Genomic DNA, 113921 nt, shown 5'->3' with positions numbered 1-113921 from the left:
CTGCCCGTTACCACCAATGGTAGCGCTGTTGGTGAAGTTAGTGGCGCTAGTCACGTTAGTACGCGTCACGCGCAGGTTGCCTTGCACGTAGCGGCCAGTAGCCTCACCACTTACACTGGCCTCGTTGGTTAGGCTGATGATGGCGTTGGCCGCGGTTCGTACCATGCCTGCAGTTAGCTTCAGCTGTTGAGTGATGCCCAAATCGGTGGGCACGCTCACGCCTTGGGCGCTGGTGTTGTTCACTTCCAGTTGGGCTACGCTAGCGCCGCCTGGCGTCAGCGTTTGGGCCGTGGTTCCGCTCAGCAGTACCAGCCCCGACGAAGCTACTGTGCCCGCGTTGGTGAGGTTACCCGCTACCCAAAGTGTGCCCGCATTGGTGAGTGTGCTACTCGCTTTGTTATCGAGCGCACCCGGAATATATAACGTTGCGCCCTGCTGCACTGTCAGGATGCCGCCGTTGTTGGTGAGCGTTTGGGCAGCCAACGGACCGGCCAGCAAGGCCAGTAGTAGCGTAGGATAGAGCTGTTTCATGGGATCCATGGAGAGTAGCAACATCCTGCGACTAGCGTCCGATTACAATCCAGTCCGTACCATCACTCTGAATCGAGATGCGGTTGCCCGCAGCTAGTGAAGAAAGGTTGGTGTTGGTTACGTCGTCGTAAATATTTCCGGAGGTACTCACATTGAGCGCAACGTTGGAAGCAGCATTACTGGCATTAATAATAGTATACAGGCGTCCGGGGCAGGTGCTGGCCTGAGGTACAGTGATGGTTGTGCAGGCCGCCAAGCGCCGCACCGTCTGATGCGTATTATCCAAGATTAAGCTGGTAGCAGTACCGGTAGTTACATACGGAATGGCTACAGCGCCGCCCACGCTCAGCGTGCTGGTAGGAGCGGTGGTACCATTTAGGCCAATTCCTACATTACCGCCGTTGGGGTTCAGCTTAAGAGCATAGTTGGTGCTCAGATCGGTAGGGTTGGTGCTCTGTAGCCAGTTGCCGTTGGTGCCGCTGCTACCCAAATCCAGGCTCACACTGCCATTATCGCGAAAACGGGCAATATGGCCGCCGCTCTGCGTAGTGCCGGTTGCATTGGGGTTTGCAGCTCCTGTTCCTACAATGCTAAGTCGAATGGCGGGGGCATCAGTTCCCAAACCCAAATTACCGGTCTGAGTTAGGGTCATCAGGTTTTTACTGATAGTGGAATTTGCTGACCACGTCACCCAGCTAAACGTTTTGCCTCCTTCATCCGGAATGCCCGAGGATAGCGAGCTAGCACGCATAAATATTCCCCAACGGCCTAAGCCAGCATAAGCGCCGCTTGTGAATTTGTCCCAACCACGGGTAATCAGGGGCGCATCACTGGCATTTAGGATCAGGCCGTAGGTAGAGCGGCTGTACAGGCTACCGTCGGTAGTGATGCGCAAGCGTTCAGTATTACCAGTTCGGAATACCAAATCTTTGTTATCAGTAGAACCTATGAAGTCGGTGCCGGGACTAGTATTTCCTTCCACTCCCGGGTTGGTACCCGGATCAGTACCCGTATTACCGCTGCGCTGCCAGGCTGAACTGGTAGCCTGGCCTGAAGGTAGTGCTACCCAAGCACCGCTAGAAAAATACCAGAAACCCGGTTGAGTACCATTGGTCTGATACACTAGCATTCCTTCCGAAGTGGTAGTGACAGCCGTACGCTGGGCCTGCGTCATGCGCGGGATTAATAGACCTTTGTTGCTATTAGCACCCGCAGAAATGTCCAGCGCCGCGTTAGCGTCGGGGGTAGTAGTGCCAACGCCTACCGCCTGAGCGTGAGCGTTAAAAGCAAACGCGCTGAGAGATAACCCCAGCCAAAAGCAGTAAGCGTGATTCATAAGATAAGGTAGAAGGAATTTATAAATTCCCCATTTGGGAGGTTTTATTTATTTCTGTACAAAAATAGGATAAAAGGATAATATTGACCAAAATAGAAGTGCTGTGAAAATAGGGTATTGTGCTATATAGTATACATCTAGCTGCTAACTGGATAAGTTAATGTTTCTTACTTAATATATTATAAATCAGTAATTTATATGTTTTATGATGTTGCTAATAATGTAATTATTTATATTTTATTTTAGATTTATATAAGTCATATTTTTTATGAAAAAATATAAATAAAATAGTTTAGCACGGTCGTGAAGCTAATGGTCTTTTGTATCAATATGGGAAAGACGGGTAATAGAAGCATATAAATATTCATATGGTGTGCGCAAACCATCATAAGCTGACTATAAACAACAATCCTGACTTGCAGCGAAGTAGGCTATAATCCTAATAGGCTACGCGGATAGGAACGGTGCCAAAAGGTGTCTGCTAAAAAGCCGTTTCTTGCCAAACTTTTTAGCGGCTCTTACCAGTTATAGTAGTTCACATTCAGTAGTCAATGGCCAAGATCAAAACCCTTTATTTCTGCCAGAACTGTGGGGCACAATCCGTGAAGTGGATCGGCCGCTGCCCCAGCTGCGGCGAGTGGAATACCTACGTGGAAGAAGTGGTACAGAAAGAAGACACCAAAGTGGCGGGCTCCTGGAAGCCGCCTACCGCGGCGCCTACCCTCAGCAAAGTGGCCAAGCCCCGGCCCGTAAGCGAGATTCACTACGAGGAAGAAGCCCGCATTGCCACCCAGGATGGCGAGCTGAACCGGGTGCTGGGCGGTGGCATTGTGCCCGGCTCGCTGGTGCTCATCGGCGGGGAGCCGGGCATCGGCAAAAGCACGCTGATGTTGCAGATTGCCATGTCGCTCAGGCGGTTGAAGGTGCTCTACGTGTCGGGCGAGGAAAGCGAGCAGCAGATCAAGATGCGCGCCGAACGGCTGGGCGACCAGCACCCCGGCTGCTACATCCTCACCGAAACCAACACCCAGAACATCTTCAAGCAGATTGACCAGCTTCAGCCCAACATCCTCATCATCGACTCCATCCAAACCCTGCACTCGGGGCTGGTAGAGTCGGGGGCGGGCTCGGTGAGCCAAGTGCGCGAATGCACCGCCGAGCTGCTGAAGTACGCAAAGGAAACCGGCGTGCCGGTGATGCTCATCGGCCACATCACCAAAGACGGCAGTATTGCCGGCCCCAAAATCCTGGAGCACATGGTGGATACTGTGTTGCAGTTTGAGGGCGACCGGCACCTGAGTTACCGCATCCTACGCACCACCAAAAACCGCTTTGGATCTACCTCTGAGTTAGGTATTTACGAGATGCAGGGCGCCGGGCTACGGCAAGTGAGCAACCCCTCGGAAATCCTGCTTTCCCAGCGCCACGGCGAGGAGCTAAGTGGCATGGCCATTGGGGCTACCCTAGAAGGCAACCGCCCGTTGCTGGTGGAGGTGCAGGCCCTCGTGACGCCTGCTACCTACGGCACGCCCCAGCGCTCGGCTACGGGCTTCGACAGCAAGCGGCTGCAAATGCTGCTGGCCGTGCTGGAAAAGCGCTCGGGCCTGCGACTGGGTCAGCACGACGTGTTTCTGAACATTGCCGGCGGCTTGCGTCTCGACGACCCCGCCCTGGACCTGGCCGTATGCGCCGCCGTGGTCAGTTCCCTCAACGATATCCCGATTCGCGGTGAGGTGTGCTTGGCGGCGGAAGTAGGACTAAGCGGCGAAATCCGGGCCGTAAGCAGGCTCGATCAACGCTTGGGTGAGGCCGAAAAGCTAGGGTTTGCTGAAATGTACATTTCTCAGTTCAACGCCCGCGGCCTAGATCTAGCCCGCTACGGTATTCGGGTGCAGCCCGCTGGCCGCCTCGATGAGGTGCTGAGTGGTCTGTTTGGTTAAATAAAATTGCGTGCTATCAATAAAGTAATGCCACGGCGTAGCAGCCGTGGCATTACTATTGTTGACAAGCAACAACTGCGGCGCTAGCGAAACGTATCGATGGTGCCGGGGTTACGAAAAAAGACTTCGTTCGGATTGAATATCCTATATAGAAGTCTAGTATCTTCGATTAAATAATTGTCTTTTACCGCGAATACCATTGCTTATATGGTCTATTTCATGATACGGTAGGACAAAATAATGATGTTGGTTTTTTAGTCTTCTGTCAGACTTCTCCGCCCGATGCTCTCCTTCCGCGCTTCTTCCTTTCTATCCCTATTTGTAGGGTGCTTGGCCTCCTTCGCCAGTCAGGCCCAGGGTACCGTTGTTATCACAGGCAAAATCAGTGGGCGCACGGCCGACTCGGTGGCCGTATCGCTACGCGAAAACCCGCTCGACCCTAAAGAGCAGATCACCTACGCGCCCGTTAGCGACAAAGGGGAGTTCCGGCTGGCGCTGAAAGTGAACGGCCCTACCCGCGCCGACCTGGTATATAACGATGACGTGACCGACCTCTTCTTGGAGCCCGGCTACGCGCTCGATGTGCGTTTCAAAGGCAACGATCTGGCCTCTTCCGTTAAGTACAAAGGCAAGGGCGCCGAGGCGAACAGCTACTTATCGGAAGTGGATGCATCGTTTGTGGAAAACGACGGTTTTCAGGTGCTGCCCGATAATATTATGCTTTACGAAGCGCCTTTCCTGTCATTTCTGGACTATCGCCGCAAGCAGGAAGAGAAGTTTATGGAGCGGGGCACCGAGGGGGTAGATATGTCGAAAGCCTTCCGCGACTACGCCAAGGCCACCATCACGTACAGCTACGCCAACGACCGGCTCACGTTCCCGGATTTGCGCGAGCAGGTAGTAAACACAGAGGGCCGCCTGAAAATGTCGCCCACGTACTATGATTTCCTGAATGATAAAGCGTTGATCGAAAACCCCTCGGCCACGCAAAACGAGCTATACCAGGAATTCCTGCTCAACTACGTGCACTATCTGGCTACCGCCGACAAGCACCAGCGCACTGACCCCGATTTCTACCTGGTATGCTACGACCTAGCCAAGCAGAAGCTGAGCGGCCCCGTAAAGCCCATTATCCTGGGGCGGGTGTTGCAGGAGTCGTTTCGGTTTGGGCACGTGAAGCAGTCGGCGGCCATGCTGGAAGACTTCCGGAAAATCGACAAGGATAATCAGTATTACCCCATTCTGGTACAGGATTTCAACCTGCACAAAACCTTCGCTATCGGCTCGCCGGCCCCCGAGTTTCACCTGCGCACTGCCCAAGGCGACTCCGTTTCGCTGCGGGATTTTGCAGGCAAGTTGGTATACGTCAACTTCTGGCGCACCACCAGCGGCCTCAGCCTGCGCGACCTACCCTACGCCGTGGAGCTAGCCAAAAAGTTTGAGGGCAAGGATATTGTGTTCCTGAATGTGGCGCTGGATGAAAACGAAGGCGCCTGGAAGCAACTGGTTATCAGCCGCAAGCTGCCGGGTGTGCACGTGCGCGCCAATGGCGGCATGAAGGCCGCTATAGCCCGCGCCTACGGCGTGCAGGACGTGCCCACGTACATTCTGCTGGCTGAGGATGGGACCTTCCTTAATACCAAGCCGAAGCGCCTGAGCAGCCGCGCCGCCGTCGATGAGATTAAGGAGTCGTTTGGGAAGGCTGGTACGTATTCCGGTATTATGCCGGCAAGTTCGGCAGGTAAGTAGCCCTTTGAAACCGGGCTGCCTTACGCAGTTTGCGCAGCGTTATTAAAACTAACAGTGCCTTCTCGGGTTGAGAAGGCACTGTTCATTTCTGCCCCTACCCACTGGTGATAGGGCAGGCTGCTTTCAGTTGCTTTCCCGACTTTTGCTTTCCTCTATGACTTCACTGGTGCGCGACGCGCTTACGCTGCTTTCCAAAACCACGCCCCGCCGTGTGCTAAACACCGGGCAAGTGGTAGGGGGCTATGTGCTCAGCAAGCTCACCGGCAAAGCCCGGCACTGGGGCCTACCTATGGCCCTATCATTCGAGCCGACCACCAGCTGCAACCTGCGCTGCCCCGAGTGCCCCAGCGGCCTGCGCTCCTTCACGCGGCCTACCGGCATGCTGCCGGCGGATCTGTTTCGGCGCACCATTGATGAGGTGGCCTCGCGGCTGTGGTACCTGATCTTCTACTTTCAGGGGGAGCCCTACCTGCACCCCGAGTTTCTGGACTTAGTGCAGTACGCCGCGGCCAAAGGTATTTACACAGCTACCAGCACCAACGCCCACTACCTCAACGACAAAAACGCCCGCCGCACCGTAGAGTCGGGCCTCGACCGCCTTATCATCTCCCTCGACGGCACCACCCAGGAGGTGTATCAGCAGTACCGGGTAGGCGGCAAGCTCGACAAGGTATTGGAAGGCACCCGCAACGTGGTACGGTGGCGTAAGGAGCTGAAATCGAGCACGCCGCGCATCGTGTTTCAGTTTTTGGTGGTGCGCCCCAACGAGCACCAGATTGAGGATGCCCGGCGCATGGCCCACGAGATGGGCGTGGATGACGTGTGGTTTAAAACCGCCCAGATCTATGACTACCACAACGGCTCGCCCCTTATCCCTACCATCGATTACTACTCGCGCTACCAGAATAACGGCAACGGCACTTTCAGCCTGAAAAACCGCCTGCTGAATCACTGCTGGAAAATGTGGCACTCCTGTGTGATTACCTGGGACGGCCTGGTAGTACCCTGCTGCTTCGACAAGGATGCCGAATACCGCCTCGGCGACCTGAAAACGCAGACCTTTCGCCAGCTCTGGCAGGGCGAGAAGTACCGCCGGTTCCGTGCGGCCCTACTCAAAGGCCGCGACCAGATTGAGATGTGCCGCAACTGCACCGAGGGCACCAAGGTGTGGGGGTAGGGTAGGGGCTTACTTGGTGAAATCTAGATCGTAGGCCAGCACCGTGCGGATGCCGTGGTTGTACTCAAACACGGGCGTGTTAGTGCCGGGGGCGTCTTCCTCGTGCTGCGTGATTTGATAGAGGTACTGCACATCCAGCCGGAAATGGTCGCTGAAACGGTAGCCTACCCCGCCCGCTAGGCGGTTTTGGTTGAACACGTTGTTCTGCACGTTGCGCCCGAAGCTGATAAAGATTTCGTCGAAGGCCGTGAGGTAGGGCTCGTGGTTGTCGAGGGTAGGGCCGATGAGGGGAAGCTGCAAGCTGAGTTGGTAGCGAATTCGGTTTTGAAACCACCAGCTTTCTATCGATTTCTCCACAAATTGAGCCTGCCAGCGCTGCTCCAGCCGCAGGCGGTGCGTGAGCTCTAACCGCCCTAACGCATCCTTCAGCGACACGTCTTCATATAGCCGGTGCTCCGGCTCGCTCAGGCCGCTGGCGGCGGTGGGGTAGTCGCCATAGGGGTAGGTGATGAGCAGCGTGTAGCCACCCGACACCTTCACCCGATCGGAAAGCTGGTAGATGCTACCCAAGCGGGCCAGCAGCTGCTGCGGGTCCGCACCGAGGTGCACGCGCCGTAGCTGCAACTCGCTGTGCAGCTGCCATTTCTTGCTGATCTGGTTGTCGCCGTTATACACCAGCCAGCCAAGGGTGTTATGGTCTGCAATACGGTTTCGCTGGGTTTGAGCCCGGCTGTGAGTAGCAATAAAACACAGCAGAAGCAGGAGCAGACAGGAAGGAGGGCGCACAGAGGAAAAAGCGAAAAAACGAAAAAAGGAAATCAACCAAACGACTCATCAGGATCAGCTCCGACAGGGTTTACAGCCCTGCCGGGGTAGGGTGGCTATCAGTAATGTTCTGCATGCTAGTGCTGCCAAGTACCAAAGCGCCCGGCGCGGTAATCCTGGTAGGCCTGCTGAATTTCCTGCTCCGTGTTCATCACAAACGGCCCATAGGCCACAATGGGCTCCTCGAAGGGTAGGGCGTGGCCCAGCAGCAGCACGGCATCGGTCAGCGCCTCGATGTGCAGGTCGTCTCCATCGTGGTGGAACTCGGTAAGGGTGCGGGCCTCTGTTTCCTGCTCGTTCACGCGCAGCTTGCCGCGAATGGTGTAGAAAAAGATGCTGCGGGCAGCCGGAATGGTGAAGTCCAGCATGGCACCGGCTTCTAAGTCAATAGTAGCCAGTTGAATATCGGCCAGCGGCTGCACCGCCCCTGTCTGCCCGGCCCAGGTGCCCGATACGGCATGCAGGCGGGCCCGACCGTCGGCCAGCGTCACTTCCGGAATGTCGGCTTTCTGCAAGCCCTGGTAGTGTGGCGGCACCATTTTGTGCCGGGCCGGCAAGTTCACCCAGAGCTGTAATATTTCCAGGTCGCCACCCGTTTGTTTGAAGTGGTCCGAAGATATTTCACTATGAATCAAACCGCTGCCGGCCGTCATCCACTGCACGCCCCCGGCCTCAATCACGCTTTGGTGGCCGCTGCTGTCTTGGTGCATGATGTCGCCGGCCAGGATAAAGGTTACCGTTTCGAAGCCCCGGTGCGGATGCGGCCCGAAAGGCAGGCCCCGGTTGCCGGGTCGGTACACCTGCGGACCGTGGTGATTCAGAAACAAAAAAGGGTCGATGTGCTCCACGGCCGGCGTGGGCAGCGCTCTGTAGGTAGTAAGATCGGCAATGGGGGCGCTAACGGCGCGGTGCTGGGCTTTAATCGTGCGCATACGGAAGTATTTGCTGTACTACCCATAGCCGTGGCAATATGTTTGTGAAGGGGCCTCGGTCGTGCATAGCGCATCAGCCTCAATTTCAAGGGCAAATCTTGTCTGAAAAGAGTAAGGACTTCCTTTTTTCCTTGCTTATATTGTACCCGTTTTGTTTATAACATCCCATCCATGCCTGCTTCCCTCGACACAGTCAAACAATTCTTACAGCTAGCAGAGTCCTGCGTAATCGACCATGCTGCCTACACGCCGGTATTGCATCCAGAAGTAGAAGAGATTGAGTTTCCGAATCTGCATAACAAGCAGGGCCTGCGCCGCGACTTTGAAGGCATTATAGACGGTATCCGCCACGGTCGGGAGCTACTGTCCCGGCAGGAGCTGGCCGGTTGGAACTTCGTGACTAGCAACGACAACACGGTGGTAGCGGAGATTCGCTGGCGCGGTGAGATGAGCATCCGCAACCAGCGTGTGGTGCCTGGGCAAATCCTGACCGGTTACTTTTGCCGGGTGTTTGAATTGAAAGACGGCTTGATCTTCCGTCTCCGCGACTACTATTGCTACGAGATGTTCTAAACTTTTACTTCGTCACCATTGCAGTCAGGTAGGGCAAGCGTGGGCTGATTGCCGATTTTCGAGATGTAGCGCAGCCTGCGCCGCTCAAAAGAGTCATTGGAACAGTTTCGTATCTTGTTCTGATGATGAATAAACCTTTACTGTCTTACCTGACAGCGGCGGCCGTGCTGGCAGGCTGCGCTGGTAGCTACCGCACGGCAACCAACGCTACCGCTACCACCGCCGCGGCCAAAGCCGCAGGCCCCATACTTCCTGGCGTAGGCCTCGATGTGGCCGATCTGGACACCACCGTATCGCCCTGCGACGATTTCTTTCACTACTCCGGTGGCAATTGGTTACGCAACAACCCCATTCCGGCCTATGCCTCTAGCTGGGGGCCGCGCAACCTGCTCGGCGACCGGACGCAGGCGCTGCTGAAGCAGATTCTGGAAGATGCCGCCAACACTCGCGCTTCTAAGGGCTCCAACCTGCAAAAGGTAGGCGACTACTACGCCTCTGGTATGGATTCAGTGGGGCTGGACCGCGCCGGGTTAAAGTACTTGCAACCCGAGCTGCGCCGCATCGACGCCATCATCAGCCGCGACGCATTGCGCCGGGAGCTGGCCCACCAGCAAACACTGGGCACGGGCGCCTACTTCCGTGCCGGTGTCAGTCCCGACCGCAAAAACAGCTCGGTCTATGCCGTGAACCTGAACCAGGGCGGCTTGAGCATGCCCGACCGCGACTACTACCTCAAAGACGACGTCCGCTCTACCACCGTGCGCAACGCCTACGTAGAGTATATGACGACGGTGTTTGAACTGCTGGGCAATGCACCCGCTACGGCCCGGCAGAGAGCGGCCAACGTGCTGGCCCTGGAAACGCGCCTGGCCCGCGCCAGCAAAAGCCGCGTGGAGCTGCGCGACCCCTACGCCAACTACAATAAGATGCCGCTGGCGGAGTTTGACCGCGCCTACCCTGCTGTGGGCCTCGGCGACATGCTGAAACAAAACGGCCTGGGCGCCGTGCAAGAGGTGATTGTGGGGCAGCCGGCCTTCTTTCAGGAGCTGAACACGGTGCTGCAAAGCACGCCGCTGCTAGAGCAGAAAACCTACCTCACGTGGCAGCTGGTATCATCTGTTACGTCGGCGCTGCCCCAAGCCTACTCCGATGCCGCGTTCCGGTTTCAGCAGGTGCAGAGTGGCACCAAGCAGCAGCCTACTCGCTGGAAACGCATGCTAGCCGCCACCGATGGCACTTTAGGCGAAGCTTTCGGGCAGCTATATGTGGATAAAGCCTTTTCGCCGGAGGCCAAACAGAAGGCCTTGGATATGCTAGCCAACATCAAGGCGTCGATGGCCGAGCACATTCAGTCCAACACCTGGATGAGCAGCGCCACCAAAACCGAGGCCCTGAAAAAGCTGAACGCCCTGCGCGTGAAAATCGGCTACCCCGATAAGTGGAAGGATTACTCCGCGCTGAATATCTCGCGTGAGTCCTACCTGCAAAACGTGCTGGCTGCCCGGCAGTGGAACTACGCCCGCAACGTGGAAAAGTACGGCCGGCCCATCGACCGCACCGAGTGGGGCATGACGCCGCCGACCATCAACGCCTACTATAGCCCAGCCATGAACGAAATCGTGTTCCCGGCCGGCTACCTCCAACCGCCATTCTTTGACCCCAAGGCCGACGATGCGGTGAACTACGGCGCCATTGGCGGCGTGATGGGCCACGAAATGACCCACGCCTTCGACGACCAGGGCCGGCAGTACGACTCGGAGGGCAACCTGCGCGACTGGTGGACCAAAGCCGACGGCGAGGAGTTCACCCGGCGCGCCGCTGTGGTAGGCACGCAATATTCGGCCTTCTCGCCCCTCGATTCGGTGTACGTGAACGGCAAGCTGACCATGGGCGAGAACCTGGCCGATTTCTCCGGCCTTACCATCGTCTACGATGCCCTGCAAAAGCAGCTCCAGCAGAAATACGGTAACCAGCCCCGCCCGCGCTACGACGGCTTCACGCCCGAGCAGCGCTTTTTCCTGAGTTGGGCGCAATTGCGGCGCACCAATATTCGGCCCGAAGCCCTGCGCCAGCAAATCCTCACCGACCCCCACTCCCCCGGCCAGTACCGCACCATCGGGCCACTCATGAACATGCCACAGTTTTACGACGCCTTTGGTTGCCAGCCCGGCCAGAAGATGGTGCGCAACGCCGAGGACCGGGCGAAGATTTGGTAAGAACGGCGGCAAAAGCCAGTGCTGTGTGCAAGCCCCTTGTGGAGGCAGAAAGTACCCTGTGTACCTACTGCCTCCGCAAGGGGCTTTTGTATAAAGTGCAAAGACCGAAATGGTACTCTTTTACTTTTAGGTAGAAAGGATTTGATAAGAGGCAGTCGACAATGGAGAAGCTAATGGTTTCTTAACAAGCGAGTGAATCAACGGGCTAGGTAATTGCGGCCTCATTTGTGATACCCCAACCCACGATGAGTTCAGCCTACTCTTTGGAGGGTAGGATAGAAGCTAACCAAGAATCGATACGACGATGACTCGCGGCGTAACGAGCTGTTCATAGAATACTTCCATTCTGCTTTTTCGCCTTCCAACATTCTTTCCTGCTATGAAAAAAGACTACCTATTTTTTTTGCTGACTGCGGCTGGTCTGGGCACAGCACCTGCTGCTCAGGCGCAGTCCTTCACCAAAGCCAATCAGTACCTTTCGGTTGGAGCTAGCCTGAGCGCCTTCAACTACTTTGGCGACCTGACGCCCCGCGTTAGCTTTGCCAGCGTACGTATGGCAGCCGTGAGACCAGGGTTTGGCTTCCACGTTACGCAACGCCTAACGCCTTACGTATCGGTGCGTGGCGCTTTGTCGTTTGGGCGCATCACCGGCTCCGATCAACAGGCTGCTGGCAAGGAAGCTGCGTACCGCTACTACCGCAACCTAAACTTCACAAGTAATATACAGGAGCTATCGGTAGTAGGTATCTTCGATCTGGTGCCTAATCACAGCCAGGCGGTGAACCGTATGCCCATCGTGCCCTACGTGTTTGGGGGCATAGCCGGCTTTCATTTCAATCCGAAAGGTACCGTGGATGGTGGTACCGTACCGGCTGGCCTCAAACCGGACGCCCAAGTGGAGTTGCAGCCGCTACGCACAGAGGGCCGTTACTACCACCGCGCGCAGTTAGCCATTCCTTTCGGCGCTGGTGTGCGCCTAAAAGTGGCCAAGAACATGGATGTAGGCGTGGAACTGGGTTGGCGCAAAACCTTCACCGACTATCTGGATGATGTGAGCACTACTTACGTGAGCGTAGCTAGGCTGTCGACGCCAGCGGCTCGCTATTTCGGGAATGGCATTACGCGAACTGATCAAAATACACCCGAACAAATGGATGTGCCGGGGGCACTACGCGGCAATAGCGGGGGCAAGGACTGGTATATCACCACAGGTATTTCCGTGAACTATATTCTAAATAAAAATATAAAGACTAATAAGTCTAGATAGTTATATTATTGATATGTAGTTATTTGTAGGTATTATTAGGCTAATTGTTTGAAACAAGGCCGCTATCCTGTAAAGGGTAGTGGCCTCGTTTTTTTGATTAAGTATATCTTTATTTACGAAATAATCGTAGTATTACGAAAGAATCGTATTAACTGATATGGAACGACTTACCCAACCCGAAGAAGAAGCCATGCAGGTGCTGTGGCAGCTGGATGGTGGCTTTGTGAAAGAGGTGCTGGAGCGTTTACCCAAACCTGCGCCGCCCTACACCACGCTGGCCTCTACCATCCGCAACCTGGAGCGCAAGGGCTACGTGCGCGCCGAGAAGCTGGGCAACTCTTACCGCTACGCCCCGCTGGTGCGCAACGAGGAGTACCGCCGCCGCTTCATGAGCAATTTCGTGAGCGACTATTTCCGCAACTCTTATAAAGAGGTAGTATCGTTTTTTGCGAAAGAGCAGAAAATCAGCGCCGACGAGTTGCAGGAGATTATCCGTATGATTGAGGACAGTAAACGCGACTAGCCATGCCCGCGCTACTCCTCTATCTGCTGCAAGTGAATGGGGCATTGCTGCTGTTCTACGCCGGTTATTGGCTGGTGCTGCGCCGCCTCACGTTCTACACGCTCAACCGCTGGTATCTACTGTTCTCGGTAGGCTTTTCGGCTGCTTACCCGGTAGTAGATGTCAGCGCGTGGCTGGCCCGGCCGGTGGCTGCCACTACGCAGGTGCTGGGCGAAACCTGGACCTACCTGCCCACTGCCGCCGCGCCTGCTTTCACGTATTGGACCAGCCTCGAATGGGCGTATTGGGTGGGGGTAGGCGTTTTATTGTTGCGCTTGCTTGCGCAACTAACGGGCTTGTACCGCATCCGGCGAGCCTCACGGCCGGCGCAGTGGCACGGGCAGCAGTACCGGAGGGTAGGGGCCGCCATGAATCCGTTTTCGTTTGGGCGCACCGTCTATCTCAACCCCGATCAGCATGCCCCCTCCGAGCTGCCGGCCATTCTGCGCCATGAGCAGGTGCACGTGCAACAGTGGCACACCCTAGATGTATTGGTGGCTCAACTTACGCAGGTCTTTTGCTGGTTCAATCCGGGGGTGTGGCTACTGCGCCAGGCGGTGCAGGAAAACCTAGAGTTCATTACCGACCGCGCCGTGCTGCGCGCCGGCCTGCTCGATGCCAAAGCCTACCAGTATAGCTTGCTGAAGCTCAGTACGCTGGCGCCCAGTGCGGCCCTAGCGAATCATTTCACCTTTCTCACTCTTAAAAACCGCATTGCCATGATGAACAAGAAGCGTTCCGCTACTGCCTATCTGGGGTTGTATGCGCTGCTGATACCAGGATTAGCATTGCTGGCATTCGCCTGTGCCCCGCAAGGTGAGCCTGCGGGTGATGAGATGGAAGTACGAAAAACTTCATCAGCAAGGTTTGACGCCATGAGCGACAGTACGCTGTTCTTTTTAGATGGTAAACCGAGTAGTAAAGCTGCTGTTGAAGCTATTCCTGAAATAGGCATAGTGCAAATACATGGAGCAGGGGGGCGCTTTAGAGGAGAATTTGGACCAGGTGTTAAGCGCATTTTTTTAGTGATTACAAAAACAGGTGAAAACTCGCCGGCAACGAAAGCATTTCGGCAGAAATATGGTTTTCAAACGCGTGCTGAGTTTGAAAAAGAAGAAGCAGAGAGACCTGCCAAAGAGGCCCGCGAAAGAGAAGAAATACGTCAGCGGGATGAAAGATTTAAGCAATTGCCCGACGCGCTGTATATCCTGAACGGCGAACCGGTAGATAAAGAAGAAATCAGCGAGATAAATGCTGAAGCCATTGAAAGCGTAAACGTGCTAAAAGGCAAGCAAGCAATTGAACAGTACGGCGAAAAAGGGCGTAACGACGTAGTCATAGTCATTACCAAAAACCATTCACAATCAACTAACTAGCTGCACAGGCAGTCCATTATCATGAAAACTACCAAAACCATTACCGCAGGAATTGTAACGCTGTTGTTAGCCGCTGGCGGCCTAGGCAGCCAATCCGCGCAAGCGCAGGCTCCCAAACTAAGCGCGGCGAAACAAGGTCCGCTCGCCTACTATGTAGATGGCGTGCTGACTTCGAACGAAGCACTGAACGATACCAAGCCAGAGGAAATTGAGGTTATGAACGTCGTGAAAGACAAAGCCGTGTTGGCTACGCTCGATCCTGTAGCAGCCAATGGTGCTATTATCGTCACCACCAAGAAGAATAAAGACTCGGAGGCGGTGAAGGCGTTCAACAAAAAGCACAATATCACCTACACGCCTCCTAGCCCAGAGGTGAAGAAAATAAACGATGCGGTAATGAGCGGCACCGGCCTGTCGGCCGGCGAACTGGGCGGCCGGCTGCTACTGGTGAACGACAAAGAAGCCACGCTGGAGCAATCGAAAATAGCGCACGGCCAACTATCGTCGATCTACGTGCTAGACGCGGCAAAAGCCACTAAGCGCTATGGTGAAAAAGGCAAAAACGGCGCGGTGGTTATCACTACGAAGTAGATATCTTATACCAGTAGAAAACAAAAAAGCGCGGGGCAATTGCCCCGCGCTTTTTTGTTGGTAGGCGAAATAGTACGCGCTACTTCACTTTCAATTCGCCGTCGTCGGCGTCTTTCTTTACTTTATTGCCTTCAGCGTCTTTGATCTTGATGTCGCCGTCGTCCTGCTTCTTGATCTTGCTGCCGTCTGCACCCTTAATAGTCGTGCCGGCGGGCATGTCCTCGGCGCGCTCCATGGCTGTTTGGTCCTGTGAGCAGGAAGCCAGCGAGAGGGTAGCGCCAGCCAGAAGTAGGAAAAGCATTTTCATACAGAAGAGAGAAAAGGGTGGGTATAAGGTAGGTATGCTAGGCTAACGGCCTTCCCTGGCTGTACGCTGCTGCGTGCGGAGAGTTATAGGCTCGGCAGGAGCCAGCGGCAACTACTGCCTATTTGGTAATTCCGCGTCGGTGTCAGACCTTCGCCGTTGATGCGTATGGCTGCCTCTTCTACTGTGTACTTCGAGAATGCTGCTGGTCGTTTACTGACCGATTCGGCAGGTTTTCTGCGGGTGGTATGGAGCAATCAGCCGCGTGGCCCCAAGGATGTGGAAGCACTTTTTACGCACATGACGCGTGCCTTGCAGCAGTATGGTTGGGGTCGGATTCTGATTAACCAAGTAAACATGCGCCGTTTCACGCCTCAGGAGCAAGAGTGGGTAGCCAACGAATGGCTGCCGCACGCTGTGCGGGAAGGAGGCTACCGCTTTGGGGCTGTACTGGTGTCGCCGGATGTGATGACGCGCCTCGCCACGGCCTACATTACCACCAAAATACAGGGCCTACCCTTGGTATATCACTCCTTTGATGAGGAGGCCACAGCCGTGAGCTGGCTGCTGCGGCAGGTAGGGTGGTAGTGCTAGGGTAGGGGCGGCAGCCGGGCTTGCAACTCCGCTACGGTGTAGTGCTCCAGCGCTAGGAGGGCGTCGTAGGGGTTGCCTGGCAGTTGGAGTAGCGTAGCAAAGGCCGGCTCAGTTTTGATGCCTTGTTGCTTGAGTTGTTGCACGGCAGCCCGCCACGGTTCGCCCCCGGCTTCTAGTACCCGTTGTTCTACCAGCATGTGCCGCACGGCGTACTGTTGCCGGGAGGGGCACGCTTGCCCAAACACTTCCACGGCAAACGCCTGATACTGAAAGTTACAGACGATGGCTGGCTGGCCCTGGCCCACGGTTTCGCGTAGTACAAAGCCGGGTAAATCTGCGTAGTGCGTGTGCAGCAGCGCCCGAAATGCTTGCTCTTGCTTCGGGAATACTGCGCAAATCACATCCAGGTCGCTGGCTGGCGTGGCAATGCTCAGCGGAATGGTGCCAGCCAGCACCGGGTCGAAAGCCTGCAACGTGGCCATAATGCCCAGCGCTTGCAGCGTATGATAGGCTTGTTGCTGGCGCGCGTCGCCGGTTAGCAGTGTGGCAAAGTCGGTGCAGTCGCGCATGTGGTATCGTTGGGCGGCTTCGGCTATCTTGCGCACTGTTTCATCACCTCCTCACTAGCGCTATGCCCACCGAGCCACTTGCCGTTCTCCAAGCGTATTTCGATTTAGTACAGGCATTCAGTGTGGATACTGCTGCCTACGCGGCGGTACTGCACCCCGAAGTAGAACAGCTGGAATACGCCAATGACCTCAACAAGCAGCCCGTGAGCCGCTCGTTCGACGAGATTCTGACCAACCTGCGGGCGGGACGGGAACTACTCCTCGACCCCAGCTTTATTGTACATCACACCCACGTGGGCTCTACGGGCACAGTGGTGGTTGAAGGCCGATGGGAGGCCACCGTCCTCCACGACGCAGGGCCCGCAGTGCGCGGGCAACGCGTCGCGTCGGAGTTGTGCTTGGTGTTTGAATTTAAAGACGGCAAGATATACCGGCAGCGGCGCTACCCCTGCTACGAGCCGCTGTAGCGGCTTACTTGCCTAGCTCACGTATCCAGATGTTGCGGAAGCTCAGCGGCTCGCTCTTGTCGCCGTGCGATTGGAGCTTGATGGGCGATGCGCCGTGCGCCTTGCCCTCGTAGCTGGCCTTGCCAATATACTGGGTAGGGCCATCCAACTCCACATTGTCCTGCACTACCACACCGTTGAACAGCACCGTTACGCGGGCAGGCGTTTGCAGCGTGCCGTCCGATTTGAAGGTAGGGGCAGTCCAGGCTACGTCGTAGGTTTGCCACTCGCCGGCCTTGCGGGCGGGGTTAGCCAGCGGAATCTTTTGCTTATAAATGCTGCCCGCCATACCGTTCACGTAGGTTTTGTTGTCGTACGAGTCCAGGATTTGCAGCTCGTAGCCCGCATCACCCTTGCCGATAGAGGCCAGAAACAAACCGCTGTTGCCGCGCGCCTGCCCGGTGCCGCTGATGTTGGCCGGCACACGCCACTCCAGGTGCAGCTGGTAGTTGGTGAAGGTGCGCTTGGTTTCGATGTTGCCTTTGGTCTTGTCAACGGTCATGATACCATTGGCTACCTTCCAGTCGGCTGGTTTGGAGCGGTCGTCTACCTTCACCCACTCTTGCAGGTTCTTACCATCAAACAGCACAATGGCGTCCGAAGGGGGCGCTACCATGGTAGTAGCGGCGCCGGGCGTTACCTTTTTAGGCACCGGCTCATACACTTCCGTGTCTTCGGGCTTGGCGTTTTGCTGGGCATACGCTGACATAGAAAGACCAAGAAGGGCCGTGGCAAGCAAAGGAAATTTCATGGGAAGAGGAATAGAAAGTAAGAGTGAAAAGGTGCAGTACAGGCTGTTCTGTTGAGCGCAACCGAACTATTGCTGACGCTCTGTTGCCAGGTAGTGCAAGTACAGAATGTACAGTGAAGATGCTTTGACAAGAGCAGCCGCAAAACGTTTAATGCGCACGCACGAATTGTTTAACTACCCAGAAGGCGCTTTACAAATTACACGTCGCAAAGCTGCACCGCTTGGCGCAACGAGGCCAACTTATCCGCCTTTTGCGGCATAAACTCTTGCGCCACGTACCCCTTGAAACCAGTCTTGAGGATGGCGCGCATGATGGCCGGGTAGTACAGCTCTTGCTGCTCGTCCAGTTCGTGGCGGCCGGGCACGCCGGCCGTGTGGTAGTGGGCAATGTAGGGGTGGAACTCGTTGATGGTCCGAATCACGTCGCCCTCATTGATTTGCATATGGTAGATATCGTAGAGCAGCTTGAAGTGCTCGGAGCCCAGCCGTTTGGCAAGGGCCGCGCCCCAGGCAGTATGGTCGCACTGGTAGTCTTTGTGGTCAATTTTGCTGTTGAGCAGCTCCATCACCAGCACTACTTTGTGCTTCTCGGCCAGGGCCACCAGCGGCTGCAAGCCCTTCACGCAGTTGACCAGCCCCGCCTCGTCTGACTGCCCCCGACGGCTCCCGCTAAAGCAGATCAGATTGGTGTAGCCAGCGGCGGCTACTTTAGGTATCATCTCGCCATACTGTTTTTGCAGGCGCGCATGGTATTGTGGGTCGTTGAATCCTTCTGTCAAGCTGATTTCGGCGCCGTTGCACATGGGCGAGTCCAGGCCGTACTTTTTCAGGGTAGGCCAGTCGGCAGGCCCTACCAGGTCGATGCCCTGGATACCCATCGCCTTGGCCTCTTTGCAAAGCTGCTCCACCGATAAGTCGTTGAAGCACCAGCGGCACACCGATTGGCGAATGTTGTTTTTGAGCGGCATGGTAGCAGAAGTGTTTTTTTCGTCCGAAGCACACGCGCTGGCTACTCCGGCGGTACTCATGGCGGCAGTACTGGCTAACAGGCCCTTCAACGCAGCGCGACGATTCCAGAGGGTAGGCATGGGAGACGTAGAATAATTTGCTAGAAGTTGGTAAAATCAGTTGGTGCCCTTCGCTCCTGTCATCCTGAGCGGAGCGTTAGAGATGACAGAAGCAAAAGATGACGGATGAAGCAGATTACTTCGCCTGCGCCATCGACGGTGCGGAACCCAACGCCACATCAGGCTCGGAGGTAGCGGCCTGGCGCCGCTCACGGAACATAAGCAGGAATAGCAGCAGCACTACACCCGCAATACCGGCCGGAATCAGCCAGATCATGCGCCAGTTATGCGCCTCGGGGGAGAGTTGGTAGGCGTCGAAAATGCGGCCCGAAAGCAGGGTGCCAATCAGCATCCCTACCCCGTAGGTAGCCAGGGTAATAAAGCCCTGGGCCGAGCTTTTGAACTGCTCGCCCGCCAGGTTGTCGGTGTAGATTTGACCCGTTACGAAGAAGAAGTCGTAGCACACGCCGTGCAGCACAATGCCGGCAATCAGCATCCAGTAGTTAGCGTCGGCATTGCCGTAAGCGAAAAATACGTAGCGTAACACCCACGCACCCATGCCAATGGCCAGCATTTTCTTCACGCCCAGCTTGCTGAAAAACAGCGGAATAGCCAACATAAACAGCAGCTCCGATACCTGCCCCAGGCTCTGCACACCGGCCGCCGATTTCATCCCTACCTCGTTCAAAAACGGATTGGTGAAGCCATAATAGAAGGACAGCGGAATGCAGATGGCAATGGAAGCCAGAAAGAAAATCAGGTAAGAACGATTTTTCAGCATGCCAATGGCATCCAGGCCCAGCAGGTCGCCCAGAGAGCTACTCTGGCCTTTCTTCACGGGAGGGGTAGCGGGCAGCGTAAAGCTGAACACGCCCAGGATGGCCGAAGCCACAGCGGCCATCGTGAAGGTGGCTTGCAGGCTGCCGTTCTGCTCCCAGTTTAGCCAGCCAATGGTAAGGCCCGCCACAATCCAACCCAGCGTACCCAGTACCCGGATAGGCGCAAACTCCTTCTGCGGGTCCTGCATCTGCCGGAAGCTGATGGAGTTTACCAACGCCAGGGTAGGCATGTACAGAATCATGTAGGTGAGGATGCTGGGGTAGAAGCTACCAAAATCGGGCGCCAGCGAGGCCCGCCATAGCAGCACCGCACCCGCTAGGTGCAGCACGCCCAGAATTTTCTGCGCCGAGAAAAACCGGTCGGCAATCAACCCAATAATAAACGGCGCCACAATAGCCCCTACGGACTGCGTCAGAAAAGCTGTACCCACCTGCAAACCCGTGGCGTTTAGGTTTTTAAGTAGGTAGGTGCCCAGCGTCACAAACCACGCGCCCCAGATGAAAAACTCCAGGAACATCATGATGGACAGCTTCACTCGGATGGTAGCAGTCATAGGGGGTAGGCGGTTTAGGTAGGGAAGTGGTGAGATAGAACAGGATGCTAAAACGTCATTTCGACCTCTCTGCTTGATGCGCAGAATGGTCGAAATGACGTTTAGGACTTTCGTCTTATTTCAGGGTCAGGATGTAGCGCACCATAGCTTCGGAGTCTTTCTCCGACAGGTTGGGGTGAGGGGTCATCGGGATATCGCCCCAGTTGCCTTTGCCACCGCTGATAACCTTCTTGGCCAGCATGCTCACATTGGCGTCGGTGGCCTCGTATTTCTGGGCTACGGCTGCATAGGCCGGGCCTACGAGCTTCACGTCCTGGCGGTGGCAGCTGGTGCAGTCAGAACCCTCAATGAGCTTGGCACCGGCCGCTACGGCGCCACCTGTGGGCGTGGTGCCAATCTTGTTGACATCGGTATCCACCTGGGGCTGACGGGCCTGGGCACTTACGTCGGCACCTTCTGTGCTATCAGTATCAAGAGCAGGCGTGTCGTCGGCCAGTGTGTACTCGGGTTTGTCTTTCGCGGTATCGGAGCCGGAGTTGCAGGCCAGCAGCGTCGAGCCGCAGAGCAGCAGCAAAAAAACGTTTTTCATCAGGTGAGGAGGTAGAGGAAGTAGGAAGTTGTGTGGTTTTATAATCCTAGTATTTCTTTGTTGAGGCTCTGGTCGATGCCAGAAGCTGCAAAATCATCGAAGGCCTTGTCTGTTACCCGGATGATGTGGTCTTGGATGAACGGGGCCCCTTCGCGGGCACCGTCTTCGGGGTGTTTCAGGGCGCATTCCCACTCCAGCACGGCCCAGCCGGGGAAGTTATACTGCGCCAATTTGCTGAAAATTGATGTGAAATCCACCTGGCCGTCGCCCAGCGAACGGAAACGTCCGGCCCGGTCTACCCAGCCCTGGTAGCCCCCATACACGCCCTGACGGCCGGTAGGGTTAAATTCGGCATCCTTCACGTGGAACATCTTGATGCGCTCGTGGTAGATGTCGATGAACTCCAGGTAGTCCAAGCATTGCAGAATAAAGTGCGAGGGGTCGTAGAGGAGGCAGGCGCGCGGGTGGTTGTCTACCTGTTCCAGGAACCGCTCGAAGCTGATGCCATCGTGGATGTCTTCGCCCGCGTGGGTTTCGTAGCACAAGTCTACCCCCTGCTCATCGAATACATCCAGAATAGGACGCCAACGACGGCCCAACTCCTCAAACCCCGTCTCTACCAGCCCGGCCGGCCGCTGGGGCCACGGGTACACGTAGGGCCACAGCAAGGCCCCGCTAAAAGTAGCATGAGCCGTGAGGCCTAAGTTGCGTGAAGCCTGCGCAGCATATTTCAGCTGCTGCACGGCCCATTGCTGACGGGCAGCGGGGTTGCCACGCACTTCGGCCGGCGCAAAGCCGTCGAATAGCTGGTCGTATGCCGGATGTACTGCTACCAGCTGGCCCTGCAAGTGCGTGGATAGCTCCGTGATTTCTAGGCCGGCATCGGCTACCTTGCCCTTCAGCTCATCGGCGTAAGTCTGGCTTTCGGCCGCCAGCTTCAGGTCGATGAAACGTGAATCGAGGGTAGGCATCTGAATGCCCTTATAGCCTAGGTCGCTGGCCCAATTGCAGATGCTTTCCAGGCTATTGAACGGCGCCTGTTCGCTGATGAATTGGGCCAGGAAGATGGCGGGTCCTTTGATGGTTTTCATAATGCTTAGCTGATTGCTAATAGGTTTTAGCTGTTAGCTATTGGCTTTTATGGATGGAACAAGCTGCGTTCTTCAACGCGAAAGTTACTAGCGAAAAGCTATCGGCTAACAGCTGAGAGGCGTCCATTTTTGTTCCGACTTACCGGAGGCAATAACCGATTCGATGAAGCCCATGCCCCGCACGCCGTCTTCCACGCCGGGATAGTCGGCGGCTTCGGCTGGGGCAGCGGGGCCACCCAGGTCGGCTATGAGGGTAAGGGCGAAGTTGCGGTAGAGGTTGGCAAAGGCTTCGAGGTAGCCTTCGGGGTGGCCCGCCGGAATACGGCTGTTGTGCAAGGCCAAGGGGCTGAGGTAGGAGGCACCCGTCTGGCGAATTTCGGTGGGCTTGTCCAGCCACTTCACTAGCAGCGTGTTGTTGTCGGCTTGCTGCCAATCGAGGCCGCCTTTTTCGCCGTAGAGGCGTACGCGCAGGTTGTTTTCTTCGCCGGCTGCTACCTGGGTAGCCACTAGCACGCCGCTAGCACCGTTGGCCAGTTTCAGCAGCACGGCTCCATCATCGTCGAGCTGCCGGCCGGGTACTACCACGTTGATATCGGCGCACAATTGCGTGACTTCCAAGCCGCTCACATATTCTAGCAGGTTGAAAGCGTGGGTGCCAATGTCGCCCATGGCGCCGGCTGCGCCGCTGCGGGCGGGGTCGGTGCGCCAGGCGGCTTGCTTGTTGGCGCCGCCTTCTTCGTAGGTGCTCAGCCAGCCCTGCGGATATTCTATGTATACTTTGCGAATAGTGCCCAGCACGCCGTCGGCAACCAACTGCTTGGCTTCCTTTAACATAGGGTAGCCGGTGTAGGTGTGCGTAAGGCACAGGCGCCGACCCGTGGTTTCTACCACTGTGCGCAACTCCTTGGCTTCGGCCAGGGAAAACGTCATGGGCTTGTCCAGCACCACATCAAAGCCGTGCTCCAAGGCCATTTTGGCGGGCGCAAAGTGCAAGTGGTTGGGCGTCACGATGCTGATAACTTGTACCCGCTCGGCTTCGGGCCGTTGGGCTTCCTGCTCCAATAGCTCCTGGTAGGAGCCATACACGCGGTCAGGGGCGAGGCCCAGCTCCTGGCCAGTGGCACGGGAGGTATCGGGGTTGCTGCTGAAGGCGCCGGCCACCAGCTCATAGAGTCCATCGAGGGAAGCGGCCATGCGGTGCACGCCCCCAATAAAGGAGCCTTGCCCGCCGCCAATCATGCCCAGTCGTAATTTCATGCGGTGTGGTGAAGTGGTGAGGTTGTGAAATTTGAGTGGTAAGTAAAAAATACGGCTGTCATCCTGATCTTGCAAAGGATCTTATCACGGTAGAACGACAAGTGTAACAACGACTCGTTCAACTGGCATAAGGTCCTTCGCAAGCTCAGGATGACAGACGCCTTTTCGCTCGCAAGTAACAACTCAAATTTAGGTAGCCCAGGCCCGGTCGCCTTTTTTGTAGGGCACGTTGCCGTCGTATTTGCCGGGCACGGGTAGGTAGCGGAGGGCTTGGGTAGCGCCTGGCTCAGAGGTGAAGAAGCCCAACAAGGTCAGCTCCTTCATCATGCGGAAGTAGTGGTTGGGCTGCTCTTTGGTCTTGGTTTGGGCGTACTGCTTCTGCTCAGCGTCAAGGGCGGTTAGAAACTCCTTGCGCTGACCGGCATCCAGACCCATGAAGTCCTTCTGGTACTTCTGCTTACTGGCATCGTTGAGCTTGGTAATGCCCTCCGAGAAGATCTTTTGGTCTTCGGGCTTGTAGCAGTCGCGCACCATCACGGCCATAAAACCGCCCACGTTGGCAGCTTTGGCGCCGGGCGTTTTGGTGGCAGGTAGGATGGTTTCGCCTACCTCGTTCAGCAGCGTTACTTGGTTGGCATCCAGAACTTCTTCTGGTTTTTGGTCGCCTTTCGGCCCAGCCTTGGCGGTTGTTTTGGAGTTGTCGGTAGAGCAACCAGTTAGAAACAGGTCGCCGCCAATTACGGCGCCACCCATCAGGAGGGCCACCCGGCCCAGTGCATCTCTTCTGTTCATTGCCGGTAGGAATTAGATGTTCTGCTTTTTCAGTTCGCTTACGGCGTGGTCTACGGCGCGGGCCGTGAGGGCCAGGTAGGTGAGCGAGGGGTTCACGCAAGAGGCCGAGGTCATGGCGGCACCGTCGGTCACGTACACGTTGGGGGCGTCCCATACCTGGTTGTGCGCGTTGAGCACCGAGGTTTTGGGGTCGCGACCCATGCGGGCCGTTCCCATCTCGTGAATGCCGCCGCCCAGGTTGTAGCCGTTGTTGTAGGTGTTCACGTTTTTGAGGCCGGCTTTTTCCAGCATCTCCTTGGCGTCCTCCATCATGTCCACGCGCATTTTCTGCTCGTTGTCTTTGATGGTGGCATCCATCACCAGCACGGGTAGGCCCCAGGCATCCTTCTCGGTTTTGGAGAGGTATGTGCGGTTTTCGTGGTAGGGTAGGGTTTCGCCGAAGCCCGTGATGCCCATAGTCCACTTGCCGGGCTCCGTCAGAGCATCTTTGTAGTCGCCACCAATGCTCATTTCTGCGATGTCGCGGCTCCAGCCTTCGCGGCTGGCGCTGCCCTGGTAGCCGAACCCGCGCAGGTAGTCGCGCTTGTCGCCGAACAGGTTGCGGTAGCGCGGCACGTAGATACCGTTGGCGCGGCGGCCGAATACGTATTTGTCCTCGTAGCCTTCCATTTCGCCGTGGGCACCAGCCCGGAAATGGTGGTCCATCAGGTTGTGGCCCAACTCACCGCTGCTGCTACCTAGGCCATCGGGCCACACATCAGTAGCAGAGTTCATCAACACCCAGGCCGAGTTCAGGGCCGAGGCATTCACGAAGATAACCTTGGCGAAATACTCATAGGTTTTGTTGGTTTCGGCATCCAGCACCTCTACGCCCTTGGCCCGCTTGGTATCCTTGTCGTACAGGATTTTGGTAACGATGGAAAACGGCCGCAAGGTGAGGTTGCCGGTAGCCATAGCCGCCGGTAGCGTGGCCGACTGCGTGCTGAAATACGCCCCAAACGGGCAGCCCAGCCAGCACTTGTTGCGGTACTGGCAGTTCACGCGGTTGTTATGGGGCTTGGTGATGTTGGCCGTGCGGCCAATAATCATGTCGCGGTCCTTGAAGTGCTTCTTGATGCGGGCCGCTACGTCCTTCTCCACAATGTTCATGTCCATGGGCGGCATAAAGTCGCCGTCGGGTAGCTGGGGCAAGCCGTCGCGGTTGCCGCTGATGCCGGCAAACTTCTCGGCGTGGCTGTACCAGGGTGCCAGGTCTTTGTAGCGAATGGGCCAGTCCACGGCAATGCCTTCCTTGGCGTTGGCCTCAAAGTCGAAGTCGCTGTGTCGGTAGCTCTGGCGCCCCCACATCAACGAGCGGCCCCCTACCTGGTAGCCCCGGAACCAGTCGAACGGCTTGGCCTCCACGTAGGGGCTTTTCTGCTCGTTGGTCCAGAACTCAAGGTTGGTCTCGTTCAGTGTATAATCGCGGCTGAGTACGGGGTAATCCTTAATCATTTGCTGGGTTTTGCCGCCGCGGTGCGGAAATTCCCAGGGCGCTTTGTTGGCATTCACGTAGTCTTTGATGTGCTCTACGTTGCGGCCGCGCTCCAGCATAATCGTTTTTAATCCTTTCTCCGTCAGTTCCTTGGCAGCCATGCCGCCCGATATGCCGGAGCCGATTACAATTGCGTCATATGTATTCTGTGCCATACAGGAGGGGTGGGTATTTTTAGTTATTCGTTTTCAACTTTTGGTAGTCTATAGCAGCGGTTTATGTTTAGCTTTAGTGGCCGCCCAGCACCCCATAGGGGGCGCAGCACAAGGGCAAACAACCAAAAACAAACAACCAAAAACCAACCCTATACCAGTGTGCGCTTGATGTAGGAAACGCTTTGCTTGATGCTGTCGAAGGGCGAGCCAGGCGTTTGGTCTTGCTCCACAAAGAAATACTGCATACCCGCTAGCTTCTTCTGCGCGAAAATGCGCTTGAAGTCGATGCTGCCATTACCTACCTCCGTGAAGTTGCGCTGGGGCGTTTTGTCCATGTCCTTCACATGCCACAGCGGGAAACGGCCGGGATGTTCCTTGAACATTGCCACGGGGTCTTTGCCCGCTTTGGTGGCCCAGTACAGGTCCAGCTCCATCTTCACCAAGTCTTTATCGGTGGCTAGCAGCAAATCGTAGGGCATCTGCCCATTCTGGGGCTGAAACTCGAAATCGTGGTTGTGGTAGCAGAGCTGAATGCCGGCTTTCTTGCACTGCTCGCCGGCTTTATTCAGGTAGTCAGCTACCTTCTGGTAATGGTCTCGCTCGCTGTCCATAAGGTAGGCGCACACCATGTACTTCACCCCTACCTGTGCGGCGTCGTCTATGGCTTTGTCCCAGCCGTGCAGCAGGGTGCCTTGAGTGGGCTGACCGTTGTTCATGGCCTCGCCCAGAACGTAGTGGCTGCTAGGCATAATCAGCCCGTTCTGCTTCAGCACTTTGGCAAACTCTGCGGGCTCCATGCCGTAGAACTTCTGACTGCCAGTGTAGGTAGCGCCTTCCACCGAGTTGTAGCCCATGGCGGCTATCTTGGCCAGTGTGCCGGTAGGGTCCTGCTGCATGGGCTCGCGCACGGTATAGAGCTGCAGACCGATGTAGGACTTGTCGGCCGCTAGTACAGAAGGGGAGGCGCAAGCCGCTGCCGATAATAGCACGGCAGATTTCAGAAACGTTCGTCTGGTGGTCATGAAGCAAGAGGGGTAGGGTAAAAAATCAGCGCTGGTACGCTGTGGTAGAATAGAGCGGAAAGCAGCTTTTTCGTGCGAAATAGCTGCCAAGGGGCACCACAGCAAGCAATGTTGACCCAAGGTATTCTTCTTTTTGGCAGGAACCCAAGCCTTTTGCCAGGCTATTTTGCTTGTTAGAAGAACAAATTGTGTAACGGTAGACACCTACCACACACGTTAAACGGGGAGTAAGATAAGCTTTTCAAACTCCTACCGCAAACGATTTCTCTCATAGGACACACGCAAAAAAATAAGGCTGCATGTGGTCTTTCGTTGTGGCTGTAATCTATTGCGGCCCTGGCGTAGGGGCCAGGGCCGCAATAAAGCAAGCCGTTATGGTGCCATAGCCGGCAGTTAGTAGTTCAATCCTTTCAGGTAGGCAATGTTGCGCTGCATGCTGGCAAGGGGTGCGCCTTCATACTCTTCCTGCTCCACAAAGAAATATTTCATGCCCGACTTCTTGGCGCTGCGCAGCAGCTTGGCTACGTCCAAGCGGCCGGTGCCCAGCACGGTGCTGTGGGCTTCCCCTTTTTTCATGTCCTTGAGGTGCCACAGCGGGAAACGGTTGGGGTAGCGCTCAAAATACTGGAAGGGGTCGTAGCCGGCAACTACCACCCAGCCCAGGTCCATTTCCATGGATACCAGGCGCGGGTCGGTTTTTTCCAGCAGCACATCGTACAGCACTTTCCCGTTATCCTTTTCAAACTCGGAGTTGTGGTTGTGGTAGGCAAACTGCACACCCGCTTTCCGGCAGGCTTCGGCCGCTTTATTGAAGGTGTCGGCGCAACGCTCGTAGTTGCTCACGGTCTGGCCCTGGGTGGGTAGGGAAGGGCACACCAGGTATTGCTGGCCGGCTTCGGCGGCGGCGTCCACGGCTTTCTGCCAATTGTTGTCGATGCCCACGTGGCCGCTGCGCAGTGTCATGCCCAGGCTGCCCATCAGCTGCTTCATTTCCTTGGGCGACAGGCCGTAGTAGTAGCCCTTGGCGCTGTTGGCCGATTCAATTTCTTTGTAGCCCATCTTGGCCAGGCTGCTGAGCGTGCCCTTCGCGTCGCGCATCATATCGTCGCGCACGCTATATAATTGAAGGCCAATATCTTGCACACGGGCGGCGTGGGCTAGGGTAGGCAGGGCCAACATGCCGGTGGCAAGGGCGCTTACGGAGGTCAGAAAATCTCTTCTAGTAGTCATAAAGGGGGCTGCGATGGAAAGATGCGGAACAACTAACGCTCACCAAGATAGAAATTTGCCCACCAGAAATCGGGAAAAGCTGATTTAGGTACATGAATTGTTAAAAAAGTATCGGCACGCAGTCTGGGTTATGGTAAATAGCAAGTGCAGCAAGGAAAAGACACAGTATCGTCTTGTTCTTGCTTTTTTTGTCTTCTTAAGTATTTGACTATGTTTTCTCCTTCTAATCGGCTGTATTTTGAAAATGCAGCGGGCCGTGTTGAAGAAGACCGGGCTGGTTTTGTGCGGCTGACCTATACGCTGGGTCGCCGGGAGGCAAGCATATGGCACGGACTGTTACAGCACACCAAGCACCTGCTCGCAAGGCAGGGGCAAGGCCTGCTACTAGTAGACCAACGGGCTATGCAAGCGTATTCGTTGGAAGAACAGCGTTGGCTGGTAGAGGAGTGGTTGCCTCAGGCTATTGTAGAAGGTGGCTACCGCTATGGAGCTATTGTGCAGGCACGCGATGCCTTTGCTCGCTTAGCCATGGACACGGTACGCCTACAAGCGCAGAACCTGCAACTCACGTATCGTTATTTTACGAATGAAGAGGAAGCGGTTGCATGGCTGCGGGCGCAGATAAAGGAATTCTCGTTGCGCTACAATTCTTAAAACAGAGCTGAAACTACAGCCGTTAGTTTCACGGAATACGCATCTTGAGTTCCAGGCAGCTGCATAGCGGTTTCAGTTTTGTAGGTTTCTGGATTGACACAACAGCGCCGCGAGCGGGGCAAGAAACGTTTCTTGCCCCGCTCGCGGCGCTGCCTTTTATACTCTTTAACTATTAGAAGCCTGAAGATGCCTGGCGGCTACGCTACCATTTGGAAGCTGCCTGGCGCAACGTCTGTTACGGGTTGCTACCACGAGCCGCTGTTGTCGCTGCTGTCATCGAAGCCACCGCCACCCGTGTCATCCGACGACGAATCATCGTAGGAGTTATCAGACGAGAAGTAGTCGGGGCCGGAGGAAACGTCGTCGGAGAAGTAGTCTGGGCCGGGGTCGTTGGCGGCGCTGGCACCACCAAAAAAGTCATTCACATCGGCATCCGAAGCGGGTGGGGTAGCGCCTAAACCGGCTGCACCCATGCCAGCAGCCGCCGTGTTGTCGTTGCCTAATTGTAGGTCGTTGCCGGTGTGGCTCTGGCCCGAGGCCATGCGGTTGCCGAGGTAGGCGCCGGCTGCGGCCGCGGCACCCGTGGCCAACATGCCACCAATACCACTGCCACCACCGCCATTGTTGGTATTGCCAGCGTTGCCGCCCCGGTTAAAGAAATCCGGTGTTGGCCGTTGCCCGCCCTGATTGTAGCCCTGGGTAGGCTGATTGTTACGGTTCGGTAAGAAATCGGGGGCGTTGCCGGTAGTGCTTTGCGCGGCACTTTTGCGGCGAAATAACTTCACCAGCAGCCAGATTACGCCACCTACCACTAAAGCACCCAGCAGCAAAGTGCCCATGCCCGGCCCCGATGGCTCAGGGGTAGGGGTAGGGGTAGGGCTGGACAGCCCCGGCGAGAAAGGCGCACTAGATGGCTGCTCCAACGGCTCATCAAGTGGCGCCGAAGCAACGGGAGCCTCAGTAGTTGTGGCGGGCGACGTAGCTGCCGGCGCCTGCGTAGGTGCCGAACCTGGGTTGGCTGCTTGCAGCAAGGTGTTCAGCCCGGCCCGCAAGCCAGCAAAGTAGCGTCCTTGTTTGAACTGCGGCCCCATCTGCTGGCTGATAATGCGGTCGGTAAGCGCCGGCGTAACCTGGCTACGCAAGCCTGAGCCCGCCTGAATGCTGACCTGGCGTTCTTGCACCGAAATCAGTACCACTACGCCGTTGTTTTGGTTACGCTGGCCCACGCCCCAGGCGGTGCCCAGCGCACGGGCATAGTCGGCCACGGTGCGACCGTCCAGGGTAGGCACAGTTACCACAACCACCTGCGTGCCGTTGTTATCGGCGTAGCTGCGCAGGCCGCTTTCCAGCTTCTTCGCGTCCGTTTCGCTGAGGAGCTGAGCTTTGTCCGTCACGAAAGTGAACGGGTTGGGACGAGCCGGCAACTCGCCGGCAGCGGTGGCGGTGTGGCTCAAGCCGAGGGCAAGAGCGAACACGAAAACAAGAAAGCGAAACATAGCAAATGGATAGGAGTGAGGGAAGCGCATCAATTTCAGAGCTTTCTACGCACACAGGCGCTAATAGGTGCCTACCCCAATCTGCGGAGGGGGCAAGCACCTGGCTACCGCATACCCTGCTGGTGCTAATTCTTGTTGGCGGCCGAGTAGCGCAGCCACAGGATGCCTTCGGGCCGTTGCTCCACGTGTTGCAACGCGAACTGGCGTGGTGGTCCCGGCTGGTCGCCCTGCTCGAAGAGGGTAGGCGACGAAGCCGCGCCGTCTACCACCGGGTAGTGCAGTATGCTCAACTCGTCTATCAGCCCGGCCTTCAGCAACGAGCCGTTGATGTGCCCGCCACCTTCCAGCAGAATGGTTTGGATAGGAAACAGCTCCGCCAGCTTGGTCAGTACGTTGTGGAAGTCCAGCTCCTCGGCTCCGCCAAACACGTAGGACACGCCCACGCGGCGCAGGTAAGCCAGGTACTCGTCGCTCACCTGCTCCGACAGCACACTGATGATATGCTCTCCATCAATGTCGGCCGACTCCCAGCCCAGCTTACCGTGCGCATCTACGGCCACCACAAAGGAATCGGCGGAGTGCTCGGCTACGAAATCCGTGCGGTCAAGGGGTTCCGTTACGGGTTGCAGGTCGGGTTCCAGGCCTTCAGTGAAGTCCTTTTCCATGGTCATGCGGCCACACAGCCAAGCATCAGCTTCGAAGGTAGCGGCGGTGGTTTCGTACTCCTGGGTATTGGGAGCATTGCCCCAGCGGCTCAGAATAATGCGGCCGTCCAGGGAAGTCATCATGTGGCAAATTACGCGGGGTGTCATAGGGGGTAGGGGTAGGAAAAATGTAGGAAGGGTAGTGAAAGGACCAAAGGCCGATGCTCAGTACTGGTGTTAGCCCACCAGTGGTGGGCCCTAATAGGGTAGTCGGATAGACGCCCCCGTGGTCAGGAAAAAGGACGGCGCGGCACGGCTGATACCAACGCCGCCGGCCACGTCCAGCTGTAGGTTGGGCCGCACGAGCCACAACAGTCCCGCATCCACTTCGTTATCGGGCCTGCTGCGGGCTTCGGTGGTGCCAAAGGCTTCGCCGTAAATTGAGAACTGCTTGCTCAGCCGGGCCGCGAGCTTCACGGCGTACTTCTGCTCGGTATCGTTCTGCACCCATCCGTAGCCATAAGTGTAGGTGAGGCTAAGCGCATCGGTGAGGGAGTTGGAGAAGCCGAGGCGCAAGCGGGCCTCGGGGTTGGTAGGACGCAGCTCCTTTTTGCCAACGGGTAGGGTAGCCGTAGCCGTGAAGGCAGCCTGTGGCAATATGCCTTTCTCGTCCCACAGCTGAACGCGGGTGCCTACCTCCGGCGCCCCAAGGCCTCGTTGTCCTTGCCGGCTACTGCTCGGGATAGATGCCTCAAACCCAGTGCCCAGCCGCAGTTCTACCCTATCTAGCAGGCCGTAGCGCACCGTGAGGGTAGGGTAGTTGTAGGTGCGCGACGACCTGCCGTCCTGGTAGCGCAAGCCGCCTTCCAGCTGTACAAAGTGCTTTTGCACAACCGATGTGCCGTTGGTCTGATCGGGCCGGCCAGGGTCGATGGGGTCGATATCCTCACGCTGTTGGGCATAGCTTGCGCGCGCCAGCAGCAGAAAGAATATCACGCCTAGCAAACGAAAGCCTCTACCACCCAACGCGTCCAATTTTCTCATATATAATAGCCCGCCAAGCAGAAAGCATGATTGCTTAGCTGCGCGTTAGCCAGCCCGGCAGCAGGTACACCCGCCTACGCCAATACCTGGCGCTTGGTTGGAGGCAGCTGCAGTGTGACATAAAACGATGGGGCACAGCCCTGCGCCAGTGGGACTACCTATGCGCGCCACCCAGCCGCACCCGAATATACTGTTGCAGCCACATGGGGTACACATTGTACAACATATTCAACACGCTCAGCGCTAGCCCCCAGCCTACCCTACCCAACGCGGCCGCGTAGCCGGCCGCGAACAGAAAGAACAGGAATCCCACCAGATGAAACCGCTCCAGGTGGTAGGTGTGCTGCCGGAGTGCCGCTACTGCCGCCCGACTCTGCACGTGCCGGTAGTGCGGGTAGCGCCGCCGCAGCAATCCATTGATGAAGCTGCCGTGCTGGGTAAACTGATTGGCTACGTGCACCCCCAGCCGACGATAAGCCGCCGCGGAGCCGCTCAGCTGCCACCACCGAAACCACGCCCTGGGCACCGCATACCCTAGCAAGCTCACCGCCAATGCTCCGTACAGCCACGGCCGCGCCATGTGCTGGTAGCAAAAGACACTCAGCGGCCCCAGACTCAGCACCGACCACACCACGTTCGGAATAGCGTTGTAGAACGTCAACAGCGCCGGAGAGGGCGTAAGGTGTTTGTCTTCCATCGGCGGCAACTGAAGTGCTAAGCAAGTCTCTGGCTTACTGTCTTCTGCACTGCTTGATTGTCTGCGCAAAGCACAGGCGCTACTATAGCAATTCGGTTAGCGTTATCCCACAATCAGGGAAGGCGCTGCTGAAAAGGCAGTGGTGGCCTTCATCCACCAGCCACACCACCACAGGGTTCTGGTAAATGTAGTCGCGCTTTTGCTAAGTCCACTCAGCTGAGGGTAGGGCAGTGGGGTGGTTGCCCTCCTGCCATAGCTTGAAAACCTGGCCTTGCGGACGACCATAATAATGTTAGTACTTTCGCAGTAATGACACTCGATGACTTACAAGCACAGCGTGAAAGCGCAGATTTTGAGGCTAAAGCGGCTCAAGGACAAGATGGTCGAGGTGCTTTACCACACGATATTTGGCCTACTTATAGTGCATTTGCAAATACGAATGGTGGAGTTATAGTTCTAGGTGTAAAGGAGCGAAAAGACCATTCTTTACAAGTAATTGGTTTGCAAGATGCTGAAAAGCTAAGACGAGAAGTGTGGAGTAATGTCCACAACCGAAAGACGATAAGCCATAGCCTTCTTGGAAACGATGATGTTCGTATTGAGACAATTGATGGACTTGACGTACTATTTATTCGTGTTCCTAAAGCTCATAGGCATCAGCGACCCATATATGTAGGCGAAAACCCACTCACTGGCACTTATCAGCGCCGGCATGAGGGAGATTATTCTTGCCCTGCTCCTAGGGTACGTCAACTTATAGCGGAAGCAGAAAATGATACACGCGATGCACGCCCCTTGCCTCATCATGGTATTTCTGACCTTGATTCAGATAGTCTAGCAGCTTTTCGTAATCAGTTCAGGTCTACTAAGCCAGGGCATGCATGGTTAGTATTAAGTGATCAGGATCTTCTCCAACGTTTAGGCGGCTGGTTCAATAATCGGGAAACAGGTGAACAAGGTCTTACTCTAGCTGGCCTGCTAATGTTTGGACAGCAACATATCATCGAAAGCATTCTACCAGACTACGTTGTAGACTATCAAGAGAAGAGTCCAAGCCATCAGCGTTGGGTTGATCGTCTTGTAACTGATGGTACGTGGTCAGGCAATCTGTATGATTTTTATCGTAAAGCCTATTCTCGTCTTATTAGTGACCTAAAAGTTCCTTTCCAACTACGTGACCAGCATCAGCGAGTTGATGAAACACCTGTTCACGTAGCTCTGCGAGAAGCTCTTGTCAATTCATTGATACACGCTGATTATAATGGTAGCAGCCCTATTCTCATAGTAAAAGAGCCTGACCAGTTTACTTTTCGTAACCCAGGAACTCTCCGTATTCCACGGGAAGAAGTATTTCAAGGCGGGAATAGCGATTGCAGAAATCGGAATTTGCAGAAGATGTTTCAGATGATTGGTGAGGGAGAAAAAGCAGGGTCAGGCTTCCCGGCTATTCTTAGAGCATGGGAGAGCCAATCTTGGTCGGATCCTTATTTAACTGAGTCCCCGACTTCAGATTATGTTTCATTACAACTGAAGATGACCAGCTTTTTGCCTCAAGATGTGCTTAACAAGCTTGCCAAGCACTTTGGAGCACCCTTTACAGAACTTGATGAAAATGCTCGTTTAGCACTTGTGTTAGCAGAGCAGGAAGGTTATGTGACAAATGAGAGATTTCGCTCATTCACATACCATCATCCAGCAGATATTACCAAGCAACTTGCATTGCTAGTACGAAATAAGTTTCTAACTCAAGAAAGAGGGGGCCGTTGGACAAAATATCATTTAGTGTCTAGCAACCAAATAGATACATTGGAAACCTCTATTGAAAATAAGAACGCTCTACATGATGAAGTCAATGGGCAATTAGTTTTAATCTATGATAATAATAAGTCCATAAAGTCGGTTGACAACTCCATAAACTCTTCTGCAGACTCCATAAAGTCGGTTGACAACTCCATAAACTCTTCTGCAGACTCCATAAACTCAGTTTCTGAAAGTACAGAAACCACTGAGTACAGTTCGGTCAGTGATTTAGTCAGGGCTAATATCCCAGAAGTTATCTGGCAGAAGTTGATGCAACTAGGTGAACCGGCAAGATTAGGGAGGATTTCTTCATCTTACCTAGCACAATTGATATTTATTCTATGCTCTGAAACTGAACTAAATACTCAGCAACTAGCAATGATTTTAAAACGGAATGCTGTGGGAATACGCAGTAATTATATAGCTCAAATGGTGGAACAAGGAGTCTTGATACCAACCTTCCCTGATAAGCTTAACCATCCTCGTCAAGCTTATAGGGCAGCTTAGAAGAGCATAAAATAAAAAGGCCACTCAGCATGAGTGGCCTTTTTAATTAACTCTACGACCCGCAAGCCTCGCAGGCGTCCGGATTATCCAGCGAGCAGCTCATGTCGCTTTGGTTCTGGGCGACGTTGGCGTAGACCGGCTCCAGGGTTTCGGCGGCTTGTTTCTCCACCGTGAACTTGATGGCGTCGGCGGCGGCTTTGGTGCGCAGGTAGTACATGCCGGTTTTCAGACCGCGCTTCCAGCTGTGGAAGTGCATGCTGGTGAGCTTGCCGAAGTTCACGTTTTGCACGTGCAGGTTCAGGCTCTGGCTCTGGCAGATGTACGCGCCCCGGTCGGCCGACATATCAATGATGCGGCGCTGCGAGATTTCCCACACCGTCTTATACAGGTCCTTGATGTGCTGCGGAATCCGGTCGATGTTCTGCACCGAGCCGTTGGCGGCAATAATTTCCTGCTTCATCTGGTCGCTCCACAGGTTCAGGGCCACCAGGTCTTTCAGCAGGTGCTTGTTCACTACCATGAACTCGCCCGAGAGCACGCGCCGCACGTAAATGTTGCTCGTGTAAGGCTCAAACGATTCGTTGTTGCCCAGGATTTGCGCCGTGCTGGCGGTAGGCATAGGCGCTACCAGCAGCGAGTTGCGCACGCCGTGCTCCACTACCTCGGCGCGCAGCGTTTCCCAGTCCCACCGGCCCGAGTCGGGCGTTACGTTCCACAGATCGAACTGGAACTTGCCCTGGCTCAGCGGCGAACCGGGGAAAGTCTCGTAGTGCCCATCCTTCATGGCCAGGTCCTTGGAGGCCGTCATGGCCGCGAAGTAGATGGTCTCGAAGATGTCCTTGTTTAGGCCCATCGCTTCGTCGCTCTCAAACGGCATCCGCAGCGCAATAAACGTGTCGGCCAGGCCCTGCACGCCCAGCCCGATGGGGCGGTGGCGGAAGTTGCTGCGCTGCGTCTCGGGCACGGGGTAGTAGTTCACGTCAATCACCTTGTTCAGGTTCAGCGTGGTCTGGTACGTTACCTCGTACAGCTTGTCGTGGTCGAAGGTGGTGTTGCCCTGCGCATCCGTCACGAGGTAGCGGGGTAGGGCCAGCGAGGCCAGGTTGCACACCGCAATTTCGTCCTTGTCGGTGTACTCCATAATCTCGGTGCACAGGTTCGACGACTTAATCACGCCCAGGTTCTGCTGGTTGCTCTTGCCATTGGCGGCGTCCTTAAACAGCATGTAGGGCGTGCCGGTCTCGGTCTGGCTTTCCAGGATGGCAAACCACAGCTCCTGTGCCTTGATGGTCTTGCGGCCGCGGCCTTCCTTCTCGTAGTGCGTGTATAGGCGCTCAAACTCGGGGCCCCAGGTGGTATCCAGGCCGGGGCACTCGTGGGGGCACATCAGCGTCCAAGTGCCGTTTTCCTCCACGCGCTTCATAAACAGGTCAGGCGTCCAGAGGGCATAGAACAGGTCGCGGGCGCGGTTTTCCTCCTTGCCGTGGTTTTTCTTCAGGTCCAGGAAGTCGAAAATATCGGCGTGCCAGGGCTCCAAGTAGATAGCGAAAGCGCCCTTGCGCTTGCCGCCGCCCTGGTCCACGTAGCGGGCCGTGTCGTTGAACACCTTCAGCATGGGCACCAGGCCATTGGAGTTGCCGTTGGTGCCTTTGATGTAAGAACCCGTAGCGCGCACGTTGTGCACAGCCAGGCCAATACCACCCGCCGACTGCGAAATCAGCGCGCAGTTCTTCAGCGTGTCGTAGATGCCCTCAATGGAGTCGTCCTTCATCGTGAGCAGGAAGCACGACGACATCTGCGGCTTGGGCGTGCCGGCGTTGAACAGGGTAGGCGTAGCGTGCGTCATCCACCGCTCCGACATCATGTTGTAGGTCTTGATAACCGAGTCGATGTCGTTCTTGTGAATACCTACCGATACGCGCATCAGCATATGCTGGGGACGCTCCACAATCTTGCCATCGAGGCGCAGCAGGTAGGAACGCTCCAGCGTCTTAAAGCCGAAGAAGTCGTAGTTATAGTCGCGGTCGTAGATGATGGCCGAGTCCAGCGTATGGGCGTGGTTGTGAATCACTTCCCACACGTCCTTGGCCAGCAGCGAAGCGTTTTCGCCATTCTTGGGGTCCTCGTAGGTGTAGAGGCGCTTCATGGTGCTCGAAAACGACTTCGAGGTCACCTTATGCAGGTTGCTCACCGCAATGCGGGCGGCCAGAATGGCGTAGTCGGGGTGCTTGGTGGTGAGCGAGGCGGCGGTTTCAGCGGCCAGGTTGTCCAGCTCCACGGTGGTCACGCCGTCGTAAATGCCGTCAATCACCTTCTTGGCCACCTCAATCGGCGACACAAAATCCATATTCAGCCCGTAGCAGAGCTTTTCAATGCGGGCCGTTACTTTATCGAATTTCACGGATTCGCGGCGACCGTCGCGTTTGATTACCAACATAGGCGTAGCGGTTTGATGGGTTAGGATAAGCGAAGCCCTACCCTGGAGGGGCGCAGGCACTGATTCGAGAAAAGGTGAGCCGAAGGAACTTTTCGACTATTGATAGTCGGAAGATATTCGTCTCGAAGGTGTAGGACAAACCTTTCCTTTAGAAGTTTTCCACATAATCGCAAAGCGGTAGTGCTCAGCCGCTTTTTGCATAGAAACTAAAGAATATAGCAATGAAATATTGCTAGTAAAATAGGGTTGCGAGTTTGCCGGAGGAATGGTATTGTAGGAGGTAGGCGTAGCGTGGAGGAACAGCCGAAAATCGTCTGTCATCCTGAGCTTGCGAAGGACCTTATGCCCGCAGAACGAGTCGTTGGTACATTACCTTTCAAAACTACCTGTCATCCTGAGCGGAGCGAAGGACCTTATCACGCTAGAACGACCATCGTAACAACGACTCGTCCTGCGGGCATAAGGTCCTTCGCTCCGCTCAGGATGACAGACGATAACACTGTAAAAGAAATATGCCCTACTATGTCATATCACCACCAACCCCGCCCGCAACGTCCTCTATATCGGCATCACCAACGACCTCCGCAACCGCATCGCGCAGCACTACGAGAACCGCGGCACCACCCAAACCTTCGCCGGGCACTACTTCTGCTATAACCTGCTCTACTTCGAAGAATACACCGACAGCAAAGCGGCTATCAGCCGCGAGAAAGAGCTAAAAGGCTGGACGCGGGCAAAGAAAGACGCGCTGATTGCGACGCAAAATCCACAGTGGGAGTTTTTGGAGGTAGGGTAGGGTAGGGTAGGGTAGGGTAGGGTAGGCACAAAAAAACTACCTGTCATCCTGAGCGGAGCGAAGGACCTTCTCACGGCAGAACAAAAATCGCAACAACGACTCGTGCCCACGTGAGAAGGTCCTTCGCTCCGCTCAGGATGACAGGCGGTTTCAGAAGGCTTCTAGAAAATAAAATGCCTTAAAAATCCTCGTCCAGCGAGAAAACGTTGTCGTTTCGCTCGCTCATCACGCCGGCTTTCTGGTATTCAGCCACGCGCTTCTCGAAGAAGTTGGTTTTGCCCTGCAACGAAATCATCTCCATGAAGTCGAAAGGGTTGGTAGCGTTGTAGATCTTGCCACAGCCCAGGGCCACCAGCAGGCGGTCGGCCACAAACTCGATGTACTGCGACATGGTAGTGGAGTTCATACCAATCAGGTTGACGGGTAGGGCGTCGGTCACGAACTCCTGCTCAATGCTCACCGCGTCGCGGATGATTTCCTGCACGCGGGCCTCGGGCAGCTTGTTGTTGAGGTGGTCACGGTAGAGCAGGCAGGCGAAGTCGCAGTGCAGGCCTTCGTCGCGCGAAATCAGCTCGTTGCTGAAGGTCAGGCCGGGCATCAAACCACGCTTTTTCAACCAGAAAATAGAGCAGAACGAGCCCGAGAAGAAGATGCCTTCCACGGCCGCAAAGGCAATCAGGCGCTCGGTGAAATTCTCGGAGTTGATCCATTTGATGGCCCAGTCACCCTTCTTCTTCACGCACGGCACGGTTTCTAGGGCGTTGAACAGGCGGTCTTTTTCCTGCGGATTTTTCACATAGGTGTCAATCAGCAGCGAGTAGGTTTCAGAGTGGATATTTTCCATCATCACCTGGAAGCCATAGAAGCAGCGCGCTTCTGCCGACTGCACTTCCTGCATGAAGTTGACGGCCAGGTTTTCGTTTACGATGCCGTCGGAAGCGGCGAAGAAGGCCAGCACGTGGGAGATGAAGTGCCGCTCGCCATCATTCAAATTATCCCAGTCCTTTTGGTCTTGACCCAGGTCAATTTCCTCGGCAGTCCAGAACGAGGCTTCTGCCTGCTTGTACATCTGCCACATATCGTTGTGCTGAATGGGAAACAGCACGAAACGGTTGGGATTTTCGGTCAGTAAGGGTTCCATAAGCTGAAGTAAGTAGTAGCAGAGTAAGGATACAATACCAGCCAAGCTGGTCGGTAATGCAACACGCCAAAAAGCACAAGGTTGTTGCAAAAATGGTGAGTGGGGCACTTACCATTTCTTCAAAGATAGGCGACCTGCTTCCGAACTGGGCCGTGGAACGTTATTTTTTGTATGTTAATTTTTTAGTATGGTCTATTTCAACAGATGAGCGTTTTTCTCAAAATGGGATGATGAAAAAAGCCAATCTTATCAAATAGAGAATAGTTATCCACATTTTGAGTGTGGACAATGTAGTTTATCCACAAAATTCGTATTCGCGTGTTCCTTAATAGAAGGTTTACACATAAAGGCCAGGTAAAAATCAGCGTTGGCAAAAGGCGAGTAAATGAAGATTAGCGAGTTAGGCTTGCAATTCTGAATTTAACGGCGTACTTTTGCCTTCCATTTTTCAGAAACCGCGAAGACACTGATGTACGCAATCGTCGATATAGCTGGCAAGCAGACCAAGGTCGAAGCCGACAAGTTCGTTTACACCCACAAGCTGGCTGGCAACGTCGGCGACTCGGTAGAGCTGGGCAATGCCCTGCTGACCGATGATAACGGCACCATCTCCATTGGTGCTCCCACCCTGGACGTGAAAGTAACGGGTACCATCCTAGCGCACGTAAAGAGCGACAAAGTATTGGTATTCAAGAAGAAGCGTCGTAAAGGTCACCGTAAGTTAAACGGTCACCGTCAGGACTACACCAAAGTACAAATCAACAGCATCGGCTAGTTTTTCAATAGCTATTAGCTGATGGCCTTTAGCCATTAGCTGGCAATTTGACTAGCTTGCGCTTTACACAGAAAGCTAACGGCCTACAGCCACTAGCTAAAAGCTTAAAAAAACATGGCACACAAGAAAGGTGTCGGCTCGTCTAACAACGGCCGCGAATCGCATAGCAAGCGCCTTGGCGTGAAAATCTACGGTGGTCAGAGCATCATCTCCGGCAACATCATCGTGCGTCAACGTGGTACCAAGCACCACCCCGGCCAGAACGTGGGTATCGGCAAGGACCACACCCTGTTCGCTATGATCGACGGCACGGTACAGTTCCGCAAGGGCCGTGGCGACCGTTCGTTCGTATCGGTTGTTCCTGGTGAGGTAGTTGCTTCGGAAGTAACCACTTCGGCCAACGCCGCTGCTGCCGAGTAGATAGTAACAGTTGATTATACCCAAAGGGGCCATCCACATGGATGGCCCCTTTGCGCATCGTGGGCTTACCAAGTGCTATTTCAAAAGCGCGTAGAGGATGGGTTTGCTGGGACTGGCGTCCAACACTAGACTTGTAATTTGCAGATTGAGTAGGTAGAGGCCATCCTCCACCGCATCAGGCACAAAGATCAGTTCCGTGATGGTGGCTGTATGCCGCGTAGCGTGAGGATACTGCCAAAAGGCATGGTGGGCCATTAACTGGCCGCCATCCTCCTCGCGGTCTACGCTGGGCAGGTCTACTAATAGATGCTCTATGTGGCGCTTGGCGAGGTAGTGTGCTAAGGCAGGCTCCAGATAGGTAGGGTTGGTGCCAGAGTAATGACGAGTACGCTTTGCCCGATGGTTGGGCAAGGTGCGCAATACAAGCGCCTCGGGCATGATGGCTGCGTCGGGGCCTTTCTCCAACTCGCGCTGCACGTCGGCCAGCAGCACTACCTGGTCGCCGTTGGGTAGAGGGCGCGGCTGCACCGATACCAGCCGGGCCACAAACAGAAAGCGGCGTAAGCAATTGCTGAGTAATGCATCCGGCTCGGCCGAGATATGGCCGTAACACTCCGTATGCGTGCCGTTGCCGTGGGGCGTGAGGTGTACGCGCTTGTAGTTGGTGCTACCCCCTTCGGCTACGCTGCCTACAAAATCGCCTACTCGGATGGTTTCTACCTCCACCGGCTCGGCCCAGAAACAGTTCACCTGCTCTAGGCCAGGCGCCAAGGGTAGGGAAATATCCAACGGCGCGCTAGGGTCGAAAGAGTATGTGCGGCCGTGGTAGGGGTAGGTAGCGAGCATGTAGAGGAGTAAAATCTTGACTTGTCTGTCATCTTTCGCTCTGCTCAGGATGACAGGCGCCTTTTATAACAAGTGACTTGCTGACTTCAGCATCCCATTCAAAATAACGCTGATTTCCTCAGCGTGCGTAAGCACCATGAAGTGGCCGCCGCCGGGAATGAGGTAGTCGACGGAGGAGGGGCCGGGCGGGAACACCCGGTCGCGGGTGCCCAGTATCTGCACGCCCTGACCAATATCAGTGCTGTCCCAGTGCAGCAGCCGATGGATGGCCCAACGAGTATACACAGGTTCCATATCGCGCAGAATCTCGCGGAACAGTTGGTAAGCTTCGCCGTTGCTGATATCGAAATACCACTGCCCCACGCGGGGTAGCAGCTTCAACAATTGCGGCGGCACCAACTTATACACGCCCGTATTACGGATAATGCGCAGGAGCGGCGGCAGGCAATCGGCATCTGGAATGCTGCTGATGAGTACGGGACGGGCCAGGGGCCGCAGTCGGCACATTTCCAGGGCCACCACCCCGCCAAACGATACGCCCACCAGCAGGCAATGCTCGTCTGTCGCCACCCGCTCGGCCATGCGAGCTACGTAGTGGGGTAGGGTTTCGCGGGGCTCAGGCGTGAGCCACGGCAGCACCTGGGTTTCGGCGTGCAAGCGCGGCTGCAAGTAGCGGAAAATGCGCTCATCGGCGCCCAGCCCCGGTAGCAGATATACCTTCATCGTGGATGTTGTCTGAACCACAGATTCGCTCGAATTCATCGGATTACACGAATTTTGTGGGAGAATCAGGTAGTGGTTGTTTAGCGAAATCGGCCACAAAATCCATGAAATTCGTTTAAATCCGTCCTAATCCGTGATTAGGGCTCCAGGCGCAGGAAGATGCCTTCGAGGTAGAAGATGTTGTGGGGGCGCTCATCGTCGAAATCTTCTTCTTCCTCAAACTCTTCCGACTCATCAACATCCGAGGGTAGCTGCACGAATGAAATTTCTTCTTCCTCGTCGTCCGGACCATCGGCGGGGTAGGTGCAGGCCAGTTTGAGCGCTACGCCGGGTAGGGGCACGGGGGGCGCTTCGGGGGTATTGTATTCGAGCAGGCAGGGCCACTCCGTTACGGTGGCCAGGGCTTCGGCTACCTGTTCCTGTAGGGCCTCGGTCCGGTCGCCGGCCAAGCGCAGCAGCAGATCCAGCGACTGAAACTGCAAGCCCAAATGAAAGAAATACAGAGTGTTGTCGAAAAACGTGGTAGCCCATACCGTTACGTCATTCGTGTTGTCGAACACGATGGCCGTAATCTGTACCTGCTCCACAAAGAAATCGGCGTTGTCCGCCAAAGCATCTATCAAGCGTTCCATTACTACAGATTTACGCCGAATTTCTCGAATTCACCGAAAATAGATGAGCGCCGCAACGCTACTGAAACAGCGCCAGCGTGATATGATCGGCTAGCAGCTTGCCTTGGTCAGTAAGGACCAGCACATCGTGGTGCAGCGTGGCCCAACCGTCGGCTTGCAACTGCCGGAGGTAGGCGCCTTGCTGCGCCGGCAGATCTAGGCCGAGCGCGTCGCGCAGGTGCGCCAGGTCGCAGCCGCGGGCGGTGCGCAGGCTAGTCATCAGGTACTCGTTGGCGCGGTCCTGGGCGGAGAGGTTTTCCACGGTGGCCGGTACCTCGTCGTGCTCCAGCACTGCCGTTACGTAGCGGGCGTTGTTGGCCACGGTGTACTGCCGGGTGTGACCGTCGAAGGAGTGCGCGCTGGGTCCTAGCCCCAGGTAGGGCACGCCGCGCCAGTAGGCCGAGTTGTGGCGCGACTCGCGGCCGGGCTGGCAGAAATTGCTGATTTCGTACTGCTGATAGCCGTGCCGGGCCATTTCGGTGAGGAGCAGTTCAAATTGCTGCGCCACAAACTCATCGGGCGGGGCCTGCATGGTGCCTTTTTTCAGGCGATGCCCAAACACGGTACCCGGCTCGATGGTAAGGGCGTAGCACGACAGGTGCGGCACTCCCAGCGCAAAGGCCGCGGCCATGTCCTGCTCCCACAAGGCGTGGGTAGGGGCAGGCACTCCGTAAATCAGATCCACCGAAATATTCTCGAAACCCGCGTCCTGTGCCGCCCGCACCGCTTGGCCAGACTCCTGTGCCGAATGCGCACGGTTCATTAGGCGCAGGTGCGGCTCGTGGAAGCTCTGCAACCCAATGCTCAGGCGGTTGACGGGTGAGGCTGCCAACTCTCGCAGTTTGGTAGGCGTGAGGTCGTCGGGGTTGGCTTCCAGCGTGATTTCGGCGTCGGGCGCTACCGCAAACTGCTGGTAAATGGCCGCGAAAATCGTGTCCAACTCAGTGGCCGTCAGCAACGAGGGCGTGCCCCCGCCCAGGTAGATGGTCTGGAGGGTAGGGGTGGGGCCAAGGTAAGCGGCGCGCAACTGGATTTCCCGCGTCAAGGCCTCCACAAACCGACTTTTCAGCGCCATAGAGGTGCTGAAATGGAAGTCGCAATAGTGGCAGGCCTGTTTGCAGAAAGGAATATGAAGGTAAAGGCCGGACATGTGTTAGTAATTGGAGCAGAAGAACGTCATTTCGACCATTCTGCGCATCAAGCAGAGAAGAGAAACCTCGCGTGCTTCCAGTAATTTCCTAATGGTTGAGTTAGCGTGGCAGGCGAGATTTCTCCCGCTGTCCGAAATGACGTTGTTCACCTACAACACAACCAACAATGGAAAGGTAACTTTAGGCTGACTTTTTGAAAGGAAGCGCGTTGCGCCGACGTTATCAGCCTACAAATGTACGTTCGTGTCCTTGTGTTCTGCCTAGTGGGCTGGCTGCTGAGCAGCCAGGCAACCTCGGTATGGGCGCAGGTGACCCCTACCCTACCCAACCAGCCAAGCCTACAAACGCCCCCGCTGCCGCCCAAGGCAACTGCGCCCGACTCCACCGCCAAGCGCCGCATGCCGCGCAAAATTCCTCGGTTTGTGCGCCTGCGCACGGCCGATGCCGCCGACCAGGCCGTGTTGCGCCGCTACCGCTACCGCCCCACGGCGCCCGATTCGCTCACGGCCCTGCGCACCGTGCGCGAGGTGGTACTGGCCCTGCAAGCCAATGCCTACCTCACTGCCTCCGCCGACCAGCTGCACTGGTCGCGCGACACGCTGGTGGCCGATTTATACGTAGGCGAACAGTTTCGGTGGGCACGCCTGCGCAACGGCAACCTCGGCGACGCCCTGCTGACGCGCGCTGGCTACCGGGAGCGGTTTTTCACGGGCCGCCCCTTCGTGCCCGGGGAGTGGACCCGCTTGCAGGAGCGTATTCTGGCCGAGGCCGAAAACCAGGGCTACCCCTTCGCCACCGTGCGCCTCGATTCGGTGGAGCTGCGGGGCAACGAAGTGGACGGCCGGGTGGTGCTGGACCGTGGCCCAGTTATCGTCTTTGATTCGCTGGAAGTGATTGGCGCGACCAAAACGCGGCGCAACTTCCTAATTAAGTACCTGCAAATCTTTCCCAATCAGCCTTTCAGTCAGCAACGGGTAGAGGCAGCCGCCCAGCTGTTGCGCCAGCTGCCCTACCTGCAAGTGAAGGCCGAGCCCGAGGTGCGCTTTGCCAGGGGTAGGGCGCGGGTGTACCTGCTGCTGGCCGACCGCTCGGCTAACCAGTTCGATGCCATTGTGGGCGTGCTGCCCAATCCCAACCCCACGGCCACCCAAAACCGCGTGCAGCTCACCGGCGACGTCACCATTAACCTGCGCAACATCAAAGGCGGCGGTAAGCAACTGGGGTTGCAGTGGCGGAAGGTAGACGCGGCTTCTCAGCAGCTGGATGCGCAGTACGTGCACCCCAATTTCTTCGGTACGCCGCTGGAAGTGGCCGGCACGTTCAACCTATACCGGCAAAACGACGCCTTCCTGACCATCCGGCCGCGCCTCCAGGTTACCTACCCCACGCCGCGGGCCGGGCGCCTCACCGTTTTTACGGAGCTGCGCAGCTCCCGCCTGCTCGATACGCTGCTGGACAAGCGCACTGCCCTCCCCGACAACATCGACTCCGAATACACCAATTACGGCCTCAGCTACACCTGGAATTCGCTTGATGATCTGCTGTTTCCGCGCCGGGGCGTGCTGGTGGCCGTGCAAGGCAACGTGGGCAACAAGCGCATCAGCCGCAACCCCGAGCTGAACGAGGAGCTGTACGCGGGGCTGGCTCTGCGCTCCACGCAGGTAGGGATGAGCGGCCGCGCCGAGCGCTACTACCGCGTGGGCCAGCAAGGCGTGCTGCTCACACGGGTGCACGGCGAGGCACTGTTCAACCAACGCCTGTTCCTAAACGACCTATACCGGGTAGGCGGTTTGGCTACCCTGCGGGGCTTCAACGAGTTCAACTTCTACGCTAGTCAATATGCCGTGGGCACCGCCGAATTCCGGCAATTTACAGGCAACGAGGCCTACGTATTCCTGTTCGTGGACCAAGCCTACATCCGCCGCGACCTCACCAACGATTTCCGACAAGATGCCCCCACAGGGCTGGGTGCCGGCCTGAGCTTCCGCACCGGCGCCGGCCTGTTTCAGTTCGTGTATTCCGTGGGGCGCACCCGCGACCAATCCTTCTCCTTAAATGCTTCCAAAATTCACTTTGGCATCACAAGCCGATTTTGATGGTAGGTTAGTTAAAAAATAACGATTTGATAATCAGGCATTCAGTAATTAATTACAGGTTTTTGTAACTGTAAAGTGTGCTTTATCGATAAAATTCCTACATTTGCATCACCAAACAGTGCGGGGTGGAGCAGTTGGTAGCTCGTTGGGCTCATAACCCAAAGGTCACTGGTTCGAGTCCAGTCCCCGCTACCTCGAGAAAAGGCCAAACGATTCACAAGAATCGTTTGGCCTTTTTCTTTATTTCCGTTACTTGCCCGCAGGCCTGCCTAACACGGCAGGAAACTATTCGGAAGGAATAGGGTTTTTACAGGCATCTTATCCCCATGCTTATGTCACACGAAGTAGCTAACCTGGATATGGCCGCGGCCACCCGGCACCTGCCGGTCGTGCACTATGCGTATTGCACCGATGCCTCCGACCGTCCCCTCAACCACCGCGGCGACTGGCCCGAGGAGGGCACGCTGTACCCTATCCGCGTGGTGCCCAGCCGTCTGGAAGGCATGGAGCTGGTGCACGTGCTGAATTTCGAAGGCGAAGCGCCCTACTATAATGCCTTCGGGCCGCAGCGTTTTGCTGTGGTAGCAGAGGTGTGGCTGAACTAAAGACGGCCTACTCTATCACCAAATCATATTTGCCAACCAGACCTACAAGTCCGGCTACTGTGAAACGGGCACTGCGCAACGGATTATTCTCCGGGTCGATGGTGAAATCGGTGGCAGTGGTGAAATCGGCGCCGCTGAGCTGCGTGTGGTGAAAAATTGCTCGGCCGAGGGTAGCGTGCGCAAATGAAGCGTTGCTGAGGTCAGCCTGGGTGAAGTCGGCTTCGGTGCAGGAGCAATGCCGGAAGGAGGTGCCCCGCAGCTTCTTGCCCGCGAAGCTGGCGTAGTGCAGCTGGCATTTGTCAAAATCGACGCTAAACAGCATATCCTGGCAGGCTGCGAATTGTACGCCCGTGAGCTTGCACTCCATAAACTGCACGCCCTGTAGGCCCGCACCGGTGAGGGTAGCCAGCGAAAGGTTGCACCGCTCGAAGCGGCAGTCGATGAAGCGCTTATGCCGCAAATCTGCTTCCGTGAAGTTGCAATCAACAAATAAGCACTGCTCCCATTCGGTCTCTACCTTGAGCTGATCGGCTGTCCAGCGTTCAAAAGTGTTTTCGGGTAGGTAGATGGTAGGGCGCTTTGGAGGCGAGGGCTTCTTCATACCTGCGAAGAAACAAAATTAGCAGAGCATGGGCTACAGCATCCGTTTGCCGCTATATTTCGTTTGTGTTAAAGAACCACGGTTCAACTCCTTCCCCTCTTCTCTCCCGCCCATGACCTATTCCCCTCTGCTTACGTTGGCGCTGCTGGTAGCCGTGCCCGAAGCCCCAACAACAGCCGGACTTACTGCCGTTGAGCATTATCAGCAAAACCCAGCCGAAACGAAATTCAATCGACTGGGAGCTGATATGATGGCCGTAGTCCAACGGGCTTTATCGGCGACCAACGATGCCGAGGCCATTGCCATTTTGCAGAAGGAAGGCGCTCCATTGCGTCAGCAGGCGCAGCAGTTGCGCCCTACCTATGCGCAGTGGATGGCTGGGCTTAGCTCGCGCGAAAAGGCTGGCGTGCGGGCACGGCTGCAAAACTCCAGCTTTGCCACCTACTTCGGTACCCTCGAAACGGATCCTCAGCTAAACAACCGCCTACGCAGCAACCCAAAGTTGAACCAAGCAGTGAAAGACCTGCTCAGCACGCTAGATATGCGCGCGAAGTAGAGGTTGTTTTTTTCGTTTGTCATCCTGAGAGGAGCGAAGGACCTTCTCACGCATGAACAAGTCGTTGTTACGAGTATCTTTCATGCGTGAGAAGGTCCTTCGCTCCTCTCAGGATGACAGCGCGTGTAGCACAGAATCACAGCTTGAACTGAAAGCTGACTTTAGCGCCGAAATTCCGGGCGCCGGGGGAGTCGCGGTAGGTGAGGCGGTGAATGAAATCGACACGCACTACCCTAAAGATATTCTCAACGCCATAGCCTAGCTCGGCATAGGGTGCCCGGCCTAGCGCCTGGAAGGTAGGGAGCGGCTCACCAAACTGGTTTTCGGTGGGGTTAATGGCGCGGTTAGCCCTGCTAATTCCCCCATACAGCACGTTGCCAGTTACCAGTAGGCGCCAGTTCAGCTTGCGCAGCAGCGGCACGCTGTTGATAAGAAAGCCATCCAAGTGGTTTTCGAGCTTGAGCGCCACGTATTTGTCGCTCACAAACTCAAAGTACCGCATCAGATTATAGGCGCCGGCATTGTAAAAGGGCGTTTGGTTACCGAGGTGGTTTTTGAGCAGGGGGTAGGGCACCGTGCTCGGAATGTAGCCCGCGTCCAGAATGTAATCGGTGCGGCCGAGTTGGCCTAATTTCACACTTTGCGTTACCAGAAAATTCAGCTTTTGGTATTTGAAATCGCTACCCAGCACGTTGTTGAGGCCCACCGTGTAGCGGAGCGTAAACACCGGCCAACGCATCAGCCCAATAGAGTAGCGGCGGTTTTGCGTCTGACTCTGCACCAGCACCTGGTCGCGGGCATAGCGCGACTCCACCACAACTTCCGACAAAGTAAAATTGTCTTCGGTGGGGGCACCGGGCACGGGTACGTCGGTATAGTAAGCAAAGGGGTAGAGCGGACGGAACTGCTGGTGGCGAAGAATCACCTTCTGCGTGAATCCCCGGAACAGGTCGCTTTGCAGGGATACGCTGCTCAGCTCGCGCAGTAGTGGCCGGCTGCTACGAATGTTGCCCAAGCGCGCCGAGGCCTCAAACAATGGGTTTTCCAGCGCGTAAGCATTGTCCAGGAGGGCAATCTGCTCGATATCGTGCCGACGCTCTACGGTGGCTACCGTCCAGGTGCGGCGGTCCAGAATGCGACTGACCTGCGCGCCATACTTGAAGAGGCCGTCGCGGGTGCCGTAGGCCAGATAGGTGCGCAGCAGCCAGTTGCGGCTAATGGCGGGCGTGGTCCGAAAGCCGAGCTGAAAGCGGTGGCCTTCGATGCTGTTGAAGGCGTAGGTGCTCAGCACCGGTCCCAGGTCCAGCTTGCCCGCACGGTAGTAGCCATTCACGGCAATGTCCATGATATCGAGCACCGTGCGCACCTCGGGTAGGCGCTGCACCGAGTCGAGGGTAGCGAAGGTGCCTTGCTCGCGGGTCGTGAGCGTATCGGGGCGGTTAGCCTCCCAGAAACCGGGCGGCGTTTCGTAGGCGCTGGCCAGAGTTTCAATGGGCAGGTTGTAGAACTCGGCCGGACGGTCCTGGTTCACCACAAAATCGGAGTTGATGGTGGTGAACTCGGCCCGGAAAGCCGGACTTTTCTTGAGGGGCTTCACGCCCAGTTCCACGTGCGTGCGGCGCGGCAGGCCCGGCCCGGCCGAGGAGGCCACCATGTCCTGCTGCACCACAATGTTGTCGGCGAAATTGAGATTCACGGAGGGACTCACCTTCAAATCCACGCGGCGCAGGGCGTAGGTTTCGGCGTTGATCCAAATTAAGCCCGTAAAGGCCAGGTCGGCCGGCCGGCGCGGCTCCACGGCAATGCGGTAGCAATACTCAGAACCCAGGAACACCGAGTCCTGCAGCTCGTATTCGTAGGTGAATTTCCAGCCGTCGGCAATGGGCGAGATGAAATCCTTACCCAACAACTGCTGCCAGTTGCGGTAAAAATCCCAGTCCTGAAACGAGGTGCCCATAATCTGCGACAGCACCGAGCCCTCGCGTGGGGCCAGGCCGTGCATCTGCGTATGCTGGATTTCCTCACGCGTTAGGCGCGGCTGCGACTGCACGTAGAAGCGCGAAATGGCTTCGGAAGCGAAAATAGGTAGGGCCACCCGCCCGCTGGTGCTATCGCCCAGCGCGCCCAGGCTATCGGCTACATCCTGGATTTTTTGAAATAGGCTACCTTCCTCCGGGTCGCGGGGCATGTTGGCCAGAAACACCTGGAGGCGGTTGTAGCTGTCGAAATCGTAGGTGTTGAGACTGCGCTTGTTGTTCTCGTTTTTATGCACCTGCACTAGCCGCAGGATGCGGTAAGCCGGGTTTTCGACCTCGCCGGGCGGGCGTATTGTTACTTCTCCTAAGGTGAAGCCGCCCCCGCCGGCCAGGGCAAAATTGACGGTCTGCGTGGGTTGCATCCCCACGGCTTTCTTCAATGGTGTAAGCCCCAGCGCCGAAGCCCCCAGCGAATCGACGGGCTGTGCCACGGTGAGGGTGAAGCGGCCGTTTTCGTCGGCTGTGGTGCCTTGGCTGGAGCCCGGCACAAACACCGAGGCAAACGGCACGGCCTTGCCAGACTTGGCTTCCGTCACGCGCCCAGCAAAGCGCACCTGCTGCGCCACCGCCGACAGCGTACTCAACATCAGCAGCAGCCCTACCAGAAAATACACACGCGGCCGCAGCAAAAACATAGAAGAATATAACGAAAGGATGCCCGCCTCCCTTTACTGACAGACGGAGTTAAAGTTACGGTATGTCCGGCAGGCAGATGCCAACGCTCTCGGGAAAGTACTTGGTTCCGAACCACTTTCCTACGAGCGAAGCCATTTGCTCGTATCTTTGCAAGGAATGGCCCTTGGCCTTGTTTATACTATTTAAGAAGCAATACGTGAAAATTCGAGAACGGGGATCGCGCCGGCCGGCGCGGGTGGCTACCCTGGTAGCTGCTCTAGGGCTTATCAGCCAATCTATGGTGTTTGCGCAGTCGTCGTCAACGGCGCCTCGCACCCGCACGGTAGCCGTGGAATACACCGCCACGCTCCACGACCTACCCGCTACCACGCACTACCTGGACCTGTGGCTCCCCGTGCCGCACGACGATAAGTCGCAGGAAATTACCGGGGTAAGCATCACCTCGCCGTATCGCTACGAAATAGCGACTGGCCCCTACAATAACCAGATGGTGCACCTGCGCGTGGCGCAGCCCCCAGCCGATGGTTTCACGGTGAAGCTACAGTTTCAGGCCGTGCGTCGCGAGCACCTGAATCCGTTTTTGAGCGCGGGTCGCAAGCCTACCAAGGCCGAAGCAAATGACCCCAATATGGCTCGGTGGCTCCAACCCGACCGCCTAGTGCCCATTGATGCCCAGATCAAGACTTGGGCCACGGAGGTAGTGACCAAGGCCAACGCCAAAACCGACCTCGAAAAAGCCCGCGCCATCTACAACCACGTAGTCAGCACCGTGCAGTACGACAAAACCGGCCAGGGCTGGGGCCGCGGCGACATCTACTACGCCTGCGACGCCCGCCGCGGCAACTGCACCGACTTCCACGCTATTTTTATCGGCTATTGCCGGGCGCTGGGTATCCCGGCGCGTTTCAGCATTGGCTTCCCCCTACCCTCCGAGCGGGGGAGCGGCCAGGTGCAGGGCTACCACTGCTGGGCCGAGTTCTACACCAAGCAAACTGGCTGGGTGCCCGTCGATGCTTCCGAGGCAGCCAAGAACCCGGACCGCCGCCAGTACTTTTTCGGCGCGCACGATGAAAACCGCGTGGAATTCACCCGCGGCCGCGACCTGACCCTGACGCCCCCGCAACAGGGCGACCCGCTGAACTACTTTATCTACCCCTACGCCGAAGTAGATGGTAAGCCGTTCGATAAAATCGACCGCAAGTTCACGTATCAGGACAAGGTACAGGTGCCGTAGCCGGTCCACCGCAATAAAGGCAAAGGCCGTGTTTCTGTACAGAAACACGGCCTTTGCCTTTATTGCGGTGTGCTGTTCTACTTCATCGAAGTTAAATTCTGCGTAAGCAACGCGGAGCCGTTCTGAAAGCTGCGCATGGCTTGGAGCAACTCAGCGTCTTGCTGCTGTGCTACTTGATAAAAGGCCGTGTTGCCATAGGCATGACGGGCTATAAGTGCTTTCAACTGTGTGCGCAGCAATAAAGCAGAACGGTTTTGCTCAGCGATGGAAGCACGCGTACCAGCTTTAGCTGCCAGAGCAGCCAGCATTTTTAACTGCTGGTCCGTAATCTGAAATTGCTGGTTGAACTGCTCGAAGCGCAGGCCAGCCAACTCTGCTTGGTGGTCCTGGTAGAAGTTGAGAGCAAACTCCCGGATCAGGTTCAGCTTTTGCAACTTAGTGTAATAAGCCGATTGCAGCAGCGTATCGCAGGGCACGAAGAGGTCGGGCATGATGCCGCCGCCACCGTACACGGTACGGCCGTGGGCTGTGCGGTAGCGCAGGGAGTCAGCGAAGTGGATGCTGTCGGCGTGCAGGTACTCACCGTGGCGCTGGCGGTTGGCTAGCTCCTGCTCGTACGCCGTTGCTCCACCCTGGTACGACTTCTGAATGCAGCGCCCTGAAGGCGTGAAGTAGCGCGCAATAGTCAGGCGTAACTCCGAGCCGTCGTTGAGGGTGATGGGCTGCTGCACCAGGCCTTTGCCGAAGGTACGCCGTCCTACCAGCAGGGCGCGGTCGTGGTCTTGCAGGGCGCCGGCTACCACCTCGGCGGCCGAGGCGCTGTTTTCGTCTACCAGTACCACGAGCGGACCTTCCTCAAACTCGCCGGTTACGCGGGCGAAGGTTTGGGTGTCAAACTGGTCGCCCTTGCCATCGGTGTACACCAGCTTGCGGGTACCGCCGATAAACTCATCGGCAATCTTGGTGGCGCGGTCGAGGTAGCCGCCGGGGTTGCCGCGCAGGTCCAGCACGAGGCGGGTCATGCCCTGGCGGCGCAGGTCGCCCAGCGCCTGCTTAAACTCATCAAACGTACCACTGGCAAAGCGGCTGATTTTGATAAAGCCCGTCTGGTTGTCTAGCATATAGCTCACATCCAGCGAGTTGTTGGCAATGCGGTTGCGCGTTACCAGCATCGTGAAGGGCGTGCGCTGATGACGGCGCATCACCAGCAGCGGCACGCGGCTGCCGCGGGGGCCACGCAGCAGGCCCAGTACCGACTCAAGCGACGTGTGCTTGCCCGAAACCGTGGTTTCGCCGATGCGCAGGAGCCGGTCGCCGGGTAGGAGGCCGGCCATTTCGGCGGGGCCGCCGCTGAGCGGGGCTACCACCGTTACGGTGTCATGAAAGATGTTGACTTCGGCGCCTACTCCATCAAAATCGCTCTGCAACAGCACCGAAGCCTGCTGCTGCTCGCGGGCCGGGATGAATACTGTATGCGGGTCCAACTGCTCCAGCATGCGGCTGATGGCGTAATCCGATAGCGCTTCGGCATCCACAGAGTCTACATAGTCGCGGTCCACATAGCTCAGGATTTCCTTGAATTTGAGGTAGCCGCGGGAGGTACCGTCGGGATTCTGGCTGGATGGCCGGAACGGGTTGGCGCCCACCAAAATGCCGCATACCAGCACAATAGCCAGTAGCAACGGTTGCCGTACCTGCCATTGCCGGTTGTTGGGCGCCTGCTCGGGTGCTACAGCTGGGCGAGGGGTAGGGGCAATGGTCGGCTCAACAGGCATAAGCAAAGGCGGCGTAACGGTTCTGACGATAATGCAATCCTGAAGCGGCTAAACTACTCAAGTGTAGTAAAACTTTTTCAAGAATAACGCCATAGTGTAATAAAGACAGCTATTTCAGATAACAATACAATTTGATCTTGTTAAATACCTATTCATGCTGTTTTGTTCTTTGATTTACGTAAAAATCCTAGTATCGGGTTGTATTATATAGGTTAAGTAAAATTATAATTTTAATAATTTACCCATAGATAGTTTGATCGAAAATCTAATCAAAGCAGGCTGACAATAGCAATATTCTGGCAGTTCCGCTTGGCCATCGTATCTTTGTGCTACCCATGCCAAGAGGAACTATATGGCGCAGGTGGGTGGTTTTTTACAGGTACTGATGGGTCGGATTCTTGCTATTGACTACGGTCACAAACGTGTGGGCCTGGCGGTAACGGACCCCTCGCAGCTCATTGCGTCGCCGTTGGATACGGTACACAGCAAAGACCTGCTGGCCTACCTGAAAGCCTACCACCAGCGCGACCCACTGGCGGCCTTGGTGGTAGGGATGCCGCGCACCCTGCTCAACGAGGCTACCGACGCCACCAGCGCCGTAGTAGGACTGGTGCGGCAGTTGCGGCGCGAGTTTCCGGCGGTGCCGGTGCACGAGGTCGACGAGCGGTTTACCTCACGCATGGCGCACGCTACCATGTTGGCCGGCGGACTAGGCAAGAAAGCCCGCCGCGATAAAGCCACGGTGGACCGCATCAGCGCGGCCATCATTTTGCAATCTTTCCTTGAATCCCGATGATTTACCCTGTTGTTGCTTTCGGCGACCCTGTTTTAAAAGCTCGCGCCCGCGACCTGCCCGCCGATTTTTCGGCTGATGAGCTAAAGCAGCTCGTGGCCGATATGTACGATACCATGTACTACGCCCACGGGGTAGGCCTAGCCGCGCCCCAGATTGGCAAAAGCGTGCGCTTGTTCGTGATTGACTCGGCGCCGATGGTAGACGAGGAGGACGAAAACGGCGAACCAGTACAAGTGGAAGCTACCGCTCAACCCGTGAAACGCGCTTTCATCAACCCGCAGATCATTCACGAAGAAGGCGAGGAGTGGGGCTTTGAAGAAGGCTGCTTGAGCATTCCGGGCGTGCGCGAAATGGTATACCGTCAGCCCGTGGTAACACTGCGCTACGAGGACGAAAACCGGCAGTCGCACGAAGAAACTTTCTCCGGCATGACCGCCCGCGTGATTCAACACGAGTACGACCACCTGGAAGGTGTGCTGTTCACGGATAAGATTTCGTCCTTCAAAAAGCAGTTCATCAAAGGCAAGCTCGCCCGCATCAGCAAAGGCGACGTGAAAGCCGACTACCGGATGCGTTTTCCGCTGGTAAAGCAGCGGTAGAGAAACAGACTAATATATACATGAACAGTCAATAGTCACGGCCCACTCGAAGTATTTCGGGTGGGCCGTGACGGTTTGTGTGTGCCCTACTTGCTGGTGAGTAGGGGCAGTACGTCTTGCACTTCAAACAAAGAATTGTATTGCAAAATCGACTTCAAGAAAGCCACGTGACCTTGGCCGATCAGTAGCACAATGGCTTTGTCGTGCTGCACATCCACGGCGCGGAGTAAGTTGTTGTAGATGCGCACGTTGCGCTTGAAGAACTCGCCGGCCAAATCGGCGCCGGCATAATTGGGGCCGCCACCTACGCGGGCTAGTTCGAGCAGATAAGTATCCATATTGCCCTGATCGGCTGCTATGGTGTTCATGCGGGCAAACTGAGTCAGGAGCGTATTGCTGGAGGAAGCATAGGTAGAAGGCTTTGGGGCAGTGCGTACACGGGCCTTAATCAAGCGGCCAACGCTATCTTGTGGTGCTTCCAAAAAGGTGTCTTTCAAGATTTGCTCCTGTCCGTGCTGTTTAGCATAGGCCTTGGTAGCATCGTAGTCGAATACGCCGTCGGCATCGGCGCAGTACACGCGGGGGCGGTTCAGCTTCTTGGCTAAGCGGTAGCCTACCTGGTACACCTCGTTGTTGCCGAGTGTGAACTGGTTTTGGCGGTAGAGCGCGTAGGTGCTGTCCACGAAGCGTTGCCGTGTGGGCTCCCATTCGATAAACACTTTATCAGCCTGCGTTTTTTGGAGCTTGTTTATCAGTTTCTCCAGTTCCCGTTGTTTCTCGGGGGTGCTCATATCGGTTTTGCTGCCTTTCACCACGTCGCTGGTAGATCCGCTGAAGTGAAAAGTGCCCACGATGTACACTTTGATTTTGCCAGTAGCCGGTGGGGCAGTTTGTGCAGTGGCAGCGAAGGTGGTGCCGAATAGCGAGAGGGCCAGAAGAGCGCGGCGGAAGTAGCGGAGAGTAGTCATCGGTGATAGTGGTGAAGTGATGACACAAAGGTGCCGGCCGCCTAGCGGGGTAGGAAGTTTATTATCCCAACCACCTGAAAATCGAGCTAAAGCCGGAAAACGCAGAGCAAGCCCATTCGTCCGCTGTTGGGCGGGGTTGGTAGCCATAGGGTAGGGGTAGGGATAATATTCTGGCGCCGACGCAACGGCTTCCGCTATTTTTAACGGATGAACCGCAAACGACTATTTCTGTACCAGGCAGTAGGATGGACGCTGCTCATCGGCTACGACCTGCTCAGCATCTGGCTGACGGGCAAACCGAAGCTCGAATTGGGTAAGTCGTTGCTGTTGCAACTCACCTTCTGGCTCAGCTTTATGAGTTTGTTCTATTACTGCTACCTGTTCGTATTTCCGCAGGGTGTACAGCGGGGGCGCTGGCTGGTGGTAGTGCTGGGCGTGTTGGGTACACCGGTGGTATTTGCGGGCACCCGCTACCTGCTCGAAGAGCTGCTGCTGCCGCTGCTATTCGGTTTCCGCAACTATACGCCCGGCACTTCGCTGCTGTACTACCTCAAGGACAACCTCTATTTCCTGGCGCCGACGGTCGTGCTGGCCGGAGCGGCCGTAGGCGTGCGCGACACGCTGCTGCGTGAAAAGGAGCGCGAAAACCGAGTGGCTTTGCAGGCCTTGCAACAAGAAAAAACGCAGGCCGAACTGGCCTTCCTGAAAACCCAGATCAACCCTCACTTTCTCTACAACACGTTGAATTACCTCTACGCCGAGGCTTACCTCGTATCGGAGCCGTTGGCCGAGGCGGTGCTGCGCCTCTCCGATCTGATGCGTTACATGCTGCACGAAAGCCCCGATGGGCGGGTAGACCTCGAAAAGGAGGTAGGCTACGTACATAACTTCTTAACTATTCATCAATTGCGATTCGAGGACAAGTTCTTCGTGCAATTCCGGCAAACGGGCTCCGCCGTGGCGGGGCAGCGGGTAGCCTCGCTGCTGCTGATTCCCTTCGTAGAAAATGCTCTGAAACACGGGGTAGTAAACAGAGCCGATCAGCCGGTGGAAATTAGCCTGCACCTACCTGCGCCCGACCAACTACTATTTGAAGTGCATAACTTCATTAACCAACACCAAAAAGACGCCACCACGGGCATTGGGCTGGCCAACATCCGACGGCGCCTGGAACTGCTCTACCCTAACCGGCACGACTTGCAGATTGAGGACGATGGTAGGCAGCACAGCATTCGGTTAACGGTGGCGTTGTGAATAAGAGGCTGTTTGAGTTAACTATGAATGTGTAGAGACGCATACTTGCGTCTCGTCGTCGAACGATTTCGCCCGCATGGCGCAGATGACAAGACGCAAGTATGCGTCTCTACACCGTTCTAACAACCTTTTCAGCTAACTCAAACAGTTTCTCAGAGCTTTCATCGTTGTATCAGCACATCATTTCGACCAACGGGAGAAATAACGTTCTTGCCTACCTATTTACTACCCCGTTCTTATGCTCCGCTGTATTGCCGTTGATGATGAAGCTTACGCTACTCGGTTGCTAGCCAGCTACATTCAGAAAATTCCGACGCTTACGCTGGTAGGCACTACTACCAATCCTATTGAGGCGCTGCACTGGGTGCAAGAGGGGCGCGTTGATCTGGTATTTCTGGATATTCAGATGCCGGAGTTGACGGGCCTGCAGTTCCTAAAGATTTGCGGCCACCGGTGCAAAGTGGTGCTTACCACTGCTTACCCAGAGTATGCCCTAGAAGGCTACGAGCACGATGTGGTAGACTACCTGCTCAAGCCTATTGCCTTCGACCGGTTCCTGCGGGCCGTGCAAAAGGCGCAGGCGCTACTGCCCGCACCGGCCGCTGTGGTTCCGCCGTCCGCGCCTACGCCAGCGGCGCCGTCTATAGGCAGTTCCCTGTTTGTGAAAGGCGAAAGCAAGAACAAGTTTCTGCGCCTCGACTACGCCGACATTCTCTACGTAGAGGCCCTGAAAAACTACGTGTCCATCGTGACGCCGGGGCAGCGCGTGGTCACCTACCAAACCCTGAAAGACCTGAGCGAGCAGCTACCGCAGCCGCCGTTTCTGCGGGTGCACAAGTCCTACCTGGTGTCGCTAGACAAAATTCGGATGGTAGATGGCAACACCATTTACATTGCAGACCACACCATTCCGGTAGGCGAAACCTACCGCGACACGCTGTTTCGGCTGGTACGGGATAAGGGAGATTAGGGCTACTTCTCTGGTTGTTCGAATTCCTTGGTCAGCAGCTTGCCATAATAGCTTTGCTTCAGCGAGTCGGGTAGGGCACGATAGTAGGGCCGGATTGCTTTGCGGGATTGGGTATGATTGCTGTTCTGTAACAGCACATACGCCGTGAGGTTGGAATGGGGATACTGCTGCGCAAATAGCACAGACGACTGGGCCATGTAATTCGGAAAACGTTCTTTGAAGAGTCGTGCTGAGTCGGACCACTGCTCTACCAACGCCCGGTTGCCAGAATCGTAGGTTTGGAGCAGCTTTGCAGTGAGCAGGTCTTTATCTACAAAAAATTTGTTCCAGAGGCTATCGTTCAGGTAGTAGTAGCGATTTAGCTCTGTTTGTTTGGGTGAAGTAGAAAAGACTGTCGCATAAGCCAGGTAAGAGCCTATATTATGCTGCTGGTACAGTTGATAAAACGTGCGTTTTCGATCAGTCGTGGGTGCTATAGTTACTTGCACCGAGTCAGTGGGTAGGGATAACGCAACGTGCAGAATGCTGTTCACCGCCTTATCGAGATAATCAATTTCGTAAACGCCAGGTTGCGTAATGGTTCCTCTCAATACTAATTGGTGATCTTTAATATACCCACTGTCTATCTGCTGAAAAGAAGGCCGGAACTTCAATTTTACTAACTGTCGATTCGGTAGTTCGGAGCCCGCAATTTTTATCAGATAAGGATACTGCGGCTTCTGCTGGCAACCTACTAACAGTGTCAGCAAGGGTACCAACAAACGAACGGGAGCAGGGATATACATACTAGGTAGGGTTCAGTGAAATAATAGCGTAAAATGGTGGGAGAATATAAGCGCTAAACTGCACAGCATCAGCGCCGACAAAGAACTTGGTACAATATTATCCCTGGTGCTATTGTCAAGTTTATGTCTCTTGAAAATGAGAATTGCCACTATTCTACTTGCACTATCTTTAGTATTCCTACCCACCGCACCTACCCACGCCTGGGGCTTCTTCAGCCACCGACTGATTAACCGGCTGGCGGTGCTTACCCTACCCCGCGAAATGATTGGTTTCTACAAAGCCAACATCGACTACCTCACCGAAAACGCCACCCGGCCCGACTCGCGCCGCACAGTGGTGCCCGGCGAGGCCGCCCGCCACTTCCTGGATGTGGACGTGTACGGCGATTCGGCCCTCACCAAAAACGGCCTACCCCGCAATTTTGCCGATGCTGTGGCCCGCTACGGCGAAGATTCCTTGATGCGACACGGCATTGTGCCCTGGCAGGTAGCCCAGATGAAAGGCCAACTCACGGCCGCCTTCCGGGAGCACAACACCGACCGCATCCTGCACCTCTCCGCCGACCTGGGCCACTACGTAGCCGATGCCTGCGTGCCGCTGCATACCACTCGCAACTACAATGGCCAGTTCACGGGTCAGCGCGGCATTCATGGGTTGTGGGAAAGCCGCTTGCCGGAGCTGCTGAGCACCGACTTCGACCTGATGGTAGGCCAGGCTGCCTACCTCGACCGACCTACGGAGGCCATCTGGCAGGCCGTGGCCGCTTCGCACGCCGCCGTCGATTCAGTCCTGCGCTTCGAGCAGGAACAGACGCTGCTGTTTGCCGCCGACCGCAAGTATGGCTACGAGGAGCGGGGCGGCCAGACCATCCGGACCTACTCCCGCGATTTTGCGCGCGCCTACCACCGCCAGCTCAATGGGCAAGTAGAGCGCCGCATGCGCCAGGCTGTGCGTCTGGTAGCGGCTTTTTGGTACACATGCTGGGTGGATGCCGGTCAGCCCGATCTGGACAAGCTGCCCCGCACACCCTCAGCCAAGGAGCAGGAGCGCTTAGCCCAGGAAGCAGCTCGTCAGCAGGCACCAACCCTATACGTACCCGGCCATGAGGACTAACCAGTAGCGCCACAAATTGGTGGTTTGCCCTGGATTCTCTACCTTATTTCGCACTTATACTCCATTTATCCCTTTTTCACTTCTATGGAAAATACCTACACTTCGCCTACCGGATTTACCCCGAGCGGCCCACCTCCCAAAAACTGGCTGGTTGAGTCTATTCTGGTTACGATTTTTTGTTGCCTACCCTTTGGTATTGCAGGCATCGTGAATGCGGCCAACGTTAATTCCCGCTGGGCTGCTGGCGACCGTGACGGCGCCTTACACGCTTCGCAGCAAGCTGGTAAATGGACGAAGATTGGCTTCTTTGTGAGCATTGCGGGCACCGTTGCCTACCTGGCGTTCGTTTTCCTGTTCGGTGGTTTAGCAATGCTAAACGGATTGGGGTCTGGTAACTAAGTAGTTGTGAACGAGTCTGCTGAGCCGCGATGGGGTAAGCTGGCCAGCCTACTGGTGTTGGGTGGGGTAGGGCTTCTACTCCTATACTTTCGCCTCGATCCGGCGCACTACCCTTTCCCACGCTGCCCGGTGCACTGGCTAACGGGGCTGCACTGCCCTGGCTGTGGCACCCAACGCGCCTTGCACGCGCTACTGCACGGTAGGGTAGGGCAGGCGGTCCACTACAATTTGCTGGCCGTAGGCTATGCGCCGGTGGTGGTGGTAGGCGCCTTCGAAGAAGCTTGGCTGCGCGGCGGAGCATCGGCCCGCAGAACCTCCTTTCTGTATAGCGTCTGGTTTGGTTGGTTGACGGTAGGTGGGGTCGTGTTGTTTACGATTCTGCGCAATCTGCCAACCTCTGTTGGCTATTGGCTGGCTCCATAACACGCTGTGGTATACAACTTGCGAAGCCCGACGTAAGCTCGTCGGGCTTTCGTATAACAGTCGAGTAGCAAACCGTTTGGTGGTGTAGCGAAAGCCGGGCACAACCCGGTTCCGTCGGCTGCGTACGAAACCCACTGCCGATGTTGCAGCCTTTCCATATAACTATATGAAGAAACAGTTCTGTTTACTTGTTGCCCTGCTGCTGAGCCTGCTAAACTCAGTATACGCCCAAAAGGTAGGTCTTGTACTTAGTGGCGGCGGCGCCAAAGGCCTGGCACACGTGGGCGTGTTGCGCGTGCTGGAGCAAAACCGTATCCCCATCGACTACATTGTGGGCACTAGCATGGGCGCCATTGTAGGCGGCATGTACGCGGCCGGCTATTCGCCCGACGAGATTGAAGAAATTGTACTGAAGCCAGAGTTCCAGAACTGGGTGAATGGCTCGCCGGTGGAGGGCAAAGTCTACAATTATTACGACATCGACCCCACGCCCGCTGCCCTGCACCTGCGCCTGGCCATCGACTCGACGCTGAAAACCCGCGTGACGCCTAAGCTCGTCAACGACGTGACCCTCAACTATGTGCTGGCTACCATGCTGGCACCCGCTGGCGCCATTGCCAACTACAACTTCGATAACCTGCTGGTGCCCTACCGTAGCGTGGCCTCGGAGGTGTTCACCCGCGAGAAAGTGGTGCAGAAGAGTGGTTCTCTCTCCGATGCTGTGCGCAATTCGATGGCGTTTCCGCTGGCGTTCCGGCCTATCCGGCAGGAAGATGGGCGCTACCTGTTTGATGGAGCCGTGGTGGATAACTTCCCGACGGATGTGATGCGGAACGAGTTCAAGCCCGACATCATGATTGGGGTGAACGTAGGTGATGTCGCCTTCAATAAATATCCTAAGGGGAAAGACGATAAATTACTGGCCAGCACGCTGATATTCCTGGGTTCCAACGTAGCCGATACCACATCGGTAGGCCCAAATGGCATCTATATTCAGCCCAATCTGAACGATATCACGGCGGCTGACTTCAACAGGGTAAAGCAATTGATTCAGTACGGCACGCAGGCCGCCGAGCGCAAGCTTCCGCTGCTTCTGGAACGCATTCAGCGGCGCGAGGATACTGTGGCGCTACAGGCGCGGCGCCGGGCTTTTCAGGAACAAGCTCCTCGCCCGGTATTCAAACGTATCGACGTGCAAGGCCTACCTCAACGCCAGCAAGGTTTTGTGCGCCGTTTCTTCCAAAAAACGGGGTCCAGCTACTCCCCTAGCGATATTGAGGAGGGGTACTACCGCTTGGTTAACAACGATTTCTTCAACAACGTGTACCCCCGTATCAACTACAACAACCAGCTGAAAGGCTACGTGTTGAACGTGGACGCGCGCCAAAATTCCAATCTGACCACTGACCTGGGCGTGCTGCTCTCTACGCGCTCCATGAGCAATATCTATCTGGGCCTGGGCTACCGCTACCTCAATAAGTACCTATACTCGGTGCGGGCCGATGCTACCATTGGCCGTTTCTACAACGGGGCGCGGGGCTCGTTCCGCATCAGTATTCCCGGCAATACGCCCATTTACTTCGAGCCAACGATTACGTTCAACAATTTCAACTACCAGGATACGGGTGGTTTGTTGGGTGCCTCGGCCCAAAACACCCAGCTCCAGCAACGCGACCTCAAAACCTACCTGCAGGTAGGCATCAGTCCCAACTACCGTAGCCGCTACGTGCTGAGCGTAGGCGCCTTCACCAACCGCGACCGATTTGCCAACACCAGCGACATCAACACCAGCGCCACCCTGGACCAAGACCGCCTACAGGGTGCTACCGGCGCTATCCGCTTCGAGCGCAACTCCCTGAACCGCCGTCAATATGCCGTAAGTGGCCGGCGCGTAGAGTTTGGTTTCCGGGGTGTGGCGGCGCGGGAAAAATACGCGCCCGGCAGCACCGCCGACAGTTTGCAGGGCCTTAGCCGCAACCATCAATGGGTGAAGCTGGGTATCTACAACGAGCAGTATTTCACGTTCAATAAAACCGATTCGGTAGGCAGTAGGGTGCACGCCTGGGGCTACCTGGTAGAGTCGCAGATCAGTACGCAAGGGCGCTTTGCCAACTACCGCGCCTCCCTGACGATGGCCCCCGCCTTCCTGCCCCTGCCTGATTCGCGTACCATCTTCCTGGACCGCTACCGGGGCACGGCCTACGCCGCGGCGGGCCTGCGCTACATCAAGGCTATTGTAGGTTCGCTGGAGTGGCGCACCGAAGGCTACGTGCACGTGCTGGTGCGCCCCTGGGAACGGCAGGAGGTCAACCCACTGCTGGCGCAACGTGGTCCGGCCATCAGCCGTCCCTACTTCACGGCCATGACGGGCTTCGTGTACCAAACACCCGTTGGCCCGGCCTCGCTGCAATTCATTCATTACGACGCGCCTACCCGGCAGTTTAGCGTGTTTGCGCACATCGGCTTCGTGCTGTTCCGCGAACGGTCGTTGGATTAAGGTGTCATAGTATACACAAAGCCCTGCTATCATCAGATAGCAGGGCTTTTATTAAATCAGTAAACTAAGTAGGGCGACTGTTACTGCGCCTTATATTCGTTCCAGCTCTTGATCTTCAAATCCGACATTTCCAGCTTGCAGAACGCTTTGATAAACGCCTTCGCCAGGCGTGCGTTCGTAATCAGCGGCGTGTTGAAATCGACGGCGGTACGGCGAATTTTGTAGTCGTTGTCCAGCTCGCCCTTGGTCAGGTTCTTGGGAATGTTGATGACTAGGTCGATTTTCTTCTCGCGCAGGTAGCTGATGACGTTCGGTTCCTGATAGTCATCGGGCCAGAAGAGAAGCTGGGAAGGCACGCTATTTTCGGCGAAGAAGCGGTGCGTGCCCTGGGTGGCGTAGAGCGTGTAGCCCTTTTGCACCAGCAACTTCGCGGCGGATAGAAGTGCCACTTTGGAGGCAATTGGCCCGCCGGAAATCAGCACCGACTGCTTCGGAATACGGTAGCCCACCGACAGCAGCGACTTCAGTAGCGCCTCCTCCGGCGAGTCGCCCAGGCAGCCTACCTCGCCGGTTGAGGTCATGTCCACGCGCATCACCGGGTCGGCGCCTTGCAGGCGCGTGAAGGAGAACTGTGAGGCCTTCACGCCCACGAAGGTAGAGTCGTACACTAGCTCGCTGGCGTCGCGCTCCACAGGTAGGCCCAGCAGCACTTTGGTGGCCTTCTTGATAAAGTTGTGGCCCGAAATCTTTGACACGAAGGGGAAGCTGCGCGAGGCGCGCAGGTTGCACTCAATTACGCGGATTTCGCCGTTTTTCTCCAAGAATTGGATATTGAAAGGCCCGCTAATTTCGAAGCGCTTGGCAATTTGCTCGGCAATGGTTTTCAGCTTGCGCACCGTGCCTACGTACACCCGCTGGGGTGGGTAGTACATGGTGGCGTCGCCGGAATGCACGCCAGCAAACTCCACGTGCTCGGAAATGGCGTAGCTCACAATGTCGCCGTGGTCGGCCACCGCATCCAGCTCAATTTCCTTGGCATCCTGAATAAACTCCGACACCACCACCGGATACTCGGCGCTAACCGCCGAGGCGAGGTCCAGGTAGGCTTCCATCTCGTCGCGGTTAGACACCACGTTCATAGCCGCACCCGACAGCACGTAGCTCGGTCGGATCAGCACCGGAAACCCTACCTCCTGCACAAACTCATACACGGCATCCAGGGTCGTCAGCTCGCGCCAGCGCGGTTGGGCAATGCCCAGCTCGTCGAGAATGGAGGAGAACTTGTGACGGTTTTCGGCTTCGTCGATGCGGGCGGGGGCAGTGCCCAGCACCGGTACCTCGGCGTCGGCCAGGCGGGTAGCGAGGTTGTTGGGAATCTGACCGCCAGTGGATAGAATGACGCCAGTAGGCTGCTCAAAATCCAGAATGTCCATCACCCGCTCGTAGCTCAACTCCTCGAAGTAGAGCCGGTCGCTGACGTCGTAGTCAGTCGAAACGGTTTCGGGGTTGTAGTTGATAATGATGGACTTGTAGCCTTCTTCGGTTGCCGTTTGGGCGGCATTCACGCCGCACCAGTCAAACTCCACCGACGAGCCAATGCGGTACACGCCCGAGCCCAACACCACCACCGACTTATCGGTTTCGGGTTCCAGGTCGTTTTCGGTGCCGTGGTAGGTGGTGTAGAGGTAGTTGGTTTGAGCCGGGAATTCGGCGGCCAGCGTGTCAATCTGCTTCACTACGGGCAACACGCCCAAGGCCTTGCGCTGCTCGCGTACGATTAGCTCGTTGGCTTTTACATCTTGGTTGCCGTAGAGCTTCACGGCCAGCTGCTGGTCCGAGAAGCCGGCTTTCTTGGTTTCGCGCAGCAGCTCGGCGGGTAAGGCATCGGCCGAATCCAGTTCACCTACCTGGTTTCCCAGCTCAAAGATGGTGTAGAGGCGCTGCAAGAACCACAGGTCAATCTTGGTCAGATCGTGCACCTGCTGGATGGTATACCCCGCCTCGAAGGCCAGATTAATAGCGAAAATGCGCTCCTCGTTCGGCTCGCTCAGTAGCTTGTCGAGGGTAGCGTTGTCCACGGTTTCAGCGGCATTGCCCACGAAGCCGCGCTTGCCGGTATCCAGCATCCGCAGGCCCTTCTGAATGGCTTCTTCAAATGATTTGCCGATGCTCATCACCTCGCCCACGCTCTTCATACTGCTGCCAATCTGGCGCGCCACGCCCGAGAATTTGCCTAAGTCCCAGCGCGGCAGCTTGCATACCACGTAGTCCAAAGCCGGCTCGAAGAAGGCCGAAGTGGTCTGCGTCACGCTGTTTTTTAGCTCCGACAGTGCGTAGCCCAAGCTCAGCTTAGCAGCTACAAACGCCAGCGGATAGCCCGTGGCCTTGGAAGCCAGCGCCGAGGAGCGCGACAGGCGCGCATTCACCTCAATCACGCGGTATTCCTCGGAAAATGGGTCGAGGGCGTACTGAATGTTGCACTCGCCCACAATGCCCAGGTGGCGAATGGTCTTGATGCCGATGCTGCGCAGCTTGTGGTACTCGCGGTTGCTCAACGTCTGCGACGGGGCCACCACGATGCTTTCCCCGGTGTGAATACCGATGGGGTCGAAGTTTTCCATGTTGCAGACCGTGATGCAGTTGTCATATTGGTCGCGCACTACTTCGTACTCCACTTCCTTCCAGCCTTTCAGCGACTCTTCCACTAGAATCTGGTCGGAAGTCGTGAAGGCTTTTTCAGCCAGCGCCCGCAGCTCGTCGTCGTTATTGGCGAAGCCACTTCCCAAACCACCCAGTGCAAACGCCGCACGCACGATGATGGGGTATCCGATTTCTTCGGCGGCTTTCAACGCATCGTCTAGGGTCGTCACGGCCCGGCTGCGGGCAATGAGCACGCCGATCTGGTCGAGCTTATCCTTGAAAATGTCGCGGTCCTCGGTGTCAATGATGCTCTGCACCGGCGTACCCAGCACCTTCACGTTGTACTTCTCGAAGATTCCCCCTTGGTACAAGGCCACGGCGCAGTTCAGAGCCGTTTGGCCGCCAAAGGCTACTAGAATGCCATCGGGCTGCTCCTTTTTGATGACCTCCTCCACGAAGTAAGGCGTCACGGGCAGGAAGTACACGTCGTCGGCAATGTTATCCGACGTCTGCACGGTGGCGATGTTGGGGTTGATGAGGATGGTGCGGATGCCTTCCTCTTTCAGGGCCTTCAGGGCCTGCGAGCCGGAGTAGTCAAATTCGCCGGCCTCGCCGATTTTCAGCGCGCCCGAGCCAAGGACCAGGACTTTTTGTGGTTTGTTCATTCTGGGGATTGTATTCGAAAAGAACGTAGGCGAAGGAGTTATCAGAACGTCATGCTGAGCTTGTCGAAGCATCTCTACCGCTTCGTTGGGGGCAGCCTGCCCACGTTTCTAAATCAATGGGTTGCCAGGTAGGGTTGAATGCATGAATCAGTGCATCTTTCTTCGCGCGTGTCCAGCCTTTCAACTGCTTTTCTCGCGCAATGGCTTGGGTAGCATCCGGACACAATTCGAAGTATACCAACAAATCTGCTTGATACCGTCCGGTGAATTTTCCAGCTTCACCCCGGCCGTTGCTGTGCTCGTAAAGTCGTCGCGTGAGGTCGTTGGTGACGCCGATATAGAGGACAGTTTGGGTAGGATTGGTCAGGATGTAGACGTACATACCATATGTTTCAGAACGTCATGCTGAGCTTGTCGAAGCATCTCTACCGCTTCGCCAGATACTATTCAACGAAGCGGTAGAGATGCTTCGACAAGCTCAGCATGACGTTCTAATTTGTCGCTACAGTAGCCTTATATTCCTCTACCGCCTTCAAAAAATCATCAAACATAAACTCCGTGTCCTGGGGCCCACCGGCGGCTTCAGGGTGAAACTGAGTGGAGAAGAACGGCTTGGTTTTGTGCTTGATGCCTTCGCAAGTGCCGTCGTTGAGGTTTTCGAACAGCATCTCCCACTCGGCAGGTAGGGTGTCGGTGTCTACCGCGAAGCCGTGGTTTTGGCTGGTGATGTAGCTGCGCTTGGTGCCCGTGAGTAGGACAGGCTGGTTGTGGCTGCGATGGCCGTATTTCAGCTTGAAGGTGTCGCCGCCCGCGGCTAGGCCCATAAGCTGGGAGCCCAGGCAGATGCCGAAGATGGGCTTGTCTTGCTGCAAGGCGGTTTGGAGGTGGCCGATGGTCGCCTCACACATCTTCGGGTCGCCGGGGCCGTTGCTGAGGAACAGGCCGTCGTAGTCGAGCTGGGTGAAGTCGTAGTCCCATGGTACGCGAATCAGCTCCACATCGCGCTCCAGGAAGCAGCGGATGATGTTGGTCTTGGTGCCGCAGTCGACCAGCACAATTTTGTTTTTGCCGCTGCCGTAGTGCTTCACCTCAGAGGGGCTCACCTGGGCTACCAGGTTGTCCTGGTTGGGGTCGTGCAATTCCACATCTTCCGCGGCCACGATTTTGCCCAGCATGGCGCCTTTCTCGCGCAGCTTCTTGGTGAGCAGGCGCGTATCCACGTCGAAAATGCCGGGGATGTTGTATTCCGACAGCCAGTCGCCCAGGCTCTTGGCGGCGTGCCAGTGGCTGTGCTCCTCGGAGTAGTAGTTCACTACCAACCCGGCAATGTGAATCTTATCCGACTCGAAAATCTTGGAAATAGACTCATATAGGTCCTCGCCGGGTACGCCGTAGTTGCCTACCATCGGGTAGGTGAGCACCAGAATCTGCCCGGCAAACGACGGATCCGTGAGGTTTTCGGGGTAGCCAGTCATGGCTGTGCTGAATACGACTTCGCCCGCGGCCGATGTGAAGGCGCCGAAGGATTTGCCCTGAATTTCGGTGCCGTCTTCCAGCACCAGCTTCACCGATTTAGCGTTTTCCACTCTGTTTTGCGTAAAAGGGTTTACTCTGTTATTTAATTTCTGCGGTAGTCAGGCAGGCCGCTTTCTTCTATGTTGCAGTAGGCTGAAGTGGCAGGTGCGCCATCGTCTCACTCAATACTGATCGGAACCTTACCATCGGAGCAAAATGCGTCAATTTATCTCCCGTGCCGAGCATCTGGCGGGGGCGCCGCTTGTCCTCAGCCAGCCTTTGGAAACGCCCCGATATTTTTTCGGCTGGAACAGGACCGAAAATCAGGGGTCTGTTCCAGCCGAAGCAGGATGAAAGCCAAACGGGAGCAAAGGAATGCGTTTCACGAGGCCCCGCGCACTGCCGCTTCCGGATGTCAGGCATCGGGAAGTCGGGCGGGCACGACTGCGGGAAGGAAAAAGGAATGGCCGTTCTTTCAAGGAAAGAACCAGCCGGCTGCTGCGTACTGGTGGCCAATGGCAGCGTGCAGCTAATCAGAAGGGGAGCGTGGCTCGTGAGCTTCGTCGTGCTACTCATTGGGGCTGCAAGTTAGGCCACAAGTCGCTTACTTCCTCGCCTCCGCCGGAATAAGTGTATACAGCGCTTCCAAAAACCGGTCTACTTCCTCCTTTGTGATATTCAGCGGCGGCAGTAGGCGCAGCACGCCGGGGTCGGAGGCATTGCCTACAAAGATGTGGTGCTCCGTGAGCAGCTTGTCGCGCACCTCTTTCACGGGGAAGTTGTACTTGATGCCTAGCATCAAACCCCGACCGCGGATTTCCTCAGCGCCGGCGTTGGCTTCTAGCTCCTGACGCAAGTAGTCGCCCATCTCATGCGCGTGCTCCACCAGGTTTTCCTGCTCAATGACTTCCAGCACGGCCAGTGCGGCAGCGCAAGCCAGGTGGTTGCCGCCAAAGGTAGTGCCCAGCAGCCCATACGAAGCTTTCAGGGTAGGGGCAATCAGAATGCCGCCGATAGGAAAACCGTTGCCCATGCCCTTCGCTACCGAAATAACGTCGGGCTGAATGCCTGCCCACTGATGCGCGAAGAACTTGCCACTGCGGCCGTAGCCGCACTGCACTTCATCAGCAATCAGCAGGGCGCCATATTGCTTGCACAGCTCGGCTAGTCCGCGTAAGAAGTCGTCTGAAGGCATGATGATGCCGCCTACCCCTTGAATAGGTTCGATGATAGCGGCGCATACATCGCCCGCTTGCAGGGCTTGCTCCACCTCGGCCAAGTCGTAGGGTAGGAAGCTCACGGCGTGGTTAGCGTTGAAAGGCGCCACAATCTTCGGGTTATCCGTAGCCGCCACCGCGCCCGACGTACGGCCGTGGAATGCACCTTTAAAGGCAACAACTCGGCTCTTGCCCGTGTGGAACGATGCCAGTTTCAGCGCATTCTCGTTGGCCTCGGCGCCCGAGTTGCACAAAAACAGCCCATACTCCGGGTAGCCCGACACCTCGCCCAACTTCTGCGCCAGCTCCCGCTGAATCGGAATCTGCACCGAGTTGGAGTAGAAGCCTAGGTTCTGAAGCTGCTCGGTGAGGCGCAGCACGTAGTGCGGGTGGCTGTGGCCGATGGAAATCACGGCGTGGCCGCCGTAGAAGTCGAGGTATTCCTGCCCGTTGTCGGCCCACAGCTTCGCCCCAAACGCCCGTACGGGCGTGATGTTGACGAGCGGATAAACGTTGAAGAGGTCCATGATGATAAGCAGTTAGCGCCGTTCTGGTACCCAGGGTAGAAGCCCTGGGCTAATCAGCATTTCGGCAAATTTCGTTACGTAGCCCAGGGTTTTAACCCTAGGGTATCCGAGCTGTTAAAACAACGCCGCCTTCAATCCTAGCCCCGTCGTTTCTGGTAGCCCAAAAAGCAAATTCATATTCTGCACCGCCTGCCCCGAAGCGCCTTTAATCAGATTATCTATAGCCGAGGTGATGAGCAATTGCTTGCTAAATTTCTGCACGTGCAACAGGCATTTGTTGGTGTTCACTACCTGTTTCAGGTGGATTTCCTTATCCGAAACCGTAGTAAATACCGCATCAGCATAGAAATTCCGATATAGCTCCCGCGCCTCGTCCTGGCTCAGCTCCGACGGCGTGTAGACGCTGGCGAAGATGCCCCGCGTGAAGTTGCCGCGGTAGGGAATGAAGTTGATGTCGACCTCGACCTCGGCCTGGGGCTGGAGGTACCGCAGACTCTCCCCAATCTCGCCCAGGTGTTGGTGCTTGAAAGGCTTGTAAATGGAGATGTTGCCCGTGCGCCAAGTGAAACCCGTGGTTTCGGTCAGCTCGCGGCCCGCGCCGGTGCTACCGGTAATGGCCGAGACGTGCACCGCATCCGTGAGCTTACCTGCCGCCGCCAGGGGTAGAAGCGCCAGCTGAATAGCCGTGGCAAAGCACCCCGGATTGGCAATGCTCTGCGCCTGTTGAATGCGGCTGCGGTTCATCTCGGGCAAACCGTACACAAACTCCCTACCTTCAAACTCGGCGTCGGCTTCCAGGCGGAAGTCGTTGCTGAGGTCGATGATGTGGGTAGTTTCGGGCAAGTTGCTTTTTTCCAGCCACGCCTTAGAGTTGCCGTGGCCTAGGCACAGGAACACCACGTCCTCATCGCCAGCCAGCTCCGAGGCAAACCGCAGATCGGTGTCGCCTACCAGGTCGTCGTGGACTTGGTAGACGGGATTGCCAGCGTTGGACGAGCTGACGATGGCGCTCAACTCCGCGTATTCGTGGTGCAGCAGAATGCGAATCAGCTCCCCGGCCGTGTAGCCAGCGCCGCCCACAATGCCGACTTTGATGTTGTGATTTTGCATGGTCTAGTCGCCCTCCTAGGTGGACCCCACCCCCCGGCCCCACTCTCCTTGATGCGGAGAATCCTCCGGGAGAGGGGGAGGCACGGCGGCGTGAACAACAGTTAGGACTAAAAACTAAAAGGTAGAAACTAGTCCCCCTCTCCCGAAGGATTCTCCGCATCAAGGGGAGTGGGGCTAGGGGGTGGGGTTACTCGTTGAACGAGCTGTGAATCCGCAGTTGGTTGCTGAAAATCTTGATGAAGCCCCGCGCGTCGCGCGAATCCCAAGCGTTGTTTTCCTCGCCGTAGGTCGCCACTTTGGACTGCATCATGTCGTATTTCGACTCGATGCCTTGCAGTTCGAACTGGTAGGGCTTCAGCGTCACGAACACCTTGCCCGACACCCGCTCCTGCGACGATTCCAGCAATGCCTCAAAGTCGCGCATCACCGGGTCGAGGTATTGAGCCTCGTGGAGTAGGGTGCCGTACCAGTTGGCCACGTATTCCTTATGAATCTGCTGCCAGCGCGAGCTGGTATGCTTTTCCAATAAGTGGTGTCCTTTCAGCAAGATCAGCGGAGCGGGTGCCTCGAAGCCCACACGGCCTTTGATGCCCAGAATGGTGTCGCCCACGTGCGTGTCGCGGCCAATGGCATATTGACCAGCCAACTCGTTGAGCTTTTGGATGAGTGCCACAGGTGCCATCTGCTCGCCGTTCAGCGCTACGGGTTCGCCCTTCTCGAAGGTGATTTCCACGTTCGTCGGCTCGGTCTGCGTGAGTTGGGTAGGGTAGGCCGATTCGGGTAGCGCCTGGCGCGAAGTCAGCGTTTCAACGCCGCCTACGCTGGTGCCCCAAATACCCACGTTGATAGAATACTTCGCCTTCTCCCAGCTCATCTCGAAGCCCTGCTGTTGCAGGTACTCAATTTCCTGCTGGCGCGAAAGTTTCAGGTCACGAATGGGCGTGATGATTTCCGTATTGGGCGCGATGACCGCAAATGCCACGTCGAAGCGCACTTGGTCGTTGCCGGCGCCGGTGCTGCCGTGGGCAATGTACTCGGCCCCGGTGCTGCGGGCGTACTCGGCAATAGCCAGCGATTGGAACATGCGCTCGGCACTCACGCTCAGCGGGTACGTGTCGTTCTTTAGAATATTCCCGAAAATCAGGTAGCGCACACACTCGTGGTAGAATCGCTCCGTCACGTCGATAACTTCGTGCGTGGTGGAACCCAATTCGTAGGCACGCTTTTCAATAGCGGCCAATTCCTCGGGCGAGAAACCGCCCGAATTCACAATTACCGTGTGGACTTCCAGCCCAAGTTCGCGCGACAAATACACGGCGCAGTAGGACGTGTCGAGGCCGCCGCTATAGGCGAGGACTACCTTTTTCTTCATTTCAGAGAGTTAGAGGATGTATGCGAAAGTAGGAAGAACGTTCTTTTAATTGACCCCACCCCCACCCCCAGCCCCTCCCCTCTAGGAGAGGGGTGCCAGACGAAAGTGAACTTGTGAAGTTGTGAGCAGTGAATAATTTACCTTTTGCTCTTCACAGCTTCACCCCTAGAACGCACCCCTCTCCCGGAGGGGAGGGGCCGGGGGTGGGGTCACGCTACCGCAGAATCTCGATAGATTCCTGCGCAATCTTGCCGTACTGGTCTTTCAGGTTGTCGTAGACCATGCCTGTGCACAAGCACATTTTGCGCTCGTTTTCCTGCAAGATGGGGTAGTTCTTGCAACTCATGCAGCCTTTCCAGAAGTCGTCGCTTTGCGTAAGCTCAGGGAAGGTGGTAGGGCGGTAGCCCAGCTCGCTGTTGATTTTCATCACAGCAGCGCTGGTGGTAATACCGAAAATCTTGGCTGCCGGGTACTTCGTGCGCGAGAGTTTGAACACCTCGTGCTTGATGGCACGGCCCAGGCCTTCCTTACGCAGCTCGGTGTTCACGATCAGGCCCGAGTTCACCACAAACTTGGCGTCGTCGAACGTCTCAATGTAGCAGAAGCCGGCCAACTCACCTTCTACGAAGGCGATGATGGCGTCACCGTTCTGGATTTTCTTGATTAAGTAATTCGGCTCGCGCTTGGCGATGCCAGTGCCCCGCGTCTTGGCCGACTCAACGTACCATTGGCAAAGGGTGTCAACATATTGAATGTCGGCGAAAGTAGCGACGCGTAAGTTCATGGAGATACGGCGATGCTTGCCTACGCAGGGGTAGGCAAAATGTCTCGAAAAGCAGGATTGCGAAAAGAGAGCCGTTGCTGCCGAGAAAGGCAGTTTTAGGCAACCGGGGCCGGCGGGACGGGTACTCGGGTAGGACTTCCATAGCCGGCTAGCACATGCTGGTAGCCGGGCTGACTGGGTCGCCAGAAGACCCATAATCAGCGCATGAATAACTGTCCTACACCCGTCGTCGCATCATTTCGGTTGAGTTTGTTTCCGGCCGGCTACCGAGCAGGTTAGGTGCACAGCGGAAAATTTTTGCAAACATAAACCCCGTAAAGGATATTGCAAGCTTTTACTGAAATTTACCCTCGTTGGTTGTGGAATTAACCAATTCTTAATCAAGGGGTTGTCAGTGTTGCAAAAATCACATTGGGATAATAAAGTTTGAGCAAGTAACGCGCCAAAGCGCTTTTGAGTACTGGCAAGTGCACGTAACCAATATGTTACGTATGTGCTCCGAATAGGACTATTCGGTTGCAGCTATATAACACACGCTAGCTGTAGCAGTTCATTTTAAAGACAAAATTTTACCTGGCCGATACTGTTGCTTGCACCGCGCAGCTCATAAATATAAAGCTACTCAAGAGCGTCATGTTGAGCTTGTCGAGACATCTTGCGCGCTGATATCAGATAGTAAATGCCTTGCTAAAGGATAAAACTGCTTGCGGACGTTAGCACGTAAGATGTCTCGACAAGCTCGACACGACGCTTTACTTACTCTCTCTACCCGGTTTCTAATGACAGCCGTCAGTACGAAGCTCGTTCAGCAGAATCCCGTCAGGCGACTACCGGCGTCGGACCGGTAACGTAAGCATCTCTTCCATGAAAGAACAACTGAAAATAGTAAAGATAGGCGGCGGCATTCTGGACGATCCAGAGAAGCTGTACCAGTTCGTAGCCGAGTTTCACCGCCTACCCGGCCTGAAGGTGCTGGTGCATGGTGGTGGTAAGGGCGCTAGTACCTTGCTGCAAAGCCTCGGCATTGAGCCCCAGATGGTAAACGGTCGCCGCATTACCGACGCCGCCACGCTGGATGTGGTGACGATGTTCTATGCTGGCAAAACCAACAAGCTGCTGGTGGCCCTACTTCAGGAGCATGGCACCAATGCCCTAGGCCTTTCCGGTGCCGATGGCAACGTGCTGCGCGCCACCCGCCGACCGATAGGCGCGGTCGATTACGGCTACGTTGGCGACCTGACCGATCAGAGCGTGAACACGCCACTACTGCAAACCCTACTTGGTGCGGGCCTCACGCCCGTGTTCTGCGCCATCACCCACGACGGCCAAGGACAACTGCTCAATACCAACGCCGATACCATTGCCAGCGTGTTGGCTCGTGCACTAGCACCATTCTATGAGGTAGCCCTGCATTTTTGCTTCGAGAAAGACGGCGTATTGGCTGACGTGCACGACGACAGCTCGGTGATTCCGCAAATCACGCCCGCGCTGTTTCAGGAGCTGAAAGCCAGCGGCGCTATTGCGGCCGGTATGTTGCCGAAGTTGGAAAATGCCTTTGCCGCCTTAGATGCAGGGGTAGAAAAGGTCATCATCGAAAACGCGTTGAAAATCAACGAACCCGTGAAAACTGTGCTATGCCAAAGCTAGTAGACCAGTTGACCGAGGAAGCCATTCAACTGCTGATGGCGTTGATTCGCACACCATCTTACTCGCGGGAGGAGGCGGATACGGCCACGCTGCTAAAGCAGTTTCTGCAAGCACACGGTACCGAAGTGCACCGCGACGCCAATAACGTGTGGGCCATGTCACGCCACTGGCAGGAGGGCCGCCCAACGGTCCTACTCAACTCCCACCACGACACCGTGAAGCCCGGCGCCTCCTGGACCGCCGACCCATTCGGGGCCGCAGTAGTAGGCGACAAGCTCACCGGCTTGGGCAGTAACGACGCGGGCGCTTCCGCCGTGAGCTTGCTGGCGACGTTTCTCTACTTTGAGGAAAACCCGTTGCCCTTCAACTTGCTCTGCGCCATCACGGCGGAGGAGGAAGTATCGGGCGCTAACGGTATCCGTCGCCTGCTGCCCCTACTCCCCACCATCGACTTGGGCATTGTAGGAGAGCCGACGCAGATGGACCTGGCCATTGCCGAAAAGGGCCTCGTGGTGCTGGACTGCGTAGCGCACGGTCGCACTGGCCACGCCGCCCGCGAGGAAGGCGACAATGCCCTCTACAAAGCATTGGATGACATTCAGCTACTTCGCAACTACCAGTTTTCCCGCGTGTCGGAGCTGCTGGGGCCAGTGAAGCTCTCCGTCACGCAAATTCAGGCCGGCACCCAGCATAATGTAGTACCCGACCGTTGCACGTTCGTGGTCGATGTGCGGACGAATGAGCTGTATTCCAATCAGGAAGTAGTCGATATTATTCGTGCTATGGTAGGTGCCGAGGTGACGCCGCGCTCTACCCACCTCAACTCCTCACGCATTGCCCTGGAGCACCCGTTGGTGCAGCGTGGGTTGGCGCTGGGTAGGAAAGCATTCGGCTCCGTCACGCTCTCCGACCAAAGCATGATGCCCTTTACGACGGTGAAAGTAGGCCCCGGCGACTCGGCCCGTTCCCATACCCCCGACGAGTTTATTTATTTAAGCGAGATTCGCGGCGGGGTGCGTGGCTACGTAGAGCTGTTGCAGGGACTAGAATTAGAGACTAAAAACTAGAAGCTAGTTTTACCTTTTAGGAATATGAAAATCTGGGAAAAAGGCATTCCTGTAGATGCCAAAATCGAGCAGTTTACCATTGGTCAAGACCGGGAACTGGACCTGTATCTGGCCAAGTTTGATGTGCTGGCTTCCAAGGCGCAGGCCAATATGCTGGCGCAGGTAGGCCTGCTCACGTCGGAGGAAAACCAGCAGCTGCAACAGGGCCTCACGGAACTGGCCGATCAGGTGGAAGCCGGCACCTTCACCATTGAGGACGAATTTGAGGACGTGCACTCCAAAATCGAGTCCTACCTCACGGAGAAGTTCGGCGACGCGGGCAAGAAGATTCACACCGCCCGCTCCCGCAACGACCAGGTGCTAACGGCTATTCAGTTGTTTTTGAAGGACTACACCGAGCGCGCCGCGGCTAAAATCGTGCAGCTGGCGGAGGTGATGCTGCAAAAAGCAGAAGTGCACAAAGCCGATTTACTACCTGGCTACACGCACTTTCAGGCCGCTATGCCCAGCAGCTTCGGGCTGTGGTTTTCGGCGTATGCTGAGCACTTGCTGCTGGATTTGGCGTTATTCGAAGCCGCCTACACCGTAGCCGACCAAAACCCGCTGGGCTCCGGCGCTGGCTTCGGCAGCAGCTTCCCCATCAACCGCCAGCAGACTACGCAGGAACTCGGCTTCGGCAACATGGCCGTGAGCAGCGTGGGCGCCCAAATGCTGCGCGGCAAGACGGAAAAAACGCTGGCCTTCGCGCTGGCCGGGTGCGCCGCTACCCTCGCTAAGATGAGCTACGATCTGGTGCTCTACAACTCGCAGGATCTGGCTTTTGTGGAGTTGCCGGCCGCCTTCACCACGGGCTCCAGCATTATGCCGCACAAGAAAAACCCCGATGTATTCGAGCTAATTCGGGCGCGGTGCAACGCTTTGCAGGCCCTACCCAATACCATCACGCTCACCATCAGCAACCTGCCCAGCGGCTACCACCGCGACTTCCAGATTCTAAAGGAGCTGCTCTTCGAGCCCATGACGCAGTTCCTGGATATTCTGGACATCGTGTTGTTTGCCCTACCCCAGCTGCGCATCAAGCCCAACCTGCTGACCCAAGACAAGTATGACGGCGTGTTTTCAGTAGAGAATATCAACCAGCTTATCCAAACCGGTACGCCCTTCCGCGAAGCCTACCAGCAGGTAGGCCGCGCCGTGAACGAGGGTAGCTACGTGCCACACAAGGAGTTTCAAACCAGTCACTTGGGCAGCGTGCACAACCTGGGCTTGGAAGAAATCGAAGCCAAGCTGGCGCGGGTGCGGCAAGGAAGTAGGGTGCTGGGCGGAGAGCAGTAATCAGCTGTCATCCTGAGCGGCGCGAAGGACCTTATTACGTTGGCACGAGTCGTTCGCACGATATTGTTCAGCGTGATAAGGTCCTTCGCGCTGCTCAGGATGACGACAGGTAGGTCATTACTTACTAACCTTCACGCGCTTCACAAGCGGCACCGTGAACTGAACATTTGCAGGCTTACCGTTCTGCCTACCCGGCCGAAATTGCCCAATGGTGCGGAAAGTCTCGGCTAAGGCGGGCGTCACGGCTTCTTCCGATTCGGCAGCGGTAGGCCCTAGTGCTGGTCGGCGCACGTGGCCAGTTTTATCAATGATAAACGTAACAACGGACATGGGCCCGCTAGCCGCGCCGCCGTGCACGTGGCTGGTTATGAACGACTGCAACCCATCCATACCACCATCCAGGTAGGCGGGCTTCTGCTCCACATACGTATAGATTTTATCGCCATCCAGCATAGATGTGTTTGGTTTTTGCGGCGACACGGCATTGGGCGCTGAGGTAGCCATTTGAGCACGCGCAGCAGGGATGAGTAACGCTGAGAAACCGAGGAGAGTGAGGGCGCCGAGCAACGGGCGTGGTAGAGAAGTAGGCATAGGTCTGAGTAGGCTTAAGTAGAAAACTATTTTCTGTTTTTTGAGGAAGTGGATGACGTAAAAGTGATTGGTATGGTGTAATAAACATCTACTGGAATATCATTTTGTTCGCCTGGGGTCCAGCAAGGCATGAGTTGTATAACGCGTATTGCCTCAGCATCTAGAATAGGAGATAAGCCCCTTTCAATCCGGATACTGTCAACTGTACCTGATTTGGTTATTCGACATTTAACCCAAATTCGGCCTGATTGAGTGGCACTTAGTGGATAGCGGACATTGCTTGCAATGAATTGTCGAAGTGCTTTATCTCCTCCGGGGTATTCAGGCATTTTCTCCACATACATACCTAGCACTTCTGGTTGGAAGCTCTGCTTGGTAGTGGTAGACTTCACCTGCGCCCACGCTTCCCTACCCGACAACCCCAATCCGCACACCAGCACCAGCGCCACCAGAAACCGCCGCAGCTTGGAGCGCAGCCGCGGCTGCGGAGCCGCGGCCAACTGGCTTTGCCGGAAGCGGCCACACAACTGGCCATCGGGCGAGGCGGCGCGGGCGGCGGCCAGGTCGGCGGCGGTGCTGTTGGTGAAGTCTATTACCTCGTGGTTGCAGTGGGCACAGTGGCGGCCTTGGGCCGTTGGTGTCATTTGCTGCCAGTCTTCAGAGCAGGCTTGCAGATGCACGTCAAGGATAGGTAGGGGTAGCATAGAGGCGTGATATATAGCAGTAGTAAAGTAAATTACGCTGAAAGACTACTTCTTATTGCAGATGCGCAGAGCGCGTTGCTGAAACAAGTTGATATAGGCGACTGTCCGCGAGCGGATGCTGTTCATACCATCTTCATGCTGCGCAATAAAGCTTTATTGTAACCCGCTCAAAACAATCTCTGATTTTTGTGCTTTATGTCCGCATCTGACGGCTACGATTGTGTGAGTATCTTTGCCGCCTACCCCGCAGGGGGTGTTGTTTCTACTTTGCCTTATGTCATCTCTTCAGAATTATCCCCGCTTCACTTTAGGTAATACGCTGACCACGGAGCAACTGGAGTTTTTTCGGCAGTATGGATTTCTGCATTTTCGACCTTTTCTGACCCCCGATACTGTGCAGGATTTGCTGCGCGCGTCGGAAGACGTGCAGAGCAAATGGCTGGCCGAGGGGGTAGAGAAAGTAAACGGCGTGCCCATCAAATACGGCAAGGATGTGGATGGCCAGCCCATTGTGCAGCGGTTTGCTTTCGCCTCACACCACAGCCCCGTACTGCGCGAGTTCCTGAAAGACCCACGCCTAGAAGCGCTGTTTCCGTTGCTGGAAGCTCCCGGCGGGCGCATCGGCGAAAACGAGAAGGACGGCCTTGTCATCAACCACTATGTGAACGTAACGGGCTCCGAGTTCTCGCAAATGGGTTGGCACACCGATTCTCTGCGCGACGTGTTCTACGGCAAGCGCATTGGTCCGATGCTGAACGTAGGTGTGCACCTCGATGGCACGCCGGCTACCAATGGCGGCCTGCGCCTGCTGGTAGGTACACACACGCAGAGCCTGCGCAAAATGCTGTTTCGTAAGAAATACTACAAAGACGTAGACTCTGACCCCAACGAAATAGCCGTAGAAACCGAGCCCGGCGACCTGACCGTGCACGACGGCCGCATGTGGCACCGCGTGGCCCGCTCGCCGCTGGTAGGTGAGGTGTCGCGCCGCCGTGTCATGTACATTCCTATTATCTCGGGCAAGTACGAGCCCAAAAACGAGGAAAGTCCTACGCCGTTTTACCTGCGCTTTCTGCATTTGGTGAAGTAGCGTAAGGACTACAAGGCCGTCATGCTGAGCGCAGCCGAAGCATCTCTATCGCAGTGCTAATTCTATTCATTATGAATTACTATCGGTAGAGATGCTTCGGCTGCGCTCAGCATGACGGTTTACGCGTAATTGGCAGGATACCACCAAAAATAATCCTATGAAAACGGCACTTATTACCGGCGCCTCGCGGGGTATTGGGCAGGCCATTGCCACCGAGTTGGCGCGGCACGGCTACCATGTACTACTCACGGCGCGCTCCGAAGAGGCTCTGGAAACAGTAGCCGCTACCCTGCGCCAGCAGTTTGGGGTAGAGGCGCACGTGCTGGCCGCCGATCTGGCCGCGGCCGATGGTCCGGCCCGCGTGGCGGAATGGGCCACTGCTACCGCGCCGGAACTAGCTGTGCTAGTGAACAATGCTGGCTACGGACTGTGGGGTAGATTTGAAGAACTAGGCCTGGATGAGCAGCAACAGATGCTGCGCCTAAACATGCAAGTGCCCGTGGAACTGACGCACCACCTGCTGCCCGTTCTGCGCCGCCAGCCCAAGGCCTACATCCTGAACGTGGCCAGTACCGCGGCCTACCAGGCGGTGCCTACCTTATCACTCTACGCAGCTAGCAAGGCGTTTCTGCTCAGCTTCAGTCGCGGCCTGCGCTACGAGCTGCGCAACTCGCCGGTGTCCGTCACCTGCCTCAGCCCCGGCTCTACCACCACCGACTTTGCCAATCGAGCCGGCATGAACGACGCCCTGCAAGCCACGGCCAATAAGGTCTCGATGACGCCGGAGCAGGTAGCCAAAGCCGCCGTAGTGGCCCTACTGGTCGGCGAGGCCGAGTTGATTCCGGGGGCACTCAATAAGATTTCCGCCACGCTCACCAGCTTCGTACCCAAGTCGCTGACAGAGAAGATTGCGGCCGGTATCTACGAGAAGCATTTGTAGGAAGTAGTGAGTAGTGAGTTTATGAAGTGGTAAGTAAAAAGCGCCTGTCATCCTGAGCTTGCGAAGGACCTTCTGCCAGTTGAACGAGTCGTTGTTACACTTATCGTTCTACCATGAGAAGATCCTCCGCTACGCTCAACATGACAGGCGATTTTTACTTACCACTTCACCACTTTCCCCGCCAGGTAATAGCAGCCGAAGGCAAATGGCACAGCTGCCAGCACATCGTAGGTATAGTGTGCGTGCTGTATTAGCACTAATGTGGCTACAACCACTGTTAGAACGGCCAGCACTCGGCGTAGCCGGCCCCTACCTACTGCCAGGGACAGGAGGGCCAACGTGGCAGTATGTCCCGAAAAGAACAGGTCTTTGGTGATGGGAGTAGGTGAGGCGTAGAAGAAACGCTCTACCACTGGGTCGTGTAGCACTAGCAGGTGGGCAGGTGCTTCCAGGGGGAATAGCCACAGCGTGGCTACGCGCAGCAAGTGTAACAAGGCATAGGCCCACAGCGCCTGTAGCAACAAGAGAGGGCGAGGCAGCAGGTAGACCAACGCCACTGCAATGCTCAGGTAAATAACCTCAAAAGTAGGTGCGGATACGTCGCGGGCGGGTAGGGCGTCCAGCAGAGGGTCGGGTAGCACCGTACCCGGCCGCGCCTGAATGAAGGCAAAGAAGAAAGGCAGCGCGTAGGAAATACCCAGCAACAACAGCACCACCACAAGCAGCCGCAGGCGGAAGGCAGGATGGTATCGAGCTGCCGACCAAGTGAGCGGGCGCGCCGGTGTGGTAGTGGCGGGAGAACTAGAAACGAGCATGCGAGAAGGAGCTTCGCACTATAAAAGGGTAGGTGCAGTACAAAAATAACACTCTGAAAGCAGGTATGCGAAAGTGGTGCCATCGGCGTACTTTAGGACGTTTTTTCATGCCCTCTATCCACTGCCTATGCCTCGTTTTTCTACGCTGCTCACTACCGCCTTGGCGCTGACTACCCTGCCGGCCCTGGCCCAAAACGCTGCCCTCAATGCCCGTATTGCCAAGCTGGCGGCGCAGGAAGAAAGCAAGGTGATTGCCTGGCGGCGCGATATCCACGAGCATCCCGAGCTGGGCAACCAGGAAACCCGCACGGCCGGCATCATAGCCGACCACCTCAAAAAGCTGGGCATTGAGGTGCAAACCGGCGTGGCCCGCACCGGGGTAGTGGGCATTTTGCGCGGCGGCAAGCCCGGCCCCGTAGTAGCCCTGCGCGCCGATATGGACGGCCTGCCCGTAACGGAAACCACCGGCCTACCCTTCGCCTCGCAGGTGAAGACCACCTACAACAACCAGCCCGTAGGCGTGATGCACGCCTGCGGCCACGACACGCACGTGGCCATGCTACTGGGCGCAGCCGAAGTGCTAAGCCAGGTGAAAAAAGACCTGCCTGGCACCGTGAAGTTCATTTTTCAGCCCGCTGAGGAAGGTTCCCTACCCGGCGAAACCGGCGGCGCCAAGCTAATGGTGCAGGAAGGCGTGCTGACGAACCCCAAGGTAGACGCCGTGTTCGGTCTGCACATCAACGCCCAAACGGAGGTAGGCAATCTGCGCTACCGCCCCACCGGCGAAATGGCCGCTGCCGACGTGTTTACCATCAAAGTGAAAGGAAAGTCGGCGCATGGGGCCTACCCTTGGCTGAGCGTGGACCCCGTGGTGACGGCCGCGCAGATTATTCTGGGCCTGCAAACCATCATCAGCCGCCAAACAGAATTGACCAAGGATGCGGCCGTGCTGACGGTGGGCATGGTGCACGGCGGTGTGCGCAACAACATCATTCCCGAGCAAGTGGAGCTGACGGGCACCATCCGGACCCTGGACAAAGACATGCAGCAGAAACTGTGGGCCGATGTGCGCCGCACTGCTACCGGCATTGCCAGCAGCGCCGGCGCTACCGCCGAGGTGGAAATCGTGAACTACACGCCCGTGACCTACAACGACCCGAAGCTGACCGCGCAAATGGCGCCTACCCTGCGCGCCGTGGCGGGTGCTGGCAACGTGCAGGAACAGAAGGCCGTAACTGGCGCCGAGGACTTTGCCTACTTCCAGGAGAAGGTGCCCGGCTTGTTTGTGTTTGTGGGCGGAATGCCCAAAGGGAAAAACCCAGCGGATACGGCCCCGCATCATACCCCCAACTTTTTCGTAGACGAAAGCGGCCTGACGCTGGGCGTAACGACGCTAGCCACCCTCGCCGCCGACTACCTGGGAGCGAAACGGTAGGTATGCCTACAGCGCGTCATTTCGACCAACGGGAGAAATCTCGCGTGCTCCCAGTAATCTTTGTCAGTTGAGGTTAGCGCTGCATGCGGGATTTCTCCCGTTGGTCGAAATGACATTCTACACCAACACCTTGCGCCCTACCCTCAACCCTCCGCGAAATCCATTTAATCCGCACAATCTGCGATGAATATTGCTTTAGTTACCTGCGACATCCTGGCTCAATATGCCGCGCCCAATGTAGAAGACGAAGACAGCCTACTCACAAACTACCTGCGCGCGCAAGGCCACCACGTAGAGCCCCGCGTGTGGACCAACCCGGCCGTGGAGTGGGAAAAATACGACGTGGTGCTCCTGAAATCGCCCTGGGACTACTTCGACCGCATTGAGGAATTCTATGAGTGGCTGGACCGGATGGAGCAGCTGCAAGTGCCCATGCTGAACCCCGCCGCCATAGTGCGTTGGAACACCAACAAGCGCTACCTGCGCGACATGGAGCAGGCCGGTGTGCGCATTGTGCCTACCCAATGGCTACCCCGCGGCAGTCATTTTGATGCCGAAGCCGCCCACGCCGCGCTGCAAACCGACCACCTGGTGGTGAAACCAGCCGTGAGTGGCGGCGCCAAAAATACGTTTGCACTGCTGCGCGGCGAGTCTTCTATCCGTACGCCTGACCTCAACGAGCTGCTCCAGCACGAAGACTTTCTGGTGCAGCCCTTCCTACCCCAGATTCAAGAGCAGGGCGAGTGGTCGTTGGTATACTTAGGTGGCGAGTACAGCCACTGCGTGCTGAAAACCCCCAAGTCCGGTGATTTTCGGGTGCAGCACTACCTAGGCGGCGGCATTCAGGCACGGCCCGCGCCGGAACACCTGCGCCGCACCGCCGATGCCATTGTGGCCCAGTTTGCCCCCGACTGCCTCTACGTCCGCGTAGACGGGGTAGAAATCGACGGCGAATTGGTGCTGATGGAATTAGAGTTGATTGAGCCCTTCCTCTACCTAGCCACCGAGCCCACGGCCTTGGCACAGTACGAAAAAGCGCTGTCAGCTTTAAAAAGCTGAGGAGTTTTCTACTATTACTATCTGTCATCCTGAGCGGAGCGAAGGACCTTATGACCGCAGAACGACTATCGTATCAACGACTCGTTCTGCGGTCATAAGGCCCTTCGCTCCGCTCAGGATGACAGGTAGAATCGTCTGCAAAATCCGACTAATCCGCTCTAATCCGTGATTATTGGAAACCATTCACCTCAAAGCCGCCATCCACGCTCAGGCACTGGCCAGTGATGTAGCTGGCGGCGGGTAGGCACAAGAAAGCCACGGCCGCACTTACTTCCTCCGGCTCGCCTACCCGGCGCATGGGGGTGCGGTCGAGCACGCTTTGTAGAAAATCTGGGTTGCGGAGCACTGTTTCAGCCAGGGGCGTGCGGATATACCACGGCGCTACCACGTTCACGCGGATGCGGTCGGCGGCCCACTCCACGGCCAGGTTGCGGGTAAGCTGCACCATGGCGGCCTTGGTCATGCCGTAGATAGAGCCGGTGCGCACGTGCCGCAGCCCCGCCACCGACGAGATATTCACCACGCTGCTCCCCTCGGCAGCTTGTAGCAGCGGGTAGGCACCCTGGCACAACGCAAACGTCGATTCGAGATTGGTAGCCAGCAGAAATTGGAACTCGCTGGCGCTGTAGTCTACCGTGAGCTTGCGAATGTTGGTGCCCACATTGTTGACCAGAATATGCAGTCGGCCCCACCGCTCACGCACCATATCCAGCACCTGCTGCCTACCCTCCGCCTGACTAACGTCGGCGGCTAGCGCGTGCGCATCGAGTCCAGACGCTTGCCAATCGGCCACTTGCTGTTCCAGCGCTGGTGCGGTGCGAGCTACGGCCAGCACTGCGGCGCCTAATCGCAGTAACTCTTCCGCAATGGCCGCCCCAATTCCTTTGGAAGCCCCCGTAACAACGGCTACCTGCCCTTGTAGGGACCAGCGAGCCGTAGAAAAAGTAGATGTGACATCTGCCATAGCGAAGATTATTGTATAAGATTTCGGCCTTTCAAAAAAGAAAGCAGGCAATGAGAAATTCCCGAATTTGTAAATTTAATATACTCATTGCACAATGCGTGGTATTGGCCTAAGCGCGATAGTCTACAAATGGGATTACTAGTTGTACGGGATAAGCCACTTGAGTAGAGAATAAAAATTGAGTTTGCTTACGTGTTGTGGATGCATATTAAAATATTCTTAATTTGGATACCCTGCTGTTAGCAGATTGTTCTACTTCCTTTCTTCCTTTCCAAACCACACTCATTTGTATGGCAGAAAACTACTCTGCTGCCGCCTTGCTATTGCTCGGCGGCCTAAGCATCGCTACGGCCCAAGCACAGCAAAAAGTGCCTACAGCGACTGAAAAACCAATTAAAAGCACTGCGCCAATGTTGGTAGAGCTCCGCGGCGCGAAAACCAATTATTCGCTGAGTGAAGCCAGCAAGGCCTTACGCGAACAGTTGCAATTAGCTACCACCGACCAGCTCCTACGTGCCAAAACGTCGGCCGACGCGCTGGGGTATGTCCACGAAAAGTACCAACAATACTACCGGGGCATCAAGGTAGAGCACGGCGACTATACCGTGCACGCCAAACAGGGCCAGATTGAGAGCCTGAGCGGCCATCTTACCCGCATCGAAAAGCTGGATGTGCAACCTGCCTTGGCTGAAGGTGCCGCGTTGCAGCGGGCTATGAGCTTTGTGGGCGCCCGACAGTATATGTGGCAGGATGCCTCCGAAGAAGCTTTCCTGAAAGAGCAAGAGCAAGACCCAACGGCTACCTACAAGCCCAAAGGCGAACTGGTGGTGATTGGGGTAGGCGAAGGCGAAGCCAAAACGGTACTGGCCTGGAAATTTAATGTGTACGCCAAGACCCCCGTAAGCCGCGCCTACCTCTACGTGGATGCGCATTCGGGTGAAGTCGTATATAAGGACGATATCATCAAGCACGCCGCCGCCATTGGCAGCTTTGCCACGGCCTACAGCGGCACCCGCTCGGTGGCCACCGACAGCTACAATGGCAGCTACCGCCTGCGCGAAATCACCCGCGGCAACGGTATCGAAACCTACAATTGCAGGAAAGGCAACAGCTACACCAGCGCCGTCGATTTCACCGACGCGGATAACAACTGGACGGCCGCCGAGTACAACAACGCCAATTTTGACAATGCGGCTGGCGACGCGCACTTCGGTGCCCAGGCCACCTACGATTATTGGAAGAACATCTTCGGCCGCAACAGCTACGACGGTGCCGGTGCTAAAATCAAAAGCTACGTGCACTTCGACGACACGCCCGGCGACGGCAAGGGCTACGAGAATGCCTACTGGAACGGTTCGGTAATGACTTATGGCGACGGTGCTACCCGCTTCCGTCCCCTGACGTCGCTGGACGTATGCGCACACGAAATCGGCCACGCGGTGTGCGAAAAGACGGCTAACTTGACGTATTCCTACGAATCGGGTGCCATGAACGAGGGCTTCTCCGACATTTGGGGTGCCTGCGTGGAACAATACAATGCCGCCCGCTACGGCCTCACGAAAAATACCTGGCTGATTGGCGAAGACATCGACAAGCAACAGGCCGCTCTGCGCTCTATGAGCGACCCCAAAGCAATGGGACAGCCGGCCTACTACAAAGGCCAGTACTGGTATGCTGGCACCGCCGACAACGGGGGCGTGCACACCAACTCGGGTGTGCTCAATCACTGGTTTTACATCCTGACGCAAGGCAAGAGCGGTACCAACGAAGGTGGCAACAGTTATTCCGTGACAGGGGTAGGCATCACCGACGCGGCCAAAATTGCCTTCCGGACTGAGGACGTATACCTCACCTCGTCGAGCAACTATGCGGCGGCCCGCAGCTATTCCATTCAGGCAGCTACCGATTTGTTTGGGGCAGGCTCGCCGCAGGTAGTGGCTACTACCAATGCGTGGTACGCTGTGGGGGTAGGTGCGGCCTACTCCGGTGGCGGCACTACTACGCCACCACCCACCACGGTTGCCTACTGCACCTCGAAGGGCACTGATATATCCTACGAGTGGATTGACTACGTGAAGCTGGGTAGCATTGCGCGCACCTCGGGCAAAGACGGCGGCTACTACGATGGCACGGCCCTGAGCACGTCTGTTGCAGCTGGCTCTTCTCAGACCATCAGCTTCAGTGCGGGCTTTGCTTCTTCAGCCTACACCGAGAACTGGGACGTGTACATCGACTACAACCAGGACGGCGACTTTACAGATACCGGTGAGAACGTAGTGGGGGGTAGCAGCGGCAGCAGCGGTACCCTAAGCGCCACCTTCACAGTACCAGCCACGGCCAAAACCGGCAAAACTCGCATGCGTGTTGTGATGAGCGATAATGCGGCTACCACCAGCTGCGGTACCTACACCTACGGCGAAACCGAAGACTATTCGGTGAACATCACAGGCGGCACCCTGGCTGCCGACAACACGGGCGTAGCCAGCCTCACAGGCATCACCACCCTCGATGCTAAAACACCTGCGCGTCAGGTATCTGTCTACCCCAACCCCGCCACCGACCACGTAGCCATTGCCCTACCCGACAACGGCACCATAGCGGGCGTGGAAGTGATGGATATCCGCGGGACGAAAGTAGCCGTACCATATGCTGGCAAAGGCGAGTTGAACGTATCAAACCTGGCAAAAGGCGTGTACATCCTGAGCATCAGCGACGGGCAGAAAACCTTCCACCAGCGGTTTGTGAAGGAGTAGCACGTAATTCGCTACCCATAAGAAAAGGCCCAATGCACGCTGCATCGGGCCTTTTCTTGTTGCAATAGGCTCTGATCTACCTACATCCCACAGGACGTAGTGGCCGCGAAATGTGCCTACCTACTCCACGGCGAGTACTCCAGCTTCAACTCAACCAACCCATACCCATCGTTGAGCGCGGAGCTGGAACGACCAAGGCCGGTACTAATATCGTCGAGCTGGTCGGTGGTGGTGAAGTAGTAGGCGGCTTCGGCGGTGGCGTTGAGCTTGGGTGTGAGGCGCAGGGTTACGCCCAGGCCCACGGGTGCTACTATCGCCAAGGCAGGGTAGTCGCCGCGCTCGGGGCGCAGAAACGAGGTGTTGTCGTCGGGGCGGGTGGTGCCGTTGTAGGCTTTAGGGCTGTAGAGGGCCAGGCCTACCCCCAGTTTCAGGTAGGGCTTCACAAGGGCTGTGGGCGCCGGCCGTGGGGTGGCATAATAAGCCCCATCGCGTAGCGGCTCGAAGCGCACGAACACTGTGCCCGTACCGTTGCGCCCCCGGAAAGCAAGGTTACGCTCGGGCAGGTAGTCCGTAGAACCTATCTGGAAGTAGGTAGCCTCGGTGCCTACCGTCCAGTGCGGATGCACGGGGTAGAGCACGCCCAGGCTGAAGCTGGGCCCAGGTAGTTGATTGCTAAGCCCCTTCGTCAGGTCGCCATTGTACAGGCCAACGCCGGCGCCAGCCGAAAAGCGTACCGGACCCCGGTAGTACGTGCGGGCCTGCATGTCATAATGCCGTTTGCGGCGCTCGGGGTGGTCCTGTGCACAAACGGACAAGGACAAGGCAACAAGGGCAGCAGACAGAAGGTAGGATTTCACGGGAGAAACGAAAGAGGTTGGTAGGGTAGGTAGGGAAAAGACCGTCATGCCACGCATAACGTTCAAACAGTAAGCTGCCGTTACTTAAACGTGCCCTGGGGGTCGGGCTGCTTGGCTATCAACTCAGTGATGAAATTGAAATCGATGCTGGCCACGCTGTATTTTTGGCCTTGGTGCACGGCATTCCAAGCCTTGGCGTAGTCTTCCTGAATGTAGTACACGCGGGCCAGTTGCTGCCAGGCAGTAGCGTTGGTAGAGTCGGCGGCCAGGGCTTTGTTCAGAAAATCGGTGCTGGTGGTCAGGTCTTTTTTCTTTTTGGTCTGCTCATACCGAATCAGGTAGAGGCTACCCAAGTCGCTGAGGGCCTGGTTGTCGTTGGGCGCTAGGGCCAGCGCTTGGTTGAGCAGGTCGATGGAGGCATCGGGGGTAGGCTGCTGGCTGGCAATCACGCCCAGACCCCGGTAGGGTAGGGGATTCTTGGGGTTGAGCACCCACGCCAGGTTGAGACGGTAGGTAGCCGTGTCGATTTGACCTTCGTTGAGGTACTCGAAGCCTTTGGTAGCAAAAAAGTCGCTGGCCTCGGTGCGCGACGCAAAGCTTTTCTGGATGTTGTCCAGGTAGGTAGCGCCCAGCGCCTGCTCAGCCTGCGCCACCGAGAGCCCACCAAACAGCGGTTGCACCCGGCTGGTCGCCGTGATAGTGGTAGCAACCGACTCAGTTTTACCCTTGGATTTGGATTTGCGCTGCGCCTGCGCCGGTGTAGTAGCCAGGAAAGCGAACAGCAGCGCGCAGGGAATCAGAATATTTTTCATCAAGCAAAAGAAGCAGGAAAACGAACGATAAAGTGGTAACGTGCAATGTTAGCTAACAAATATACAACGCCGCACCACGCAACTACAATGCTACCGTTGCAGCCGGCAATCCGCCCGCTGCCGGGCCGAGTACGTATGGGCTACTTCCTGTATTCTCTCCTGCTTTCTATGCGTTTTCTTCGCTATGTGCTGCCGGCCGCGTTAGCCGGTGTGCTTTTGCTACTAGGTGCCAACGAATATGCCGTAGCCCGGCCCAGTCGCCGCATCCGCGACGTGGCCTACGTGCCCCCTGCCGACTCGGCCTACCTGGCCGGGCGCCAAGTGTTGGATGTGTACACGCCCCGCCGGCGCGGGCCGCAGCCCTTGCCAGTAGTGATTTTTATCCACGGTGGTAGCTGGAACAGCGGCAGCAAAAACCTGTATTCCTTTATCGGGCGGAGGCTGGCGAAGCAGGGGGTAGTGGCCGTCATCATCAGCTATCGGCTGGCCCCGCAGGTGCGCGTGCCGCAAATGGCCGACGACTGCGCCCGCGCTGTGGTCTGGACCACCCAACACGTGGCTGAGTACGGTGGTGACCCGCAACGCCTGTTCGTGATGGGCCACTCGGCCGGCGGTGGGCTAGCGGCATTGCTCGCTACCAAAGACGAGTTGTTCACGCGTTGGGGGCTGGCCCGCAACCCCGTCCGCGGCGCCATCCTCGACGACCCCGCCGGCCTGGACATGCTCGACTACCTCCAAAAGATGCAGTACCCCGGCGACGACCAGTACTTGGTGCCTTTCGCAAAAGATCCCGCCGTGTGGCGCGCTACCTCCGCCATGTATTTCGTGTCGGCCAGTAGCCCGCCTTTCCTACTGTTCGTGGGCGGCAATACCTATCCTTCTATCCAGAGCAGCAGCGCCCGGTTTCGGGAGCGGTTGCAAGCATTGGGGCAGCAGCCCGGCTGCACGATGCTGCCAGGCAAAAAGCACATTCCCATGGTGTTGCAGTTGTTTTGGCAGCACAATATTATCTACCAACAACTACTGAAAATGGTAGGGGCGAAGGTAGGGTAAGGTGAAAAGCAGAACATCCCGCTACGTGTAGCGCAGCGGGATGTTCCTAATATCCCTTTAAAGAGCATTAGCCAGTTGACTACGCCACCGGCTCAATCTCGAAGCCGGCTTCCTGCACGGCCCGGATTACCTGCTCCGGCTGCACGTTGTCGCCCTGCACGGTCAGGATTTTATCGGGGTTATCGGTGTCCACCTGCCAGTTGGAAATAGCGGGTTCTTCGTTCAGCGGGCCAGTTACGGCGCGCACGCAGCCGCCGCAGTTGATGGTAGTTTTGAATTTTAAAGTATTCATGGAGTGTAGCATGTAAAGCCGCTAGGGTAGCTATTGAAGCTGCATAACGGCTGATTAGATAAGGATAGAACAAGAAAAAGGGTAGAAAGTATCGTACAGAGGTGTGTAAGCTTTGGGTAGCAGTGTATAGAATTCGGCCTGCTACCGTTTTCTGCCTTTGGTCAGCTATCTGCATTCCGCCCTCGCTCGGCTATGTCGAGTGAGCTCTATGCCCAAACAGCTCTGCTGCGCACGTCTGCTTCACGTTAACGCGGTATTGCGCAAACGGCGCGGCCGGATTCGGTACACATCCCCTCACACGTAGTCCTTACTCGGTACAGCCGAGCGAGGGCGGAGTGCAGATAGCAAAAGGCTTACGCCGGCCGTTGCGGGCGCTTCTCCAGAATCAGTTGGGTGCGGTAGTCGTGCAACGTAGCCTCCAGGCCCACGGGGTACACGTGCGGGTTGAGGAAACGGCGGATACTGGGGTCGAGGCTCTGTACTTCCCGCAGAGCGCGGGCGCGGCTCTCGGCCAGGGTAGGAAGCTGGTGCACCAGCTCGCCCCGCCGGAAAATAGGCTCCAGTAGCTCCCGGAAATTAGTAGAGCGGATAGACCGCCGGCGCGTGAGATCGGAAGGATCTACAATGGTCAGCGACTCGGGTAGAGGCTCGGCGGTGTTGTAGAGCATGTCGGCGCGGGGCTGGCCTTTCTCATTCTCGTAGCGGCGCACCTGCAAAATGCCGGGAATGCTGGTTTTAATGATCTGCTCCGACAGCTTCACGGTGTAGTCCCAGCCCGAATCGTCGGATTTGCGCAGCGCGGCCAGCTTGTACACGCCCCCCAGGGCCGGCTGGTTGTAGGCCGTTACCAGTTGCGTGCCTACTCCCCAGGTGTCGATGCGGGCGCCTTGCTGCTTGAGGCTGGTGATGAGGTTTTCCTCCAGATCATTGCTGGCCACAATGCGCGTATCCGTGAAGCCAGCCTCGTCGAGCAGGGCGCGGGCCTCGCGGCTAAGGTAGGCCAAGTCGCCCGAGTCGAGACGGATGCCGCCTAGCTCGTGGCCCTGCGCCCGCATCTGGCGGGCTACGTTGATGGCATGACGCACGCCTTCTAGCGTGTCGTAGGTGTCTACCAGAAAAACCGAATCGTCGGGGAAAGCCTGCGCGTAGGCTGCAAAAGCGGTTTCTTCGTCGTCGAAGGCCATTACCCAACTGTGGGCGTGGGTACCGCGCACAGGAATGCCAAACTGCTGCCCCGCTAGCACGTTGGAGGTGCCATCGCCCCCGCCCAGGTAGGCCGCCCGACTCGCCGACAAACCTCCATCAAAGCCCTGTGCCCGCCGCAAGCCAAATTCCAGAATCTGGTCAGAGCCAGCCACTTCCCGAATGCGGGTGGCCTTGGTAGCAATCAGTGTCTGAAAATTGACGAGCGTGAGCAAGGCCGTTTCCACCAGCTGCGCCTGCAACAGCGGCCCCCGCACCCGTACCAGCGGCTCGTTGCCGAATACTACTGTGCCCTCGGCCACGGCATCTACATCGCAGGTGAAGCGCAGATCGCGTAGGTAGTCCAGAAACTTAGGGTCGAATAGCGCGGTGCCCTTGCTGCCGCGCAGGCTGGCGAGGTATGCCAGGTCATCAGGAGAGAATTGCAGCTGTTCCAGCCAGTCAACAGCGTAGGCCAGGCCCGCCGCCACGGCGTAGCCGCCCCCAAACGGTGGCTTGCGGAAATACAAGTGAAACACCGCCTCGCGGTCCTGCATGCCCTGTTGCCAATAGCCATAGGCCATGGTAAGCTGGTAGAGGTCGGTGAGGAGGGAGAGTGAAGGGGCGTAGAGCCCGGAGAGCGGAGCAGAATTCATGCAGTAACGCTTGGAAGCTAACCGATGGTACACTGGCTACCATCGGGCCATCAAGGTACGCGCTACCGGCGAACAAATAGCGGCCTGGCTACCGAAAACTATATTGCGTTTCGCTTCTGCGCAAAAGATATAATCTGCGTTTCTGGCCTGCTAACACCTACTACCTGCTACCGTAGCAAAAAAAAAGCGTTCCGCAGAACGCCTTAGCAAGTGGCAGATAGATAAAGCGTTGTGTGCTAAACTACCCGATTTGAAACGACATAAGACACCAAAAACCGAAAGCCTGCGCCTTCGGTTTTTAGGGTCTGGATGTGGAAAGGAACGGAAAGGAAGTATGGAAAGGGTGAAACCGCTAGGAAGCGGTGGAAACAGAAGCCGGTAGGATGCTAGGGGAAGACAGCATCATAACGGCGATTAATTGGAGCAGGCCTTGTTGCGAGGTCGGTGGCTGATGAGAGTGTTGCATAGCTCGGAGGTCAAAGAGTATACCCAAAGGTCCTACTTCAAGGGCTCCCAAAAAAGGTAGTTTTCGATCAAAATGCGACTATAATATTTCTAATAAAATATATAACTATAAGCAATATTTTAGGTTGAATAAGATGGTTTATGCTTCAAAAATTGTTGGTGTGCACTCCAAATTGTGACAGAATCATTTTTTGAAAAATATTTTTATAATTCAGTTTTCCGTCTAAAACACAAAAAAGCGCGCTTAAAGGGCGCGCTTTCATGGAAAACAGCATAATATTCGTAGTAGCCGCGACGGGAATCGAACCCATATCAAGCGTTTAGGAAACGCCTATTCTATCCGTTGAACTACGCAGCCAGCGTGATTGCGCCACTCGGTAAAGATACGGGTATTTCAATTCGTCTTCCAAGTTGTTAACGGGTAGGAGCGCCGCCTGCTGCCTATCTTCGTATGAACGTTCTCCTCCTCTCCTTGTCTACTTCGTTGTATGGGCCTATTGGATGATTTGCGCGCCTCCCGCCGGGCAGCGGGTCGCCGTCCGGCCGTAGCTACCGCCGAAACTGACCACCGCACGCCGGCCCTGTTGTGTATTCCTGATATTAGTGGCTTCACGCGCTTTATTCAGGAATCGGGTAGCCAGTTGGCCCCGTTCCTGGTGGCTGATCTACTCGAAATCCTCATTGAGGCCAATATTATTGGCATGCAGGTCAGTGAGATTCAGGGGGATGCTATTTTGTTCTACCGCCTGGGGCCGCCGCCTTCTATCCGGCAAATGGTAGAGCAGTGCCGCCGCATCTTCCTCGATTTTCAGAACTACCTGCGCCTGGTAGAGCGCGACGCCGACTCGGAACTGGGTACTGCTTTGCGGGGCTACGAGCTGACGCTTAAGATTATTGTGCACTACGGCCCAGTAAGCGTGGCTCAGATCCGGCAGCACACCAAGCTGATGGGAAAGGAGGTGATTGTGGTGCATCGGCTACTCAAAAACAACGTAATGGGTAGCGAGTACGCCCTGTTTTCGGACAGCTACCTGCGCACGCAACCAGCCACCGACATTGCGCAGAGCTTCACCTGGACGCGCCTGCTGCGGGGCTCTACCGCCTACGAACACTTAGGCCGCGTCCGCTACCGCTACGCCCACCTCACGCCCCTGCGTCAGTTCCTGACAACGCCCGACGGCAGCGGCGGCGCTAGTAGCCAGAGCGGCGTGCTGAAAGTGCGCCGGGCGGTGCGGGTGCCAGCCGGATATGCCCTGCGGGTGGTCCGTAACTTCCGGCTGCGGCCTTCTTGGATGGAAAAAGCTACCGGCGTGCACTACGATGTAACCAAAGCCGGCCGCCTAGGCACCAGCTACAAGGTAGATGTAGGCAACGGGCAAATTGACTTTCAAACAGTACAGCTATTCGAGGAAGAGGCCGACCGCCTAGAGTACGTGGAGAAGATTTCGCACTTCCGGCTTTTCCCCAACTCGTTGCTGTTCTTCTTCATTGAAGCCGTAGATGACCGTTCCTGCTTGGTCACGCTGGAATTTCAGTATGGCCATGTAGCCAGCCAGCAACGAAGCATCCGCACAGGACAGTTGCGCCGCATGCGCCGTTTCCTGGGGTACTCCATCTTAAAGCTAGCCGCGCTCTGCGAGCGGATGTACGAGCGGCGGTAGGGCTTTTAAAGGATAAGATAAAAAGTCTGTGATCTTGAGCATTCCGCCCATCAAGCGGCGACGAAGGACCTTATCACGTGCGAACGACTATCGTAACAACGACTTGTTCTAGCGTAACAAGGTCCTTCGCTGCCGCTTGATGGGCGGAATGCTCAGGATGACAGACTTCTTATCTTCAAAAACTCCTGCCCTCCTATTCTCACACCCTACAGCTTATACAGCAGCACAATACCAAACGACAACGCTGTGAGAATCAGACCTACCATGAAAATGGTGTAGCTGACGCGTAGTAAACGGTACTTGCGCGAGAGTACCTCGCCGAGGTAGTACACGTCCGTTACCATGTTGGTGTAGAGCGCGTCTTTCTGGCGCATCAGCTCGCGCATGCCACCTTGAAAATCGTCGAGGTTGAGCTTGGTAAAGTTGCCGAAGAACAGCAGGTTGACGCGGCGGTTAGTGGCGATTTCGGGGCTCTTTTTCAGCCATTTAAAGCTCGTTACGTCGGGTTGGGCCGAGAGAATAGCCGACACCACCGAGCCCAGCGACGTGAGCAGCAAAATGCCCATGGGAATAGATAGCACTGGGTTGTGCGTGATGGCCGGGCTAAGCACCGCCGTTTTGCCGCCTACCTTGGTACCCAGGTAGGTGATGATAACCGAGATGAGTACGGCATTCAGCGAAATCATCATGTTGGCCTTTTTATCGGCCATGTCCGAGAGCTTCATGTGGTTGCCGTACATGGTCCGAAACATAGTTTCGATGCCGCGCTTGGGCTCAGCGAAAGTTTCGGTGCGGGCTTTGTCTTTTTCCTTGCGCTTCTTCTCGGTTTTCTTCAGCAGCTTGCGCTGGTCCTTGATGTTTTCCTTTAACTGCTCCTTGTAGCGGCTTTTGGCCACGGTGGTGAGGAACTTGAACGACATCAGAAAATCGAGCTGCGACTCGGCCCAGCCTACATTGGAAAAGGTGCGGCCCTGGGCCACTTCCCACTCGGCGCGCAATAGCTCGGCGCGGGCCGCAAAATCCTCGCGGCCTGTGTTGCTCATATCGGCATCTACCAGCAGGTGCTGTAGCTGGGTGGTGCGCGGCTCGTCGCGGTGCGTGGCCCGAATCATATCCAGAATCAGCGCAATGCGGTTGGTGGGGTACTGCTGTTCTTGCAGCCATTGCTCGGCTAAGGCCATGCTGCGGTACTCGTGCCCGTCGTATTCTTCGGTGTAGCCTGCGTCGTGAAACCACGCCGCTAGCACTAAGGCCTCTTGGTCTTCTTCGCTCAGACCGGCATCTTGGCCCAGCGCCCGCGCCTCCCGCACCGTGTTCACGGTGTGGTCTAAATTATGATAGACAAGTTGCTTCGGCAGCTTTTCCTCGAAAAGCGTCGTTATATAAGCCTTGGCTTTCTTAACTATCTCGGCCTTAGTAGGCTGTAGCGTGGCGGTAGTTTCCATATAAAAGGAGAGGCTGAGGAAGCGCAACAAGCCCGGCTGGTGCGCCCCATCGGTTTACAACGGGAATGCCGTCCGGAGGTTTTTGTGTGGCTCTATCCAAACTGTGAAGGCAGCATTTGCGTAGGGCTCTGCACCATGCAAATAAGGTGTCAACTCACCCGAACAGTGGAAATCCCTGAATAAGTTTACTGAAATTATCTAACTGAACAGCTGTAGAGCGGTTCACAGAGCATGAAGCGACACATAGTGGTCAAAGTTCTGTTTATTTCCTTCGTATGAGAAGAAAGATTTTGCATTATTTCCTGTCGCTGGCTCTTGGAGGATCGAGCGCACTGTCGGCACAGGGCCAAGCCACGCAAACGCCGCATCCGGAGCGACCAAATTACCGTGGTGAGGGTAAGAACTGGGAGTCGCTGACGCCGCCTGATAGCAGCCAGTTGCGCTATACCGTTTTCCTGATTGGCGACGTGGGCAAGCCCGCCGACGCTAAGGTAGGCGGGGAGCCATCGTTGAACTTTCTGCGCCGCCAGATTCTGGCTGCGGGCCCTAAGAGCACCACCGTGTTTCTGGGCGACAACATCTACGAGTATGGCCTGCCCCCAGAAGATGCGTTTGACCGCAAGGTGTCAGAGGAGCGCATGGTAGCTCAGCTCAAAGCCCTAGAAGGTTATCAGGGCGAGAAGTACATGATTCCGGGCAACCACGACTGGAAGCAGGGCCACGACGGTAGCGTGGAGCAGGTGAACCGCGAGCAGGACTTCGTGGAAAATTACCTGAAGAGTGACTCCGCGGCGTTTGCCTACACCGGCGACTTTTTCATTCCGCGCGACGCCTGCCCCGGCCCCTACGAGATTCAGCTCAACGATAACTTGGTGATGATTGCCGTGAATTCGCAATGGTTTTTGCAGACCAACGGCGAGCGACCCTACGGCAACAACAACGACTGCGGCGTAGCCAACGAAACAGATTTCTTCACCCAGCTCGAAGACATTATTGCCCGCAACAAGAACAAGAACATCATGGTGGTGGCCCACCACCCGCTGTTTTCGGATGGCATCCACGGCGGCTACTTCACATTCACGGACCACTTGTTCCCGCTGTCCATTGTCTATAAGTACGCCTATCTGCCGTTGCCCGTCATTGGCTCTATCTACCCGCTGGCGCGAAAATATGGTGGCATCAGCCAAGACCTGCCTCACCCTCAGTACCAGGCGTATAAGCAGGGGATGATGGAGATTTTTGCTAAGTATCCCAACATCATCTACGCGGCCGGACACGAGCACAACTTGCAGTTTTTCCGCGAGCAGAACATGACGTTCGTGACCAGCGGCTCGGGTTGCAAAACCCAGCACGTGAAGCCGGGTAGGGGCGGCGACGCTGTCTTCTCTGATAAGGAAAAAGGATTTGCCCGCGTGAACTACTACACCAACGGCGAGGTATGGACGGAGTACTGGATTCCGAATGAGCGGGGCGAAAACGGCCGCCTGGTATTCCGGGCGCCCAACTACGCCTTGCAGAAGGATGTGGCCACCAAGCAAGTAGGCGGCACGCCGGGCCAAACGCTACCCAACGCGCCCCAGCGCGATTTCCGCGACAGCACCGTGACGGTGGCCATCAACCCAGCGTATAACGACCACAACGGGTTCCACAACCTCATCTTTGGCAAGCACTACCGCAAGGAGTGGGCTACGCCCGTAGCGTTTCCGGTGCTGGACCTGGCGCAGGAGAAAGGTGGCCTGACGCCCTATAAGGTAGGCGGCGGCAAGCAAACGGCCTCGCTGAAGCTCCGCAACGACGAGAACCGAAACTACACCCTGCGCAGCCTCGACAAAGACCCCGCCGCCGTGCTGCCCGAAGCCCTGCGCGATGGGGCGGCCCGCGACCTGCTGCAAGACCAGATTTCGGCTCAACACCCCTACGCGGCGTTTGCCCTACCCCCGCTGGCCTCGGCGGCGGGCATCTTGCACACCAACCCGGTGCCGCGCTTCATTCCGCAAGACCCTCGACTGGCGCAGTACTACAACCGCTTCGCCAACACTACGGCCATGTTGGAAGAAGATGCCAAGGACGACCAGAGCAACGTGGCCTCGCTGGACTATGCCACCAACTTGGTAGGCACCGACCGTGTGATGGAGCGCCTGGAACAAGACAACGACAACCAGGTAGACAAGAAAGATTTTGCCCGCTCGCGCCTGTTCGATATGTGGATTGGCGACTGGGACCGGCACGAAGACCAGTGGCGTTGGGCCGAGAAAAAGGACGAAGACGGCGACCGGAAGTTTACGGCTGTGCCCGAAGACCGCGACGTGGCCTTCTTTAAAGGTGACGGCCTGCTGCCCTACCTGGCCTCGCGGAAGTTTGCGGTGCGCAATTTCCAGAACTTCGGCAACGACTACGCTGACTGGCGCGGCCTGAACCTGACGGCCCTCAGCAACGACCGGCGCTTTCTTGGCGAGCTGACGCAGAAGCAGTGGGTGAAGATTGCCGAGGACATGAAAAACCGCCTCACTGACGCTGAGATTGAGCAGGCGTTCAAGAAGCAATGGCCCGCCGACATCTATGCCCTGCACGGCGCCGAGATTGTGGCCAAGCTCAAAAACCGCCGCGACCTGCTGCCTCAGTTGGCTGCCGACTACTACGGCATGCTGAACAAGGTGATAGAGGTGAAGGGTAGCCAGAAGCGCGAGCTGTTTGAGGTAGAGCGCCTACCCGATAGCAAGATGCACGTGACCATGACCAAAATCAGCAAGAAGGGCAACACCAATAAGGTGCTGTTCGATAAGGTGATTGATGGCGACGTAACCAAGGACGTACGCCTCTACGGTTTTGCCGGCAACGATATTTACAAAGTCACTGGCCAGTCGAATGGTGGGCCTACCCTGCGCATCATCGGCGGTATTGATAAGGATACCATCACCGACAACTCGCGGGTAGGTGGCCTGTTCCGGCGCCACAAAACGCTGGTGTACGACAACGAGGTAGACTCGGCCAACGTCATCAACGCGGGCTCCGAAACGCGCCTGCACCTGGAGCCCGGCAACGACGTGAGCCGCTACGACAACCCCAACCGTGCCGACCGCAAAGACTACCGCCTCAACTACTTCGGGCCGGCAGCCTACTTCGGATACAACATTGATGATGGTTTGTTTGTGGGAGGTGGCGTAACGTACCGCACGTATGGCTTCCGGCGCGCACCTTTCGCTACCGAGCAAACGCTGGTGGCTAACTGGGCACCTTCGCGCAATGCTTACAACATTCGCTACACGGGTACTTTTGTGGATGTGCTGGGCAAGTTTGATTTGAAAATCAACAGCCAGCTCTATGGGCCGCAGCTGCTCTACAACTACTTCGGTAAGGGCAACGACTCGCGCAACATCCTGGCCGAGCAGACCGATGACCGGGTGCGCAACCGCGAAATCAACGATAACTACCGCGTCCGCTTCTCGCGCCTGTACGTGGCGCCCATGCTGGAAAAGGATGTGTTCAGCTTCCTGAAAGTCGGCTTTGGCCCGCAGTACGACCAGTTCCGGGTGTCGACGTTTGACGTGGGCAACCAGATTCAGCAGGGTATCAACAACGGGTATACCGGCGCGGCCCTGGGCATTCGGCCTTCCGATTTCCAGCTGAACCGCTACCTGGGCGCCAAGGCCTACATGAACATCGACGCGGTTAGCTCGCCTAAGAACCCGCGCATTGGCTTGCGCTGGTACAACAGCGCCGAGTTCAACCACCAGTTGGGCGGCGAGGAACTGAACTACGGCCGCATTGCCTCGGAGTTCCGCGCCTACATCAGCCCCAACTTCCCCTTCCAGCTTACCTGGGCCGGCCGCGTGGGCGTGGCGCACAACATCGGCGACTACCGCTTCTACCAGGCCAACACCTTGGGCGGACAGTCTAACGCCACCATTGCGGCGGCCAACCTGCGCGGCTACCGCCGCACGCGCTACGCCGGCCGCAGCTCGCTCTACGGCAACCTAGAAGCCCGCTTGCAGCTCTTCACTTTCAACGCCTACCTGGTGCCCGGCAAATTTGGTATTCTGGGCCACACCGATGCTGCCCGCGTGTATTCCGGCAACGATGTGCAAACCGGCCTAAAGGCCTTCCATACGTCCTATGGTGGCGGCATCTGGATTGACGTGCTGAAGCAAGCCGTGCTGAATGCGACCTATTCGGTGGGCGAGGAGAAGCTGATTTTCGTCGGATTCGACTTCCTGTTTTAGTAATTTCTAATTGTCATCCTGAACGCAGTGAAGGACCTTCTCAAGCCAGAACGGCTAGCGTAGCAACGACTCGTTCTGGCTTGAGAAGGTCCTTCACTGCGTTCAGGATGACAATCAAAAACAACCAGTACCCTTTTTCGGGAAAAGACGTTAAGAGCAACACTTAACGTCTTTTCTTTTGTAGGACACGCTCATTTTCGCGTACATGACGCTACTCTATTCTCTGAAATTACCGGCTAAGGCGACGCTGCTGAGCGTGGGGCTAAGCCTGGGGTTTCATTTCGCCGTTGCGCAGGAAGTGCCGCCGCGCACACCCGTATATCCCATTCCTGCCCCTGCCCCCTCCGATAGTGTTGGGATAAGCGAGGTAGGACAGGAGGCTGAAGCCCGCGAGTTTGCTGTGCCATCGGTTATTGGGATGGGACCCAGCAAAGGGATTGTGGCCCACATCGAACGTCTGAGCGACTTCCAGATCACAACCAAGACCAAAAGCAACACGGAGGGGGTAGCCGACGTGAACACGAAGACTACCGTCACTAAAAACAGTCGGGCCTTCATCAAAGCCTATGCGCCGCTGTGGAACCACCCTCACCTGAAGGTGATTCTGGGCGTGAACTACGACCGCGAGGAATTCCAGTTCAAGAACCCCGATGCGTCGCCGTTCTATCGCAACCTGGAAGACAAGGGCCTGAAAACGCTGGGTGCCCAGCTGGCCGCCATCCGGCCCATCGACGAGGTGCACTGGTACCTGGCCCGCGTGAAGGGCGAGCTGAACGGCGACTATACCTCCGAGAGCAGCGACCTGAGCTTCAACGACTACTTGAAAATGTCGGGTGAGTTTATCTACGGTTGGAAGCGCAGTGCGAAGTTTGCCTGGGGCATTGGGGCGCAGCTAAGCTACACCTTTGGGCGGCAGAGCATTTACCCGGTTATTCTCTACAACCGCACCTGGAACGAGCATTGGGGCGTGGAGTCGTTGTTTCCGGCCCGCGTCACGTTCCGGTACAACGTGAACGAGAAAACCCTGCTGCTGGGGGGCTACTCGGTGGATGGCCTCAACTACAATATCAAACTGCGTGAGCCTCTACCCAACAACAACCTCACGACCCTCATCATTCGCGAAACCGAGTTTAGGCCCCGTCTGCGCCTGGAGCGCGAAATCTATGATTTCCTGTGGTTTGGTATCGAAGGCGGCTACCGCTACAACGCCTCCTTCAACGGCTTCGATTACGACGGCAACCGCGGTTTCAGCCTGTTTCGGGCCGGCACCCGCCCCCGCATCATCGACAACACGCTGGGCGGTGCTCCCTACGCCAGCCTGGAAATCTTCATCGTACCTCCCCGCAAGCTGCTGAAGAAAACGATGGGGAAGTAGGGAGTAGGGGACTGGGTACAATTATGTCATCCTGAACGCAGTGAAGGACCTTCTCACGTGTGAATGAATCGTTGTTACGATTACCGTTCACACGTGAGAAGGTCCTTCACTGCGTTCAGGATGATAAGCGGTTTTGCTACTTCCTATTCACCATCTTACCCTTTCCTACCCTTCTTCTGCGTCAGATTCTTTAGGTATTTGTAGGTAGACAGCTGGGCTTGCATGGGGGCGGCGCCTTCTTCGGCTTGGATGAAATTGTTGTGATAGTCGCGCGACTTCACATTGTCCTGGCGCTGGAAATCGAGGAGCAGGCGCACTTCGGCGCGTAGCTTGTCATCGAGAATGGGGAAGGCTACCTCCACGCGGCGGCTGAGGTTGCGTGCCATCCAGTCGGCGGAGGCCACGTACACCAACTCCTCGCCGCCGTTGCCGAATACATACACACGGGCGTGCTCCAGGTAGCGGTCCACAATGCCTTGCTGACTGATGTTGTCACCCAGGCCCGCCGCGTCGGGTATCAGGCAGCTAATGCCTCGGATGAGCAGCTCTACCCGCACGCCGGCCTGGCTAGCCTGGTAGAGCCGCTTAATCATGTCCTCATCCTGCAAGGCATTCAGCTTTAGAATGATATATGCCTCCTGGCCGTTCTGGGCGCGCTCAATTTCTGAGTCTACCAGCGCATCTAGGCGGGTGCGCAGGTCGAAGGGCGCGGCCAGGATGTGCTCCAAGTTGGTGGGCGGCTGCCGGTCGTGGAAATAGCGGAACAGCGCGGCCACCTCCTGCGTCAGGCGCGGGTCGGCCGTAAACAGGCCGTGGTCGGCGTAGATGCGGCTGGTGGCCTCGTTGAAGTTGCCGGTGCTGAGGTAGGCGTACTGGCGGTTCTGCTCATTCTCAGTGCGCGTAATCAGCAGCAGCTTGGTGTGCACCTTCAGCTCGGGCATACCCATAATTACATCGGCGCCGGCTTTCTGGAGCTTATCGGCCCAGAAAATATTGGATTCCTCGTCGAAACGGGCTTTCAGCTCCACTACCACGGTCACCTGCTTGCCTTTTTTCAAGGCTTTCAGCAACAACTTTACCACCTCGCTCTTGCTGCCCGCCACCCGGTAGAGTGTGATGCTGATGCTGTTGACCAGCGGATCGGCCGCGGCCTCGCGCAGCAGGTTCACGACGTAGCTGAACGACTGGTAAGGCAGGTGCAGCAGGTGGTCTTGGCGGGCAATGGCCGCCAGCATGGTGCCCGGCCGCGCCGGCAGGGTAGGGTGGGGTAGGGGTGGCTGCGGCTCGTACTGCAAGTGCGTCAGCTCGAAATCCGGGAATCCGAAAAAGTCGCGGAAGTTGTGGTAACGGCTACCCTCCACCAGCTCGTCCTGCCCGATGCCGGTTTTCTGCATCACGGCGCGCAGCACCTCCTTGGGCATGGCGGGGTCGTAGAGCAGGCGGGCCGGAAAGCCGGTTTCGCGCTTTTGCAGGCTACTTTTGATTTTGGTGAGCAGGTTGCTCGATACTTCTTCCTGAATATCCAACTCGGCATCGCGCGAGAGTTTAATGGCCTGCACTTGCACGCGCTCATAGTCAGGAAACAACTCGTGCGCCCCCACCCGAATCACGTCGTCCAGAAACATCACGTAGTGCTCCTTGCCCTCGTCGGGTAGGCGCACAAAGCGGCCGCCGTGGCGCTTGGTGGGCAGCTCCATCACCAGCACGCGTTCCTCATCGGCCTGCTTTTTATTGGTGAGATGCGTCAGAAAAAAGGTGAGATACACCGACTGATCGCGCAGGAACAGGTGGTGCAGGTTATCGTCTAGAAAAACGGGGGAGAGCAAGTCGCGCACGTGCTCGTGGAAATACGTTTGCACCCAGTCGCGCTGCGTGGGGCTCAGATCGTGGTCCGAAATCAGGTGAATGTGCTCCTGTTGCAAGCCCGGCAAAATCTGCTGCCGAAACGTGTCGCCGAAAGCCTGCTGCTGCCGCCCTACCTCCTGCAACACCGTTTGGAGCAGATCGGCGGGGTCCTCGCCCAGCTTGGCGCGGGTTTTCTTCTTGAGCTTCACTAGGCGGCGTAGCGTGGCCACGCGCACCTTGAAATACTCGTCGAGGTTGCTGGAAAAAATAGCCAAGAACTTCAGGCGCTCCAGCAGCGGCACATTGGGGTTTTGCGCTTCCTGCAACACGCGGTAGTTGAACGTCAGCCAGCTCAGCTCACGGTTGAGGAGGGGAAGCGCCGGAGGGGTAGGAGTGGACGTTGACATAAGGCGAAGCGGCTATTTCTGGTTCTTGGGCGTGTCGTAGAAGTAAAACTCTGCGTTGGCTTGGTCAATTTCCGCCCAGCGCTCTACCCGAAAGTGCAGGCATACAACGGCGCCCGTCGACATTTCATTGATGAGATTAGGCGAGAGCAAATTGGCAAAATCGGTGATGGTGTTGTTGTGGCCTACCAGCAGCACCGAGTTGGCCGTATCGGGGCACTCGCGCACTACCCGCAACAGATCTTTCACCTCGGCCCGGTAGATGCTTTCATCCACCACAATTTTATCGTGGGGGTAGTTGATTTCGCGCGCCACTAGCACGGCTGTGCTTTGGGCCCGCACAGCCGAGGAAGTCAGCAGCAGGTCTACCTTGATATTGCGCTCGGCCAGGGCCTGTCCCATCATAGGAGCGTCGTCGCGGCCTCGGTCGTTGAGTGGGCGCTGGTGGTCATTCAATTCGTCGTAGCTCCAGCTGGATTTGGCGTGGCGCATCAGGTACAGAATCTTCATGGGTAGGGGCACGGTGGGTAAGCACGTCTCTTTACTACGCCCCGGCCGAAATGGTTATCTGGGCCGGGTAGCGCTGCTGCCAGGTTGTGTGCAAGAAGAGAGCCGATATAGATGGCTAAGCACAAGCAAAAGTGAAAAGTACCAGCTATAGATGTGATTCAATTAGAGAATACTCTTCTAAAAATGAGAATATTTATAAATAATATAAAATATATGTATTGGTTTATATTCATTGTAGAAGGAATTTTGCTGTTGAAAACACAAGTAATCAAGGCAATGCGTAGATATTATACTTCCCTGGGCAATAATTTACTTATTCCTGTTTTAGGATTATTGCTACACACTGCTGCGTATGAGGCGAAAGCGGAGGGATCTAAGAATCTAACGCCCGCTACAGCACCCCGCACCGCGGCCAACACAGCCAATGACTATGTGGGCTACCTCCAGCAAAACGACACTAACCAAGACAACACGCGCGGTTTTCTGAATGCTGGTAGCCCCGCCGATGAGCGCCTATATGTACACGTGGAGCCCGGCGAAACCGTGTACTACGGTGTGCACCGCATGGACTACACGCAAAACCACACTTCTTTGCGCATTCAACTGCTTTACCAGCCAAGCGGGGGAGCCATTACGGTAGTAAACAGCAACCGGCTGGACCCAATCCCAGGCACTCCCAGAGGTTCGTTGCTGGCTGCCGCGCCTGGCGTCATCAATACGCCGCAGGAGGCGAGTGTTGGGCCTGACTATAATGGTTCTATCACTGGGGGCTATAAGCCTTTGTCTTACACCAACAGCACAGGTAGCGCTCAGGAGTTTTGGCTGGAGTTTGTGGAGGTGAACACCAGTGATGCGCCTACCACCAAAGTGCGGGCAGCCTACGATATCTGGGACGTGACGGTGCGCGCCAGCACCGGCGAGAAAACCGGGCGGCTCTACTCCCAGAGCTGGGGCTTTACGGCGGGTGCAGGCGATGCCCGGCTGGCGAATTCCTTCTCGCTTTACCCCCTCATTCCGAACCCCAACTACAAAGGTACCTACTTCATCAAGCGGGTAGACTACGCCGGGATGCAGCCCTGGGGCGTGTTGCTGACGGCTAACTCCTACGGAGTAGACAACACCTCCGGCACGTACAAAGACTGGCGCAAGAGCCGTAGCGGCTCCTTCAGAACGGCCGAGTATAAGTTGTTTGTCAATGACCCCGATCCTGCCATCTACCCCACTACCATCCGGCCCGGCGCTCCCACCATCAGTACCAGCTGCCGCCCCGATAACAAGGGCGCTATCTTCACGTTGCGGGTAGATCAGGCCGGGTTTGGTACCATCTTCATCGACGGCAACAATAACAAAACCTACGAAGCCACCACCGACCGTCTGCTCGAAGGCCTGACACAGATCGGCAACAACACATTCGACTGGGACGGCAGCTCCGATACCGGGGCCGCTATGCCTTCCGGCAACATCAGCATCACATATTCCAGCGGGGTAGGGCCAGTTAACTTTCCTATCTACGATGCGGAAAGCAATACCAATGGCATTATTATTCGGGAGGTGCGCCCCGGCAATACGGGCAACGTTGACTATGCTTTCTGGGATGATGCTCTGCTCACCAACTTCCCGGCGCCCCAGCAGAATCCCTACGGCATCAACTCGGCCGCGGGTGCCCACAAGTGGGCCAACGATATTGGCGACAACCGAACCGTAAACACCTACGCCGTGGGCCTGATTGCCCGTAATCAGTCCAACAACATTACTTATAACAACGGTAGCTGCCTGGTAATCGCTCCTATAGTGTTGCCCGTAGAGCTAACCAGCTTCACAGCTACAGCCCAGAAACAGCAGGTAGCGTTGCGCTGGGCCACGGCCTCAGAAAAGAACAGCGCACAGTTTGTGGTAGAGCGTAGCCTCGATGGGCGACTATTTGAGGCCGTGGGGCAGGTTGCGGCACAGGGCAATACCACCAGTGCCCACAGCTACTCGTTCCTCGACCCGATTTCCGATCAGGTTGGCAGCGTGTACTACCGCCTGCGTCAGCTCGACCTCGACCAAACGGCCCACTTCAGCCCGGTAGTGGCGGTGCAACTAGCCACAGCGGCTGGCACGCTCTACCCCAATCCTGCTACCAGCGAGGTAGCTTTACGGTTTGCCGTGCCCCTACCCAGCGGGGCAGAATACGTCCTGCTGAACGCGGCCGGCCAAGTAGTGCAACGCGGACAAGCCGCAGGGGGCACGGAGTTACGCATTTCTGTGGCTGGTCTGCCTGGCAATAGCCTCTACCTGCTGCGCGTAGCCAACCATACCTACCGCTTCTCGAAGTAAGTTGCCATAAAAACCGCCTGTCATCCTGAGCTTGCGAAGGACCTGCTCACGCCAGAACGATACTCGTATCAACGACTCGTTCTGGCGTGAGCAGGTCCTTCGCAAGCTCAGGATGACAGGCGGTTCACTTTACTCTGCCTCGTCGTACTCCAACGTATTGGGGTAGCGCTGGCGGTGCAACTCGCCTACCTTGCGCACCAGCAAGGCCCGCAGCTCATCGATGTTTTCACGCTCCTGGGCCGAGATGAAAATCACCGGATCATGCATTTTGGCCATGTAGGAGGCTTGCAGCTGGTCGAGGGTAGGGCGGATCAGGGTGCCTTCTTCCTCGTGGGGGTTCATGTCCTCGAATCCGCCTTCGGGGTCGAGGCCCGCTTCGGCTTCGGGGTTATACTGGTCGATTTTGTTGAAGACGAGCAGGATAGGCTTGTCGGCGGCGCCGATGTCTTTCAGCGTGTCGTTCACTACCTCAATGTGCTCCTCAAACGACGGGTGCGAGATATCGACCACGTGCATCAGCAAGTCGGCCTCCCTAATCTCATTCAGGGTGCTCTTAAAGCTCTCAATCAGGCGGGTAGGGAGCTTGCGGATAAACCCTACCGTGTCGGAGAGTAGGAAGGGTACTGTGTCCAGCACCACCTTGCGCACCGTGGAGTCTACGGTAGCAAACAGCTTATTCTCGGCAAACACATCGGAGCGGGAGAGCAGGTTCATAATCGTGCTCTTGCCCACGTTGGTGTAGCCCACCAGCGCCACCCGCACCAGCCCGGTGCGCGACTTGCGCTGCGTGACGCTCTGCTTGTCGAAGTCCTTCAGCTTTTCTTTTAGGAAGGAAATTCGGTCGCGCACCACGCGGCGGTCGGTCTCGATTTCCGTTTCACCCGGTCCGCGCTGGCTTACACCACCGCCGCGCTGCTTGTCCAAGTGCGTCCAAAGGCCAGTGAGGCGGGGTAGCAGGTACTGATACTGCGCAAGCTCTACCTGCGTGCGCGCCGTAGCCGACTTCGCCCGGCTGGCAAAAATGTCGATAATCAGCAGCGAGCGGTCCACGATTTTCACCTTCAACTCAGCCTCCAGGTTACGCAGTTGCGAGGGCGACAAATCATCGTCGAAGATGACCATGCTGGCCCCCGAGTGGTTCACAAACGCTTTGATTTCGGCTAGCTTGCCCTCACCTACAAACGTGCGGATATCGGGCTTTTCCAGGCGCTGTACAAAGCGCTTCACCACTTGCGCGCCGGCGGTTTCGGTCAGAAACGCCAGCTCATCAAGGTATTCCTGAGTAGTCGTATTGGGTTGGCGCTTGTCGGGCACGGCTACCAGCACGGCAGATTCCTGTTCCTGGGCCGTGTCGTAGGTAGCATCTTTATTGCCTTTGGCCAGAATACGGCCCGCCCGACCCTTCACCGTGTCGGTGGCGCCAGGGTGGCGGGTGCTGTTTTGGCGAGGTTTGGAGCCGGAGTTATTGCTCAAAATATAAGAAAGTTAAGTTGTTGAAAGTTTGATTGTTACTGACGCCTGTCATCCTGCGCTTGCGAAGGACCTTATCAAGTCAGAACGAAGGTCATAACAACGACTCGTTCAACTGGCATAAGGTCCTTCGCAAGCTCAGGATGACAGACGATTTTTCACTCAGTCACGCCGCTACTCAGTCACTCGTAAGCGTCAGCGAGTAGGCGACTACCTGTTCCATCTCGGCGTCGCTGAGCTGGTCTTTGAAGCCGGGCATCTTACCTAAGCCATTTTTCACCATATATATACGGCCCGTGGTATTGAGGTTGCTTTTGGTGAGGTCGTGGGCGCCGTTAGCACCTTTGCGGCCATCCTCGCCGTGACACACGGCGCAGCGCTGCGTGTAAATAGCGTGGCCAGCTGCCAGCGCATCCTGGTTTAGGGTGCTCACAATGGCCGTGGGCACGCCCGCCGAGTCGGTAGCCGTGACAACCGTAGTGCCGGCCGGCGACACCGACACTGCCGGCGTAGCGTGGGTAGTATCGGCCGACTGGCAGCCGCCCAAGCCAGCGAGCAGCAGACTGCCCAGCACGATTCGGGGTAGGTAGGAAATCATCATTAGAGCCATAACAACAAAACGAGCCACAAAGTAACCAAAGTACCAAGCGCAATGACAGAATATATAGCAGATTGAAGGTATAGAGGGTCGGCCGCGCCCAAGGGGTAGGCTTTTGTGCGCTGTGTAGCGCGTCTGGTTTATGTTGCTACGTCAGCCGGTACAAGAGGTTTATACACTCCAGCTTGCCTGTGTCTTCTGAAAAGTAGTGTTGTGCTTACAGGAGATATTGTAGATAAGTATTTGGTTAACAGATAAATATACTTTAACTTGCCTGCTTCCCCGTACGCTTGCCCAACTTCCTTTGTTATATGATTTCGAAACCAACTACGTACTCTTCGGGCCGGTTGCTCCTGCTATGGTTGCTGTTGCTGCTGGCGGGTTGCCAGTCTACTTCCGATGATCCGCAGCCAGCGCCAGCCAGTGGGCAAGACCTGTTTGTGTCGGCCACCAAGATTGTGACGGCACCCAAAACGCTGTTGCAGGCGGCGGCCGCATCGGCCGGTTTCGGTAACTATGCCCAATATGTGCAGTACGATGTGACGTTTTACAAGCTCATCTATAAGACAACGTTTCAAGGCAAGGAAATTCAGGCCTCGGGGCTGGTAGGGGTACCGCTGAATACGCCCAAGCCACCCGCGTTGCTGAGCGCTCAGCACGGTACTATCTTCCGCTTGGCCGATGCGCCTTCCAACTTCCCGAATTCCTTCAGTGGCTTTGAGCTGTTTGCTGGGGCGGGCTTTGCTACCGTCATTCCAGACTTCATTGGCTTTGGCGCTTCCGACAATATCTTCCATCCTTACTTCGATCAGCCTGCCTCGGCCGCTGCCGTGGTAGATATGCTGAAGGCAACACAGTATTACCTACAAAGCCAGCAGACAGCGCTCAACGACCACCTGTTTTTAGTAGGCTACTCCGAGGGTGGGTACGTCACGATGGCCGCACAAAAGGAAATCGAAACTACTACGGCCCACAACCTCACGCTCACGGCTGTGGCTGCCGGCGCCGGTGGCTACGATCTGCCAGAAATGCTCACGGGCATCGCCACCACGCCCACCTACGCTACCCCGGCATTTTTGGCGTTTATCCTGCAAGCCTACAACACCACCTATGGCTGGAATCGGCCGCTGACGGATTTCTTCCAGCAACCCTACGCGGGTAGGCTGCCCGGCCTACTAGATGGCTCCAAAGCGCTGGATGAAATTGACGCCAGCCTGACTACGAAACCTGCGGAATTGTTTGCCCCCGCGTTCTACACCAATCTGCAAAATGGCACCGGCGAAGCCGACCTGCGGCAAAAGCTCCGCGACAACAGCTTCCTGACCTGGGTGCCTAAAAGCCCCACGCGCCTGTTCCACGGCACCGCCGACGAGTCGGTTTTCTACCAGACATCCGAAACAACGTTCAAGCGTTTTCAGGCGGCCGGTGCTGCCAACGTGGAGTTTATTCCCATTCAGGGCGGCATGCACCGCACCAGCATTGCCCCGATGATGCTGAACGTGCTACCCTGGTTTCAGTCGTTGGATAAGTAGGGCTGAAAGGAAGTAATGGGGTGGTAGTGGTGTAATAATTGTTTGGGCGGACACGATGCCATTCTGCATCCTACCTTTGCGCCCAAACCACCCTGCCTGCATGCGCGTTGCTATCGTTATCAATACCTCCTGGAACATCTGGAACTTCCGGCGTAGTCTGGTGAAAGCCCTGCAAGCCGCCGGCCACGAGGTGCTGGCCATTGCGCCCCCCGACGACTACTCGCAGCGCCTGGAAACCGAGCTAGGTTGCCGCTACGTGCCGGTGCTGATGGAAAACAAAGGCACCAACCCCGCCAAGGACGCCCAGCTCACGCAGCGCTTTTACCGTATCTACCGCCGCGAGCGGCCCGATGTGGTGCTGCACTACACCATCAAGCCCAATATCTACGGCACGCTGGCCGCCAAGCTGGCGGGCATTCCCAGCGTCAACAACGTGTCGGGGCTGGGCACGGTGTTTATCGTGCGCAACCTGGTGAGCCGGGTGGCGCTAGGGCTCTACCGGTTTGCGTTTCGGTTTCCGAAGCGGGTGTTTTTCCAGAACGGCGACGACCGCCAGCTGTTCCTGCAATACCGGCTGGTAGCGCCCGGCATCACCGATTTACTACCCGGCTCAGGGGTAGACATACAGCGGTTTCAGCCCGCTCCTGAATTCACGCGCAACACGCCTTTCACGTTTTTGATGATTGCGCGGGTGCTCTATGAGAAAGGCGTCGAAGAATATTTTGAAGCGGCGCGGCTAGTGCGCCAGGCCGTGCCCGGCACGCGGGTGCAACTGCTGGGTGGTATCGATGAGAGTGGAGGAGTAGGCGTGAAACGCGTCATCTTCGAGCAGTGGCTGCAAGCTGGCAATATCGAGTATCTGGGCACTTCCGACGACGTAGCTGCCCTCATACGCGAAGCCGATTGCGTGGTACTGCCCAGTTACCGCGAAGGCACACCCAAAACCCTGCTCGAAGCCGCCGCTATGGGCAAGCCCATTGTAACAACCGACGTGCCCGGCTGCCGCGAAACCGTGGTGCACGGCCACAACGGCCTGCTCTGCCAAGTACGCGACGCCGCCGACCTAGCCGAGAAGATGCTACAAGTACAACAACTCTCTGATGCCGACCTAGCTCAAATGGGTCGCGCCAGCCGCCAGCTAGCCGAGCAAAAGTTCGATGAGCAACTGGTGCTGGACAAATACCTACGCATTGTGGCCGACGTGACGCGGCGCCAGACAACCTAAATTTCGCGGCCTGAAGAAAAGGCTGTTCTTACTGCTTAATTAGTGATACATGGAATTTAAGTACTTCAATATTGCGGACGTGGTAGAGGTACTGCCTCGCGTGTTTGGTGATGCCCGCGGGGCATTCTTTGAGTCGTTCAGCGCGGAGAAGATGACGGCCGCCGGCATCACCGGCGACTGGGTACAGGACAACCAGTCGCGCTCCGACCGGGGTGTGGTACGTGGGCTGCACTTTCAGGCGCCACCCTTTGCGCAGGCCAAGATGGTGCGCGTGGCAGCCGGCCGCGCCCTCGATGTGATAGTGGACATCCGCAAAGACTCGCCTACCTACGGCCAGCACATAGCCGTGGAGCTAGATGCCGAGCGCTACAATATGCTCTACGTGCCGGTAGGCTTCGCCCACGGCTTCACGGCGCTGGAAGACAATACGTTGTTTCTCTATAAGTGCACCAACTACTATGCCCCGCAAGCAGAAGGTGGCCTACGTTGGAACGACCCCGCACTAGGTATTGACTGGGGCGTGACGGATGCTACCGTGTCAGCCAAAGACCAGGTGCTGCCGCTGCTGAAGGACTTTGTAAGTCCCTTCTGAAGCTGTCATCCTGAACACTCCGCGCATCAAGCGGCGACGAAGGACCTTCTCGCGTGAGTACGAGTCGTTGATACGCCTGTTGTTCTAGCGGGAGAAGGACCTTCGTCGCCGCTTGATGCGCGGAATGTTCAGGATGGCAGGCAATTGTTATTACCCGCCCGTCGGCCCAAACCGCTCGGTTCTGATGTCCTCGGCGGGTAGGCCTAGATCCTGTAAGCCAGTGGCTACGCTTTCTACTAGGCCCGTAGGGCCGCATACGTAGCACTCGGGTGGCGCGGTAAATTGCTCTATTACCTCTGCCAGCAACGTTTTATCGATGCGGCGGCGGTAGCCCGACCAGCCGCTGGGGGCTTGGCGGGTATAGTCCAGTAGCAGGGTAAAGGTAGCGTCGGTGGCAGCCATTGCTTCCAGTTCCTGTTGATAAATAACCTCTTCCGGCGTGCGGATGCTAAACAGCAGCACCGTGGGGTTGCGTAACATCGCACGCTGGCGGTGGCGCAGCATGGCCATCAGCGGCACTATGCCTGAGCCGCCGGCAACAAGGAGCAGCGGCCGGGCCGCGGCCGTTGCGCGCCACACGAAGTAGCCACCAATCGGGCCGCGCACCTCTAGCTGGTCGCCTACCCCTACCCCTTCAAATAAATAGCCCGATACTTCGCCTTCCTCCACGGCTTCTACTGTCAGCTCAATCTCGTCGGGTTGCTCGGGTGGGGAGGCCACGGAGTAGCTGCGCTCGGCCTGATAGCCGTCGGGGGCGGTGAGGCGCAGGGTGTAGTGCTGGCCGGCTAGGTGCGGCGTCCAATGGGGTAGGCTGAGCGTGAAGGTTTTCACGCGGGGCGTTTCGGCGTGAATGGCCGTGACGGTGGCCAGCTGCCAGTCCAACCTACTCATCGTCGTCGGCGTAGCGCTGGGCCTTCCACGGGTCGCCGTACATGCTGTAGCCGGCGCGTTCCCAGAAGCCTGGCTCATCTTCGGCCATAAAGCGTAGGCTGGTAATCCACTTGGCACTTTTCCAAAAATAGAGGTGCGGCACCACCAGGCGGGCGGGGCCACCGTGCTCGGGCGTTAGGGGCTGGCCGTCGTAGGTGAGGCCGATGAAGGCCTTTCCCTCGCGTAAATCAGCTAAGGGTAGGTTGGTGGTGTAACCGCCGTACGACGTGGCCATTACGTAGCGGGCTTCCGGCCGTAGCTGCACGTGCTCCAGTAGCGTGTCCAAACTCACGCCCCGCCACTTGGTATCAAACTTCGACCATTGTGTGACGCAATGAATATCGGGGTTGAAGTCCTGCTGGGGTAGGGCGTTGAACTCCTGCCAGCTCCATTTTTTGGGTTCTTCCACTAGTCCTTCCAGCGTAAGCGTCCATTTTTCCAGCGCAATGCGCGGGGTGGGGCCTGCCGAAAGCACTGGGAAATCCTGGGTTTCGTACTGGCCGGGCGGCAGCTTGTGGTTGCTGGGCCTCTTGCGCTGAAAGCCTTGGTTGAAGAAGGTAGGAGCCATGACGGTCTAAGAGGCTATTTAAGTTAGCTAAAAGGTAGTTAGAATGATGTAGAGACGCATACTTGCGTCTCATCGTTGAACGACAGCTACCCGTATCGTTCAACGGCGAGACGCAAGTATGCGTCTCTACATTGTGCAGTGGTTACTCTAAACAGTTGCTTAGAAACCTAACAGTTGCCGTCCACATCGCACGCCGCGCCGTCCTGACCAGCTACCAGGGTAGGGGCAGGATGGTTTTCCTCCCACACTTTCTCCAATACTTCCTGAAACAGCTCGGCCGGCTGGGCGCCCGACACGGCGTATTTATCATCGAAAACGAAGTAGGGCACGCCGCGTACGTTGATTTGCTGGGCTTGGTACTCGTCGTAGCGCACTTGCTGGGCGTAGGCGTCGGTTTGGAGGGTAGCTTTTACCTCGGCGGCGTCCAGGCCAAGGTCGGCGCCGAGTTGAGCCAGCGTGTCGAGGTCGCCTATATCTTTGCCCTCGGTGAAGTAGGCCGCAAATACGCGTTCTTCGGCTTCGTTGCCCTTGCCCTGAGCGGCAGCTAGGTGTAGGAAGCGGTGCGCCAAAAACGTGTTGGTGGGGATAACGCGGTCGAAATCATA

Annotated in this window: 99 protein-coding genes and 2 tRNA genes (2 of these 101 only partly in view); 46 read left to right on the top strand and 55 right to left on the bottom strand. The window is 56.5% G+C overall.

All coding sequences use genetic code 11. From position 1 onward, the window contains the following. Together J4D97_RS05580 and J4D97_RS05575 are read right to left on the bottom strand one after the other, a co-directional pair. A protein-coding gene (locus J4D97_RS05580; RefSeq protein ID WP_208306721.1) for a T9SS type A sorting domain-containing protein crosses the window boundary here: on the bottom strand, positions 1-531 show its 5' end (the start). 897 nt of this gene lie to the left of the window's left edge; only the first 531 of its 1428 coding nucleotides appear in the window; it begins with the start codon at positions 529-531; its stop codon lies beyond the left edge, outside the window. A 31-nt stretch (positions 532-562) separates the two neighbouring features. Next, positions 563-1867: a hypothetical protein gene (locus J4D97_RS05575; protein WP_208306720.1), complete on the bottom strand. Its 1305-nt coding sequence runs from the start codon at positions 1865-1867 to the stop codon at positions 563-565. 551 nt (positions 1868-2418) lie between these two features. Between J4D97_RS05575 and radA the strand changes: the two genes are divergently transcribed. From radA to J4D97_RS05560, 3 genes are all read left to right on the top strand, one after another. Next, a complete protein-coding gene (gene radA, locus J4D97_RS05570) occupies positions 2419-3807 on the top strand; it encodes a DNA repair protein RadA (RefSeq protein ID WP_185281655.1) in 1389 nt (462 codons plus the stop codon). Positions 3808-4089: 282 nt separating this feature from the next. Continuing rightward, positions 4090-5556, top strand: coding sequence for a TlpA family protein disulfide reductase (locus J4D97_RS05565; RefSeq protein ID WP_208306719.1), 1467 nt, complete (start codon positions 4090-4092; stop codon positions 5554-5556). Between the two features lie 154 nt (positions 5557-5710). Then, a complete protein-coding gene (locus tag J4D97_RS05560) occupies positions 5711-6733 on the top strand; it encodes an SPASM domain-containing protein (RefSeq protein WP_208306718.1) in 1023 nt (340 codons plus the stop codon). A 9-nt stretch (positions 6734-6742) separates the two neighbouring features. Here the strand turns inward: J4D97_RS05560 and J4D97_RS05555 are convergent, their stop codons facing one another. Then, positions 6743-7519: a DUF2490 domain-containing protein gene (locus J4D97_RS05555; protein WP_347879325.1), complete on the bottom strand. Its 777-nt coding sequence runs from the start codon at positions 7517-7519 to the stop codon at positions 6743-6745. Positions 7520-7635: 116 nt separating this feature from the next. Further along, positions 7636-8490: a pirin family protein gene (locus J4D97_RS05550; protein WP_208306717.1), complete on the bottom strand. Its 855-nt coding sequence runs from the start codon at positions 8488-8490 to the stop codon at positions 7636-7638. Between the two features lie 171 nt (positions 8491-8661). On the opposite strand from J4D97_RS05550, the gene J4D97_RS05545 reads away from it, so the two are divergent. The 6 genes from J4D97_RS05545 to J4D97_RS05520 all read left to right on the top strand — a co-directional run bounded on the left by J4D97_RS05545 (position 8662) and on the right by J4D97_RS05520 (position 15075). Beyond that, positions 8662-9063 carry a nuclear transport factor 2 family protein gene (locus tag J4D97_RS05545; RefSeq protein WP_208306716.1) on the top strand — a complete coding sequence of 134 codons (402 nt, stop codon included), beginning with the start codon at positions 8662-8664 and terminating at the stop codon, positions 9061-9063. Between the two features lie 122 nt (positions 9064-9185). Then, complete coding sequence (locus J4D97_RS05540) at positions 9186-11279, top strand: M13 family metallopeptidase (RefSeq protein ID WP_208306715.1); 2094 nt, start codon at positions 9186-9188, stop codon at positions 11277-11279. A gap of 379 nt (positions 11280-11658) precedes the next feature. Then, positions 11659-12546 (top strand): DUF6089 family protein, encoded by an 888-nt coding sequence (locus J4D97_RS05535; protein ID WP_208306714.1) that lies wholly within the window; start codon positions 11659-11661, stop codon positions 12544-12546. A gap of 157 nt (positions 12547-12703) precedes the next feature. Next, positions 12704-13069 (top strand): BlaI/MecI/CopY family transcriptional regulator, encoded by a 366-nt coding sequence (locus J4D97_RS05530; protein WP_208306713.1) that lies wholly within the window; start codon positions 12704-12706, stop codon positions 13067-13069. Between the two features lie 2 nt (positions 13070-13071). Continuing rightward, the gene (locus J4D97_RS05525) at positions 13072-14484 is read left to right on the top strand and encodes a M56 family metallopeptidase (protein WP_208306712.1); all 1413 of its coding nucleotides are present in this window, start codon (positions 13072-13074) and stop codon (positions 14482-14484) included. 21 nt (positions 14485-14505) lie between these two features. Continuing rightward, the gene (locus J4D97_RS05520; RefSeq protein WP_208306711.1) at positions 14506-15075 is read left to right on the top strand and encodes a hypothetical protein; all 570 of its coding nucleotides are present in this window, start codon (positions 14506-14508) and stop codon (positions 15073-15075) included. Positions 15076-15154: 79 nt separating this feature from the next. On the opposite strand, the gene J4D97_RS05515 is transcribed toward J4D97_RS05520, so the two are convergent. After that, the gene (locus J4D97_RS05515) at positions 15155-15382 is read right to left on the bottom strand and encodes a PepSY domain-containing protein (protein ID WP_208306710.1); all 228 of its coding nucleotides are present in this window, start codon (positions 15380-15382) and stop codon (positions 15155-15157) included. Between the two features lie 165 nt (positions 15383-15547). On the opposite strand from J4D97_RS05515, the gene J4D97_RS05510 reads away from it, so the two are divergent. Beyond that, complete coding sequence (locus J4D97_RS05510; protein ID WP_185281645.1) at positions 15548-15967, top strand: hypothetical protein; 420 nt, start codon at positions 15548-15550, stop codon at positions 15965-15967. Positions 15968-15969: 2 nt separating this feature from the next. On the opposite strand, the gene J4D97_RS05505 is transcribed toward J4D97_RS05510, so the two are convergent. Then, complete coding sequence (locus J4D97_RS05505; RefSeq protein ID WP_208306709.1) at positions 15970-16542, bottom strand: DUF4269 domain-containing protein; 573 nt, start codon at positions 16540-16542, stop codon at positions 15970-15972. Positions 16543-16604: 62 nt separating this feature from the next. Between J4D97_RS05505 and J4D97_RS05500 the strand changes: the two genes are divergently transcribed. Continuing rightward, positions 16605-17009, top strand: a complete 405-nt coding sequence (locus tag J4D97_RS05500; RefSeq protein ID WP_208306708.1) for a nuclear transport factor 2 family protein — start codon at positions 16605-16607, stop codon at positions 17007-17009. 4 nt (positions 17010-17013) lie between these two features. Here the strand turns inward: J4D97_RS05500 and J4D97_RS05495 are convergent, their stop codons facing one another. The 10 genes from J4D97_RS05495 to J4D97_RS05450 all read right to left on the bottom strand — a co-directional run bounded on the left by J4D97_RS05495 (position 17014) and on the right by J4D97_RS05450 (position 27929). Next, entirely contained in the window at positions 17014-17799 is a 786-nt protein-coding gene (locus J4D97_RS05495; protein ID WP_185281642.1) for a 3-keto-disaccharide hydrolase, read from the bottom strand. A 197-nt stretch (positions 17800-17996) separates the two neighbouring features. Then, the gene (locus J4D97_RS05490) at positions 17997-18887 is read right to left on the bottom strand and encodes a hydroxypyruvate isomerase family protein (protein ID WP_208306707.1); all 891 of its coding nucleotides are present in this window, start codon (positions 18885-18887) and stop codon (positions 17997-17999) included. A gap of 115 nt (positions 18888-19002) precedes the next feature. Next, positions 19003-20259 (bottom strand): nucleoside permease, encoded by a 1257-nt coding sequence (locus tag J4D97_RS05485; protein WP_185281640.1) that lies wholly within the window; start codon positions 20257-20259, stop codon positions 19003-19005. A 115-nt stretch (positions 20260-20374) separates the two neighbouring features. Next, positions 20375-20848, bottom strand: a complete 474-nt coding sequence (locus J4D97_RS05480) for a c-type cytochrome (protein ID WP_185281639.1) — start codon at positions 20846-20848, stop codon at positions 20375-20377. A 38-nt stretch (positions 20849-20886) separates the two neighbouring features. After that, positions 20887-21939, bottom strand: a complete 1053-nt coding sequence (locus J4D97_RS05475; protein ID WP_208306706.1) for a sugar phosphate isomerase/epimerase family protein — start codon at positions 21937-21939, stop codon at positions 20887-20889. A gap of 105 nt (positions 21940-22044) precedes the next feature. After that, positions 22045-23196, bottom strand: coding sequence for a Gfo/Idh/MocA family protein (locus J4D97_RS05470; protein WP_208306705.1), 1152 nt, complete (start codon positions 23194-23196; stop codon positions 22045-22047). 189 nt (positions 23197-23385) lie between these two features. Next, positions 23386-23988 carry a gluconate 2-dehydrogenase subunit 3 family protein gene (locus J4D97_RS05465; protein ID WP_208306704.1) on the bottom strand — a complete coding sequence of 201 codons (603 nt, stop codon included), beginning with the start codon at positions 23986-23988 and terminating at the stop codon, positions 23386-23388. Between the two features lie 12 nt (positions 23989-24000). Further along, positions 24001-25677 (bottom strand): GMC oxidoreductase, encoded by a 1677-nt coding sequence (locus tag J4D97_RS05460; protein ID WP_208306703.1) that lies wholly within the window; start codon positions 25675-25677, stop codon positions 24001-24003. A gap of 149 nt (positions 25678-25826) precedes the next feature. Further along, complete coding sequence (locus J4D97_RS05455; protein ID WP_185281635.1) at positions 25827-26699, bottom strand: sugar phosphate isomerase/epimerase family protein; 873 nt, start codon at positions 26697-26699, stop codon at positions 25827-25829. A 393-nt stretch (positions 26700-27092) separates the two neighbouring features. After that, positions 27093-27929: a sugar phosphate isomerase/epimerase family protein gene (locus J4D97_RS05450; RefSeq protein WP_185281634.1), complete on the bottom strand. Its 837-nt coding sequence runs from the start codon at positions 27927-27929 to the stop codon at positions 27093-27095. Between the two features lie 210 nt (positions 27930-28139). Between J4D97_RS05450 and J4D97_RS05445 the strand changes: the two genes are divergently transcribed. Continuing rightward, a complete protein-coding gene (locus J4D97_RS05445) occupies positions 28140-28583 on the top strand; it encodes a hypothetical protein (protein WP_208306702.1) in 444 nt (147 codons plus the stop codon). A gap of 245 nt (positions 28584-28828) precedes the next feature. Here J4D97_RS05445 and J4D97_RS05440 read toward each other — a convergent pair whose 3' ends face one another. The 4 genes from J4D97_RS05440 to J4D97_RS05425 all read right to left on the bottom strand — a co-directional run bounded on the left by J4D97_RS05440 (position 28829) and on the right by J4D97_RS05425 (position 32464). Continuing rightward, complete coding sequence (locus J4D97_RS05440) at positions 28829-30079, bottom strand: TPM domain-containing protein (RefSeq protein ID WP_208306701.1); 1251 nt, start codon at positions 30077-30079, stop codon at positions 28829-28831. 125 nt (positions 30080-30204) lie between these two features. Beyond that, positions 30205-30891, bottom strand: a complete 687-nt coding sequence (locus J4D97_RS05435) for a RibD family protein (RefSeq protein WP_208306700.1) — start codon at positions 30889-30891, stop codon at positions 30205-30207. Between the two features lie 90 nt (positions 30892-30981). Then, positions 30982-31767, bottom strand: a complete 786-nt coding sequence (locus J4D97_RS05430) for a transporter (RefSeq protein WP_208306699.1) — start codon at positions 31765-31767, stop codon at positions 30982-30984. A gap of 154 nt (positions 31768-31921) precedes the next feature. After that, entirely contained in the window at positions 31922-32464 is a 543-nt protein-coding gene (locus J4D97_RS05425) for a hypothetical protein (protein WP_208306698.1), read from the bottom strand. A gap of 309 nt (positions 32465-32773) precedes the next feature. Here J4D97_RS05425 and J4D97_RS05420 point away from each other — a divergent pair, with 309 nt between their 5' ends. Next, the gene (locus J4D97_RS05420; RefSeq protein WP_208306697.1) at positions 32774-34771 is read left to right on the top strand and encodes an RNA-binding domain-containing protein; all 1998 of its coding nucleotides are present in this window, start codon (positions 32774-32776) and stop codon (positions 34769-34771) included. 52 nt (positions 34772-34823) lie between these two features. Here the strand turns inward: J4D97_RS05420 and J4D97_RS05415 are convergent, their stop codons facing one another. After that, the gene (locus J4D97_RS05415) at positions 34824-37208 is read right to left on the bottom strand and encodes a ribonucleoside-diphosphate reductase subunit alpha (RefSeq protein ID WP_208306696.1); all 2385 of its coding nucleotides are present in this window, start codon (positions 37206-37208) and stop codon (positions 34824-34826) included. A gap of 529 nt (positions 37209-37737) precedes the next feature. Here J4D97_RS05415 and J4D97_RS05410 point away from each other — a divergent pair. Next, the gene (locus J4D97_RS05410) at positions 37738-38004 is read left to right on the top strand and encodes a GIY-YIG nuclease family protein (protein ID WP_208306943.1); all 267 of its coding nucleotides are present in this window, start codon (positions 37738-37740) and stop codon (positions 38002-38004) included. 178 nt (positions 38005-38182) lie between these two features. On the opposite strand, the gene J4D97_RS05405 is transcribed toward J4D97_RS05410, so the two are convergent. Further along, a complete protein-coding gene (locus J4D97_RS05405; RefSeq protein WP_185281623.1) occupies positions 38183-39145 on the bottom strand; it encodes a ribonucleoside-diphosphate reductase small subunit in 963 nt (320 codons plus the stop codon). A 56-nt stretch (positions 39146-39201) separates the two neighbouring features. Between J4D97_RS05405 and J4D97_RS05400 the strand changes: the two genes are divergently transcribed. The 3 genes from J4D97_RS05400 (at position 39202) to rpmA (ending at position 40340) form a co-directional block, all read left to right on the top strand. Continuing rightward, on the top strand, positions 39202-39402 hold the full coding sequence (locus tag J4D97_RS05400; RefSeq protein WP_208306695.1) for a hypothetical protein: 201 nt from the start codon (positions 39202-39204) through the stop codon (positions 39400-39402). Positions 39403-39614: 212 nt separating this feature from the next. After that, complete coding sequence (gene rplU / locus J4D97_RS05395) at positions 39615-39920, top strand: 50S ribosomal protein L21 (protein ID WP_185281621.1); 306 nt, start codon at positions 39615-39617, stop codon at positions 39918-39920. Between the two features lie 114 nt (positions 39921-40034). Then, on the top strand, positions 40035-40340 hold the full coding sequence (gene rpmA, locus J4D97_RS05390; RefSeq protein ID WP_185281620.1) for a 50S ribosomal protein L27: 306 nt from the start codon (positions 40035-40037) through the stop codon (positions 40338-40340). 75 nt (positions 40341-40415) lie between these two features. Here rpmA and J4D97_RS05385 read toward each other — a convergent pair whose 3' ends face one another. The 4 genes from J4D97_RS05385 to hemW all read right to left on the bottom strand — a co-directional run bounded on the left by J4D97_RS05385 (position 40416) and on the right by hemW (position 43730). Next, positions 40416-41186: a cyclase family protein gene (locus J4D97_RS05385; protein WP_208306694.1), complete on the bottom strand. Its 771-nt coding sequence runs from the start codon at positions 41184-41186 to the stop codon at positions 40416-40418. A gap of 63 nt (positions 41187-41249) precedes the next feature. Further along, the gene (locus J4D97_RS05380) at positions 41250-41909 is read right to left on the bottom strand and encodes an alpha/beta fold hydrolase (protein ID WP_208306693.1); all 660 of its coding nucleotides are present in this window, start codon (positions 41907-41909) and stop codon (positions 41250-41252) included. A 137-nt stretch (positions 41910-42046) separates the two neighbouring features. After that, complete coding sequence (locus J4D97_RS05375; protein WP_208306692.1) at positions 42047-42541, bottom strand: hypothetical protein; 495 nt, start codon at positions 42539-42541, stop codon at positions 42047-42049. A gap of 58 nt (positions 42542-42599) precedes the next feature. After that, a complete protein-coding gene (gene hemW, locus J4D97_RS05370) occupies positions 42600-43730 on the bottom strand; it encodes a radical SAM family heme chaperone HemW (RefSeq protein ID WP_208306691.1) in 1131 nt (376 codons plus the stop codon). A gap of 234 nt (positions 43731-43964) precedes the next feature. Between hemW and J4D97_RS05365 the strand changes: the two genes are divergently transcribed. The 3 genes from J4D97_RS05365 (at position 43965) to J4D97_RS05355 (ending at position 46432) form a co-directional block, all read left to right on the top strand. Beyond that, the gene (locus J4D97_RS05365; protein ID WP_208306690.1) at positions 43965-45827 is read left to right on the top strand and encodes a BamA/TamA family outer membrane protein; all 1863 of its coding nucleotides are present in this window, start codon (positions 43965-43967) and stop codon (positions 45825-45827) included. 119 nt (positions 45828-45946) lie between these two features. Next, positions 45947-46019 (top strand) — tRNA-Met (locus J4D97_RS05360). A 140-nt stretch (positions 46020-46159) separates the two neighbouring features. Further along, the gene (locus J4D97_RS05355; protein ID WP_185281614.1) at positions 46160-46432 is read left to right on the top strand and encodes a hypothetical protein; all 273 of its coding nucleotides are present in this window, start codon (positions 46160-46162) and stop codon (positions 46430-46432) included. A gap of 7 nt (positions 46433-46439) precedes the next feature. On the opposite strand, the gene J4D97_RS05350 is transcribed toward J4D97_RS05355, so the two are convergent. Continuing rightward, positions 46440-47033 (bottom strand): pentapeptide repeat-containing protein, encoded by a 594-nt coding sequence (locus tag J4D97_RS05350; protein ID WP_208306689.1) that lies wholly within the window; start codon positions 47031-47033, stop codon positions 46440-46442. 112 nt (positions 47034-47145) lie between these two features. Here J4D97_RS05350 and J4D97_RS05345 point away from each other — a divergent pair, with 112 nt between their 5' ends. Then, positions 47146-47589: a hypothetical protein gene (locus tag J4D97_RS05345; RefSeq protein WP_208306688.1), complete on the top strand. Its 444-nt coding sequence runs from the start codon at positions 47146-47148 to the stop codon at positions 47587-47589. 136 nt (positions 47590-47725) lie between these two features. On the opposite strand, the gene J4D97_RS05340 is transcribed toward J4D97_RS05345, so the two are convergent. Next, positions 47726-50260: a DUF5686 family protein gene (locus J4D97_RS05340; RefSeq protein WP_208306687.1), complete on the bottom strand. Its 2535-nt coding sequence runs from the start codon at positions 50258-50260 to the stop codon at positions 47726-47728. A gap of 197 nt (positions 50261-50457) precedes the next feature. Between J4D97_RS05340 and J4D97_RS05335 the strand changes: the two genes are divergently transcribed. Then, positions 50458-51495 carry a transglutaminase-like domain-containing protein gene (locus J4D97_RS05335; RefSeq protein WP_347879324.1) on the top strand — a complete coding sequence of 346 codons (1038 nt, stop codon included), beginning with the start codon at positions 50458-50460 and terminating at the stop codon, positions 51493-51495. Between the two features lie 77 nt (positions 51496-51572). Here the strand turns inward: J4D97_RS05335 and J4D97_RS05330 are convergent, their stop codons facing one another. Beyond that, complete coding sequence (locus J4D97_RS05330; protein ID WP_208306686.1) at positions 51573-53270, bottom strand: S41 family peptidase; 1698 nt, start codon at positions 53268-53270, stop codon at positions 51573-51575. Between the two features lie 385 nt (positions 53271-53655). Here J4D97_RS05330 and ruvX point away from each other — a divergent pair, with 385 nt between their 5' ends. Next, positions 53656-54066 (top strand): Holliday junction resolvase RuvX, encoded by a 411-nt coding sequence (gene ruvX / locus J4D97_RS05325; RefSeq protein WP_187319241.1) that lies wholly within the window; start codon positions 53656-53658, stop codon positions 54064-54066. Then, a complete protein-coding gene (gene def, locus J4D97_RS05320) occupies positions 54063-54665 on the top strand; it encodes a peptide deformylase (RefSeq protein WP_208306685.1) in 603 nt (200 codons plus the stop codon). The genes ruvX and def overlap by 4 nt, the downstream gene beginning before the upstream one ends. A gap of 86 nt (positions 54666-54751) precedes the next feature. On the opposite strand, the gene J4D97_RS05315 is transcribed toward def, so the two are convergent. Continuing rightward, entirely contained in the window at positions 54752-55633 is an 882-nt protein-coding gene (locus J4D97_RS05315) for a DUF5694 domain-containing protein (protein WP_208306684.1), read from the bottom strand. Between the two features lie 207 nt (positions 55634-55840). Here J4D97_RS05315 and J4D97_RS05310 point away from each other — a divergent pair, with 207 nt between their 5' ends. Further along, positions 55841-56887: a sensor histidine kinase gene (locus tag J4D97_RS05310; RefSeq protein ID WP_208306683.1), complete on the top strand. Its 1047-nt coding sequence runs from the start codon at positions 55841-55843 to the stop codon at positions 56885-56887. Positions 56888-57125: 238 nt separating this feature from the next. Further along, on the top strand, positions 57126-57857 hold the full coding sequence (locus J4D97_RS05305) for a LytR/AlgR family response regulator transcription factor (RefSeq protein ID WP_208306682.1): 732 nt from the start codon (positions 57126-57128) through the stop codon (positions 57855-57857). 2 nt (positions 57858-57859) lie between these two features. Here the strand turns inward: J4D97_RS05305 and J4D97_RS05300 are convergent, their stop codons facing one another. Beyond that, positions 57860-58447, bottom strand: a complete 588-nt coding sequence (locus tag J4D97_RS05300; RefSeq protein WP_208306681.1) for a hypothetical protein — start codon at positions 58445-58447, stop codon at positions 57860-57862. A 331-nt stretch (positions 58448-58778) separates the two neighbouring features. Here J4D97_RS05300 and J4D97_RS05295 point away from each other — a divergent pair, with 331 nt between their 5' ends. The 4 genes from J4D97_RS05295 (at position 58779) to J4D97_RS05280 (ending at position 63075) form a co-directional block, all read left to right on the top strand. Then, complete coding sequence (locus J4D97_RS05295) at positions 58779-59756, top strand: zinc dependent phospholipase C family protein (RefSeq protein ID WP_208306680.1); 978 nt, start codon at positions 58779-58781, stop codon at positions 59754-59756. An 84-nt stretch (positions 59757-59840) separates the two neighbouring features. Further along, the gene (locus J4D97_RS05290) at positions 59841-60155 is read left to right on the top strand and encodes a CD225/dispanin family protein (RefSeq protein WP_185281603.1); all 315 of its coding nucleotides are present in this window, start codon (positions 59841-59843) and stop codon (positions 60153-60155) included. Between the two features lie 6 nt (positions 60156-60161). Beyond that, positions 60162-60578: a DUF2752 domain-containing protein gene (locus J4D97_RS23470; protein WP_185281602.1), complete on the top strand. Its 417-nt coding sequence runs from the start codon at positions 60162-60164 to the stop codon at positions 60576-60578. 166 nt (positions 60579-60744) lie between these two features. Further along, on the top strand, positions 60745-63075 hold the full coding sequence (locus J4D97_RS05280) for a patatin-like phospholipase family protein (protein ID WP_208306679.1): 2331 nt from the start codon (positions 60745-60747) through the stop codon (positions 63073-63075). An 80-nt stretch (positions 63076-63155) separates the two neighbouring features. On the opposite strand, the gene carB is transcribed toward J4D97_RS05280, so the two are convergent. The 7 genes from carB to J4D97_RS05245 all read right to left on the bottom strand — a co-directional run bounded on the left by carB (position 63156) and on the right by J4D97_RS05245 (position 72905). Further along, positions 63156-66380 carry a carbamoyl-phosphate synthase (glutamine-hydrolyzing) large subunit gene (gene carB, locus J4D97_RS05275; RefSeq protein WP_208306678.1) on the bottom strand — a complete coding sequence of 1075 codons (3225 nt, stop codon included), beginning with the start codon at positions 66378-66380 and terminating at the stop codon, positions 63156-63158. A gap of 49 nt (positions 66381-66429) precedes the next feature. Next, positions 66430-66762, bottom strand: coding sequence for a GIY-YIG nuclease family protein (locus tag J4D97_RS05270; RefSeq protein ID WP_208306677.1), 333 nt, complete (start codon positions 66760-66762; stop codon positions 66430-66432). 109 nt (positions 66763-66871) lie between these two features. Beyond that, positions 66872-67966, bottom strand: coding sequence for a glutamine-hydrolyzing carbamoyl-phosphate synthase small subunit (carA, locus tag J4D97_RS05265; protein ID WP_208306676.1), 1095 nt, complete (start codon positions 67964-67966; stop codon positions 66872-66874). Between the two features lie 533 nt (positions 67967-68499). Beyond that, a complete protein-coding gene (locus tag J4D97_RS05260; protein ID WP_208306675.1) occupies positions 68500-69639 on the bottom strand; it encodes an aspartate aminotransferase family protein in 1140 nt (379 codons plus the stop codon). Positions 69640-69753: 114 nt separating this feature from the next. Next, positions 69754-70749, bottom strand: a complete 996-nt coding sequence (argC, locus tag J4D97_RS05255) for an N-acetyl-gamma-glutamyl-phosphate reductase (protein ID WP_208306674.1) — start codon at positions 70747-70749, stop codon at positions 69754-69756. Between the two features lie 187 nt (positions 70750-70936). Next, positions 70937-72121, bottom strand: coding sequence for an argininosuccinate synthase (argG, locus tag J4D97_RS05250; protein ID WP_208306673.1), 1185 nt, complete (start codon positions 72119-72121; stop codon positions 70937-70939). 214 nt (positions 72122-72335) lie between these two features. Beyond that, positions 72336-72905, bottom strand: a complete 570-nt coding sequence (locus tag J4D97_RS05245; RefSeq protein WP_185281594.1) for a GNAT family N-acetyltransferase — start codon at positions 72903-72905, stop codon at positions 72336-72338. A gap of 864 nt (positions 72906-73769) precedes the next feature. Here J4D97_RS05245 and argB point away from each other — a divergent pair. The 3 genes from argB to argH are packed head-to-tail and all read left to right on the top strand — an operon-like array spanning position 73770 to position 76954. Beyond that, complete coding sequence (gene argB, locus J4D97_RS05240; protein ID WP_208306672.1) at positions 73770-74552, top strand: acetylglutamate kinase; 783 nt, start codon at positions 73770-73772, stop codon at positions 74550-74552. Further along, complete coding sequence (locus tag J4D97_RS05235; protein WP_208306671.1) at positions 74540-75619, top strand: M20 family metallo-hydrolase; 1080 nt, start codon at positions 74540-74542, stop codon at positions 75617-75619. The genes argB and J4D97_RS05235 overlap by 13 nt, the downstream gene beginning before the upstream one ends. Positions 75620-75643: 24 nt before the next feature. Then, positions 75644-76954: an argininosuccinate lyase gene (argH, locus tag J4D97_RS05230; protein WP_208306670.1), complete on the top strand. Its 1311-nt coding sequence runs from the start codon at positions 75644-75646 to the stop codon at positions 76952-76954. Between the two features lie 117 nt (positions 76955-77071). On the opposite strand, the gene J4D97_RS05225 is transcribed toward argH, so the two are convergent. Together J4D97_RS05225 and J4D97_RS05220 are read right to left on the bottom strand one after the other, a co-directional pair. Next, positions 77072-77545 (bottom strand): hypothetical protein, encoded by a 474-nt coding sequence (locus tag J4D97_RS05225; RefSeq protein ID WP_208306669.1) that lies wholly within the window; start codon positions 77543-77545, stop codon positions 77072-77074. A 26-nt stretch (positions 77546-77571) separates the two neighbouring features. Further along, positions 77572-78225: an energy transducer TonB gene (locus J4D97_RS05220; protein ID WP_208306668.1), complete on the bottom strand. Its 654-nt coding sequence runs from the start codon at positions 78223-78225 to the stop codon at positions 77572-77574. Positions 78226-78523: 298 nt separating this feature from the next. On the opposite strand from J4D97_RS05220, the gene J4D97_RS05215 reads away from it, so the two are divergent. Together J4D97_RS05215 and J4D97_RS05210 are read left to right on the top strand one after the other, a co-directional pair. Continuing rightward, on the top strand, positions 78524-79339 hold the full coding sequence (locus J4D97_RS05215; protein ID WP_185281587.1) for a phytanoyl-CoA dioxygenase family protein: 816 nt from the start codon (positions 78524-78526) through the stop codon (positions 79337-79339). A gap of 157 nt (positions 79340-79496) precedes the next feature. Then, positions 79497-80279, top strand: a complete 783-nt coding sequence (locus tag J4D97_RS05210) for an SDR family NAD(P)-dependent oxidoreductase (RefSeq protein ID WP_208306667.1) — start codon at positions 79497-79499, stop codon at positions 80277-80279. 158 nt (positions 80280-80437) lie between these two features. Here J4D97_RS05210 and J4D97_RS05205 read toward each other — a convergent pair whose 3' ends face one another. Further along, complete coding sequence (locus J4D97_RS05205; protein ID WP_208306666.1) at positions 80438-81094, bottom strand: phosphatase PAP2-related protein; 657 nt, start codon at positions 81092-81094, stop codon at positions 80438-80440. Between the two features lie 127 nt (positions 81095-81221). On the opposite strand from J4D97_RS05205, the gene J4D97_RS05200 reads away from it, so the two are divergent. Next, positions 81222-82529, top strand: coding sequence for an amidohydrolase (locus J4D97_RS05200; RefSeq protein WP_208306665.1), 1308 nt, complete (start codon positions 81222-81224; stop codon positions 82527-82529). 183 nt (positions 82530-82712) lie between these two features. Continuing rightward, a complete protein-coding gene (locus J4D97_RS05195; RefSeq protein ID WP_208306664.1) occupies positions 82713-83588 on the top strand; it encodes an ATP-grasp domain-containing protein in 876 nt (291 codons plus the stop codon). A gap of 169 nt (positions 83589-83757) precedes the next feature. On the opposite strand, the gene J4D97_RS05190 is transcribed toward J4D97_RS05195, so the two are convergent. Next, positions 83758-84552 (bottom strand): SDR family oxidoreductase, encoded by a 795-nt coding sequence (locus J4D97_RS05190; RefSeq protein ID WP_208306663.1) that lies wholly within the window; start codon positions 84550-84552, stop codon positions 83758-83760. 290 nt (positions 84553-84842) lie between these two features. On the opposite strand from J4D97_RS05190, the gene J4D97_RS05185 reads away from it, so the two are divergent. Beyond that, complete coding sequence (locus J4D97_RS05185) at positions 84843-87305, top strand: M4 family metallopeptidase (RefSeq protein WP_208306662.1); 2463 nt, start codon at positions 84843-84845, stop codon at positions 87303-87305. 116 nt (positions 87306-87421) lie between these two features. Here J4D97_RS05185 and J4D97_RS05180 read toward each other — a convergent pair whose 3' ends face one another. Both J4D97_RS05180 and J4D97_RS05175 read right to left on the bottom strand, forming a co-directional pair. After that, positions 87422-88162 (bottom strand): hypothetical protein, encoded by a 741-nt coding sequence (locus J4D97_RS05180; RefSeq protein ID WP_208306661.1) that lies wholly within the window; start codon positions 88160-88162, stop codon positions 87422-87424. Between the two features lie 80 nt (positions 88163-88242). Next, entirely contained in the window at positions 88243-88974 is a 732-nt protein-coding gene (locus J4D97_RS05175) for a tetratricopeptide repeat protein (protein ID WP_208306660.1), read from the bottom strand. Positions 88975-89142: 168 nt separating this feature from the next. Here J4D97_RS05175 and J4D97_RS05170 point away from each other — a divergent pair, with 168 nt between their 5' ends. Next, positions 89143-90027, top strand: a complete 885-nt coding sequence (locus tag J4D97_RS05170; protein WP_208306659.1) for an alpha/beta hydrolase — start codon at positions 89143-89145, stop codon at positions 90025-90027. A gap of 79 nt (positions 90028-90106) precedes the next feature. On the opposite strand, the gene J4D97_RS05165 is transcribed toward J4D97_RS05170, so the two are convergent. From J4D97_RS05165 to J4D97_RS05155, 3 genes are all read right to left on the bottom strand, one after another. Further along, positions 90107-90319 carry a heavy-metal-associated domain-containing protein gene (locus J4D97_RS05165; RefSeq protein ID WP_208306658.1) on the bottom strand — a complete coding sequence of 71 codons (213 nt, stop codon included), beginning with the start codon at positions 90317-90319 and terminating at the stop codon, positions 90107-90109. A 353-nt stretch (positions 90320-90672) separates the two neighbouring features. Then, positions 90673-92157, bottom strand: a complete 1485-nt coding sequence (locus J4D97_RS05160) for a nicotinate phosphoribosyltransferase (protein ID WP_208306657.1) — start codon at positions 92155-92157, stop codon at positions 90673-90675. A 751-nt stretch (positions 92158-92908) separates the two neighbouring features. Continuing rightward, a tRNA-Arg gene (locus J4D97_RS05155) sits at positions 92909-92980 on the bottom strand. A 130-nt stretch (positions 92981-93110) separates the two neighbouring features. On the opposite strand from J4D97_RS05155, the gene J4D97_RS05150 reads away from it, so the two are divergent. Further along, positions 93111-94283 (top strand): DUF2652 domain-containing protein, encoded by a 1173-nt coding sequence (locus J4D97_RS05150; protein ID WP_185281563.1) that lies wholly within the window; start codon positions 93111-93113, stop codon positions 94281-94283. Between the two features lie 206 nt (positions 94284-94489). On the opposite strand, the gene J4D97_RS05145 is transcribed toward J4D97_RS05150, so the two are convergent. Further along, positions 94490-95728 (bottom strand): Pycsar system effector family protein, encoded by a 1239-nt coding sequence (locus J4D97_RS05145; protein ID WP_185281562.1) that lies wholly within the window; start codon positions 95726-95728, stop codon positions 94490-94492. Positions 95729-96003: 275 nt separating this feature from the next. Here J4D97_RS05145 and J4D97_RS05140 point away from each other — a divergent pair, with 275 nt between their 5' ends. Both J4D97_RS05140 and J4D97_RS05135 read left to right on the top strand, forming a co-directional pair. After that, the gene (locus tag J4D97_RS05140; protein ID WP_208306656.1) at positions 96004-99948 is read left to right on the top strand and encodes a metallophosphoesterase; all 3945 of its coding nucleotides are present in this window, start codon (positions 96004-96006) and stop codon (positions 99946-99948) included. 205 nt (positions 99949-100153) lie between these two features. Then, positions 100154-101323: a DUF6268 family outer membrane beta-barrel protein gene (locus J4D97_RS05135; RefSeq protein ID WP_208306655.1), complete on the top strand. Its 1170-nt coding sequence runs from the start codon at positions 100154-100156 to the stop codon at positions 101321-101323. Between the two features lie 155 nt (positions 101324-101478). Here J4D97_RS05135 and ppk1 read toward each other — a convergent pair whose 3' ends face one another. Both ppk1 and J4D97_RS05125 read right to left on the bottom strand, forming a co-directional pair. Then, positions 101479-103575, bottom strand: coding sequence for a polyphosphate kinase 1 (gene ppk1, locus J4D97_RS05130; protein ID WP_208306654.1), 2097 nt, complete (start codon positions 103573-103575; stop codon positions 101479-101481). A gap of 12 nt (positions 103576-103587) precedes the next feature. Next, positions 103588-104082 carry a SixA phosphatase family protein gene (locus tag J4D97_RS05125; RefSeq protein WP_185281558.1) on the bottom strand — a complete coding sequence of 165 codons (495 nt, stop codon included), beginning with the start codon at positions 104080-104082 and terminating at the stop codon, positions 103588-103590. 333 nt (positions 104083-104415) lie between these two features. Between J4D97_RS05125 and J4D97_RS05120 the strand changes: the two genes are divergently transcribed. Then, complete coding sequence (locus J4D97_RS05120; protein WP_208306653.1) at positions 104416-106401, top strand: T9SS type A sorting domain-containing protein; 1986 nt, start codon at positions 104416-104418, stop codon at positions 106399-106401. A 129-nt stretch (positions 106402-106530) separates the two neighbouring features. Here the strand turns inward: J4D97_RS05120 and hflX are convergent, their stop codons facing one another. Further along, entirely contained in the window at positions 106531-107787 is a 1257-nt protein-coding gene (gene hflX, locus J4D97_RS05115; RefSeq protein WP_432207208.1) for a GTPase HflX, read from the bottom strand. A 262-nt stretch (positions 107788-108049) separates the two neighbouring features. Beyond that, positions 108050-108481, bottom strand: a complete 432-nt coding sequence (locus tag J4D97_RS05110) for a c-type cytochrome (protein WP_208306651.1) — start codon at positions 108479-108481, stop codon at positions 108050-108052. A 299-nt stretch (positions 108482-108780) separates the two neighbouring features. Between J4D97_RS05110 and J4D97_RS05105 the strand changes: the two genes are divergently transcribed. The 3 genes from J4D97_RS05105 to rfbC all read left to right on the top strand — a co-directional run bounded on the left by J4D97_RS05105 (position 108781) and on the right by rfbC (position 111818). Beyond that, entirely contained in the window at positions 108781-110001 is a 1221-nt protein-coding gene (locus J4D97_RS05105; RefSeq protein ID WP_208306650.1) for an alpha/beta hydrolase family protein, read from the top strand. 100 nt (positions 110002-110101) lie between these two features. After that, complete coding sequence (locus J4D97_RS05100; RefSeq protein ID WP_208306649.1) at positions 110102-111226, top strand: glycosyltransferase family 4 protein; 1125 nt, start codon at positions 110102-110104, stop codon at positions 111224-111226. 49 nt (positions 111227-111275) lie between these two features. Continuing rightward, positions 111276-111818, top strand: coding sequence for a dTDP-4-dehydrorhamnose 3,5-epimerase (gene rfbC, locus J4D97_RS05095; RefSeq protein WP_208306648.1), 543 nt, complete (start codon positions 111276-111278; stop codon positions 111816-111818). Between the two features lie 150 nt (positions 111819-111968). On the opposite strand, the gene J4D97_RS05090 is transcribed toward rfbC, so the two are convergent. The 3 genes from J4D97_RS05090 to J4D97_RS05080 form a co-directional block, all read right to left on the bottom strand. Further along, complete coding sequence (locus tag J4D97_RS05090) at positions 111969-112709, bottom strand: ferredoxin reductase (protein WP_208306647.1); 741 nt, start codon at positions 112707-112709, stop codon at positions 111969-111971. Beyond that, the gene (locus J4D97_RS05085; protein ID WP_208306646.1) at positions 112702-113316 is read right to left on the bottom strand and encodes a sulfite oxidase-like oxidoreductase; all 615 of its coding nucleotides are present in this window, start codon (positions 113314-113316) and stop codon (positions 112702-112704) included. The genes J4D97_RS05090 and J4D97_RS05085 overlap by 8 nt, the downstream gene beginning before the upstream one ends. 167 nt (positions 113317-113483) lie before the next feature. Beyond that, on the bottom strand, positions 113484-113921 hold the 3' portion of the coding sequence (locus tag J4D97_RS05080) for a DsbA family oxidoreductase (protein WP_208306645.1). It continues 261 nt past the right edge of the window; 438 of the gene's 699 nt are visible here — the last part of the coding sequence; the start codon falls outside the window, past its right edge — the gene reads right to left on this strand; the stop codon is at positions 113484-113486.

Source organism: Hymenobacter defluvii, assembly GCF_017589435.1.
Taxonomy (GTDB): domain Bacteria; phylum Bacteroidota; class Bacteroidia; order Cytophagales; family Hymenobacteraceae; genus Hymenobacter; species Hymenobacter profundi.
This window is presented reverse-complemented; position numbering and strand designations above follow the sequence as displayed.

What these genes read in the sequence shown, in the direction of transcription:
- J4D97_RS05575 (WP_208306720.1), bottom strand. Translation starts at nt 1,867, where the DNA reads ATGAATCACGCTTACTGCTTTTGGCTGGGGTTATCTCTCAGCGCGTTT.
- radA (WP_185281655.1), top strand. Translation starts at nt 2,419, where the DNA reads ATGGCCAAGATCAAAACCCTTTATTTCTGCCAGAACTGTGGGGCACAA.
- J4D97_RS05565 (WP_208306719.1), top strand. Translation starts at nt 4,090, where the DNA reads ATGCTCTCCTTCCGCGCTTCTTCCTTTCTATCCCTATTTGTAGGGTGC.
- J4D97_RS05560 (WP_208306718.1), top strand. Translation starts at nt 5,711, where the DNA reads ATGACTTCACTGGTGCGCGACGCGCTTACGCTGCTTTCCAAAACCACG.
- J4D97_RS05550 (WP_208306717.1), bottom strand. Translation starts at nt 8,490, where the DNA reads ATGCGCACGATTAAAGCCCAGCACCGCGCCGTTAGCGCCCCCATTGCC.
- J4D97_RS05545 (WP_208306716.1), top strand. Translation starts at nt 8,662, where the DNA reads ATGCCTGCTTCCCTCGACACAGTCAAACAATTCTTACAGCTAGCAGAG.
- J4D97_RS05540 (WP_208306715.1), top strand. Translation starts at nt 9,186, where the DNA reads ATGATGAATAAACCTTTACTGTCTTACCTGACAGCGGCGGCCGTGCTG.
- J4D97_RS05535 (WP_208306714.1), top strand. Translation starts at nt 11,659, where the DNA reads ATGAAAAAAGACTACCTATTTTTTTTGCTGACTGCGGCTGGTCTGGGC.
- J4D97_RS05530 (WP_208306713.1), top strand. Translation starts at nt 12,704, where the DNA reads ATGGAACGACTTACCCAACCCGAAGAAGAAGCCATGCAGGTGCTGTGG.
- J4D97_RS05525 (WP_208306712.1), top strand. Translation starts at nt 13,072, where the DNA reads ATGCCCGCGCTACTCCTCTATCTGCTGCAAGTGAATGGGGCATTGCTG.
- J4D97_RS05520 (WP_208306711.1), top strand. Translation starts at nt 14,506, where the DNA reads ATGAAAACTACCAAAACCATTACCGCAGGAATTGTAACGCTGTTGTTA.
- J4D97_RS05515 (WP_208306710.1), bottom strand. Translation starts at nt 15,382, where the DNA reads ATGAAAATGCTTTTCCTACTTCTGGCTGGCGCTACCCTCTCGCTGGCT.
- J4D97_RS05510 (WP_185281645.1), top strand. Translation starts at nt 15,548, where the DNA reads ATGGCTGCCTCTTCTACTGTGTACTTCGAGAATGCTGCTGGTCGTTTA.
- J4D97_RS05505 (WP_208306709.1), bottom strand. Translation starts at nt 16,542, where the DNA reads ATGCGCGACTGCACCGACTTTGCCACACTGCTAACCGGCGACGCGCGC.
- J4D97_RS05500 (WP_208306708.1), top strand. Translation starts at nt 16,605, where the DNA reads ATGCCCACCGAGCCACTTGCCGTTCTCCAAGCGTATTTCGATTTAGTA.
- J4D97_RS05495 (WP_185281642.1), bottom strand. Translation starts at nt 17,799, where the DNA reads ATGAAATTTCCTTTGCTTGCCACGGCCCTTCTTGGTCTTTCTATGTCA.
- J4D97_RS05490 (WP_208306707.1), bottom strand. Translation starts at nt 18,887, where the DNA reads ATGCCTACCCTCTGGAATCGTCGCGCTGCGTTGAAGGGCCTGTTAGCC.
- J4D97_RS05485 (WP_185281640.1), bottom strand. Translation starts at nt 20,259, where the DNA reads ATGACTGCTACCATCCGAGTGAAGCTGTCCATCATGATGTTCCTGGAG.
- J4D97_RS05480 (WP_185281639.1), bottom strand. Translation starts at nt 20,848, where the DNA reads ATGAAAAACGTTTTTTTGCTGCTGCTCTGCGGCTCGACGCTGCTGGCC.
- J4D97_RS05475 (WP_208306706.1), bottom strand. Translation starts at nt 21,939, where the DNA reads ATGAAAACCATCAAAGGACCCGCCATCTTCCTGGCCCAATTCATCAGC.
- J4D97_RS05470 (WP_208306705.1), bottom strand. Translation starts at nt 23,196, where the DNA reads ATGAAATTACGACTGGGCATGATTGGCGGCGGGCAAGGCTCCTTTATT.
- J4D97_RS05465 (WP_208306704.1), bottom strand. Translation starts at nt 23,988, where the DNA reads ATGAACAGAAGAGATGCACTGGGCCGGGTGGCCCTCCTGATGGGTGGC.
- J4D97_RS05460 (WP_208306703.1), bottom strand. Translation starts at nt 25,677, where the DNA reads ATGGCACAGAATACATATGACGCAATTGTAATCGGCTCCGGCATATCG.
- J4D97_RS05455 (WP_185281635.1), bottom strand. Translation starts at nt 26,699, where the DNA reads ATGACCACCAGACGAACGTTTCTGAAATCTGCCGTGCTATTATCGGCA.
- J4D97_RS05450 (WP_185281634.1), bottom strand. Translation starts at nt 27,929, where the DNA reads ATGACTACTAGAAGAGATTTTCTGACCTCCGTAAGCGCCCTTGCCACC.
- J4D97_RS05445 (WP_208306702.1), top strand. Translation starts at nt 28,140, where the DNA reads ATGTTTTCTCCTTCTAATCGGCTGTATTTTGAAAATGCAGCGGGCCGT.
- J4D97_RS05440 (WP_208306701.1), bottom strand. Translation starts at nt 30,079, where the DNA reads ATGTTTCGCTTTCTTGTTTTCGTGTTCGCTCTTGCCCTCGGCTTGAGC.
- J4D97_RS05435 (WP_208306700.1), bottom strand. Translation starts at nt 30,891, where the DNA reads ATGACACCCCGCGTAATTTGCCACATGATGACTTCCCTGGACGGCCGC.
- J4D97_RS05430 (WP_208306699.1), bottom strand. Translation starts at nt 31,767, where the DNA reads ATGAGAAAATTGGACGCGTTGGGTGGTAGAGGCTTTCGTTTGCTAGGC.
- J4D97_RS05425 (WP_208306698.1), bottom strand. Translation starts at nt 32,464, where the DNA reads ATGGAAGACAAACACCTTACGCCCTCTCCGGCGCTGTTGACGTTCTAC.
- J4D97_RS05420 (WP_208306697.1), top strand. Translation starts at nt 32,774, where the DNA reads ATGACACTCGATGACTTACAAGCACAGCGTGAAAGCGCAGATTTTGAG.
- J4D97_RS05415 (WP_208306696.1), bottom strand. Translation starts at nt 37,208, where the DNA reads ATGTTGGTAATCAAACGCGACGGTCGCCGCGAATCCGTGAAATTCGAT.
- J4D97_RS05405 (WP_185281623.1), bottom strand. Translation starts at nt 39,145, where the DNA reads ATGGAACCCTTACTGACCGAAAATCCCAACCGTTTCGTGCTGTTTCCC.
- J4D97_RS05400 (WP_208306695.1), top strand. Translation starts at nt 39,202, where the DNA reads ATGCAACACGCCAAAAAGCACAAGGTTGTTGCAAAAATGGTGAGTGGG.
- rplU (WP_185281621.1), top strand. Translation starts at nt 39,615, where the DNA reads ATGTACGCAATCGTCGATATAGCTGGCAAGCAGACCAAGGTCGAAGCC.
- rpmA (WP_185281620.1), top strand. Translation starts at nt 40,035, where the DNA reads ATGGCACACAAGAAAGGTGTCGGCTCGTCTAACAACGGCCGCGAATCG.
- J4D97_RS05385 (WP_208306694.1), bottom strand. Translation starts at nt 41,186, where the DNA reads ATGCTCGCTACCTACCCCTACCACGGCCGCACATACTCTTTCGACCCT.
- J4D97_RS05380 (WP_208306693.1), bottom strand. Translation starts at nt 41,909, where the DNA reads ATGAAGGTATATCTGCTACCGGGGCTGGGCGCCGATGAGCGCATTTTC.
- J4D97_RS05375 (WP_208306692.1), bottom strand. Translation starts at nt 42,541, where the DNA reads ATGGAACGCTTGATAGATGCTTTGGCGGACAACGCCGATTTCTTTGTG.
- hemW (WP_208306691.1), bottom strand. Translation starts at nt 43,730, where the DNA reads ATGTCCGGCCTTTACCTTCATATTCCTTTCTGCAAACAGGCCTGCCAC.
- J4D97_RS05365 (WP_208306690.1), top strand. Translation starts at nt 43,965, where the DNA reads ATGTACGTTCGTGTCCTTGTGTTCTGCCTAGTGGGCTGGCTGCTGAGC.
- J4D97_RS05355 (WP_185281614.1), top strand. Translation starts at nt 46,160, where the DNA reads ATGTCACACGAAGTAGCTAACCTGGATATGGCCGCGGCCACCCGGCAC.
- J4D97_RS05350 (WP_208306689.1), bottom strand. Translation starts at nt 47,033, where the DNA reads ATGAAGAAGCCCTCGCCTCCAAAGCGCCCTACCATCTACCTACCCGAA.
- J4D97_RS05345 (WP_208306688.1), top strand. Translation starts at nt 47,146, where the DNA reads ATGACCTATTCCCCTCTGCTTACGTTGGCGCTGCTGGTAGCCGTGCCC.
- J4D97_RS05340 (WP_208306687.1), bottom strand. Translation starts at nt 50,260, where the DNA reads ATGTTTTTGCTGCGGCCGCGTGTGTATTTTCTGGTAGGGCTGCTGCTG.
- J4D97_RS05330 (WP_208306686.1), bottom strand. Translation starts at nt 53,270, where the DNA reads ATGCCTGTTGAGCCGACCATTGCCCCTACCCCTCGCCCAGCTGTAGCA.
- ruvX (WP_187319241.1), top strand. Translation starts at nt 53,656, where the DNA reads ATGGGTCGGATTCTTGCTATTGACTACGGTCACAAACGTGTGGGCCTG.
- def (WP_208306685.1), top strand. Translation starts at nt 54,063, where the DNA reads ATGATTTACCCTGTTGTTGCTTTCGGCGACCCTGTTTTAAAAGCTCGC.
- J4D97_RS05315 (WP_208306684.1), bottom strand. Translation starts at nt 55,633, where the DNA reads ATGACTACTCTCCGCTACTTCCGCCGCGCTCTTCTGGCCCTCTCGCTA.
- J4D97_RS05310 (WP_208306683.1), top strand. Translation starts at nt 55,841, where the DNA reads ATGAACCGCAAACGACTATTTCTGTACCAGGCAGTAGGATGGACGCTG.
- J4D97_RS05305 (WP_208306682.1), top strand. Translation starts at nt 57,126, where the DNA reads ATGCTCCGCTGTATTGCCGTTGATGATGAAGCTTACGCTACTCGGTTG.
- J4D97_RS05295 (WP_208306680.1), top strand. Translation starts at nt 58,779, where the DNA reads ATGAGAATTGCCACTATTCTACTTGCACTATCTTTAGTATTCCTACCC.
- J4D97_RS05290 (WP_185281603.1), top strand. Translation starts at nt 59,841, where the DNA reads ATGGAAAATACCTACACTTCGCCTACCGGATTTACCCCGAGCGGCCCA.
- J4D97_RS05280 (WP_208306679.1), top strand. Translation starts at nt 60,745, where the DNA reads ATGAAGAAACAGTTCTGTTTACTTGTTGCCCTGCTGCTGAGCCTGCTA.
- carB (WP_208306678.1), bottom strand. Translation starts at nt 66,380, where the DNA reads ATGAACAAACCACAAAAAGTCCTGGTCCTTGGCTCGGGCGCGCTGAAA.
- J4D97_RS05270 (WP_208306677.1), bottom strand. Translation starts at nt 66,762, where the DNA reads ATGTACGTCTACATCCTGACCAATCCTACCCAAACTGTCCTCTATATC.
- J4D97_RS05260 (WP_208306675.1), bottom strand. Translation starts at nt 69,639, where the DNA reads ATGGACCTCTTCAACGTTTATCCGCTCGTCAACATCACGCCCGTACGG.
- argC (WP_208306674.1), bottom strand. Translation starts at nt 70,749, where the DNA reads ATGCAAAATCACAACATCAAAGTCGGCATTGTGGGCGGCGCTGGCTAC.
- argG (WP_208306673.1), bottom strand. Translation starts at nt 72,121, where the DNA reads ATGAAGAAAAAGGTAGTCCTCGCCTATAGCGGCGGCCTCGACACGTCC.
- J4D97_RS05245 (WP_185281594.1), bottom strand. Translation starts at nt 72,905, where the DNA reads ATGAACTTACGCGTCGCTACTTTCGCCGACATTCAATATGTTGACACC.
- argB (WP_208306672.1), top strand. Translation starts at nt 73,770, where the DNA reads ATGAAAGAACAACTGAAAATAGTAAAGATAGGCGGCGGCATTCTGGAC.
- J4D97_RS05235 (WP_208306671.1), top strand. Translation starts at nt 74,540, where the DNA reads ATGCCAAAGCTAGTAGACCAGTTGACCGAGGAAGCCATTCAACTGCTG.
- argH (WP_208306670.1), top strand. Translation starts at nt 75,644, where the DNA reads ATGAAAATCTGGGAAAAAGGCATTCCTGTAGATGCCAAAATCGAGCAG.
- J4D97_RS05225 (WP_208306669.1), bottom strand. Translation starts at nt 77,545, where the DNA reads ATGCCTACTTCTCTACCACGCCCGTTGCTCGGCGCCCTCACTCTCCTC.
- J4D97_RS05215 (WP_185281587.1), top strand. Translation starts at nt 78,524, where the DNA reads ATGTCATCTCTTCAGAATTATCCCCGCTTCACTTTAGGTAATACGCTG.
- J4D97_RS05210 (WP_208306667.1), top strand. Translation starts at nt 79,497, where the DNA reads ATGAAAACGGCACTTATTACCGGCGCCTCGCGGGGTATTGGGCAGGCC.
- J4D97_RS05205 (WP_208306666.1), bottom strand. Translation starts at nt 81,094, where the DNA reads ATGCTCGTTTCTAGTTCTCCCGCCACTACCACACCGGCGCGCCCGCTC.
- J4D97_RS05200 (WP_208306665.1), top strand. Translation starts at nt 81,222, where the DNA reads ATGCCTCGTTTTTCTACGCTGCTCACTACCGCCTTGGCGCTGACTACC.
- J4D97_RS05195 (WP_208306664.1), top strand. Translation starts at nt 82,713, where the DNA reads ATGAATATTGCTTTAGTTACCTGCGACATCCTGGCTCAATATGCCGCG.
- J4D97_RS05190 (WP_208306663.1), bottom strand. Translation starts at nt 84,552, where the DNA reads ATGGCAGATGTCACATCTACTTTTTCTACGGCTCGCTGGTCCCTACAA.
- J4D97_RS05185 (WP_208306662.1), top strand. Translation starts at nt 84,843, where the DNA reads ATGGCAGAAAACTACTCTGCTGCCGCCTTGCTATTGCTCGGCGGCCTA.
- J4D97_RS05175 (WP_208306660.1), bottom strand. Translation starts at nt 88,974, where the DNA reads ATGAAAAATATTCTGATTCCCTGCGCGCTGCTGTTCGCTTTCCTGGCT.
- J4D97_RS05170 (WP_208306659.1), top strand. Translation starts at nt 89,143, where the DNA reads ATGCGTTTTCTTCGCTATGTGCTGCCGGCCGCGTTAGCCGGTGTGCTT.
- J4D97_RS05165 (WP_208306658.1), bottom strand. Translation starts at nt 90,319, where the DNA reads ATGAATACTTTAAAATTCAAAACTACCATCAACTGCGGCGGCTGCGTG.
- J4D97_RS05160 (WP_208306657.1), bottom strand. Translation starts at nt 92,157, where the DNA reads ATGAATTCTGCTCCGCTCTCCGGGCTCTACGCCCCTTCACTCTCCCTC.
- J4D97_RS05150 (WP_185281563.1), top strand. Translation starts at nt 93,111, where the DNA reads ATGGGCCTATTGGATGATTTGCGCGCCTCCCGCCGGGCAGCGGGTCGC.
- J4D97_RS05145 (WP_185281562.1), bottom strand. Translation starts at nt 95,728, where the DNA reads ATGGAAACTACCGCCACGCTACAGCCTACTAAGGCCGAGATAGTTAAG.
- J4D97_RS05140 (WP_208306656.1), top strand. Translation starts at nt 96,004, where the DNA reads ATGAGAAGAAAGATTTTGCATTATTTCCTGTCGCTGGCTCTTGGAGGA.
- J4D97_RS05135 (WP_208306655.1), top strand. Translation starts at nt 100,154, where the DNA reads ATGACGCTACTCTATTCTCTGAAATTACCGGCTAAGGCGACGCTGCTG.
- ppk1 (WP_208306654.1), bottom strand. Translation starts at nt 103,575, where the DNA reads ATGTCAACGTCCACTCCTACCCCTCCGGCGCTTCCCCTCCTCAACCGT.
- J4D97_RS05125 (WP_185281558.1), bottom strand. Translation starts at nt 104,082, where the DNA reads ATGAAGATTCTGTACCTGATGCGCCACGCCAAATCCAGCTGGAGCTAC.
- J4D97_RS05110 (WP_208306651.1), bottom strand. Translation starts at nt 108,481, where the DNA reads ATGGCTCTAATGATGATTTCCTACCTACCCCGAATCGTGCTGGGCAGT.
- J4D97_RS05105 (WP_208306650.1), top strand. Translation starts at nt 108,781, where the DNA reads ATGATTTCGAAACCAACTACGTACTCTTCGGGCCGGTTGCTCCTGCTA.
- J4D97_RS05100 (WP_208306649.1), top strand. Translation starts at nt 110,102, where the DNA reads ATGCGCGTTGCTATCGTTATCAATACCTCCTGGAACATCTGGAACTTC.
- rfbC (WP_208306648.1), top strand. Translation starts at nt 111,276, where the DNA reads ATGGAATTTAAGTACTTCAATATTGCGGACGTGGTAGAGGTACTGCCT.
- J4D97_RS05090 (WP_208306647.1), bottom strand. Translation starts at nt 112,709, where the DNA reads ATGAGTAGGTTGGACTGGCAGCTGGCCACCGTCACGGCCATTCACGCC.
- J4D97_RS05085 (WP_208306646.1), bottom strand. Translation starts at nt 113,316, where the DNA reads ATGGCTCCTACCTTCTTCAACCAAGGCTTTCAGCGCAAGAGGCCCAGC.